The organism is Rheinheimera sp., from assembly GCF_036782235.1.
Lineage (GTDB): Bacteria > Pseudomonadota > Gammaproteobacteria > Enterobacterales > Alteromonadaceae > Pararheinheimera.
Map to the genome: position 1 here is coordinate 1 of NZ_DAIPZL010000011.1, position 115,343 is coordinate 115,343.

Annotated in this window: 98 protein-coding genes and 2 tRNA genes (1 of these 100 running past the window's edge); 40 read left to right on the forward strand and 60 right to left on the reverse strand. The window is 48.0% G+C overall.

Annotated elements, in window-relative coordinates; genetic code table 11:
* Window positions 1–280 precede the first annotated feature (280 nt).
* Window positions 281–901, forward strand: a complete 621-nt coding sequence (locus V7P87_RS12300; protein ID WP_333797688.1) for a hypothetical protein — start codon at window positions 281–283, stop codon at window positions 899–901.
* 111 nt (window positions 902–1,012) lie between these two features.
* On the opposite strand, the gene V7P87_RS12305 is transcribed toward V7P87_RS12300, so the two are convergent.
* Together V7P87_RS12305 and V7P87_RS12310 are read right to left on the reverse strand one after the other, a co-directional pair.
* Window positions 1,013–1,633 (reverse strand): hypothetical protein, encoded by a 621-nt coding sequence (locus V7P87_RS12305; protein ID WP_333797689.1) that lies wholly within the window; start codon window positions 1,631–1,633, stop codon window positions 1,013–1,015.
* Window positions 1,634–1,659: 26 nt separating this feature from the next.
* Complete coding sequence (locus tag V7P87_RS12310; RefSeq protein ID WP_333797690.1) at window positions 1,660–4,044, reverse strand: collagenase; 2,385 nt, start codon at window positions 4,042–4,044, stop codon at window positions 1,660–1,662.
* Between the two features lie 286 nt (window positions 4,045–4,330).
* Between V7P87_RS12310 and V7P87_RS12315 the strand changes: the two genes are divergently transcribed.
* The gene (locus V7P87_RS12315; protein WP_333797691.1) at window positions 4,331–4,849 is read left to right on the forward strand and encodes a DUF1543 domain-containing protein; all 519 of its coding nucleotides are present in this window, start codon (window positions 4,331–4,333) and stop codon (window positions 4,847–4,849) included.
* Between the two features lie 153 nt (window positions 4,850–5,002).
* Here V7P87_RS12315 and V7P87_RS12320 read toward each other — a convergent pair whose 3' ends face one another.
* On the reverse strand, window positions 5,003–5,362 hold the full coding sequence (locus V7P87_RS12320) for a DUF3693 domain-containing protein (RefSeq protein WP_333797692.1): 360 nt from the start codon (window positions 5,360–5,362) through the stop codon (window positions 5,003–5,005).
* A 112-nt stretch (window positions 5,363–5,474) separates the two neighbouring features.
* Between V7P87_RS12320 and V7P87_RS12325 the strand changes: the two genes are divergently transcribed.
* The 9 genes from V7P87_RS12325 (at window position 5,475) to V7P87_RS12365 (ending at window position 12,286) form a co-directional block, all read left to right on the forward strand.
* Window positions 5,475–5,924: a hypothetical protein gene (locus V7P87_RS12325; RefSeq protein WP_333797693.1), complete on the forward strand. Its 450-nt coding sequence runs from the start codon at window positions 5,475–5,477 to the stop codon at window positions 5,922–5,924.
* A complete protein-coding gene (locus V7P87_RS12330; RefSeq protein WP_333797694.1) occupies window positions 5,921–6,175 on the forward strand; it encodes a hypothetical protein in 255 nt (84 codons plus the stop codon). The genes V7P87_RS12325 and V7P87_RS12330 overlap by 4 nt, the downstream gene beginning before the upstream one ends.
* Complete coding sequence (locus V7P87_RS12335; RefSeq protein ID WP_333797695.1) at window positions 6,168–7,421, forward strand: phage/plasmid replication protein, II/X family; 1,254 nt, start codon at window positions 6,168–6,170, stop codon at window positions 7,419–7,421. The genes V7P87_RS12330 and V7P87_RS12335 overlap by 8 nt, the downstream gene beginning before the upstream one ends.
* Window positions 7,422–7,433: 12 nt before the next feature.
* The gene (locus V7P87_RS12340) at window positions 7,434–7,778 is read left to right on the forward strand and encodes a hypothetical protein (protein ID WP_333797696.1); all 345 of its coding nucleotides are present in this window, start codon (window positions 7,434–7,436) and stop codon (window positions 7,776–7,778) included.
* A gap of 319 nt (window positions 7,779–8,097) precedes the next feature.
* Complete coding sequence (locus V7P87_RS12345; RefSeq protein WP_333797697.1) at window positions 8,098–8,298, forward strand: major coat protein; 201 nt, start codon at window positions 8,098–8,100, stop codon at window positions 8,296–8,298.
* A gap of 17 nt (window positions 8,299–8,315) precedes the next feature.
* Complete coding sequence (locus V7P87_RS12350) at window positions 8,316–9,749, forward strand: hypothetical protein (protein ID WP_333797698.1); 1,434 nt, start codon at window positions 8,316–8,318, stop codon at window positions 9,747–9,749.
* Window positions 9,746–10,129 (forward strand): hypothetical protein, encoded by a 384-nt coding sequence (locus V7P87_RS12355; protein ID WP_333797699.1) that lies wholly within the window; start codon window positions 9,746–9,748, stop codon window positions 10,127–10,129. The genes V7P87_RS12350 and V7P87_RS12355 overlap by 4 nt, the downstream gene beginning before the upstream one ends.
* Window positions 10,130–10,131: 2 nt before the next feature.
* Window positions 10,132–11,313: a zonular occludens toxin domain-containing protein gene (locus V7P87_RS12360; RefSeq protein WP_333797700.1), complete on the forward strand. Its 1,182-nt coding sequence runs from the start codon at window positions 10,132–10,134 to the stop codon at window positions 11,311–11,313.
* Window positions 11,314–11,779: 466 nt separating this feature from the next.
* The gene (locus V7P87_RS12365) at window positions 11,780–12,286 is read left to right on the forward strand and encodes a hypothetical protein (protein WP_333797701.1); all 507 of its coding nucleotides are present in this window, start codon (window positions 11,780–11,782) and stop codon (window positions 12,284–12,286) included.
* Window positions 12,287–12,356: 70 nt separating this feature from the next.
* Here V7P87_RS12365 and V7P87_RS12370 read toward each other — a convergent pair whose 3' ends face one another.
* The 10 genes from V7P87_RS12370 to gyrA form a co-directional block, all read right to left on the reverse strand.
* Window positions 12,357–14,066 carry a potassium/proton antiporter gene (locus V7P87_RS12370; protein ID WP_333797779.1) on the reverse strand — a complete coding sequence of 570 codons (1,710 nt, stop codon included), beginning with the start codon at window positions 14,064–14,066 and terminating at the stop codon, window positions 12,357–12,359.
* A 20-nt stretch (window positions 14,067–14,086) separates the two neighbouring features.
* Window positions 14,087–14,791, reverse strand: coding sequence for an orotidine-5'-phosphate decarboxylase (pyrF, locus tag V7P87_RS12375; RefSeq protein WP_442967972.1), 705 nt, complete (start codon window positions 14,789–14,791; stop codon window positions 14,087–14,089).
* A gap of 18 nt (window positions 14,792–14,809) precedes the next feature.
* Window positions 14,810–15,940, reverse strand: coding sequence for an N-acetylglucosaminyl transferase (locus tag V7P87_RS12380; RefSeq protein WP_333797703.1), 1,131 nt, complete (start codon window positions 15,938–15,940; stop codon window positions 14,810–14,812).
* Window positions 15,941–15,945: 5 nt separating this feature from the next.
* On the reverse strand, window positions 15,946–16,188 hold the full coding sequence (locus V7P87_RS12385) for a lipopolysaccharide assembly protein LapA domain-containing protein (RefSeq protein WP_260656470.1): 243 nt from the start codon (window positions 16,186–16,188) through the stop codon (window positions 15,946–15,948).
* A gap of 49 nt (window positions 16,189–16,237) precedes the next feature.
* Window positions 16,238–16,522, reverse strand: a complete 285-nt coding sequence (ihfB, locus tag V7P87_RS12390; RefSeq protein WP_260656471.1) for an integration host factor subunit beta — start codon at window positions 16,520–16,522, stop codon at window positions 16,238–16,240.
* Between the two features lie 75 nt (window positions 16,523–16,597).
* Window positions 16,598–18,274: a 30S ribosomal protein S1 gene (gene rpsA / locus V7P87_RS12395; protein ID WP_296298572.1), complete on the reverse strand. Its 1,677-nt coding sequence runs from the start codon at window positions 18,272–18,274 to the stop codon at window positions 16,598–16,600.
* A 102-nt stretch (window positions 18,275–18,376) separates the two neighbouring features.
* Window positions 18,377–19,060: a (d)CMP kinase gene (gene cmk, locus V7P87_RS12400; RefSeq protein WP_296298570.1), complete on the reverse strand. Its 684-nt coding sequence runs from the start codon at window positions 19,058–19,060 to the stop codon at window positions 18,377–18,379.
* Between the two features lie 115 nt (window positions 19,061–19,175).
* Window positions 19,176–20,465 (reverse strand): 3-phosphoshikimate 1-carboxyvinyltransferase, encoded by a 1,290-nt coding sequence (gene aroA, locus V7P87_RS12405; protein WP_333797704.1) that lies wholly within the window; start codon window positions 20,463–20,465, stop codon window positions 19,176–19,178.
* Window positions 20,465–21,547, reverse strand: coding sequence for a 3-phosphoserine/phosphohydroxythreonine transaminase (gene serC, locus V7P87_RS12410; protein WP_333797780.1), 1,083 nt, complete (start codon window positions 21,545–21,547; stop codon window positions 20,465–20,467). The genes aroA and serC overlap by 1 nt, the downstream gene beginning before the upstream one ends.
* A 232-nt stretch (window positions 21,548–21,779) precedes the next feature.
* Window positions 21,780–24,407: a DNA topoisomerase (ATP-hydrolyzing) subunit A gene (gene gyrA, locus V7P87_RS12415; RefSeq protein WP_333797705.1), complete on the reverse strand. Its 2,628-nt coding sequence runs from the start codon at window positions 24,405–24,407 to the stop codon at window positions 21,780–21,782.
* Between the two features lie 216 nt (window positions 24,408–24,623).
* Between gyrA and ubiG the strand changes: the two genes are divergently transcribed.
* From ubiG to yfaE, 5 genes are all read left to right on the forward strand, one after another.
* Complete coding sequence (ubiG, locus tag V7P87_RS12420; RefSeq protein ID WP_333797781.1) at window positions 24,624–25,334, forward strand: bifunctional 2-polyprenyl-6-hydroxyphenol methylase/3-demethylubiquinol 3-O-methyltransferase UbiG; 711 nt, start codon at window positions 24,624–24,626, stop codon at window positions 25,332–25,334.
* Between the two features lie 11 nt (window positions 25,335–25,345).
* Window positions 25,346–26,020 carry an HAD family hydrolase gene (locus V7P87_RS12425; RefSeq protein ID WP_333797706.1) on the forward strand — a complete coding sequence of 225 codons (675 nt, stop codon included), beginning with the start codon at window positions 25,346–25,348 and terminating at the stop codon, window positions 26,018–26,020.
* Window positions 26,021–26,471: 451 nt separating this feature from the next.
* Complete coding sequence (gene nrdA, locus V7P87_RS12430) at window positions 26,472–28,757, forward strand: class 1a ribonucleoside-diphosphate reductase subunit alpha (protein ID WP_333797707.1); 2,286 nt, start codon at window positions 26,472–26,474, stop codon at window positions 28,755–28,757.
* Window positions 28,758–28,828: 71 nt separating this feature from the next.
* Window positions 28,829–29,959: a class Ia ribonucleoside-diphosphate reductase subunit beta gene (gene nrdB, locus V7P87_RS12435; RefSeq protein WP_333797708.1), complete on the forward strand. Its 1,131-nt coding sequence runs from the start codon at window positions 28,829–28,831 to the stop codon at window positions 29,957–29,959.
* Window positions 29,960–29,964: 5 nt separating this feature from the next.
* Window positions 29,965–30,222 carry a class I ribonucleotide reductase maintenance protein YfaE gene (yfaE, locus tag V7P87_RS12440; protein ID WP_333797709.1) on the forward strand — a complete coding sequence of 86 codons (258 nt, stop codon included), beginning with the start codon at window positions 29,965–29,967 and terminating at the stop codon, window positions 30,220–30,222.
* A gap of 114 nt (window positions 30,223–30,336) precedes the next feature.
* Here yfaE and V7P87_RS12445 read toward each other — a convergent pair whose 3' ends face one another.
* The gene (locus V7P87_RS12445; RefSeq protein ID WP_333797710.1) at window positions 30,337–30,909 is read right to left on the reverse strand and encodes a YceI family protein; all 573 of its coding nucleotides are present in this window, start codon (window positions 30,907–30,909) and stop codon (window positions 30,337–30,339) included.
* A 19-nt stretch (window positions 30,910–30,928) separates the two neighbouring features.
* Window positions 30,929–31,501 carry a cytochrome b gene (locus V7P87_RS12450; RefSeq protein WP_333797711.1) on the reverse strand — a complete coding sequence of 191 codons (573 nt, stop codon included), beginning with the start codon at window positions 31,499–31,501 and terminating at the stop codon, window positions 30,929–30,931.
* A gap of 430 nt (window positions 31,502–31,931) precedes the next feature.
* Between V7P87_RS12450 and V7P87_RS12455 the strand changes: the two genes are divergently transcribed.
* Genes V7P87_RS12455 through V7P87_RS12495 form a run of 9 tightly spaced genes read left to right on the forward strand, consistent with a single transcriptional unit; the run spans window position 31,932 to window position 41,227 of the window.
* Complete coding sequence (locus tag V7P87_RS12455; protein WP_333797712.1) at window positions 31,932–33,089, forward strand: methyl-accepting chemotaxis protein; 1,158 nt, start codon at window positions 31,932–31,934, stop codon at window positions 33,087–33,089.
* A gap of 12 nt (window positions 33,090–33,101) precedes the next feature.
* Window positions 33,102–33,467: a response regulator gene (locus tag V7P87_RS12460; protein ID WP_333797713.1), complete on the forward strand. Its 366-nt coding sequence runs from the start codon at window positions 33,102–33,104 to the stop codon at window positions 33,465–33,467.
* Window positions 33,468–33,492: 25 nt separating this feature from the next.
* Window positions 33,493–33,798 carry an STAS domain-containing protein gene (locus V7P87_RS12465; RefSeq protein ID WP_333797714.1) on the forward strand — a complete coding sequence of 102 codons (306 nt, stop codon included), beginning with the start codon at window positions 33,493–33,495 and terminating at the stop codon, window positions 33,796–33,798.
* 12 nt (window positions 33,799–33,810) lie between these two features.
* Window positions 33,811–35,922 carry a chemotaxis protein CheA gene (locus V7P87_RS12470; RefSeq protein ID WP_333797715.1) on the forward strand — a complete coding sequence of 704 codons (2,112 nt, stop codon included), beginning with the start codon at window positions 33,811–33,813 and terminating at the stop codon, window positions 35,920–35,922.
* 14 nt (window positions 35,923–35,936) lie between these two features.
* Window positions 35,937–36,437 (forward strand): chemotaxis protein CheW, encoded by a 501-nt coding sequence (locus V7P87_RS12475; protein WP_333797716.1) that lies wholly within the window; start codon window positions 35,937–35,939, stop codon window positions 36,435–36,437.
* A gap of 15 nt (window positions 36,438–36,452) precedes the next feature.
* Window positions 36,453–38,093 (forward strand): methyl-accepting chemotaxis protein, encoded by a 1,641-nt coding sequence (locus tag V7P87_RS12480; RefSeq protein ID WP_333797717.1) that lies wholly within the window; start codon window positions 36,453–36,455, stop codon window positions 38,091–38,093.
* A complete protein-coding gene (locus tag V7P87_RS12485; protein ID WP_333797718.1) occupies window positions 38,068–38,955 on the forward strand; it encodes a CheR family methyltransferase in 888 nt (295 codons plus the stop codon). Before V7P87_RS12480 ends, V7P87_RS12485 begins: the two co-directional genes overlap by 26 nt.
* Window positions 38,952–40,016 (forward strand): protein-glutamate methylesterase/protein-glutamine glutaminase, encoded by a 1,065-nt coding sequence (locus V7P87_RS12490; protein ID WP_333797719.1) that lies wholly within the window; start codon window positions 38,952–38,954, stop codon window positions 40,014–40,016. The genes V7P87_RS12485 and V7P87_RS12490 overlap by 4 nt, the downstream gene beginning before the upstream one ends.
* Before the next feature lie 8 nt (window positions 40,017–40,024).
* Entirely contained in the window at window positions 40,025–41,227 is a 1,203-nt protein-coding gene (locus V7P87_RS12495) for an EAL domain-containing response regulator (RefSeq protein WP_333797720.1), read from the forward strand.
* A gap of 100 nt (window positions 41,228–41,327) precedes the next feature.
* Here V7P87_RS12495 and V7P87_RS12500 read toward each other — a convergent pair whose 3' ends face one another.
* The 5 genes from V7P87_RS12500 to V7P87_RS12520 form a co-directional block, all read right to left on the reverse strand.
* Window positions 41,328–41,825, reverse strand: coding sequence for a chemotaxis protein CheD (locus V7P87_RS12500; protein WP_333797721.1), 498 nt, complete (start codon window positions 41,823–41,825; stop codon window positions 41,328–41,330).
* Between the two features lie 102 nt (window positions 41,826–41,927).
* Window positions 41,928–42,296: a response regulator gene (locus tag V7P87_RS12505; protein WP_333797722.1), complete on the reverse strand. Its 369-nt coding sequence runs from the start codon at window positions 42,294–42,296 to the stop codon at window positions 41,928–41,930.
* Window positions 42,297–42,385: 89 nt separating this feature from the next.
* Entirely contained in the window at window positions 42,386–43,303 is a 918-nt protein-coding gene (gene trhO / locus V7P87_RS12510) for an oxygen-dependent tRNA uridine(34) hydroxylase TrhO (protein WP_296298553.1), read from the reverse strand.
* A 130-nt stretch (window positions 43,304–43,433) separates the two neighbouring features.
* Window positions 43,434–43,970 (reverse strand): YaeQ family protein, encoded by a 537-nt coding sequence (locus tag V7P87_RS12515; RefSeq protein WP_333797723.1) that lies wholly within the window; start codon window positions 43,968–43,970, stop codon window positions 43,434–43,436.
* A gap of 44 nt (window positions 43,971–44,014) precedes the next feature.
* The gene (locus V7P87_RS12520) at window positions 44,015–44,653 is read right to left on the reverse strand and encodes a LysE family translocator (RefSeq protein ID WP_333797724.1); all 639 of its coding nucleotides are present in this window, start codon (window positions 44,651–44,653) and stop codon (window positions 44,015–44,017) included.
* A 231-nt stretch (window positions 44,654–44,884) separates the two neighbouring features.
* Between V7P87_RS12520 and V7P87_RS12525 the strand changes: the two genes are divergently transcribed.
* Complete coding sequence (locus tag V7P87_RS12525; RefSeq protein ID WP_333797725.1) at window positions 44,885–47,266, forward strand: TonB-dependent receptor; 2,382 nt, start codon at window positions 44,885–44,887, stop codon at window positions 47,264–47,266.
* A 160-nt stretch (window positions 47,267–47,426) separates the two neighbouring features.
* Here the strand turns inward: V7P87_RS12525 and V7P87_RS12530 are convergent.
* Window positions 47,427–47,517 (reverse strand) — tRNA-Ser (locus tag V7P87_RS12530).
* A gap of 223 nt (window positions 47,518–47,740) precedes the next feature.
* On the opposite strand from V7P87_RS12530, the gene V7P87_RS12535 reads away from it, so the two are divergent.
* The 5 genes from V7P87_RS12535 (at window position 47,741) to V7P87_RS12555 (ending at window position 49,792) form a co-directional block, all read left to right on the forward strand.
* A complete protein-coding gene (locus V7P87_RS12535) occupies window positions 47,741–48,406 on the forward strand; it encodes a Bax inhibitor-1/YccA family protein (RefSeq protein WP_333797726.1) in 666 nt (221 codons plus the stop codon).
* An 82-nt stretch (window positions 48,407–48,488) separates the two neighbouring features.
* Window positions 48,489–48,851: a sulfurtransferase complex subunit TusD gene (gene tusD / locus V7P87_RS12540; protein WP_333797727.1), complete on the forward strand. Its 363-nt coding sequence runs from the start codon at window positions 48,489–48,491 to the stop codon at window positions 48,849–48,851.
* Window positions 48,851–49,207: a DsrE family protein gene (locus tag V7P87_RS12545; RefSeq protein ID WP_296298543.1), complete on the forward strand. Its 357-nt coding sequence runs from the start codon at window positions 48,851–48,853 to the stop codon at window positions 49,205–49,207. The genes tusD and V7P87_RS12545 overlap by 1 nt, the downstream gene beginning before the upstream one ends.
* Window position 49,208: 1 nt before the next feature.
* Window positions 49,209–49,463: a DsrH/TusB family sulfur metabolism protein gene (locus V7P87_RS12550; RefSeq protein ID WP_333797728.1), complete on the forward strand. Its 255-nt coding sequence runs from the start codon at window positions 49,209–49,211 to the stop codon at window positions 49,461–49,463.
* Window positions 49,418–49,792: a TusE/DsrC/DsvC family sulfur relay protein gene (locus V7P87_RS12555; protein WP_333797729.1), complete on the forward strand. Its 375-nt coding sequence runs from the start codon at window positions 49,418–49,420 to the stop codon at window positions 49,790–49,792. The genes V7P87_RS12550 and V7P87_RS12555 overlap by 46 nt, the downstream gene beginning before the upstream one ends.
* A 79-nt stretch (window positions 49,793–49,871) precedes the next feature.
* On the opposite strand, the gene V7P87_RS12560 is transcribed toward V7P87_RS12555, so the two are convergent.
* The 7 genes from V7P87_RS12560 to lrp all read right to left on the reverse strand — a co-directional run bounded on the left by V7P87_RS12560 (window position 49,872) and on the right by lrp (window position 57,359).
* Window positions 49,872–50,057: a hypothetical protein gene (locus tag V7P87_RS12560; protein ID WP_296298537.1), complete on the reverse strand. Its 186-nt coding sequence runs from the start codon at window positions 50,055–50,057 to the stop codon at window positions 49,872–49,874.
* A gap of 103 nt (window positions 50,058–50,160) precedes the next feature.
* Window positions 50,161–51,453 carry a serine--tRNA ligase gene (serS, locus tag V7P87_RS12565; RefSeq protein WP_333797730.1) on the reverse strand — a complete coding sequence of 431 codons (1,293 nt, stop codon included), beginning with the start codon at window positions 51,451–51,453 and terminating at the stop codon, window positions 50,161–50,163.
* 6 nt (window positions 51,454–51,459) lie between these two features.
* The gene (crcB, locus tag V7P87_RS12570) at window positions 51,460–51,846 is read right to left on the reverse strand and encodes a fluoride efflux transporter CrcB (RefSeq protein WP_333797731.1); all 387 of its coding nucleotides are present in this window, start codon (window positions 51,844–51,846) and stop codon (window positions 51,460–51,462) included.
* Complete coding sequence (locus V7P87_RS12575; protein WP_333797732.1) at window positions 51,839–53,182, reverse strand: replication-associated recombination protein A; 1,344 nt, start codon at window positions 53,180–53,182, stop codon at window positions 51,839–51,841. The genes crcB and V7P87_RS12575 overlap by 8 nt, the downstream gene beginning before the upstream one ends.
* Window positions 53,179–53,811, reverse strand: a complete 633-nt coding sequence (gene lolA / locus V7P87_RS12580) for an outer membrane lipoprotein chaperone LolA (RefSeq protein WP_333797733.1) — start codon at window positions 53,809–53,811, stop codon at window positions 53,179–53,181. The genes V7P87_RS12575 and lolA overlap by 4 nt, the downstream gene beginning before the upstream one ends.
* The gene (locus V7P87_RS12585) at window positions 53,812–56,754 is read right to left on the reverse strand and encodes a DNA translocase FtsK (RefSeq protein ID WP_333797734.1); all 2,943 of its coding nucleotides are present in this window, start codon (window positions 56,752–56,754) and stop codon (window positions 53,812–53,814) included.
* Between the two features lie 116 nt (window positions 56,755–56,870).
* A complete protein-coding gene (gene lrp / locus V7P87_RS12590; protein ID WP_333797735.1) occupies window positions 56,871–57,359 on the reverse strand; it encodes a leucine-responsive transcriptional regulator Lrp in 489 nt (162 codons plus the stop codon).
* Window positions 57,360–57,494: 135 nt separating this feature from the next.
* Here lrp and ald point away from each other — a divergent pair, with 135 nt between their 5' ends.
* Together ald and V7P87_RS12600 are read left to right on the forward strand one after the other, a co-directional pair.
* On the forward strand, window positions 57,495–58,616 hold the full coding sequence (gene ald / locus V7P87_RS12595; protein WP_333797736.1) for an alanine dehydrogenase: 1,122 nt from the start codon (window positions 57,495–57,497) through the stop codon (window positions 58,614–58,616).
* A 134-nt stretch (window positions 58,617–58,750) separates the two neighbouring features.
* On the forward strand, window positions 58,751–59,254 hold the full coding sequence (locus V7P87_RS12600; RefSeq protein ID WP_333797737.1) for a DUF192 domain-containing protein: 504 nt from the start codon (window positions 58,751–58,753) through the stop codon (window positions 59,252–59,254).
* 102 nt (window positions 59,255–59,356) lie between these two features.
* On the opposite strand, the gene V7P87_RS12605 is transcribed toward V7P87_RS12600, so the two are convergent.
* The 28 genes from V7P87_RS12605 to V7P87_RS12740 form a co-directional block, all read right to left on the reverse strand.
* Window positions 59,357–59,608, reverse strand: a complete 252-nt coding sequence (locus V7P87_RS12605) for a DUF2960 domain-containing protein (protein ID WP_260656509.1) — start codon at window positions 59,606–59,608, stop codon at window positions 59,357–59,359.
* On the reverse strand, window positions 59,608–60,744 hold the full coding sequence (locus tag V7P87_RS12610; protein ID WP_333797738.1) for a 1-acyl-sn-glycerol-3-phosphate acyltransferase: 1,137 nt from the start codon (window positions 60,742–60,744) through the stop codon (window positions 59,608–59,610). The genes V7P87_RS12605 and V7P87_RS12610 overlap by 1 nt, the downstream gene beginning before the upstream one ends.
* Before the next feature lie 105 nt (window positions 60,745–60,849).
* Window positions 60,850–61,371: a hypothetical protein gene (locus V7P87_RS12615; protein WP_333797739.1), complete on the reverse strand. Its 522-nt coding sequence runs from the start codon at window positions 61,369–61,371 to the stop codon at window positions 60,850–60,852.
* 104 nt (window positions 61,372–61,475) lie between these two features.
* Window positions 61,476–62,486: a quinone-dependent dihydroorotate dehydrogenase gene (gene pyrD, locus V7P87_RS12620; RefSeq protein WP_333797740.1), complete on the reverse strand. Its 1,011-nt coding sequence runs from the start codon at window positions 62,484–62,486 to the stop codon at window positions 61,476–61,478.
* Between the two features lie 108 nt (window positions 62,487–62,594).
* Window positions 62,595–67,430, reverse strand: coding sequence for an NAD-glutamate dehydrogenase (locus V7P87_RS12625; RefSeq protein ID WP_333797741.1), 4,836 nt, complete (start codon window positions 67,428–67,430; stop codon window positions 62,595–62,597).
* Between the two features lie 281 nt (window positions 67,431–67,711).
* Window positions 67,712–70,030 (reverse strand): efflux RND transporter permease subunit, encoded by a 2,319-nt coding sequence (locus tag V7P87_RS12630; protein WP_333797742.1) that lies wholly within the window; start codon window positions 70,028–70,030, stop codon window positions 67,712–67,714.
* Window positions 70,031–70,032: 2 nt separating this feature from the next.
* Window positions 70,033–71,004, reverse strand: a complete 972-nt coding sequence (locus V7P87_RS12635; RefSeq protein ID WP_333797743.1) for a WD40/YVTN/BNR-like repeat-containing protein — start codon at window positions 71,002–71,004, stop codon at window positions 70,033–70,035.
* 130 nt (window positions 71,005–71,134) lie between these two features.
* A complete protein-coding gene (locus V7P87_RS12640; protein ID WP_333797744.1) occupies window positions 71,135–72,496 on the reverse strand; it encodes a DUF1329 domain-containing protein in 1,362 nt (453 codons plus the stop codon).
* Between the two features lie 16 nt (window positions 72,497–72,512).
* Window positions 72,513–74,681, reverse strand: a complete 2,169-nt coding sequence (locus V7P87_RS12645) for a DUF1302 domain-containing protein (RefSeq protein ID WP_333797745.1) — start codon at window positions 74,679–74,681, stop codon at window positions 72,513–72,515.
* A gap of 317 nt (window positions 74,682–74,998) precedes the next feature.
* Window positions 74,999–75,223: a DUF2835 domain-containing protein gene (locus tag V7P87_RS12650; RefSeq protein WP_333797746.1), complete on the reverse strand. Its 225-nt coding sequence runs from the start codon at window positions 75,221–75,223 to the stop codon at window positions 74,999–75,001.
* Window positions 75,223–77,811: an aminopeptidase N gene (gene pepN, locus V7P87_RS12655; RefSeq protein WP_333797747.1), complete on the reverse strand. Its 2,589-nt coding sequence runs from the start codon at window positions 77,809–77,811 to the stop codon at window positions 75,223–75,225. The genes V7P87_RS12650 and pepN overlap by 1 nt, the downstream gene beginning before the upstream one ends.
* A 188-nt stretch (window positions 77,812–77,999) precedes the next feature.
* Window positions 78,000–79,475, reverse strand: a complete 1,476-nt coding sequence (gene nhaC / locus V7P87_RS12660) for a Na+/H+ antiporter NhaC (RefSeq protein ID WP_333797748.1) — start codon at window positions 79,473–79,475, stop codon at window positions 78,000–78,002.
* A 42-nt stretch (window positions 79,476–79,517) separates the two neighbouring features.
* Window positions 79,518–80,897, reverse strand: a complete 1,380-nt coding sequence (locus V7P87_RS12665; RefSeq protein WP_333797749.1) for a sodium-dependent transporter — start codon at window positions 80,895–80,897, stop codon at window positions 79,518–79,520.
* A gap of 82 nt (window positions 80,898–80,979) precedes the next feature.
* Complete coding sequence (gene prc / locus V7P87_RS12670) at window positions 80,980–83,004, reverse strand: carboxy terminal-processing peptidase (RefSeq protein ID WP_333797750.1); 2,025 nt, start codon at window positions 83,002–83,004, stop codon at window positions 80,980–80,982.
* A gap of 16 nt (window positions 83,005–83,020) precedes the next feature.
* Window positions 83,021–83,740, reverse strand: a complete 720-nt coding sequence (gene proQ / locus V7P87_RS12675) for an RNA chaperone ProQ (RefSeq protein ID WP_333797751.1) — start codon at window positions 83,738–83,740, stop codon at window positions 83,021–83,023.
* 3 nt (window positions 83,741–83,743) lie between these two features.
* Window positions 83,744–84,088, reverse strand: coding sequence for a hypothetical protein (locus V7P87_RS12680; protein ID WP_260656524.1), 345 nt, complete (start codon window positions 84,086–84,088; stop codon window positions 83,744–83,746).
* The gene (locus V7P87_RS12685; protein WP_333797752.1) at window positions 84,085–84,558 is read right to left on the reverse strand and encodes a GAF domain-containing protein; all 474 of its coding nucleotides are present in this window, start codon (window positions 84,556–84,558) and stop codon (window positions 84,085–84,087) included. The genes V7P87_RS12680 and V7P87_RS12685 overlap by 4 nt, the downstream gene beginning before the upstream one ends.
* An 82-nt stretch (window positions 84,559–84,640) precedes the next feature.
* Complete coding sequence (locus V7P87_RS12690) at window positions 84,641–85,309, reverse strand: SIMPL domain-containing protein (protein ID WP_333797753.1); 669 nt, start codon at window positions 85,307–85,309, stop codon at window positions 84,641–84,643.
* Between the two features lie 156 nt (window positions 85,310–85,465).
* Complete coding sequence (locus tag V7P87_RS12695) at window positions 85,466–87,313, reverse strand: M1 family metallopeptidase (RefSeq protein ID WP_333797754.1); 1,848 nt, start codon at window positions 87,311–87,313, stop codon at window positions 85,466–85,468.
* Between the two features lie 113 nt (window positions 87,314–87,426).
* Window positions 87,427–88,320, reverse strand: a complete 894-nt coding sequence (locus V7P87_RS12700; protein WP_333797755.1) for a sensor domain-containing diguanylate cyclase — start codon at window positions 88,318–88,320, stop codon at window positions 87,427–87,429.
* A 107-nt stretch (window positions 88,321–88,427) separates the two neighbouring features.
* Window positions 88,428–90,263 (reverse strand): protein kinase domain-containing protein, encoded by a 1,836-nt coding sequence (locus V7P87_RS12705; RefSeq protein ID WP_333797756.1) that lies wholly within the window; start codon window positions 90,261–90,263, stop codon window positions 88,428–88,430.
* A 102-nt stretch (window positions 90,264–90,365) separates the two neighbouring features.
* Window positions 90,366–91,541 (reverse strand): YbfB/YjiJ family MFS transporter, encoded by a 1,176-nt coding sequence (locus V7P87_RS12710; protein ID WP_333797757.1) that lies wholly within the window; start codon window positions 91,539–91,541, stop codon window positions 90,366–90,368.
* Between the two features lie 147 nt (window positions 91,542–91,688).
* Window positions 91,689–93,266: a dihydrolipoyllysine-residue acetyltransferase gene (locus V7P87_RS12715; RefSeq protein ID WP_333797758.1), complete on the reverse strand. Its 1,578-nt coding sequence runs from the start codon at window positions 93,264–93,266 to the stop codon at window positions 91,689–91,691.
* Between the two features lie 22 nt (window positions 93,267–93,288).
* Window positions 93,289–94,266: an alpha-ketoacid dehydrogenase subunit beta gene (locus V7P87_RS12720; RefSeq protein WP_333797759.1), complete on the reverse strand. Its 978-nt coding sequence runs from the start codon at window positions 94,264–94,266 to the stop codon at window positions 93,289–93,291.
* Entirely contained in the window at window positions 94,266–95,450 is a 1,185-nt protein-coding gene (locus V7P87_RS12725) for a thiamine pyrophosphate-dependent dehydrogenase E1 component subunit alpha (protein ID WP_333797760.1), read from the reverse strand. Before V7P87_RS12725 ends, V7P87_RS12720 begins: the two co-directional genes overlap by 1 nt.
* Window positions 95,451–95,978: 528 nt before the next feature.
* Window positions 95,979–97,076, reverse strand: coding sequence for a succinylglutamate desuccinylase (gene astE / locus V7P87_RS12730; RefSeq protein ID WP_333797761.1), 1,098 nt, complete (start codon window positions 97,074–97,076; stop codon window positions 95,979–95,981).
* Between the two features lie 189 nt (window positions 97,077–97,265).
* Complete coding sequence (locus V7P87_RS12735; protein ID WP_333797762.1) at window positions 97,266–98,528, reverse strand: endonuclease; 1,263 nt, start codon at window positions 98,526–98,528, stop codon at window positions 97,266–97,268.
* A gap of 307 nt (window positions 98,529–98,835) precedes the next feature.
* Window positions 98,836–99,708: a DMT family transporter gene (locus tag V7P87_RS12740; protein ID WP_333797763.1), complete on the reverse strand. Its 873-nt coding sequence runs from the start codon at window positions 99,706–99,708 to the stop codon at window positions 98,836–98,838.
* A gap of 244 nt (window positions 99,709–99,952) precedes the next feature.
* Between V7P87_RS12740 and V7P87_RS12745 the strand changes: the two genes are divergently transcribed.
* Window positions 99,953–100,029: transfer RNA gene (locus tag V7P87_RS12745), tRNA-Pro, on the forward strand.
* On the opposite strand, the gene V7P87_RS12750 is transcribed toward V7P87_RS12745, so the two are convergent.
* A complete protein-coding gene (locus V7P87_RS12750) occupies window positions 100,030–101,055 on the reverse strand; it encodes a GNAT family N-acetyltransferase (protein WP_333797764.1) in 1,026 nt (341 codons plus the stop codon).
* Window positions 101,056–101,277: 222 nt separating this feature from the next.
* On the opposite strand from V7P87_RS12750, the gene V7P87_RS12755 reads away from it, so the two are divergent.
* Window positions 101,278–101,637, forward strand: a complete 360-nt coding sequence (locus V7P87_RS12755) for a putative quinol monooxygenase (RefSeq protein ID WP_333797765.1) — start codon at window positions 101,278–101,280, stop codon at window positions 101,635–101,637.
* Between the two features lie 34 nt (window positions 101,638–101,671).
* On the opposite strand, the gene V7P87_RS12760 is transcribed toward V7P87_RS12755, so the two are convergent.
* Window positions 101,672–102,601 (reverse strand): sodium-dependent bicarbonate transport family permease, encoded by a 930-nt coding sequence (locus V7P87_RS12760; protein ID WP_333797766.1) that lies wholly within the window; start codon window positions 102,599–102,601, stop codon window positions 101,672–101,674.
* Between the two features lie 207 nt (window positions 102,602–102,808).
* Between V7P87_RS12760 and V7P87_RS12765 the strand changes: the two genes are divergently transcribed.
* The 3 genes from V7P87_RS12765 to V7P87_RS12775 all read left to right on the forward strand — a co-directional run bounded on the left by V7P87_RS12765 (window position 102,809) and on the right by V7P87_RS12775 (window position 107,194).
* Window positions 102,809–103,777, forward strand: a complete 969-nt coding sequence (locus V7P87_RS12765; RefSeq protein WP_333797767.1) for a LysR family transcriptional regulator — start codon at window positions 102,809–102,811, stop codon at window positions 103,775–103,777.
* 342 nt (window positions 103,778–104,119) lie between these two features.
* Window positions 104,120–105,211, forward strand: a complete 1,092-nt coding sequence (gene ltaE, locus V7P87_RS12770) for a low-specificity L-threonine aldolase (RefSeq protein WP_333797768.1) — start codon at window positions 104,120–104,122, stop codon at window positions 105,209–105,211.
* A gap of 138 nt (window positions 105,212–105,349) precedes the next feature.
* Complete coding sequence (locus V7P87_RS12775) at window positions 105,350–107,194, forward strand: ABC transporter ATP-binding protein (RefSeq protein ID WP_333797769.1); 1,845 nt, start codon at window positions 105,350–105,352, stop codon at window positions 107,192–107,194.
* Window positions 107,195–107,467: 273 nt separating this feature from the next.
* On the opposite strand, the gene V7P87_RS12780 is transcribed toward V7P87_RS12775, so the two are convergent.
* Window positions 107,468–109,063 carry an ABC-F family ATPase gene (locus V7P87_RS12780; protein ID WP_333797770.1) on the reverse strand — a complete coding sequence of 532 codons (1,596 nt, stop codon included), beginning with the start codon at window positions 109,061–109,063 and terminating at the stop codon, window positions 107,468–107,470.
* 262 nt (window positions 109,064–109,325) lie between these two features.
* The gene (locus V7P87_RS12785; RefSeq protein WP_333797771.1) at window positions 109,326–110,255 is read right to left on the reverse strand and encodes a DMT family transporter; all 930 of its coding nucleotides are present in this window, start codon (window positions 110,253–110,255) and stop codon (window positions 109,326–109,328) included.
* Between the two features lie 219 nt (window positions 110,256–110,474).
* Between V7P87_RS12785 and V7P87_RS12790 the strand changes: the two genes are divergently transcribed.
* Window positions 110,475–111,938, forward strand: a complete 1,464-nt coding sequence (locus V7P87_RS12790; protein WP_333797772.1) for an aminotransferase-like domain-containing protein — start codon at window positions 110,475–110,477, stop codon at window positions 111,936–111,938.
* Window positions 111,939–112,576: 638 nt separating this feature from the next.
* Window positions 112,577–115,343 carry the 5' portion of a TonB-dependent receptor domain-containing protein gene (locus V7P87_RS12795; protein ID WP_333797773.1) on the forward strand. 44 nt of this gene lie beyond the right edge of the window, so 2,767 of the gene's 2,811 nt are visible here — the first part of the coding sequence; the start codon lies at window positions 112,577–112,579; its stop codon lies beyond the right edge, outside the window.

Consider the following 115,343-nt stretch of genomic DNA (forward strand, 5'->3'; position numbering starts at 1 on the left):
GCCACTGGATCGGTCAACCGATCTGAAATTTTCTTATCTGATCGGCATTACAGCCATGTCGCTGGTTTTTTTTAATAAGTGCAGCAGCGGTGCAGTTCTTTTTTTAAAAATAAAGGCTTCTAAACAAAGCCTTTTCAGCTGACTTTGGCATTGTTTCATTTGCTGATCACAAAGTGGTTTTGTCAGTCCATAAAGAAAAAACCAAACTTTTCGGCGACTGGGTCCGACTATGTCGTTATGCAAACTATTTGCAGATTTTTACCTGAATGCGGAGCCTGTTATGAACCATTTACCCAAACATCTGAAATTTATTGCCCCTGTGTTGGTTTTAACCGCACTGCAGCTTGGTGCCTGTAGCAACGCTGGTGCTGCCGCGGACAGCTCAGCGCTTGCCAATGCCGGAACTCAGTCACCAAATTCTGGCGGTAGCGGCTATCAGTTGCAGGTACTGAAAGACTGTAAAGTGTTGTCAGAGCGCCCTCTGAATGCACAGGAGCTGAAGTTATATCAGGAATTACAGCTTGCAGAGCAGCGAATGAAACAGCTCGAAGCACCACTCAAACAAATGGAACTGGAACTGGCAACGCAGAGCAAAGCGCTTGAGCATCTGACCAGTCAGATAGAACAGCAGGCCGGGCAGCGCCAGGGACCGGACCCACAACTGTTAGCGCAACAGGCCGAATTCAGCAACAAAATAAGCGCCGTGGTGGACAGTCATCAGGCCGATATTGACGCTCTGAGCTCACAAGGCCAGTACATTGCAACAGTGGCCACCGAATTTGAACAGCTGGTGATAAAACCGTTAGACAAAGGCAGTTATGACCAAATCAGGTTATTCCCACAAGGTGACAAAGCACCCACAGATTGTCAGCAGGGTATGTTTTTTTCAGCGTCACGCTAAAAGCACCTGTCGTTTGCTGGTGTTTTTGCCTGAGCCTCAAAAGGAGTTGTTGGAAAAAGCGAAGTTGCAGAGCCTGCTGATCAGCAGGCTCTGCAATAACCGGAACTATGGTTATGACAGCATTGCTTTTGTGCGTTTTACAGACAAAGTACGACGCAGACTCAGCCATAACAGCGGGCACAACATCAAAAGTGCTGATGGCGGTGCAGGGACAGCTGTAGGGTCGGTCACCTGAATACTGACACCCGCCCAGTCAGGGCTGAGCATATTGGCGCTTTGGCCAAGGAAGCCCAGATAGCTGTTATCAAGTTCCAGGACAAAGTTGCCCGCTTTTTTTACGGTAAATTTAAAGGCGGCCAGCACAAAACCTTGTTGCTGCTGCGCCATTAACAGGTCCAGATCGGCCGCCCAGTCAGCATATTCTTCCAGTGACAGTTTGCCGTTGATTAAATCATGGGCTGAATACGCATAAGAGCCAAAACCGTCGTTAAAACCAGTGCCAAAAGTCCAGCTTTCTAACCAAAGCTGTGCTGGCTGATATTGCAGCGCCAGGAAAAAGCCGGTCAGGGTTTCAGTGGCATTTTCAACCCTGAGCCAGGCGGTCACTGTGTCACCGGTTTGATATTGCTGTTGATCGGTTTGAATACGAATAAGCGCTGCATTAGCCGAGGTGCTGAGCAGCAGCAAGCAAGCCAGAATAAGCTGGCAACATGTGGTTTTTAATAAATTCATTTTATAAGTTCCTGTTCTAAATTTGCTTAGGCTGCAATAGCGCAGCGCGGTAAATCACAAAGCTTGCTCATGGCCGGCACGTCACGCTGGTCCACAACCTTGTCGAGGTTAAAATCGAGTTCGCTGGTTAAATTGGTTTTGCTGCGAAGCCGCTGGTTAAACAGCTCAATATCGCGTTTATCAACGGCGCCGTTTTTATCCAGATCGGCAGGTCGGAACGAACTGCCCTGGCAAATGCCCTGGCCTGCAACTACACAGTCCAGCCATTGATGAAACTCAAGGTCAAAGTTGGTGCCCCAGGTTTTCAGAATATCCTGATAGGGTGTGTAAGGCGGTAGTTCAGGTAAATCAACTTTTTGCTGGCCACAGGTCCAGACCCAGTTGCCAGAACCCCAGGCACTGTCGTCATATAACCAGCTCCAGTTATTGGCAATGGCATCTGGCTTGTAACGCCAACCCCAGTCAAAACTGCAGGCTTCGCTGGAAATGGCGTATTTGGCAGCACGCAAAGTAGGCAGCAGCGGCTGGTCGATATCAGCACGATGTTTTTCAAACATAAAACGCACGGCCAGATAACCCCAGTGATAGGTGCGGGCTGTATTGCTATTGGCATAAGTGGTTTGAAATAACTCACTGAGCTGATAGGTTTTATTAGGCGCAACGGCCAGCGCTTTGGGATTGGTGGCCGGTTGTGATAAATATTCAGCTAAACCTTCGCCCCACCAGACTGAGTTCTGTGGTTGGTCACTAAAGCTGCCCCACTGGTTAAAGCGGCCATCCAGATAATGGATATATTCGTGCTCTAAATTCCACACCACAAAAGCAGGCGCCAGCCAGGTGGCCTGATAAGCGATAAAACGCGCCTGATTCGCTGGATCTGACGGTGTTCCTTCTAAATACATACCGCCATTGTTGGTGTCTATGCCAAAAAACTGACCGGCATAGTTCTGATAATCGGTGGAGGATTTAAAAATGACCATCTCCAGCGCTGTGTTATTGTCATTGTCCACAGGGCTGTTGGCGTTAGTGTTAAAGGTTTGGTGAAACAGGCTTTCTTCGGCTGCCAGTTTGCTACAAATACCAGCCAGATTTTCGTTGCTGATTTGCCCCTGGAACCGGACTTTCAGGGTTGGGCCACAAGAGTGGCTGCCGGATAACACTGTGGATTCGAGATCAAACTGACAGGCATTGCCGTACATACTGCAATTGGCGCTGTCGTAGGCTTTTACCATACCTTGTGCATTAACCCAGGCTTGTGAGCCGGTGCCGCCATAACTGTAGCTTGACAGCACATGCTGCAGCGCCGGACGCACTGTGTCGGCAACAGCACCACCAAGTTTAAGCATGCGGCCAAGCTCTGACACTGCATCATTAAACTGATATTCGCGGGTATGACCCACCAGCCACAAGCCATCGTTTAAGACAAAGTCCCGCAGTCTGGTGACAATTTGCGGATGGGTGCTTAGGAGCTGGTCCAGCTCAGCGCCACCTATATTTACTGCATTAAAATAGTGCGTCAGAATTTGGGTCATGCCGTTTTCTTCATAGGCAACACCCCAGTTATTGCTGCGGTTTACGCTCTGGGCATACCCCTGCAGTGCTTCGCTGATCCTGGGTAAAAATTGCAAGGCTTCGGTGCCTGAGCTTCGCACTAAAATCAGCATTTCATACCGCAGGAAATAATTGCGTGAACTGGTGCCGTTAAACTGCACAAAATGATCGCCGGCAAAATACTGGCTAAAAGCTTGTTGCAACGCAGCTTTATAATTGGCCGCAAAACTGCGGCCAGTGGCAGATTCAGCCCAGTGCATCGCTCTTAAATAAGTTACCAGTTTTTCCAGCACCACAGCACCAGAGGCGTCTGAACCGTCAAAACCCTGCAGCTGCTCATTAATGGCATTGGCAATAGTTAAAATTTTGCTATCAGAAAAATGTGCAGTGCCTACAAGGCTCACATCATAAAGTTTGTATAAACAACCGGTTAAGCTGGCATTTCTGACAGCATCAACCAGTTCGTTGCCATATAAATTCAGCAAATCGACAGGGCTGCTACAGCTGACTGCCGCTGTTGTGACATTGCTAGGTTGCGGCTTGTTGTGCTTGGACAGGTTATTCAGACTGTGCCGGGAGTACTCTTGATCTGCAGCAGGGCGCCAGCGTGTGCTTAACTCTAGCCCATGTTTTTCCGCGTAAATTTTCGCCTGAACCTTTTCAAATTCAACAGGCGACATTAAACGGGGTGGCGCCACCATATTTTTGTCTGTGTGCGGGCGTTTAGCGGCGAGTTCAGTCAGATGCTGACGTTGTAAATCGACGCTGATTTGTCCAGGATGTGTCAGTTGCACCTGTTCCTGCGCCATAACTAAACCGCTGCTGAGCAAAAGCGGCAGCAGCTTCAGATGGGTGTTCATAAAGGCATGTTCCTTTCGGTGAGTGATCGTTATAATTGTGTTACCTGCGCAGGTAGGGATAAGTTAACACAATATATATTGTATACAATATATTTGAGTTGGTTTATTTCGCTTTAATGGCGCGGATTGTTAAGTTGTTTTGGTTATAAAAGCACCTAAAACCGGCAAATTAACGCTGTTATGGAAACAAAACGGCAAAGCTGGTGACTAGGTTTTTGTGGTACAGCAAACAATCCTGTGTTCAGGCGGTTAAAACGCTGTGCATTGGAAAAGGCTTGTTACTGTGATGTTGCAGCAGAAAAAGGAAGATAAAGTGCTTTATATTGTGATGTTAGGTGGTCGCCATGCTGCGGCAAAAATTGAAGTGCATGATGTGGTTTTTGTCAGTGGTGACAATCTGCAACAGCTGTATCCACAATTGCGCGAGCAGTGGTTTGGTATCTCAGAAGGTTTACACATCGATTCCTGGATGGCAGTTGATGGCGTTGAGCAGTATAAAGTCGGTTTCAGCAACACAGCACCAGCAGCAGGCGAGCCCAGATTATTTTTTATAAATCTTGGGGGGTATCAGTATGGCCATTTTGGTGAAGAACATCGTTATTTACTGGTTGTTGCCAAAGACAAAGTCAGCGCCAAACAAAAAGGCAAAACCATGTTGGCTGCGCAATGGGATAAACCACATACTGACAATCTGTGGGATTTAGACGATTGTATCGCCATAGACAACATTGGCGGCCGTTATATCAGCCTGAGTCTTGAACCACATCAGGGTATCAAACAACAAAACGATTATATTTTGTTGTGACAGACTAAAGAAGCCAGCGACAAGGCTCAGTATTTAAAACCAAGCAGCAGAGCGCAGCTGGCAACTGTAACAGAGCATTCCTGGCAGACGAGGCGACAGATGATCTGTTAAAGGCATTTGAGAATTTGAACATTCTATTTAACATAATATACATTATGGGATATGTCGTCTTTGGTGGGGAAAATGCCCCGAAACGTGCGAAAACAGCAGCAAACTAGTTAAAACGATTGCGCTAGTCGCTGCCTTCAGCTTTTTTGCTAGGTTGTGCCATACCGTTTGTGCGGTTTCAGTTTTGGCGCACTCAGCAGCAAGCTCGACAAGGACTAGTCCGGCGTCGAGCTGACACTGCTGAGCTATCCACAGCGCCTGTTCTTCTGTCAGGTGTCGTTGTCCTGATTTTACCGATGATAAATTTCCTTTCGTCATTTTTGGCAATACCGCTACAACTTCAGCGTCCTTTGCAAATCCCTTCGTTTGTTTCAGTGTCTCAATCAGTGTTGCGCTGTAGCTCATAAAAAAACCTCTTGACGTTTTCACAAATGAAAACTAAATTCTGCCTAAATAGTTTTCATGGATGAAAACTTAGCTGTTTATTTGTTAATCGAGTATATCAGGGGCTGCAACCATGACCATACAAGAAGTGATTGAATTACATAGAGCAAAGCTCATTAGCTCAGTAAAAATCGTAAAGCGTCATAACCACAGGCGCTTTGTTGAAATTGAAGTCACTGCAACCGTTCGCGCTTTAACGCCTCAGTGCGACATTGTGTTGCACCCGTTTAAGCTCGACCATCAGGCTTTAAAGTCTGATTTATGGACAATGCGTTTGCTCGATGACAACGCCATTCCTTTTGAATTTTCTGATTTGACTGTGGCGGCACCTGATTTGCGCTCTGGCCGCAGCCCACAAGTGCAAAAGCTGTCACAGTCATCTTCCTGTGTTCTCTGCGGTAAAACGTGCCTCGACCTTTCGGCGGGTTGTTTCAATCCGTCGGTTTTTTCTCCCGCAGATGGCGATTGGGTTTGCAACCTCAATCTGAGTTTATCCACAGAAACGGTGGATAACTTACAATGACAGATTTTTCAGTTGTTTCAGCCACAGAAGAACAAATGCAGTGTCACCTGCCCTTTGCCGTATCTCTGGTAATTCGCCGCCTAAGCAACTGCAATTTTTTGGCTGTCGTTAAGTTCCCTTATCACAATACAGTCGCCTTCCGCATCACCGATATTAACGGCGCTTGGTTGATTTTCTTTAATCGCAACCACTTTTACAGCTTTTTGCAAAGGAATGGCCTTAACAATTTAGCGGTGGTTCACCATGATTGATATGGTCGCAATCTCCGTTCCTTTCATGCCTGAATACGTTCACCAAGTTGGTGACAATGCCTTTTTGGATGATAAATTCATTGCTGAAAAGTTCGGGCTTTCCATGGAAGGCCAGATAGATTACGAAAACGGCGTTCCGGTGGTTTCACGCCTGCGCCATAAATTTGAATCTATCCCGTCAAGTTTCGCATCACTGGCCTTTAAATTCGTCAACGGCACAGATTTTAAATGCTACCCGTACATAAAAATCGTTGGTAATCCAGCCAAGCTCTTGCAGGGTCACAATGTCTACGGCTCCGATAATTTATCTCTGTGTATTCAGTGTATTGAGCAGGCTTTTTGCTTCTCTGGTTTAGCCCCTATTGAATATTTAGATTGGGCTTATGCAACCGTTGATTATCTCGATGTTACCTACACTGCCCACGTTCAAAACAGAGAAACTGCTTTAACAGTTATTGATGCTATAGGGTCAATTAAGATTGGGCAAAAAAAGCCTTATCGTGATCCAAAGTTCAAAACAACAACTTATATCAATAAGGGTTCCAGACACTCACAACAAAAGATTTATTTAAAAGAAGATGAATTAAATAAACAAATTTCGGTTTTAACCCGCAAATACGCTGCAACAAAATTAAATCATCTTAAATACCAGCTTTTGCAAATAACTTCGCCAACCGTTAGAGAATATGCCTACGCCGCAGTGCGTTTAGAATCCCGAGTTTTTGCCTGCAAAATTAATAGCCTTGGCTATTCGACCAGCTTTGCTGAACTACGTGATCCAGCTTATCAAACCCGCAACCCCGACATAATCCAGAATCTTTGGCTTGATTCTTTTAATCCAATTTTGAAAGCCTTTGAAGGTGCCACCATGAATGCACATAACCATACAGAAGTATTTGAGGCGTTAAAGCTCGCCCATTTTAGAATCAAAAAAGATGGCTCTCACTCTTACACCAAGGCCAATAAACTTTTTGACCTGTTTAATACCATCACCACAAAAGGCTATGAGCACACAAAGCGCACCCATGACCGTGCAACTTGGGGGCGACGCTTAAAAGAATTTCAGGCCGCTGGTTTATCACTGGCTCAGTTAATGAATTTCACAGGCGAAGTGTCAAATGTCGTTCCGTTAATCCGCTTTATCAATGTCGATTTTGCTAAACAATTACCCGCCGATTTTGTTGAACCGTTATCCCTGCGTGAACAATATCAGCGACAGCCTGCGCTATTGCGCCTCGTTTCGTAAAGGAAACCACCAATGACAAACATGTTATCAATACCAACTTTTCAGGGTCTTACAGTAAATGGCGTTTATAAAGGCGTTCGTCAACAACATGGCCGACCAAATGCGCAAGGCGTAGTCAGAACAACTCTTTACTGCGGAATATCTGTAATTCGCCAAGGCAACTACGGCACAGAAGAAACCATTATCGAAATGGTAATTTCAGAACAGCTTATTAAAGATGGCGTTCCCGCCAAATTAGCCCAATTTGAAGGCCAACAAATTAGCCTGCCTTTTTGGGAGCGTCTTTGGGAAGGAACATCAACGCCCGGCTTAACTCGTTACCTTTCAAACGAAGTTAAAGACATGTTTCAAAAATAATCCTTTTTGCAAAGCCTCTTGCCCCTTTACGGGGTAAGAGGCGGCAAAAAGACGGGGGATATATGGAAACCGTATCAGTAGACCCAACGCAGATAGCCGCTGTTATTTCGGCCATTGAAACCGCTGTAAATGTGGTTGTTTCAGCCATTGCCTGTGTCTGCTTTTTCCTCGGTATGAATTCGTGGGAGTCGTCCGCAAAATGATGATGACATTCACAGAAAGCATCGGCCTCTGTTTTGGGGCTGGTATCACCGGCTGGTGCGTTGGCGCCGGCTTTTATATGTTCAGGCGTTTTGCCTATCAAGTAGCGAGTTAAACCATGAAAAAACAAAACTTATTGCTGTTAGCAGCAACATTTTTAACTGGCGCAGCTGTCGCCTCTCCTGCCACTGATGCAATTGCAGATGTTGGTACTGAAGCTGCGGCGTTGTTAGCTGCGGCTTGGCCTGTAGTTATCGCCATCGTTGTAGGCACTATCGGTATCAAGCTGTTTAAGAAGTTCGCCAACAAAGCGACCTAAGACCAAGGAAAAGCCCCATGACAAAGTACGTAATCACTTTAATCACTTTGCTGTGGGGCTTTTCTGCCTTTTCTGAAACTCAACGAATTTATAGTATTTACGCTCAATTTTCCCAGCCTGTTAGTTTCAAGCCAAATGAACTTTTTATAGATACCTCAATTCATGCGGCTGGGACAGATTCTGTTAGGCGTTATATTTTACAGAGTGTCACTGTTGTCTATAATTCTTCTTCAATTTCTAATTGCACTATTGCCAGCAATCAAACAACTTTAAGTTGTATTAAAAATGGCTCACCCACTTCAGTTAGCATAGGTTATTCCTCTTCCGGCCCATTTCAATACCCTGAAACCGATACCTGCAAACATTCTGCCGGACAAACTGTTAGTGGATTTTTTAATAGTCTTGCATCTCGTTGTATATCAATTGAAGGCAAGACCACAGGTGGCCCAAATCCACAGCCCTTGCTTTGTTCTACTGAAGGACAAATCTGCATAGGCACAAATCTCAATGAATGTAGCCATAAGATCACAGAAAATTCTTGTACTGCTGAAAGTCCACCAGATGAACCCGAACCAGACCCTGAGCCAGATCCAGACCCTGAGCCAGACCCTGACCCAACACCAGACCCCGACCCAACTGACCCTCCACCACCGGATGGTGGCTCGACTGGCGGCGGTTCGACTGGCGGCAGCAACCCCCCAGCCTCCGGCAACACTGGCGGGCAAACTGGCACAATTGGTGGTAACACTGTTAACGTTACTCAGGACTTTACCCCCATAACTGAGCGGCTCGACCTGCTCCGCGCAGATATGAAAAAGCACACTGATTACGTATCAGAACGCATAGATAACAATACCGACCAAATGACGAAGGGGTTTAAATACCTTGGTGCTGTCATTGCTAACAACGCAGGTACCGGCACAGATAACGCCAAACTTGACGCAATTAGAAACTCTGTCGAATCACTCAAAGGCAATATTGATGCTGTTGCCAATCAGGTGGCCGCCCAAACTCAGCAACATGGCGATAAGCTCGACGGCATAAAAGGCTCAATGGATGAATTATTAGATTTTGTAAAAAACGGTGATGCGATAAGCGGCGAGGAACAAGGCGATCAGCTTGTGCTGCCTGATTACAATCAGCATTTATCTGACGCATACACAGGCATACAAACCGACGTTGAGAACCATGTCCAGAATTCCGGCTTAAATGCTTTGACGGATAAAGAACACATTGAAGGCATTTTCTCTGGCGCTCAGTCGCTTGCTGATGTTTTTGATATAGCAGGCTCGTCTTGCTCTCCAATATCTTTTGGCCGCCATGGGTCTTTAGACTTTTGTGACGCAGCCCCGAAAATATCTATGGTATTGGAGATAGTTATCTGGCTTTTAACCGCAATTTTCATTTTCACCTATGTAGCAACCATCTTAACTAAAGAGCGCCTATCATGATCCCATTGCTGATATTGCCAATCATGGCTTTTTTCAGAACTATCATAAGCAAGATTTTCCAGTGGTTTATGGTGGCTTATTTGTCAGGCGCATTAAAAAGCATGGCAATTTATTTGCTGCTTTTCACTGCCCTTGCAACGCTGATAACCGGGTTAATCACAACAGCCAACGCTATGCTTTTGGACGCTATCCGCTCAATGCACCCAATGAGCCAGTTAATGCTGGCTCCCATTGCCGGAATGATGCCCCCTTCGCTATCTCTTTGTGCCAGCATGATTGCCACAACCTACATTCTCGGCATCGTTTACAACCTTGCAAAAGAAGTCGCCAAGCTCAAAGCAAAAATGGCCGAACGCGCCCTTGGTTTCTTTAAGGCTTAACCATGCCCGCCTATGTCATCACTGGTAAACTCGGCGCAGGCAAATCGCTTGTCGCCGTTTCCCGCATTCAGCAATACCTGTTTCAAGGCCGCAAAGTCGCAACTAATGTAAATCTATTCCCTGAACACCTAACCAATAACCTTTGGTCAAAAAACTGTGAGATATACCGCATACCCAATAAACCAACCATTGCCGACTTAAATAACCTGCCTCGCGGCCATGACTTAGACCATGCCGACGACAATAAAAACGGGATTTTGGTCTTGGACGAATGCGGTACATGGTTTAACTCAAGGGGCTGGAATGATAAAGGCCGCGCTGAGGTTATCGAGTGGTTCCGAAATGCCCGTAAATTAAGGTGGGATATTTATTTCATCATTCAGGACGTTGCTGTTATGGATAGCCAGGCGAGAGACTCTTTCGCTGAACACGTTGTTTACTGTCGCCGGTTCGACCGATTTAAAATCCCGATTTTGCATTTACTCGGCATTAAACCGCCAAAAATTCACCTCGGGATTGTCAAATATGGCGACCGCGACAACAGTCCTACTGTTGACCGCTGGATGTATCGCGGCACCAACCTTTACAACGCCTACGACACAGAACAACAATTCACCTCAAACGACGAAATACAAGGGCTTGCCTCAGTCCTGCCGCCATTCTATACGCATGGCCGATACACAACTAAATGGAGAGAATTCAAAGATGGCCTCAAGCGCTTCCGTTTTGGTAAATACCACTTTTTTTCAATAGGGGCTTTACTGGCTGCGTTCACAGTAAACGCCCTCGTCACTTATGAACCCGAACAACCCAAAAAAGGTATCTGGTCTTGTAATGAAGCCTACAAGCAGCTTTTTGGCTCCTGCTCTGCCAAGCCCGTAGCGCCTTACGAATACTACTACCCTAAACCAGAGCAAAAACCCGAAGATAAAGCAGCAGAGAGCGCCACAGAGCGAAAAAAGACCATTTACATTGCCGGATGGGAAAAAACATCAACGGGATATAACATGGCCTTTGTGACAGACGATGGCGAACCGTTTTACCCGACGTATTACAAAGTAATCACCGCAGGCGATTGCACTGCGCTGGTAATGCTTCCAGATGGACGGCAACAGCTAAACTGTATGCCGGATAAAATGGCGTATGCAGAAGTTAAAAATGACGCTTCCAGCGTCATGCAGTGACCAACGGGAACGGCAACCAAGGCCGCAAAGCGGCCGCTGAAAGCGCAGCTTTCCCCCTGCCAAACTGAAAAGCCCCTGAAGGGGCTTTTTTTATGCTTTATCGTTTTTCGCGCCGTTTTGGGTGCCACTCTAAAGAGTGCACACAGTAATAGTGCACTCTTGTTTCAAAATGAAACAAAACACCCAACAATTGCGATTTTTCAGCGCCTGACATATCATCACAAATATATCTACTAAGTTATTGATTATATTGAACATAATAAAGTCATTATGGGATATTTAGTATGAATGTATAACTACAAAACCTGCTGGCTTTAAACCGCTTTTCATGGTTTATGCTGGTGCCATCTCTGTGTTATTTGGCAGGCTGAAGTATTTTTACATGGCTCCATCGGTTTTATTAAAATCTACTTGTTACGTAACTGATGTTCTATACTTGGCCAAAACCCAAAAACATGAGTTTTATATGGCACTTAGCAACGCCGAACGGCAACGGAATTATCGCAAAAGACGCAATGTTGAACTGGTCAATGCAAAAAAATTACGTGATGAACATACTGGGCTGCTTGCAGAACTTTCTAAGTTACGTAACGAAAATGATGTGTTAAAACAAGAGATCACAAAACTAAACCAAAAAATTTCTATGATGGAGCTCGACAGTAAAAACGCAGTTACTGCCACCGAAGTTCCTTACGATGAACGTTTGCTGGTACTTCGCATTCCGTTGCAATACCAAAAAGTGTATACCGCAGCACAGTCGGATGCGGAATTTACCCGTATGACACCACAGCTTTGGGTCCGCTCAAAAGGCATCCCAAATTACAAGTTTGCTTACCGTTTGGTGTTACTTCAAATAGGCAACAGATACTTGCTGGAATTAAGGCCGCCGCTTGATAAAAAGTCTGAAGAAAAACTGCAATCTTTTATCACTTGGCAGGAAATGGAAGATTACATCAAAGAGCGTGGCCTTTAGTTGTGCCTGAATTTTCTGAATCGACCTAGAGGCAGAGCCCCCTGCTCTGCCAATGGTAACGGCCTGATATTCAGGCGGCTTTAATACCAACCTGCAGAATTTCGTCTTTGTCGTTCAGTTGCCGCACTGTGAGTACCAGCTGATCCAGTTGCAGGCTGTCGCCTACCACAACCCGACGATGAAAACGCTCTGTGATGTACTCAGATAAAGATTGTTGTGGGTTTAATTCGCCAAACTCTATGGTGTAGAACGCAGCCAACTCAGATAACAGGATCTGGCCGTTTAAGACAAATTCACCAAAAAAATCTTGCCGGTTGAGCGCAGCCGCTGCGGCATAACTGGATAACACTTCGCTTAAATGAGCACTATCTGCGGCTTTGGCTAACACCATCAGCGTATCCTCTGCTTTAAACAATGCACAGTTTGCACTTTGCAGCCACTCTCCCTGACGAATAACACCGAGAAACAGCACTGTATCCGGCACCGGCAATTGTTGCCAATCTGCATCAATCACAGACGAGCTGGCATCTACTTTATAGGCAAGCAGCTGCAGTATATCGTGGCTTGGTACAGCTTCTAAAGCCATCACATGATCAGGCCCTGGTGATTTCGGCACCTGGAGTTTTAACCAGCGCGCCACCGGTGCAATAGACCAGCCCTGGATCAACAAAGATACTATCACCACAAAAAACGCCACGTTAAAGTACAAATCGTGGTTTGGCACTCCAGCAAGCCAGGGGATCAGTGCAAGAATGATAGGCACAGCACCTCTTAAGCCAACCCAACTGATAAAGATCTGATCATGAACCGGAAATCTAAATGGCACCAGGCTTAAAATCACGGCCAGCGGCCTAGCCAGAAAAATCATTACCAAAGCCAGTAGCAGAGCCGGAATGGCGTATTGAAAAAGTTTTGCCGGTGCCACCAGTAAACCCAGCATCAGAAACATCACTATCTGACTTAGCCAGGCCAGGCCATCGTGCATGCGCAAGATAGATTGCAACTGAGCCAGTCGTGCACTGCCAATCAGTACCCCGGCCAGATACACAGCCAGGAAACCACTACCGCCCAACAGGTTGGTGAAAGCAAAGATCAAAAGTGCGTAAGAAACAGCAAATAGCGGAAAAAAAGCTGCGCCAAGCGCTAAACGGCGGCACATCCAGATGAACGTTTTGCCGCCAAGGTAACCCGCCAGTGCACCAATGACTGCTTGCTGGAAAAAACTGATGGCCAGTCTCCAGTCTGGATTGGCGTCGCCTGCAACCACACTGACCAGGGTAAAGGTCAGCATCACCGCCATAGGGTCGTTGCTGCCCGATTCAATTTCGAGGGTAGATGCCACCCGCTCTTTAATATTCAGTCCGGCCGATTGAAAGATGGAAAACACCGCAGCTGCATCGGTTGAGCTTAAGATAGCCCCTAGTAACAATCCCTCTAAAAAAGTGAGATTAAACAACCAGGTTGCAGCTATGCCAAGCACAGCACAGGTGATTAATACGCCAACAGTCGCCAATGCGGCGGCTGGTGCTAATACCACTTTAAATCTGTCAGGTGGCGTTCGCATCCCACCATCAAACAGAATAATCACCAGCGCAACAGAGCCGATTAATAAAGCGGTATCGGGCGAAGAAAAAACAATGCCCAGCAGACCGTCTTCACCGGCCAACATGCCAATAACCAGAAATATTAATAATAACGGCGCACCGAAGCGCGCCGAAATTAACGTGGCGATAATACTAAGCGAAAACAGCGCGCCGGCAATCAGAATACTGAGGTTCACTGCATCCAATAGCACATCCTTTATTGCGGGGTCTGAATTTCCTGATAAATGGCCTGCAAAGCGGCCAGTGGATCTGATGCCTTGGTGATGGGGCGCCCTATCACCATATAATCAACACCGGCAGAACGCGCTTCTTTGGGCGTCATCACCCTTTTTTGATCATCTGCAGTGGCAAAGGATGGTCTGATCCCAGGCGTCACCAAACAAAAATCCTGACCAAACTGTCGTTTTAACATCTGAGCTTCCTGCGCTGAACACACGACACCATCAAGGCCTGCTTGTTGTGTTAAGCCAGCCAGGTGTTGTACCTGTTCAGCTACTGAGCGGTTGATGCCTAACTCAGTGAGATCTGCTTGTTCCATTGAAGTTAGCACAGTTACGGCAATTAATAATGGCCGCTCAGCAGCATAAGGCTGTAGCGCCTCACGGGCCGCAGCCATCATGCGGCAGCCGCCGCTGGCATGCACATTCACCATCCAAACTCCGAGATCTGCAGCGGCCTGGACGGCCTTGGCAACAGTATTTGGAATGTCGTGGAATTTTAAATCCAGGAAGACCTCAAAACCACGCTGATGCAATGTCTGAACAAAATCCGGACCAAAATGGGTGAACATTTCTTTGCCCACTTTTAACCGGCATAAAGACGGATCAAGCCGGCTAACCAGGTCCAGCGCCGCGGCTTTTTGTTCAAAATCAAGGGCCACAACTATAGGGCTTTGTGCCATGTACAATTTCCTCTTTTACTAACGGCCATCAATACCACTTAAGGGTTCAACAGTTTCCCACTGCTGGCATGATGGGCATAACCAATAAGCTTGCCGTGTTTTAAAACCACAATTGCGGCAACTAAACAAAATTTTAGTTTCCAGATAAGCATTCACCATTTGTTCTATTGAGTGCAGCGCTGCTCTGTGCTCCGGTTCTGTGATCTGACGAAGCTGCAACACCCGTTGGAATAAACGGATATTCGGTTGTTGCTGCAGTTTTTCCAGCAACAGCTGCTCACCCGCTGCCGGCGAGCCGGTTTGCACCAGCCAGTCTGCCAAATAGATAGTGGCTGTAATGTTTTTATGCTGATGCGCAAGCTGACTCAGGAGCTGATACCAATCTTGCGCCGGTAACTGACATTGGATTAAGCCCGGCAACACTTCAGCCGCCCATTGTGGTTTTTGGGCCAATACAGCTTTAAAAGCAACTGCCGCTTCATCAAGTTGTTGCTGTTGCAATAACAATTGCGCCAACTGCATTTTGGGCCGGATAGACTGGGGATACTGTTGTGTTAAAAGTCGCAACGCAAATGCATCCAGTGGCTTTTTCTGATCCTGACAACGCATATTGCTAATGGCAATACGCAGCGACTTAGAATCGGTTTTATCTACTTCATGGGCAAAAGCAGCCGCTTTATGCCAGTCGTGTGTGGCAATGAACAGACTAAAAAGTTGCTTTAACGCTTTTTCACGCAGCGCATCAGTACTGACCAACGCTGTTAACAACAGCTCTGCCCTGTCATACAAACCAGCCGAATAATAGTCGTTTGCCAACTCCAGCTGAATTTGTTGTGCCTGGTGTTTTGGTAATTTTAACTGATGCAGTTTTTCATGAATGCGGATAGCTTTATCCCAGTCGCCTCTGCGACGGAATAAATTCGCCAGCGCCAGATAAGTATCAATAGTCGCAGCTTCAATATCCAGCAGCTGCAATAACTGTTCTATTGCTTTATCTTCTTGATCTGTAAGTAGAAAATTAAGGCCGGACGACAGGTTTTTCGCAACACTTGCTTTGCCTTTTAACTCTTCCTGACGAAGACTGTTTCTGCCATAAAACCAGCCGTAAGCGGCGGCAACTGGCAGTAACAGGAAAAGCAATTCAAGCATAGGGGTCAGGTCTTGCTGATAGCTTTAGAAAACCAGCGTTTGGTTTTGAGTTTTATCAGAATGGACAAAGATAAGCTTAAGCCTATGGCAAAGCCGAGTAACAGAAACAGCAGGGCAATATCCACAACCCGCAACTCAGCTTTAGCGATAAAATAGTTGAGTTCAGCTGCTTGCTGGTTAATAGAGCCAAAAAACAGGCCAACCACAACCAAAGCAACAAAACATAAAATGTAAATCAGTTTTCTCAAACCCAACTCCGTTTGTACTCAGCTTGTGCTGGTACTAAAACATCCCTGATCAGGTGTTTTCTTTGACGCGATCGCGTAACTCTTTACCTGGTTTAAAATGCGGGACATATTTGCCGTCAAGTTCAACCTTGTCACCCGTTTTTGGGTTACGGCCCACACGTGGTGCACGGTAATGCAGAGAAAAACTACCAAAACCACGGATTTCAATACGTTCATTTGCAGCTAAAGAACCGGCCATTTGTTCCAGAATTTCTTTTACTGAGGATTCAACATCTTTGACTTGGACGTGAGGAAAATCACTTGCGAGCTTTTCAATCAATTCAGATTTGGTCATAGACCCTCCGCTACAATGTGGTCTGGAGAATTCGGCTGGGGCTTGGCAGCCCCAACCGATTTACTTCAGCATTAATTAGTCAGCTTTCTGGGCTGCTTTGAATGCTTCAGCCATTGCATTGCCACCAAAGTCAGCATCATCTTGCTTCTTGATAGAATCCATAGCTTCTTTTTCTTCAGCTTCGAACTTGGCTTTGATTGACAGGCTGATTACGCGGTTTTTGCGGTCAACACCCATCAGACGAGCTTCAACTTCTTCACCTACTTTCAGTACTGTTGATGCATCTTCGATACGCTCACGAGCGATGTCTGATACACGAACATAACCTTCAACGCCACCTTCCAGCATTACTGTAGCACCTTTGGCGTCAACAGCAGTTACGTTGCCTTTAACGATAGCACCTTTTTTGTTATCAGCAAGGTAGCCGTTGAACGGATCTTCGTCTAATTGCTTGATGCCTAAAGAGATACGCTCGCGCTCTGGGTCAACTTGCAGTACAACGGCAGAAACTTCGTCACCTTTCTTGAATTCGCGAACTGCGTCTTCACCGGTAGAGTTCCAGCTGATGTCTGATAAGTGAACCAGACCATCGATACCACCGTCCAGACCGATGAAGATACCGAAGTCAGTGATTGACTTGATTTTGCCAGAAACGCGGTCGCCCTTGTTAAAGCCCTTAGCGAACTCTTCCCATGGGTTAGCTTTACACTGTTTCAGGCCTAAAGAAATACGACGACGTTCTTCGTCGATTTCCAGAACCATCACTTCCACTGAGTCACCTAAGTTAACAACTTTAGATGGGTGGATGTTTTTGTTGGTCCAGTCCATTTCTGAAACGTGTACTAAACCTTCAACGCCTTCTTCGATTTCAACGAAGCAGCCGTAGTCAGTCAGGTTAGTTACGCGACCAGTGATCTTAGCACCTTCTGGGTAACGAGATGCGATAGCGGCCCATGGATCTTCACCCATTTGCTTCAGGCCCAGAGAAACACGTTGTTTCTCACGGTCGAATTTCAGAACTTTTACCGGGATCTCGTCGCCAACATTGACGATTTCGCTTGGGTGCTTCACGCGTTTCCAAGCCATGTCAGTGATGTGCAGTAAGCCGTCTACGCCACCTAAGTCAACGAATGCACCGTAGTCAGTCAGGTTCTTAACGATACCCTTAACTTCCATGCCTTCTTCCAGGTTTTGTAACAGTGTATCGCGCTCAGCACTGCTTTCAGATTCGATCACAGCACGACGTGAAACTACAACGTTGTTGCGCTTCTGGTCTAATTTGATAACTTTGAACTCAAGTTCTTTGTGTTCTAAGTGCAGAGTGTCGCGTACTGGACGTACATCGACTAATGAACCAGGCAGGAATGCACGGATACCGTCAACTTCGACAGTGAAACCGCCTTTAACTTTGCCAGTGATAACACCGATAACGGTAACTTTATCTTCACAGGCTTTTTCCAGGCGTACCCAGGACTCGTGACGCTTGGCTTTTTCGCGAGACAACAGAGTCTCACCGAAACCATCTTCAACTGCATCCAGAGCTACGTCGATGATGTCACCAACGTTCACTTCAATCTCGCCAGCCAGGTTTTTGAATTGTTCAACCGGGATCGCAGCTTCAGATTTCAGACCGGCGTCAACCAGTACTACGTCTTTATGAATAGCTACGATAGTGCCCTTAACGATTGAACCTGGGCGAGTTTCGATAGTCTTGAGGCTTTCCTCAAATAATTGTGCAAAATTTTCAGTCATTTTTCACTGTTTCAGTTAGTTGCTCCACTTTGCATCCAAATAAAGTGGGGTTGCTTAATTTACCGTTAACATTCCTTGTCAGCGGCTGTCCAAAGTGAAGGCTCAGGCCTGGTTCAATTGCTTTTTAACAAAGCTCAGAACCTCTTCCAACACTTGATCAATAGTTTTGCTGGTCGAATCCAGTAAGTAGGCGTCGTCTGCTGGTTTCAGCGGAGCAACTGCGCGGTTCATATCGCGCTCATCTCTTGCCTGAATTTCGCTCAAAAGGTCGCCGATGTTAACATCAAGACCCTTTTGTTTCAACTCTAAATAACGCCGGTTGGCGCGTTCTGCAGGGGCGGCGGTCAGGAAGATTTTTACTTCAGCACCGGGGAATACCACAGTGCCCATATCTCTGCCATCCGCTACTAAACCCGGTGCTTCGCGAAAAGCACGCTGACGGCGTAACAACGCTTCCCGCACCCGCGGTAAAGAAGCAATTTTAGACGCAACTGAGCCTACTTGCTCGGTGCGGATAGTATTGGTGACGTTTTCGCCTTCCAGCGTAATGCGTACGTTACATTGTTCGTCGCAGTTAAACTGCACATCCAGATGCGCTGCCAGCGGTTGCAGTGCTTCTTCATCTTCAGGTGCAATATTGTGGTGAATGGCGGCCAGCGCTAAAACCCGGTAAATAGCGCCGCTGTCGAGCAGATGCCAACCCAGCTTTTGCGCCACTAAACGGCAAATTGTGCCTTTGCCTGAACCACCAGGACCATCGATGGTAATTACCGGCGCATGCTGCATAGTGCCTCCATAAAATTCGCCACTTTAATAAAAGTGGCGGCATTATACAGACAATTGTGACAAAAAGCGCGGTTTTCCCAATAAATTACAAGGTGTTACCGCGTAACTTTTTAGGTTACGCGTTTTGTGAAGTTAATGCTGCAAACACTTCAAAATATTGAGGAAAGGTCTTGCGGGTGCAGTCTGGATCTTCAATGGTCACGCCCGCTTTGGCAAATGCCAGGAGCGAAAAACACATGGCCATACGATGGTCGTTATAAGTGGCGATACTGGCATGCTGAATTTCTGCAGGTGGCTCAATCCGGATATAATCCTGACCTTCTTCCACAATGGCGCCCACTTTACGAAGTTCAGTTGCCATTGCCGCTAAACGGTCGGTTTCTTTGACACGCCAGTTATACACATTGCTGATAAGGGTTGGCCCTTTGGCAAATAACGCCGTGGTCGCAATGGTCATGGCTGCATCCGGAATAGCGTTATAGTCACGGGAAATGCCATGAAGTTGGTTTCGCGTAACCGAAATATAATCAAAACCCCAATCCACTGTGGCACCCATAGCTTCGAGCGCGTCGGCAAAATGAATATCACCCTGCACGGCATTTTTGCCTATGCCCGTGACTTTGATAGTACCGCCGGCGATAGCCGCAGCTGCCAGGAAATAACTGGCAGACGACGCATCACCTTCAACCAGAAAATCGCCTGGAGCCTGATAATGCTGCTTACCCTTCACCATAAAACGCTGGTAATTGTCATTGTGTACTTCCACGCCAAAACGGCTCATCAGTGCCAGCGTAATATCAATATAAGGTTTGGAAACCAGCTCACTTTCAATTTCAATCACTGAATCACCATTCAGTAATGGTGCCACCATCAATACAGCAGTTAAAAACTGGCTTGACACACTGCCGTCAATTTTTACCGAACCGGCTAGGAGCCTTTTGCCACGAATACGCAAAGGCGGGTAATCTTTATGACCGAGATATTCAATATCACAATGCCACTGCGCCAAAGCGTCCACTAGATGGCCGATAGGACGCTCGTACATCCTGGGTTCACCTGTTAAGGTGACATCCACATCGGAAGCCGCCAATGCTGCAGTCAGAGGCCGCATTGCGGTACCGGCATTGCCAAGATATAACTCCAGCGGTTTATTCACCGAAAACAAAGCACCAAGCCCCTGCACCACACATTCTGTTTTGCTTTCAGACAACTGGTAACTGACACCTAACTTTTTTAGAGCGTTGAGCATATGCTCCACATCTTCACTGTGCAGTAGATTGCTGATGCGGGTCTCGCCTTTGGCTAAAGCGGCCAGTAATAACACCCGGTTCGAGATACTTTTTGAACCTGGTAAATGCACTGTGCCCTGAGCTTTGGTGACATGGGATAAAGTTAAGCTTTTCATCAACCGTGCACCCGCTCAAACTCTTGCATAAAAGTCACCAGGGTTTGTACGCCGGCAAGTGGCATAGCATTATAAATACTGGCGCGCATACCACCCACCATCCGGTGACCTTTCAGCGCCAATAAACCTGCGTTTTCGGCCTCTGCTACAAACAAATCATTCAGCCGTTCATCTGCCAGTAAAAACGGTACGTTCATCCAGGAGCGGTACTGTGGCGCTACGTCGTTACGGTAAAAATCACTCTGGTCAATATAACCATAGAGCGTGTCGGCTTTTTGCTGGTTTAATTTGCCCATCGCCTCGACGCCGCCCTGACGTTTTAACCACTCAAACACCAGACCTGCCAGATACCAGGCATAAGTTGGCGGAGTGTTAAACATAGAGTCGTTTTCCGCTGCTAAGCGGTAATCCAGAATGGCCGGAATATTGCTGCCGGCTTTGGGTAATAAGTCTTCGCGCACTATGGCCACTGTCAGACCGGATGGGCCGATGTTTTTCTGCGCGCCGGCGTAAATTACGCCATAACGGCTGACATCCAGTGGTCTTGATAAAATAGTGGACGATAAATCGGCCACCAATGGCACTTCTGTCTCTGGTACGCCGGTAAACTCCAGGCCATCCACGGTTTCATTCGGGCAAAAATGCACAAAGCTGGCGTTCGGGTCGATCTGCCAGTCTTTTTCCGCTGTTAAAGTGCGGATACCATCCACTTTGTGCTGAATTTGTTGTGTTTTTACAGCACCAAATTTTAGTGCTTCTTCGGCGGCAGCCTTAGACCAGGCGCCCGACACTATATAATCTGCCGTTTTACCAGCTTGCATTAAATTCAGTGGCACTGCGGCAAACTGCCCCCGGCCACCCCCATGCATAAACAGCACTTTATAATGCGCAGGGATCTGCATCAGATCCCGTAAATCCTGCTCTGCTTTGGCGGCCACAGCCATAAAGTCTTTGCCCCTATGGCTCATCTCCATAATGGAGCAGCCACGACCATGCCAGTTAATAAACTCTTCCTGCGCCTGCAACATAACTTCAGTTGGCAACATAGCCGGGCCTGCGCAAAAATTATAAGTTGTCATGATGTCCTCTTTGAATGTACGGAAAATAAAAACGGGCCTGGCGTGGACCTGGCGCTATTGCTGGAGCTCATTTATGGCAGCACCGCAACAGTTTTTTGCCATCTGGATGGCTTCTTTTTGGAATAAACACTCTACCGCAAATTAGCAAAGCGGCAAACCAAAAATCTGCCTGTTGCAGGTTATTTTTGCACTAAAAAAAAACGAGCGCCGAGGCGCCCGTTTTATAAGCTACAGCTTATTCTTCTGAATCGTCTGGTTCAGCTTCAACATCTATTCTGTTTTGCTGATCCAGCACTGCCACTTCTGCTTCGGCGGCCGCCAGTTCTTCCTGGTCCTGAATTTCGTCAATGCGCTGTACGCCCACCACTTTTTCGCCTTCCTGGGTGCGGATCAGGATCACACCTGCGGTATTACGGCCAACCTGCGACACTTCTTTGACGCGGGTGCGCACTAAAGTACCTTTGTCAGAAATCAGCATAATTTCGTCCAGTGCGTTCACCTGCACTGCACCAACGACTAAGCCGTTGCGCTCGGAGACCTTAATTGACACCACACCCTGAGTGGCGCGGCTCTTCTCTGGGTATTCAGCCAGTGAAGTACGTTTACCATAACCATTTTCGGTGACTGTTAAGATAGCGCCTTCAGACTTAGGTACTATTAATGACACCACTGAGCCGTTTTCACGCAGTTTGATACCACGCACGCCTGTGGCGCCACGACCCATAGGCCGTACCTGCTCTTCATGGAAGCGCACGACTTTGCCGTCATCGGAGAACAACATGATCTGGCTGCTGCCGTCTGTGATATCCACCCCAATCAGCTGGTCGCCTTCGTTCAGGTTTACGGCAATAATACCGTTGCTGCGTGGGCGCGAATATTCGGTCAGCGCTGTTTTCTTCACTGTGCCGTTGGCCGTGGCCATAAACACATATTTGCCTTCTTCGTATTCCCGAACCGGCAGAATGGCAGTAATACGCTCGTTTTCTTCCAGCGGCAGCAGGTTAACGATAGGTTTACCCCGTGCCTGACGGGAAGCCAGCGGTAATTGATAAACCTTCATCCAGTACAGACGACCACGGTTAGAGAAACACAAAATGGTGTCGTGAGTGCTGGCAATTAACAGCTGGTCAACAAAGTCTTCATCTTTGACTGTCGTTGCGGCTTTACCACGGCCACCGCGGCGCTGCGCTTCATAATCTGACAACGGCTGATACTTGGCATAACCCAAGTGCGACAGAGTTACAACCACGTCTTCTTCAGCAATTAAGTCTTCCATATTGATATCCAGAGCATTGTCCTGGATCTCAGTACGACGGGCATCACCATACATGGCTTTGGCCGCTTCTAACTCTTCACAAATCACTTCCATCAAACGTTGTGGGCTTGCCAGGATATGCAGCAGCTCAGCGATTAAATCCAACAGTTCTTTGTATTCACCAAGGATTTTTTCGTGCTCAAGGCCCGTCAGTTTATGCAAACGTAAATCAAGAATGGCCTGCGCCTGTTGTTCGGTCAGGTAATAATAACCGTCGCGAATACCAAAATGTTCTTCAAGCCACTCAGGACGGGCAGCGCCTTCACCAGAACGCTCCAGCATTTCTTTGACGTTGCCGAGTAACCAGCCACGGGCGACTAAACCTGCTTTGGCTTCCGCCGGGCTTGGTGAGTTTTTAATCAACTCGATAATTTCGTCGATATTGGTCAGCGCAATGGCTAAACCTTCCAAAATGTGGGCGCGGTCACGGGCTTTACGCAGGTCGTACACGGTACGGCGGGTGACCACTTCACGGCGGTGCAGCACAAAACATTCGAGGATTTCTTTTAAGCCAAGCAGTTTTGGCTGGCCCTGATCCAGCGCCACCATATTGATACCAAACACAGTTTGCATCTGAGTCTGGGTATACAACTGGTTCAGCATTACATCAGAAGATTCACCACGTTTAAGCTCAATGACAATACGCATACCGTCTTTGTCAGACTCGTCGCGCAGTGCTGAAATACCTTCAATGCGTTTTTCTTTCACCAGCTCGGCGATTTTTTCAATCAGACGGGCTTTGTTCACCTGATACGGAATTTCATCAACGATAATGGTCTCGCGACCGGTTTTATCGTCAGTTTCAATATGGGTTTTGGCACGGATATACACTTTGCCACGACCGGTACGGTAAGCTTCTTCAATACCACGGCGGCCGTTGATAATAGCGGCAGTTGGGAAATCCGGGCCTGGCAGGTGTTCCATCAGCTCTGGAATCGTAATATCCGGATTGGCAATCAGCGCCAAACAAGCGTCAATCACTTCGCTGAGGTTATGCGGCGGAATATTGGTGGCCATACCGACCGCAATACCGCTGGAACCATTGACCAGTAAGTTTGGAATTTTGGTGGGTAATACTGCCGGAATTTGTTCAGTGCCGTCGTAGTTCGGCACAAAATCGACAGTTTCTTTATCTAAGTCAGCCAGTAATTCGGTGGTGATTTTGGCCATCCGCACTTCGGTATAACGCATGGCTGCTGCGGAGTCACCGTCAACCGAACCAAAGTTACCCTGACCGTCCACCAGCATATAACGCAGTGAAAATGGCTGCGCCATCCGGACTATGGTGTCATACACAGCGGTGTCGCCGTGCGGGTGATATTTACCAATCACGTCACCGACTACACGGGCAGATTTTTTATAAGCCCGGTTCCACTCGTTGCCGAGTTCTTTCATCGCAAACAAAACCCGGCGATGCACTGGCTTTAAACCGTCCCGAACATCGGGTAAGGCCCGGCCAACTATTACGCTCATGGCGTAATCGAGATAAGAATTTTTTAATTCTTCTTCAATATTAATGGGAACGATTTCTTTGGCCAGATTTGTCATAATAAAGCTTTTTTCCCTTAAAATCAGACAGATGACTCGCGTTTAGTTCTATTATCCGCGCGGCGAGAACCCGGGATTCTAACACAATAGTGCCGCCTTGCCATGGTTAAGACAAGATCCAATCACAAAGCTAAGAAGTTCTGTGCATTGTATGTTGATGGCAACTCCTTATAATGACGACAAAATTTTTACAGCAAGAGAAAGCGCTTTATGTCCATGTCATCCAACAGCAATGTTGACGTCAGTGAAATTGCCAAGTTTAACGAGATTGCCTCACGCTGGTGGGATCCGACCGGAGAATTTAAACCTTTGCATCAACTTAACCCGACCCGGTTAAGTTATATCAGCGACCAGGTGCAGGGTTTATTTGGTAAAAAAGCGGTCGATGTCGGCTGTGGTGGCGGCATTCTGGCCGAAGCTATGGCCAAAGCCGGTGCTGTGGTGACCGGCATTGATATGGCAAAGGAAGCGCTGTCGGTGGCAAAACTGCACGCGCTGGAAACCGGCACTCAGGTGACTTATCAGCAAAGCACTGCCGAAGACTTTGCCAAAGCCAACCCGGAGGCGTTTGAACTGGTAACCTGTATGGAAATGCTGGAGCATGTGCCAGAGCCTGCTTCTGTGGTGCAGGCTTGTGCTGATTTAGCAGCACCAGGCGCCACTTTGGTGTTCTCTACCTTAAATAAAAACTGGAAAGCTTATCTTTTGGCCATAGTGGCCGCTGAAAAACTATTAAAGCTGGTCCCCGATGGTACCCATGATTTTAATAAGTTTATCCGCCCTTCACAGCTGATGCGCTGGATAGAAAATGCCGGACTTGAGCTGGTAGACGCCACAGGTTTGCATTACAACCCGCTGCAACAGAGTTTTCGCACCGGCCCGGGTGTTGATGTGAATTATTTTGTTGTTGCCCGTAAAGCTGTGTAGCAGAGGCCGTGATGAGTGGAACTGAATTGCGGTTTCCGCATGCGTTGTTATTTGATTTAGACGGCACTTTGGTCGATACCGCTGATGATCTGGGCGCGGCATTAAACTATGTGCTGGCGCAGCATAAACTGCCGCTCTGTAGTCCTGAGCAATACAGACCCGTAGCCTCTCATGGTGCCAGGGGTTTGTTAGAGCTTGGTTTTGGTGAGTTGCTTGGTAATTTTGATTTTTTTGAACTGCGCAGTCTGTTATTGCAGTATTACGCCGCTCATATTTGTGATCACAGCCAGTTATTTGCCGGTGGCGCTGAATTAATTCAGGCGCTGAATCAACAGCAAATCCCCTGGGGTATTGTCACCAACAAACCTTATAAACTGGCCGCCAGTATGTTGCGCCAGCTGCCGGATTTAGCAGGATGTGGCATTTTATTGGGTGGTGACAGTCTGGGGGTTCGTAAACCCGACCCAACACCGCTGTGGATGGCCGCCCATCAGCTCAAAGTGCCGGCCAGACAATGCTGGTATGTGGGTGATGCTGAGCGTGATATTGAGGCTGGACGTCGTGCCGGCATGACAACAGTACTGGCCGGTTTTGGTTATATCGGCGCTTCGGATCAGCCTGAGTTATGGCAAGCCAGTCTTCGTATTGAACAGCTCAGTGAGCTAATCAACTACCTGCCTGATTAACAGTTGTCTTCATTCTGATTGCATTCAAATAACAACACAGCTGTGCCCTGAAAAGCACAGCTGTTTGCTTTTTAAACAGCGCTAATTTAAAAAATAACCGGTCAAATTATTTAGTGAAAATGCAAAAAAACACTTGCTTCTAACGGGGTGTTTTCAGTTACGCGGCTCTCAAGTGAGTGGTTACTAACATAATAAAAATGTGGTTAATTTTCGGCGGCGTCAAGGGGTTGCAATTGGCTTTGATCCACTCTATCTTGTGATTCGTTTAAGGAAAAACCCTATATCTAGTGCAGCAACAAATGCTGACTTCACTAGAAGCGCAGACCTGCAATTTGTGTCTTTAAAGTGGCGTGATCACGCTGACAGCAAGACTGCTTTTTTGGGTTTTTCTATAAAGATAAAGCCAAGTGCACACAACCTATAACAACAATTGAAACGGAACTCTTCAGCAATGAATCAACCACTCTTTGTTACCAAACGTGATGGCGGACGGGAACCTCTGGATCTGGATAAAATCCACCGGGTGATTACCTGGGCTGCTGAAGGTTTACAAAACGTCTCCGTCTCTCAGGTTGAATTGCGCTCGCATATTCAGTTTTACGACGGCATCAAAACCGAAGATATTCACGAAACCATTATTAAAGCTGCTGCTGATCTGATTTCCAAAGAAACTCCGGATTATCAGTATATGGCGGCCCGCCTCGCAGTATTTCATCTGCGCAAAAAAGCTTATGGCCAGTTTGAACCACCAAAGCTGTATGACCATGTTGTGAAGATGGTGGAAGATAAAAGATACGATGCTCATATTCTGGCTGATTACAGCAAAGAAGAAATTGAGCAGATCGACAATTTTATCGACCACAGCCGCGATATGAATTTCAGTTATGCAGCCGTGAAGCAGCTGGAAGGTAAATATCTGGTGCAAAACCGCGTCACAGGCGAAATTTACGAAAGCGCGCAGTTTTTATACATTCTGGTGGCGGCCTGCTTATTTGCCAATTATCCAAAAAGCACGCGTCTTGATTACATCCGCCGTTTTTACGACGCCGTTTCTTTATTTAAAATTTCCTTGCCTACGCCCATTATGTCTGGCGTGCGTACACCAACCCGTCAGTTCAGCTCTTGTGTGCTGATTGAATGTGGTGACAGCCTGGATTCGATTAACGCGACGTCCAGCGCCATTGTGAAGTACGTGTCACAACGTGCCGGTATTGGTATTAACGCCGGTCGTATCCGCGCTCTGGGTAGCCCAATCCGCAACGGCGAAGCTTTCCATACCGGTTGTATTCCATTTTACAAACACTTCCAGACTGCCGTAAAAAGCTGCTCTCAGGGCGGTGTCCGGGGTGGTGCTGCCACTTTGTTTTATCCGCTGTGGCATTTGGAAGTTGAGTCACTGCTGGTATTAAAAAACAACCGCGGTGTAGAAGAAAACCGGGTGCGGCATTTAGATTACGGCGTGCAGTTTAACCGCCTGATGTACAGCCGTTTGATTAAAGATGATTACATCACGTTATTCAGCCCATCTGATGTGCCTGGTTTATATGATGCCTTCTTCCAGGATCAGGATTTATTTGAGCAGCTGTATGTAAAATACGAAGCCGACAGTAATATCCGTAAAAAACGGATCAAAGCGCTGGAACTCTTTACTTTATTTATGCAAGAGCGCGCCAGCACCGGCCGTATTTATCTGCAGAACGTTGACCACTGCAATACCCACAGCCCGTTTGACCCTGCAGTGGCGCCGGTACGTCAGAGTAACCTTTGCCTTGAAATTGCATTGCCAACCAAACCACTCAATGACGTCAACGACCCAAATGGTGAAATTGCGCTTTGTACCCTGTCAGCCTTTAACTTAGGTGCCATCGACAACCTGGATGAACTGGAAGAGCTGGCAGAGCTGGCGGTGCGTGCACTGGACAGCCTGCTGGGTTATCAGGACTACCCTATTCCGGCGGCGTTTTCAGCCTCTATGGGCCGTCGCACTTTAGGTGTTGGTGTCATTAACTACGCTTATTACCTGGCGAAAAACGGCGTCAAGTATTCCGACGGTTCCGCCAATGCGCTGACACACCGTACTTTTGAAGCTATTCAGTATTATCTGATGAGAGCATCAAACAAACTGGCGCAGGAATTTGGTCCATGTCCGCTGTTCCATGAAACCACCTACGCCAAAGGTGTGATGCCAATCGACAGCTACAAAAAAGATTTGGATAAAGTGTGCAACGAGCCACTGCACTACGACTGGGAGCAACTGCGTCAGGATATCGTCAAGCACGGTATGCGCAACTCAACCCTGTCTGCGCTGATGCCGTCTGAAACATCGTCGCAAATTTCCAATGCCACCAACGGTATTGAACCACCACGCGGTCATGTCAGTGTGAAAGCCAGTAAAGACGGTATCCTGAAACAAGTGGTGCCTGATTACGAGCGGCTCAAAGACAGCTACGAGCTGTTATGGGATATGCCAAGCAATGATGGTTATATCGCGCTGGTTGCCATTATGCAGAAGTTTATCGACCAGACTATTTCTGCCAATACCAACTACGATCCGGCCAAATTTGATGGTGGCCGTGTTCCGATGAAGTTGTTGTTAAAAGATATTCTGACGGCCTATAAACTTGGCGTAAAAACTCTGTATTACCATAACACCCGTGATGGTGCTGCCGATGTGCAGGAAGACATCAAAGCCGAAGCGGCAGATGATGGCTGCGCCGGTGGCGCTTGTAAAATCTAGTGGATCCGGGGCTCATTGAGCCCCGTATATTTCGTACTAATTCAAAACTTATAACAAGAGATCTGTGAGCAATGGCGTATACCACTTTTAATCGTACCAATAACGATCAAATGAAAGAACCGATGTTTTTTGGGACTTCCGTCAATGTGTCGCGCTACGATCAGCAAAAGTACGTCATTTTCGAAAAACTGATTGAAAAGCAGCTGAGCTTTTTCTGGCGCCCGGAAGAAGTGGATGTCAGTAAAGACCGCATCGACTTTCAGGGTTTGCCTGAGCATGAAAAACACATATTTGTCAGCAACCTGAAATATCAGACACTGCTGGATTCAGTGCAGGGCCGCTCGCCCAATGTGGCTTTGTTGCCTATTGTTTCTTTGCCCGAGCTGGAAACCTGGATTGAAACCTGGGCTTTTAGTGAAACTATTCACAGCCGCAGCTACACCCATATAGTGCGTAATATCACCAACGAACCGCATAAAATTTTTGATGATATTCTGCTCAATGAAAAAATCATTGAGCGTGCTGACGATGTCACCCGCTATTACGATGATTTAATTAACTCAGTGAATCTGTACCACCTCTGTGGTGAAGGCACTCATACCGTCAATGGTGTCAGCCACAGCATCAGCCTGCGTGAATTAAAGAAAAAACTTTATCTGTGTCTGATGTCGGTCAATGTGCTGGAAGCCATTCGGTTTTATGTGAGCTTTGCCTGTAGTTTTGCTTTTGCTGAGCGCGAGCTGATGGAAGGCAATGCCAAAATCATTAAGCTCATTGCCCGCGATGAAGCACTGCATTTAACCGGAACCCAGCATATGCTAAATATTATGGCGGCCGGTGAAGACGACCCTGTGATGGGGGAAATTGCCAAAGAATGTGAGCAAGAGGCTTATGCCATTTTCCGCAAAGCCGCAGAGCAGGAAAAAGACTGGGCCGAGTTCTTATTTAAAGACGGCTCTATGATTGGTCTGAACAAAGACATTTTATGTCAGTACGTTGAGTACATTACCAATGTGCGAATGCAAACCCTGGGCATGAAACCAATTTTTAGTACCACACAAAACCCTATTCCATGGATCAATGCCTGGCTGGTGTCAGACAATGTGCAGGTGGCGCCACAGGAATCCGAAATCAGCTCTTATCTGGTGGGTCAGATTGACAACGAAGTCGATGGCGCTGACTTTGGCGACTTTGATCTGTAAGTCCGATGTCTATTATCGGGTTGCCGGATGGCAGTCGCCTGATTTTTGATGGCAGCTGCCCCAATCTGCTCGAAACCCTTGAGCAGCACAAATACCAGCTGAACTACCATTGTCGTTCCGGTTTTTGTGGTGCTTGCCGCTGTAAACTCATCGAAGGCCAAATCAGCTACCTGCAGGAGCCTTTAGCTTTTGTCCGTAAAGGCGAGTTTTTGCCCTGCTGCAGTGTGCCTGTTGGCGATATCAAAATAGAGATCCCAGGCTAACTGTGTTTTTGCAGCTGGTGTTTAATGCACAATAAAAAAAGGCAAATCATTGATTTGCCTTTTTTTGATCAACCTTAGTTTCAGTGGCTTTGATGTCAGCCGCTTTGCCAAAACTTACTGACGAATGCCTTCAACAACTAAATCGAGCTGCACAGTTTCTGAAGCTGGCCCTAAGATATTTTTAATACCATAGTCTGATAAGTTGATGCTGGTTTTACCTTCAAAACCAGCGCGGTAACCGCCCCATGGATCTTTGCCCTCACCGGTCTTGGCAGCGGCAATGGTAATTTCTTTGGTCACGCCGTTCAGCGTGAAGTTGCCGACCAAATCAAAATTTGCCCCCTCTTTGGGCACTACTTTGGTGCTGACAAAACTGGCTTTGCCATGTTTGTCCACATTTAAAAAATCAGCGCTGCGTAAATGTTTGTCACGCTCTGCGTGGTTGGAATCAACACTTTTGGTATCAATTTCCAGCGAAATTTTTGATGCAGCCAGATTTTTATCGTCATAACTGAAGTTACCGCTGAAGGTATTAAAGCGACCATGTAACCAGCTGTAACCTAAGTGGCTGACTTTAAACTGGATAAAGGCATGTGCGCCTTGAGTATCAATCACATAGTCGGCGGCATGAACGGCAGGCATAGTCAACAGGGTGCTCATAGCGGCTGCGATCACTAACTTTTTCATAAAATCTCCTTACAGGTTGCTAATTTTTATGCCACCACATGCGTTTAAGCGTGGCGTCTTTGTCAACAAAATGATGTTTAACTGCGCCGGCAGCATGCAAAGCCACCAGAGCCATCAATACATAGGCAAACCATTTGTGCAAAGCACCGGCAATATCGGCCTGCTCTGCAAACAACTCACCCACGCCCGGCACTTCAAACCAGCCAAACACTTCAATGCCCCGCCCGTCTGCCGTGGAAATAAGATACCCGGTCAGCACAATAGCCAGAAGCAACAGATACAGCAGCAGATGCACTAAGGCTGCCATTTGTTGCAACCGCCGGTTTTGGTGAGGCAGCGCCGCTGGTTTACCCGATTTGAAGCGCCAGAACAGCCTTAACAGCAGCAGAGCGGCCAGCAGAATGCCAACACTTTTGTGCCAGTAAGGTGCTGTTTTGTACCAACTGCTGTAATAGGTTAAATCAACCATCCAAAAGCCCAGTGCAAATAACCCAAACACCACCAGAGCCGTCAGCCAGTGCAGACTGACACTCAGATTGTTGTAGCGCAAAGTTTTTGGCATCACTGCGTTATTCTGTGGTTCTGCTTGCATAAGTCCTCCGGATCACCAATGTACTTGCGATAACACTAAATAAAAACCGTAAAAAAACGCAGCAATCTATCGATTAATTTGAATGTTTTTCGCCTGCTAGGGTCCGGCTTGTCCTGCTAAAACGATGTTTTGTGGTGTAACGGCCCAATCTGGCAATGCTGTTTTTATTGTCTGGACCCAAAGCCACTCCAGAGTTGATGTAAGCAAAATAAAGCAGGGATGTTTCAGATTGCAAGCAACAATACGTTTGTTCGGTGTTCTGGATAAATGTCTGGTAAATAAAAGAAAAATTGTTTTTTAGAATTCAACGAAGTTTGGCAACTGAGCTTGACGCCCCCGCAATTTGCGTCAAGTATTAATCTGCACCCATAAAAGCAGGTACGCCTGTACCGCATTGATTTACTTAATAACCTTGGACTTCTGATCTGTGATGACATCATCTTTTGCTAAATATCTGACGCTTGTGCTGCAGGCGTTGTTACTCGTTGTGGTTGGCTTGAGTGGTCTTTCGCTCGGGCTGTCAGTTTTGTTTGTGCTGTTGCTGTTAGCAACAGCTGCGCTGGTGTATTGGCAATGGTCAGAGAGTGCACCACAGAGCGAGCCCCAACATGCCGAGCCGCTGCAGGTTCAGACCAACTATCAGCAGTTTTCTGAACATTTATTAACACTGGTGCATCAGCTGATGCCACTCTGGAACAAACAGTCCACCCTGGTGAAAGAACAAACCGAAGAGGCTGTGCTGAATTTAAATGTCAGATTTCAGCAACTTTTTGATTTATTAAACGACCCACAACAGGCGCAGTCTGGCCGGCAGAATCAGGATCTCATCCTGATGATTGAACAATCGGAAAGTAAACTGCTGGAAATGACCCGTCAGCTCAATGACGCCCAGCACAACAGACAAAAAATGCTGGAAGAAATTCAGCAGCTGGCCAAAGTCACTGAAGCTTTGCAAAGCATGACAGCTGAAGTTGGTGATATTGCTGCGCAAACCAACCTGCTGGCGTTAAATGCGGCTATTGAAGCAGCGCGCGCCGGTGAAAGTGGCCGGGGTTTTGCGGTGGTGGCCACTGAAGTGCGGGCATTGTCTAACCGCTCCGGTGAAGCGGGCCGGCGTATTCGTGAGCGGGTGGCTGATGTGACTAAGGCGCTGACCAAAGTGGTGCAGGACTCAGAAAGTCTGGTAGAGACAGAGCAACAGGCTATCAGTCAGACTGAACAAACTATTCATGGGGTGATCACCGACTACGAACAAGCGGTGCGTGTCATTACCGACAATAACGACAGGCTTGAGCAGCAGTCGCGCCATGTTCAGCAGCAACTGTCTGATGTCATTGTTAATTTGCAGTTCCAGGACAGAGTCAGCCAAATTCTGGGACACATTATGTCGGATATGGACAAGCTGCGACAAAAGTGTACAGAAATGCTCAGTGATATCCAGCAAGATAACCAGCCACAGCTGATTTCCACCGAACAATGGTTAACAGAGCTGGAAAAAACCTACACCACGCTGGAACAAGCCAGTGTGCATCGCGGTGGACAAAATAACAAAAATAAACAGCAGGACGACGAAATTACTTTCTTTTAATCGGGGATTTGTATGAAAACCATTTTAATAGTGGATGATTCCATCAGTATTCGTCAGGTGGTTGGCATGACCTTAAGAGCCAATGGTTATGACGTGATTGAAGCCTGTGATGGCAAAGATGCGCTCAGCAAGCTTACCGGCCAGAAAATTAACCTGATTATTTCCGACGTCAATATGCCCAATATGGACGGCATCACTATGCTCAAGGAAATTAAACAAATACCCGCTTACCGTTTTACTCCTGTGATCATGCTGACCACTGAAGGTTCTGAGCAGAAAAAAGAAGAAGGCAAAGCCGCCGGTGCCAAAGCCTGGGTGGTCAAACCGTTTAAACCGGAACAAATGTTACTTGCTGTCCAAAAATTGATCCTGGCCTGATGATTCAACACAGAAGGACCTACAGATGCCGGTACAACTGAGCCATAAAGCCGACTTTCTGGTGGCAGAGCTGCCAACTGAACTCACCATTTTTAATGTGCGTGAGGTACACCAGGCGCTGACACCTTTTTGGCAAAGTGACAGTCTGAAACTGATATTGGATGTGGCCAACCTCGAAGAGCTGGATTCGGCCGGTGTGCAGTTATTGCTGTGGCTGTTGTCAAAAATTGCCGCTCCTGCCCAGTGTATTGTCTCCGGCAGCGATAACGCGGTGTTTTCCCGGGTCAGCGCCCTGTATGGCCTGCAATGGCCACAACATTTTGAACAATAAAGGAAGGCTGTGATGGATCTGACGCAGGCAAGGTTATTGTTCATTGAAGAAGCCAACAGCTTATTGGCAGTGATGGAAAGCTGTTTACTGGAGATTGAAAGTGGCGACGCTGAGGTTGCCGAGCATATTGACGCCATTTTCCGCGCTGCTCACACCATTAAAGGCTCAGCCGGCATGTTTGGTTTTGACCCTGTGGTGGTTTTTACCCATAACGTTGAAAGTGTGCTGGATAAAGTGCGCAGCAACGAGCTGGAGATGGACGCAGAGCTGATTAACCTGATGCTGGATTGTCAGGACCATATGGCGGCGATGATCCGACAGCTCGAAGATGAAACTGTCAGTATCGACCTGCAGCAAGGTGCAGCCCTGATTGAACAACTGCATCAGTATATCCAGCCACAGGTCGAAGTGGCTGAGCCGGCCAAAGCCATTATTCATAACAGCCCTGCTTATTGGCAACTAGATATTCAGTATGGCGAAGACGTATTTCGCGATGGCATGGATCCTCTGTCACAGCTGAATTTTCTGCAAACTTTAGGCTGTATCGAACATGTCAGCGCGCTCTGGAATTTCCCCGAACACTTCGACCCGGAATCCTGCTACTTACACCTGAAACTTGATTTTGCCTCAGAGGCCAATAAACAGCAGATTGAGGATGTGTTTGAGTTTGTGCAGGACAGCAGCAAGGTCGTCATTACTGCACCGCAACAAATTGAACAATCGCTGCAAAACATCCCGCCTTCTGATGAAAAACTCGGCACTTTGCTGGTCAGTGTTGGCGCTGTCACCGAACGTGAGCTGCAAAGCGCCTTACAGGCGCAACAACAACTGCAACAGCAAAGCCAGAAAGTGCAGGCGCTGGGGGAAGTGTTGGTTGGCCAGGGCGCTGTGTCGGCCGACGCTGTGGCCATGGCGCTGGATAAACAAAAAGCCACTGAGCATAAAAGACCGCCTGATTTTCAGTTTCTAAAAGTCGAAGCACGCAAACTGGATGAGCTGATCAATCTGGTTGGCGAGCTGGTCACCGCAGGTGCCAGCATCGACAGTCTGCTGCAGCAAATTGAGCATGAGCCACTGCAGGAAGCCTTTGGAGTGTTAACCGGCCTGCTGGAACAAATCCGTGATGGCGCCCTGGGCCTTCGTATGGTGCAGGTGGGCGAATCTTTTAGCAGGTTACGTCGTATAGTGCGGGATGTATCCAAGGAGCTTGGCAAAGACATTGAACTGGTGGTTGAAGGCGCAGACACTGAGCTGGATAAAACCATGGTGGAAAAACTGTCGGATCCCTTAATGCATATAGTGCGCAACGCAGTGGATCACGGCATCGAAAACACTGAAATGCGCCTTTACAAAGGGAAACCGGCGCAAGGCCGGTTAAAGCTGTCCGCCTGCCATGAGTCCGGCTCTGTGGTCATTGAAATCAGCGACGATGGCGCTGGCCTGAATGTCGAACGGATCCGGCAAAAAGCGATTGAAAAAGGCATTATTGCCGCCGACAGAGAGCTGAGCAAAGAAGAGATATTTAAGCTGATCTTTGCACCTGGTTTTTCCACCGCATCTGCGGTCACCAATCTGTCCGGCCGCGGTGTGGGCATGGATGTGGTGAAACGTAATATCGAAGAGCTACGTGGCCAGATCCAGATTGATTCTGTGCCGGACAAAGGCACCACTTTTAAAATCCGGCTGCCTTTGACGCTTGCCATTATCGACGGTTTTCTGGTGCGCATCGGCGACACTCATCTGGTATTGCCGCTCAATATGGTGCAGGAATGTATTGAGTTTGAAGACCAGCATGAAAACGAGCGCAACTATCTGGACTTGCGTGGTGAAGTTTTGCCTTTTATCAAACTCAAACAGCTGTTTAACCTGAAATCCGATGCCAAAGCCAAAGAAAACATCGTGGTGGTGCAATATGGCAACCACAAAGCCGGCCTGGTGGTGGATCAACTGCAAGGTGAGTTGCAGGCCGTGATCAAACCATTGAGCAGCATGTTTAAATCACTGAAAGGGATCGGCGGATACACCATCCTCGGTTCAGGTAATGTTGGTTTTATTCTGGATATTCCGCAGCTGGTGCAGTTTGCCAGCACTGCCGAGAATACCGCCTGTCATCCCATGTCTTAGCCCGGAGAGCGCCAATGGATGAAAGTTTCACCAAAGATCCGCTGAGTCACCAACACTTTCTGACCTTTGTATTGAGGGATGAATGTTTTGGCATCAGTATCAGCGCGGTTAAAGAAATTATTGAATACGACAATGTGACCCCTATCCCGCTGATGCCCGAATTTGTCAAAGGTGTGCTGAATCTGCGCGGTGAAGTGGTGCCTGTGATTGATTTATCGGTGCGTTTTAATAAAGCGCCAACCGAAATTCAGAAACGCACCTGTATTGTCATTCTGGAAATTCCGTTTGAAGAACAAACCGTCACTATTGGTGCTGTGGTCGACAGTGTCAGTGAAGTGATGGAAATCAATATGGAAACGATAGAGCCGGCCCCTACTTTTGGTGCCCGTATCCGTGCCCAGTTTATCCTTGGAGTTGTCAATACCGGAGACCAGTTTGTGATCCTGCTGCGCGGTGAGCGGGTGTTGTCGGTCGAAGAAATGACTGCAGTAATTGAAAACGTTGTCGAAAAATAACCAACAGAGGTTTCCATGTTTAAAAAAATGAAAGTAGCAACCCGGATGGCTACCCTGGCCTCTTCGATGATTATCTTAATTCTGATTGTTGGGGTGCTTGGTATTTTTACCGCCCGTGACTCCAATACCGCGATGTCCAGTGTGTATAACGACAGGGTTGTGCCACTCAAAGACTTAAAACTGATTGCCGATATGTATGCAGTAAACATTGTTGATACGGCACATAAAGTGCGCAACAAAGGCATGGACTGGGCACAGGGCCTGGCCAATATTGAACAGGCCGACAAGATCATTCATGACACCTGGGCTGCTTATCTGGCGACAGATATGGTTGCCGAAGAAACAGCAGTCGTCAACGAGATCAAAGAGTTACTGAAAGTGGCGGACAGTTCCACCGTGGAGCTTAAAGACATTTTGCGCAAGCAAGATAGCGCCGCCCTGGATCTGTTTGTACTGAATAAACTGTATCCGAGTATCGAACCTGTGTCAGACCGTTTTGCCAAACTGGTGGAAGTGCAGCTGAAAGTCGCAGCTGAGGCCTATAAAAAATCGACAGATGCCTATGAGCGTTCTTTTGTGATCAACCTGGCTTGTATTGTTATCAGTCTTATTTTGAGTGTGACTCTGGGAATTCTGATCACCCGCAGTCTGGTGACACAGCTTGGCGGTGAGCCCAATTATGCTGAAGATATAATCAGTAAAGTGGCTGCAGGTGATTTGTCTGTTGAAGTGGAGCTTAAACCAGGTGACAACAGCAGCATGCTGGCGGCTATTGCCTCTATGGTGAAAAACTTAAGCAACATTATTCAGGAAGTGCGCTCTGCCGCTGATACCCTGTCGTCGGCTTCCGAACAAATGAATGCCACAGCCCAGTCGCTGAGTCAGTCTTCATCTGAGCAGGCTGCCAGCGTGGAAGAAACCAGCGCCTCGATGGAAGAGATGTCGGCCTCTATTGCGCAGAATACTGAAAACTCAAAAATCACCGAAGGTATTGCCAGCAAAAGCGCACAGGATGCGATTGATGGTGGCAAGGCGGTTCGCGAAACTGTGCTGGCGATGCGTCAAATTGCACAAAAAATCAGCATTATTGACGATATTGCTTATCAGACCAACCTGCTGGCGCTGAACGCCGCTATTGAAGCCGGCCGGGCCGGTGAACATGGCCGTGGTTTTGCCGTGGTTGCAGCTGAAGTGCGCAAACTGGCCGGCCGCAGTCAGACCGCAGCCAAAGAAATCGGTGAAATGGCCGGGAGCTCAGTCAGTATGGCCGAACAAGCCGGTACCTTGCTGGAGCAGATAGTACCTTCGATTCAGCGCACTTCAGAGCTGGTGCAGGAAATTGCAGCGGCAAGTTCAGAACAATCCTCCGGCGCGCATGAAATTAACAGTGCTATCAGCCAAATCAGTCAGGCGACCCAGCAAAATGCAGCGGCCAGTGAAGAATTGTCCTCGACCTCAGAAGAGTTAACCACTCAGGCCATGCAGTTGCAGCAGATGATGGAGTTCTTTACGTTACAACAACATAACCTGGCCCGTAGCCAGCATCAGGTGCATAACAGAGCGCCGCAAAGACCGGCGAAAGCAGCGCCGGTATCCGCTCGTTCCGCCAAGCGCCATAACGAGGCCGCTGATGATTTTGAATACGAAAAATTCTGAGCTGCGCAAATCACAACAAGGCCCTGAACTCAGCGAAGCTGAGTTCAATGGCTTACGTGACTGGTTATATCAGCATACCGGTATTCATTTAAGCCCGATCAAAAAGGGCATGATCACCGGGCGTTTGCAAAAACGTCTTTATAAGTTAAAACTGGCAAATTACAGTCAGTACCTGAAACTACTGAAAGATCCAGAGCAGTCTGCCGAAAAACAACTGGCGCTGAATCTGCTCACCACCAACGAAACATACTTTTTCCGCGAAGAGAAACACTTTAGCTTTTTGCAAAACTTTGTCAGGCAACAGCGCTCAAAACAAAATTTTCAGCTGTGGAGTGCGGCTTCGTCCTCAGGGGAAGAGGCTTACAGCATTGCCATGCTACTGGCCGATACACTGGGTTTGCAAAACAATTGGCAGATTTTAGGGACGGACATTAATACTGAAGTGTTAAGCACAGCCAGACGCGCCGTGTACCCTATTGCTGATACCGCCAAAATTCCCCCTGCTTATTTGCAGCAATATTGCCAAAAAGGCGTCGGTAAAGATCATGGCTGGTTCAGAATTGGACATGAGCTGCGCCAACGTGTGAGCTTTGAGCAGGCGAACTTATTTAAATTACCGCCGAACCTGCCAAAGTTTGATGTGATATTTTTACGTAACGTGCTGATTTATTTTGAATTAGAAGATAAAAAAATCATTGTTAAAAATATTCTGCGCCAGTTAAAACCAGGCGGGTTGCTGCTGGTTGGCCACTCTGAAAGTATTCATGGTTACGATGAAGGCTTAGAGCAGTTACAGGCCAGTTGTTATCGTTATCAGCCAAAGTCGCTGTTAAGTGCCAGCATTGAGGCCAGCACCTTATGACTAAACGCCGGATCAAAGTGTTAATTGTGGATGACTCTGCGCTGGTAAGGCAGGTGTTAACCCAGCTGCTGGACGGCATCGCCGATATTGAAGTGATAGCGGCTGCACCGGATCCGATTTTTGCCATGGCAAAAATGAATAAAGAATGGCCGGATGTGATTACGCTGGATGTTGAAATGCCGCGGATGGACGGCATCACCTTTTTAAAACAAATTATGAGTACCAGGCCAACCCCTGTGCTGATTTGCTCTTCGTTAACTGAAAAAGGCGCGGCGACAACGCTGCAGGCGCTGCAGGCGGGAGCCGCCGGTATCTTTACCAAACCCCAGCTTGGGGTAAAAGATTTTCTGCATGCCAGCAAACAGCAATTTGCTGATGCGATCCGTGAAGCCGCCAAAGCCAATTTAAAAAACCTGCATGCGCTGCCCACCGCAAAACAGCACATTGCCATAACACCGGATGCGCCGCCTTTGGTGGCGATGGCCAAAACCACAGAACGAGTGATAGCTATTGGGACTTCAACAGGCGGTACTCTGGCGCTTGAATTTGTGTTGTCACAGCTGAACAAAGTCAGTGAAGGTATCGTCATAGTGCAGCATATGCCGGAGAAATTTACTGCAGCTTTTGCGCAGCGTCTTAACAGTATCTGTGATATCGAAGTGCGCGAAGCCGTGCATGGCGATCGTATCAGGCCAGGGCTTGCGCTGATAGCGCCAGGCGGCCAACATTTAAGTATCACCAGAAATGGCGCTTATTATCAGGCGGTGGTCAAACCCGGCCCTGCGGTCAACCGGCACTGTCCTTCGGTGGATGTGTTATTTCGTTCCGTGGCCAAAGTTGCCGGTGCCAACGCCATCGGCATTATTATGACCGGCATGGGCGATGACGGTGCCCGCGGTTTATTGGAAATGCAACAAGCCGGGGCACGCACCTATGCCCAGGATGAAGCCAGTTGTGTGGTGTTTGGCATGCCCAAAGAAGCGATTAAACGTGGCGCTGCTGATCAGGTCGTTCCGTTGTCCCAGGTGCCCGCCATCATCATGAAATACAGTAGTAGCTGAGGAAAAGGATGAACACATTTTCAGTATTGGTGGTTGAGGATAGTCCGAGTCAGCGTGAATATATGCGCCAACTGTGCAGTGCTGCCGGTGTGCTGGAGATCAGCGAAGCGGCCAACGGCCATATTGCACTTCAGATGCTGCAAAACCGCCATAAACAGTTTGATCTGATTATTTGTGATCTGGAAATGCCGGATATGGACGGTATTGAATTATTACATCAGCTGGCTTCGATGGATCTGGATTCGGCCATTGCTATTGTCAGCAGCAGAGAAGCAAATCTGATTGCTTCAGTGGAACTGATGGCTAAAGCCGATGGTTTAAATGTGATTGGCAGTATGGCCAAGCCTGTGCTGCTGGCGGATCTACAGCGTTTATTAGCAAATTCGGTATTACCCTGCAAAAAAAATGTGGCGCAGCAAAAACACGCGCCGCTGGAGTTTGAACAGCTGCAACGTGCTTTATTTGAGCATCAGTTTGAGCTGCATTATCAGCCGAAACTTAATATGAGAACCAGAGAGCTGGCTGGTGTTGAAGCCCTGGTCAGGTTACGTCATCCGGAGCGTGGCCTGGTATATCCAAATGATTTTATTCAAAGTTGTGAGCGCTATAACCTCATAGATGCGTTAAGTTACGAAGTGCTGGTGATGGCGATAGCACAGTTACAGCTTTGGCAACAACAAGGCTTTTCCAGCAAAATTTCGGTGAATCTGTCGGCGACGTCTTTTGATAACAAACAGTTTTTGCAACAGGTCACCCAATTGCTTGCCGACTCTGGTATTACACCGTCCAATCTGATTTTTGAAGTGACAGAAACCGCGGTGATCCGCAACATGGGCCAGGCGCTGGCTTTTTTAACTCGGCTGCGTTTGCTGGGTTTTGGTTTGTCGATTGATGATTACGGCACAGGTTATTCATCGGTCAAACAACTGTCGCAAATTCCTTTTACCGAGTTAAAAATCGACCGCAGTTTAATTGATGGTATTCATAACAAAGCCCACTTACAGGTGATTTTTGAAAGCACCTTGCTGATGTGTGACAAACTTGGCATTAATCTGGTGGCCGAAGGTGTGGAAACAGCCGCGGACTGGCGTTATCTGCAGCAGGCAAACTGTATGATGGCTCAGGGTTATTATCTGGCCAAACCCATGTCCGACAGCGATTTTATTTTCTGGGTGACTCAGGGTTGTAAAGCGGCCGGTGAATTAGCCTGATGTCTGTCTCATGCATCGGTGTCGGCTGGAACTGGTTTCACTGTCAGGATAGTCGCGCTCTGTCCCGGCGCTGAGGTTTATGTCGTCAGTAAGTGGCGCTTTAAGGTAAATCCAGCGCCACATACTTTAACCAGACTTGCCCGCTCCAGACATCAAACATCAGCTTGCGATAACCCACACCACCGGTATGTTCAGCTTTGAGATCAAGCTGGTACTGTGCTAACAACTGTTTGGCAGCTGCGACATTCTTGCCGCCGATTTGATGATGTGTGCTTGCTGCAGGTTTTGGCATAGCGCCTCCCCCAAACAACTTAAATTCAAAATCTTTGCTCTGCAGCCCTTGCTTGCGGATCTCTTGCAGCATCAGCTCAAAGCCGGTATTGGCGTAACGGCTATCCTGGCTGTTATCTGCGGCAATAGCAGCATCAGGCAGCAAAAAATGACTTAAGCCCCCTACTTTATATTTGGCGTGCCAGCAGCTGACCGACACACAGGAGCCAAGTAAAGTACTGATCCTGACATTGCCTTTGGCAAAATACATCTCGCCTGGCTGCAAAAATATTTCCACACTGCCCGGCGGCAAACCTGGCTTGGCCATCAGGACGCTCCTGCCAGTTTGGATCTTTCCGGCCTGATATAACCGGCTAACTCAGCGCGACACATTTGCCAGCGATACTTTGGGATCAACATAACTGCAGATTCAACACAAAATTTTACCCACAGCCTGCAGCAGCTGAGGCGCAGAAAAAGGTTTGACTATCCAGGCTTTGGCGCCCAGCAGTTGGGCCTGCAGTTTTGGCCCTTCTGCAGCTTCGCGTGTTAATAACATGATGGGGGTAAAACGGTAGCTATTCAGTGTTTTGACTTGCCTGATCAAGGTCAGACCATCAAGCTGTGGCATATACACATCTGTGATGATCAAATCAATTTTACGTCCGTCCAGCAGCTCAAGTGCAGTATTGCCATCATCAGCTTCCAGAACCTGATAACCGGCTTCGGTCAGCACCTGGCCGGCAATTAAACGCAAGGCGGCGGAGTCATCCACCAGTAACACAGTTTTTTCGGCCATCCGAAGCTCCCTATGGCGGTTAGCTTTGCACTAACCGCGTTTCTGATGATATGGGCTTAGTATTGGCCAAGTTATGGCTCAGTGCAGCGTTAAAAATCAACCTTGCCGTCGCGGATATGCTGTTCACCGCGTTGTTTGGCAAGTTCGATCTGCTTTTGCCGTTCAGTAAAAGAAGCACGCTGCTCGTCCGTGATTTTGTCATGACAGTGTGGGCAGCTTAAGCCTTTGACATAGAGTGGTGATAACAGCTCTTGTTGTGACAGCGGCATACGGCAGGCATAACACTGATCATAACTGCCCTGCGCTAAACCATGTTTGACGGCGACCCTTTGGTCAAACACAAAACACTCACCCTGCCATAAACTTTCCGGCTCAGGTACTTCTTCCAGATATTTCAGAATGCCGCCATCGAGGTGATAAACCTCGTCAAACCCCTGCTCTTTTAAAAAGGCCGTTGATTTTTCACAACGGATGCCGCCAGTGCAGAACATGGCCACTTTTTTATGTTTGGTTTTGTCCAGGTTTTCTGCCGCCCACTGCGGGAACTCACGAAAACTGGTGGTGTTGGGGTTAATGGCATTTTTAAAGGTGCCAATGGCCACTTCATAGTCGTTACGGGTGTCAATGACGATAGTGTCCGGGTCGCTGATCAGCTGATTCCAGGCTTCCCCTTTTACATAAGTGCCCACAATATGCGCCGGATTAATACCTTCCACGCCCATAGTGACAATTTCTTTTTTCAGTTTGACCTTGGTGCGGTAAAACGCCGGTTCATCGGCAAAAGATTCTTTATAAGACATGCCGTCAAAACGGCCATCGGCTTGCAGAAAACTGTAAACCGCATCAATGCCTGCACGAGTGCCACAAATGGTACCGTTAATGCCTTCTTCGGCTAACAATAAGGTGCCTTTGACTTTATTCAGCACCAGGTGCTGATAGAGTTTGTCGCGAAGTGCAACATAATCAGGCAGGGTTACAAATTTATATAAAGCAGCTACTACGTACATCTTTCACCTTTTTTGCCAGGTCCGGATCGCAAATCCGGCGCAATAAAAAACCGGCGCGCATTATATGTCATCCAGAGAGCCTGGTAAATCAAAGCCCGCTTAAGTCATCTTATAGTTGTTGGGGGTATTGTTAGTGCAGTAGAGGATTGAGGACGGGGGCAACCTGCATTTCGAGTTGTTGCTGACCGTCCGTGATAATGAGTTGTTCCTGCTCACGCCAAACCGACAATTGCATATGACCACGCAGCATCTTGCAAAAGTCCTCCAGTTGCGCCGCTTCCAGACAAAATAACAGCACATTCGGCATACCGCGGATCAATGTTTTGGCTTTGTTATGGTCGACGCTATCGGTCACCAGCAACACTTGTTCTGCCTGATGGCTGGCGCGTTGTAGCTGCTTTTCGCTGGGCAAATCAACCTGACACCAAAGTAAAAAATGTTGTTGCTGGTCCTGCAGGTACAAATCCGGTTGCCGGCTGGACGGTGGCTGTTTCGCCAGCACAGGGTGCAGCTCATACAGGCTAAGATAAGTGAGGATACGTTTGGCAAAATGACTGGCGTCCTCATCCGGAAAAGGCGCCAGATAACAGGTTTCTTTCAGATACTGATGTGATTGCTCCGAGCTGTAATTCAGATCCAGCCGGATCACCTTGCTCTGCATTCGCATAAGTCACCCCTTTGCTATTTTGTCGGCAAAAGGCGCATTAAAGTTTAGATTGTCTTTAATGCGCTATACAGCAGATGCATGGCTAATGCCAACAAAACCACACCCATTAACCTATCAAACCAATAGCCCTGGTTTAGCAAAAAACTTCTTATTTTTTGTCGGGTTAAAACAAAAGATAGCAAACAAAACCACAGTGCGGTGGCAACAGCCATATAAACCCCGTAAATTATTTTGAAACTTGTTGGGGTTTCCGGCGAAATAATTACGGCAAATAACGCCAGAAAAAACAAGGTTGCTTTAGGATTCAGACCGTTGGTCAGCAAGCCGGTGCGAAATGACTGCCATAAACCTATCACTGGTGTTTTGTCTGCCTGTTCCTGGCTGGTCGCAGCGCCCGGGCCGCTTCGCAATGCCTGTATGCCAATATAAGCAAGGTAAGCAGCGGCACAAGCTGAAAACAGCTGAAACAACCAGGGCGTGGTTTGTAGCAGCAAACCAATACCAAGCAAGGAATAGGCAACGTGCAACAGAATGCCCAGACCAATACCAATACTTGCTGACACAGCAACCTTCACGCCATAACGCACGGCGTAGCGTAAGACAATGGCAAAATCCGGTCCCGGACTTGCTACAGCAACAAAATGCACGGACGCAACTAATAAAAACTCTGGCCAAAACGACATCACAGCCCTATCCCAACCGACATCAAAAATAACATTCTAATGCAGCAGACAGCCAAAACGACAGCGCTTTATGTTAAGCCCGGCTACCGAACGATAAAAATGGTTTTTTGGTCGCGAACTCTGTGACTCAGCATGACAAATGCTTGTTTTTTATCTGTCGCCTGCCGTAAAATGTTATAACATCACAATGCATATTGATAAATGAATCAGAAAATACAGACGGGATATTCTATGAAAGCTGTTTTGCATCATTTTCCGGCAGGCCGTTATTTTAAACCTGCAGCCCTGGCTTTAGCTATCACCCTTTCCAGCCAGACTCAGGCCCAAACCTCCACACTGAGCGGTGTTGTGGTCAATCAGCAAGGCCAGCCTGTTGCCAATGCCAAAGTGCATGTGCACGGCCGGCAACAATATGTTTATACCAATGACAAAGGTGAATTTCAGATCCAAAGCCCGGCCAATGCGCAGCTGCATATCGCAGCCAAAGGTTATGGTGATGAATTTATCGCTGCAAGTCAGCAGCCGCTGGCAGTGACACTCAATAGTGGTGGTCTGGAGCGCATGACGGTTTCAGCCTCAGGTTTACACCATTATGATTTGGAAATGGCACATCCGGTGTCTGTGATGTCGGGCGAAGATTTAAGCCGCCATACCGAAGCGACCATAGGTGAAACCTTAAAAACCCTGCCTGGTGTACATAGCAATTATTATGGCCCTGTGGCGGCAAGCCCGGTGATCCGTGGTCTGGACGGCCCGCGTGTGAAGCTGCTGAGCAACGGCATGGACACCGGCGATGTATCCCGTGTTGGCCCCGATCACGCTATCAGTGCAGATGCAATTACCACTGAACAAATTGAAGTATTAAGAGGCCCTGCCACGCTACTTTATGGCAGCGGCGCTATTGGTGGTGTGGTGAATATCGTCGATAACAGAGTGCCACGCCAGCTCAGAAGTCCACAAACTGTGGTTGATGTACGTCGCAATAATGTAGCTGATGAACAAAGTTATGCGCTGGCCCATGACGGCGCTTTACAGCAGTTTGCCTGGCATTTTGATGGTTTTGACCGTAAAAGTAATGATTACAAAGTGCCTGAGTTTGTCAATGACGAAGGCGAAGTAAAAAATAGCCTGAACAACAGTGCGCTGGACAATCAGGCGCTGAATGTAGGCGGCAGCTGGGTGGGCAGCCGTGGTTTATTTGGTGTATCTGTTGGCACTATCAACAGCCAATACGGGATCCCGGGACATTCATCACATGGCGGTGAAACTGAAGAAGCGCATGCTGATCACGAAGATCATGCAGCCGAAGGCGTGTATGCCGACCTGGATCAGGACAGAATCAGTTATGCCGGTGAGTTGTACTCGCCGCTCTCTGGTATTGAAACCTTAAGCCTCAGTGGCGCTTACACTGACTATCAGCATATTGAAATGGATGCGGGTGTCGCCGGCACTACCTTTAAAAACAAGTCCTTTGAAAACCGTCTGAGCCTGGAACACAGTGATGTGATGGGCTGGCACGGTCTGGTTGGTCTGCATTATCAGCACAACGATTACCGTGCTTTTGGTGAAGAAGCTTTTACTCCCGATGCCAAAACCAACAGTTATGCCCTTTTTGTGCTGGAAGAGCGTCGTTTTGGTGAATTGTCAGCGCAGTTGGGCGCTCGTTTAGAGCGCACCAAACACGACGCAGGTGCGCTGGAACTGGAGCATCTGCATGAGGAAGATGAAGCGCAGCATGGCGAAGAACAGGATGCACAAGCCAGTTTTGCCCGTTTTAATGCAGCCAGTCTGTCAGCAGGTCTGGTCTGGAACTTCCAGCCAGGATATCAGTGGGCTTTAAGTGTCAGCCGTTCCGAGCGCGCGCCAAGTGCGGCAGAAATTTACGCCAACGGCGCTCATATCGCCACCGCCAGTTATGAACTGGGCTTGGCCTACCAGCTGGATGACGATGGTGAAATTGGTTTTTACAACGGCAAGATGCAGCGGGAAACCGCCAATAACATCGACCTTGGCTTTCGCAAAACCGAAGGTGATCTGACTTTTAGTTATAACTTCTTTTACAACCAGATCGACGATTATCTGTATCTGGCCAACACCGGCCTGAGCATGGCTGATTTGGCTGAACATCATGATGAAGGCCATGATGCGCATGATCACGGCGACTTTGACGTCTATCAGTACCAGCAGCGCGATGCAAAGCTCTATGGCGCCGAGTTTGAACTGAGTTATCAGCTTGATCCGGCTCAGCAGTTATCAGTGTTTGCCGACACAGTGCGAGCCAAGCTGAAATCAGGTTCAGACTTGCCGCGTATTCCACCGCTCAAAGCTGGTGTGGAGTATCAGTATCAGGCACAGCAATGGAGCACAGTGCTGGGCGCAACTTATTATGCGCGTCAGGATAAAGTGTCGGCTTATGAAACCGAAACCGCCGGTTACACCAGCTTTGATGCCAGCCTGAATTATTATTTTGATGTGCAGTCTGTTGATGTCACGGCCTTTTTAAAGGGCACAAACCTTAGCAATAAACTAGGTTATGTGCACAGCTCCTTTATTAAAGCGGATGCGCCATTACCGGGCCGTGCTATTACCCTTGGTATCACTGCAAAGTTTTAAGCTGAAATAGTTTAATCATGCAAAACGAACAAAGCCGGTATTACGGAATACCGGCTTTTTTCTGAGCAGTAAAAAAACAGCACTGTGCCAGACAGTTAGTCTTGAAGCTTAATGGCAGAAAAACAAAAAGCCCGCATCGCGGGCTTTTTGTTTATTTATATGGCGGAGAGAAAGAGATTCGAACTCTTGAAGGGCTACTAACCCTCGCCGGTTTTCAAGACCGGTGCATTAAACCACTCTGCCATCTCTCCAATGGCGCGTATCTTAATAAGTTGTGCAGCGAAAAGAAAGCATTTTTTTGCTGTTTAACACATTGAATTGCATATTAAAGATCTGTTTGCACAAAAGCTGTGCTATCAATGTGCAGGATTTAGACAACACCGGGAATTTTAACCAGAGCGCCAGGTCAAAGTTACTGACTTGTCGATGTGAAGCTTGTATAGTCATCGAGTATTTACAACCACAGGAGTGATTATGTCTTATCAAAACCAACAGCTGATGACAGGCGCTGACAGCCTGAGTATCAACAAAGTCCTTCGTAACACCTATATGTTGCTAGCCATGACCTTAACTTTTAGTGCTGTGACTGCCGCTGTTGCCATGGCGCTGGATTTTGGTCCTATGCTGGGTTTAGGTTTAAGTATTCTGGCGTTAGTGCTGGTGTTTGTGGTGATTAAAACGGCTGACAGTGCAGCGGGTTTATTCTGGGTATTTGCTTTCACCGGAGTGATGGGCGCTTCTATTGGCCCTATGCTGAACCGTTATGCAGGTATGCCAAATGGCCCGGAAATTATTATGCAGGCTTTTGCCGCAACGGCGCTTATTTTCTTCAGTCTGTCGGCTTACACCCTGACCAGCAAAAAAGATTTCTCTTTTATCGGTAACTTTTTATTTGTTGGTTTGATCATGGCCGTCGTAGCAGGTCTTGCCAATATTTTTTTTCAGGTTCCGGCCTTGCAGTTAGCCATCAGCGCTGTGATTGTGCTACTGATGTCTGGTTTTATCCTGTTTGATACCAGCCGTATTGTACAGGGCGGTGAAACCAACTATATCCGTGCCACTGTTAGCCTGTATCTGAACATCTTTAACTTATTCACCGCACTCTTGCAGCTGCTTGGCTTTTTAAACAGTGACGAGTAATTCGCGGACTGTGGTTGCACAGTGACTGATTTTCATTAAAATGCCCCGCTTGTCGGGGTATTTTTTTATTGCAGGTGTGCAGATGGCCAGTTTTGCCCTTTATGTGCAATCACCAGTTTACGGCTGCCAGACACTGGCGTCGGTGTTGCGCTTTGCGCAGGCTGCCTGTGCTCTGAAGCATCAGATTGACCATATTTTCTTTTATCAGGATGCAGTGCTGGCGGTTTCCAATGATGCAGACTTACCTGCAGATGAGCCTGATAATGCAGCACTGCTGGTAAGCTTTTGCCAACAGCAGCAAATACCGCTGCTGTATTGTGTCACCGCAGCTGAAAAACGTGGCATTGCTACCAACAGCCGCCCTGCCCGTGCCGGTTTTACTGCCGCCGGTTTGGCTGAATTTGCGATGCGTTTGGATGAAGTTGACCGTGTGGTGCAATTCTGATGAAAAAAATTGCCGTTGTTTTTACCCAAAGTGCATTTTCTCAAAGCAGTAGCCGCGAAGCACAAGATTTAGCGATGGCACTTGCTGCGGTTGAGCATCAGGTCACGCTGATTTACCTTGGCGCTGCCATCACCCAATTATTACCGCTGACAGCAGCACCAAATTTTGGTGTAAAAGATTTCACTGCCGCCCAGAAGTTATTTGCTTTATATGATATTGAGCAAGTGATCGTAGCGGCAGACGCCATGTTGTTGTATCAACTGACCGCAGATGAGCTGCGAATTGACGTCACTGAATTGAGCACAGCGGATATTTCGACCTTGCTGTTGCAACAAGACCATATTCTGAGGTGCTGAGATGTTGTTGTATCAAATAACCACTCCTGAACCCAACGTGATGTTTAGCCTGGCCGGCGCACATGATGTGGTGTTATTGCGCCAGGATGCGGTCTATCTGCTAAAGCAACAACGCAACTGGCCCACGACTCAACTTTTTGTGCTGGAGCAAGACTTACAGCAACGTGGTGTGCCACTCAGTGCCGGTTTTCAGTTATTAAACGACGAGCAATGGGTACAACTGACTTTAACCGCTCATCAGGTGATTTTGTGTTAACACTCCAAATTGAAGATCAAACGGTGCCACTGGATAAACACGGTTATCTGGCCGACTTGTCGCTCTGGAGTGAAGCTTTGGCCGCTGAATTTGCCAAAGCGGAGAACATCGACCTGACGCCGGCACACTGGGAAGTGATCTGGTTTGTGCGGGATTTTTACCAGGAATATCAGACATCCCCCGCCATCCGGTTATTGGTGAAAGCCATGGCGGAAAAACTGGGGCCAGACAAAGGCAACAGTAAATATTTGTTTTTATTATTCCCTGAGGGCCCTGCCAAACAAGCCACCCGTATTGCCGGTTTGCCTAAACCTGCGCGTTGTTTATAACAACACCAACAAAAACGGCAGCCTTCATTGTGCTGCCGCCGATGTGCAAAAAATCATCGGGCTCAAAAACAGCAGCTGCTTAGCGGCTATTGCTGTAATAAGTCCAAAAAGCCTCAAACGCAATAAAACCAACCACTGCAATCACCGCAACAACGATGATCCAATATATAGCTCTGAGCGCAACTTTCAGCGTGCTGGTGCGTTTTTTGATGCTGACTTTTTTTACCGCAGTTTGTGGCCGGACATTTTGGGTGGTTGTCGTCATTTGTTTACCCTGTTACCGCAGAATTCAACAGTGTTTATATGATGCCTTGCAGATAATACGCATAAGTGGTGGTGTTTGGTTAAGCCAAACACCACCAGGTTTTTTAAGCGCGGATCTCGGTTTTACCGCCCATATAAGGCTGCAATACCGCCGGAATACGGATAGAACCGTCTGCTTGCTGATAGTTTTCCAAAATAGCCACTAAGGTACGGCCCACCGCCAGACCCGAACCATTTAACGTATGCAGCAATTCTGGTTTTTTGCCCTCTTCCGGACGGAACCGGGCTTGCATCCGGCGCGCCTGAAAATCGCCCATATTGGAGCAAGACGAAATCTCACGGAAGGTATTTTGTGCCGGCAGCCAAACTTCTAAATCATAAGTTTTGCTGGAGCCAAAACCCATATCACCGGTGCACAGCAGCATCACCCGATAAGGTAAACCCAATAACTGCAACACTTTTTCGGCATGGCCTGTCAGCTCTTCTAATGCCGCCATTGAATGCTCAGGGTGTGTCAGCTGTACCAGCTCTACTTTGTCAAACTGGTGCTGGCGAATCAGGCCACGGGTGTCGCGGCCATAAGAGCCGGCTTCACTACGAAAACATGGGGTATGGGCTGTGTATTTTTGTGGCAATTCAGCTAAATCAAAAATACGGTCACGCGCCAGATTGGTCACCGGCACTTCAGCTGTTGGGATCAAGCTCATCCCCACGCCTTCTTCAGTGGCAGGTTGAGTGTGGAATAAATCTGCGCCAAATTTTGGCAGCTGGCCTGTGCCAAACAAAGAGTCTTTGTTTACCAGATAAGGCACGTACAATTCGGTGTAGCCATGCTGCTCTGTGTGTAAATCCAGCATAAACTGGGCTAAAGCGCGGTGCAGGCGGGCAATCTGACCTTTCATCACCACAAAACGTGAACCGGCAATTTTAACGGCGTTTTCAAAATCCAGACCACCGGCCAGTGCTTCGCCTAATGCGACATGATCTTTGGGTTCAAAATCAAAACTTGGGATCTCGCCAAAACGACGCACTTCCAGATTGCCGGTTTCATCTTTGCCAACAGGCACCGATAAATCCGGCAGATTTGGGATAGACATCGCAATTTGATCTAGTTCAGCCAGTACTGCATCCAGTTTTATTTTGGCGGCATCAAGCTCAGCACCTAAACCCTCGACTTCAGCCAGTAAAGGCGCGATATCTTCACCACGGGCTTTCGCCTGACCGATATTTTTGGACTTGCTGTTACGCTGATTTTGCAGCTCCTGCGTGGCCACTTGTAATTCACGGCGCTGCTCTTCCAAAGCGCTGATCTGTGCCACATCCAGCACAAAACCACGGCTTGCCAGGCGCTCAGCGGTTTGCGTTAATTCACTGCGTAAGTATTTGCTATCTAACATAAATTTTTACTTCATCGAGCCCAGCTTTAATCCAAGCCAGGCGAGGGTTAAACACAACACCAGGTTCAGCACCACATTGGCGATGGCTTTGAGCCAGTCGCCCTGCTGTAACAGCAACACAGTGTCCATCGAAAATGTTGAGAAAGTGGTAAAAGCACCCAGCACCCCAATGCCAATAAAAATCCGCCATGGATTGGGCGCTATTTGTTCGGTGATCAACAGGCCATACAACAGGCCAATGACAAAAGACCCGAGAATATTAACCAGCAAAGTGCCAAAAGGAAATGCTCTGCCAAAAAGATGTAACATCCATTCGCCAACCGCAAACCTCAAACAGGCACCTATGGCGCCACCAATGGCAATAGCGCTGTAGGTAAATAAGGCACTAGTCACGGCTTTTCCCCTGCGCTCTTGCCTCGTTATCCAGCATCTGCAGATACTTTAGTTTGTCCTGCAGCTGCTTCTCAAGACCTCTGTCGCTCGGCTGATAAAATTGCTGACCGGCAAGTTCCGCTGGTAAATAACGCTCACCGGCGGCATAAGCACCGGCTTCGTTGTGGGCGTAACGATAACTTTCGCCGTGGCCCATTTCTTTTAATAATTTGGTGGGGGCGTTGCGCAGATGCAGCGGTACTTCATAAGCAGGTTGTTGTTGTACCAAAGTGCGCATCTGATTAAAAGCGCTATACACCGCATTGCTTTTTGGCGCCAGCGCCAGATAAATAGCCGCCTGCGCTATGGCACGCTCGCCCTCTGCGGGCCCAACCCTGCTGTAGGTATCCCAGGCATCCAGCGCTATAGTGAGCGCTCTGGGGTCGGCGTTGCCAATATCTTCAGAGGCAATGGCCAATAACCTTCTGGCCACATATAAAGGGTCACCACCACCTTCCAGAATACGACAGTACCAATACAAAGCTCCGTCTGCACTGGAGCCGCGCACCGACTTGTGAAAAGCCGAAATCAGGTCATAAAACATATCACCCTGATTATCAAAACCGGGCAATTGCCTTGGCACCAGCTGTTTCAACAGCGCGGCACTAATATGCTTTGAACCTTCGCTTTGCACGGCCTCACTGGCAAGTTCTAATAAATTCAGGAGCTTGCGGGCATCACCGTCGGCCAGCATCAGCAAAAATTGCGCCGCTTCGTCATCCAGCTGCAGTTGTAACGCGCCAAGACCCAGTTCAACGTCTGTTAAAGCACGTTGCAGCACCTTTTGCAGTTCGCTTGCTTCAATTTTTTTTAAAATACAGACCCGGGCGCGCGATAACAGCGCGTTGTTCAGCGAAAAAGACGGGTTTTCTGTGGTGGCGCCAATAAAAATAATGGTGCCATCTTCAATATGAGGTAAAAAAGCGTCTTGCTGGCTTTTATTAAAACGATGTACTTCATCAACAAATAACAAGGTTCTTTGCTGATGGCTGTATAACCGAGCTTTTGCGGCGGCTATTTCGTCACGGATCTCTTTGACACCGGCAGTGACAGCAGAAATTTTCGCAAGACAGGCATCGGCGTGTGCGGCAATCAGTTCGGCCAGCGTGGTTTTGCCGGTGCCTGGTGGCCCCCACAAAATCAGCGACGTGACTTTACCACTTTCGATTGCACGTTTAAGTGGTGTACCAGGCCCCAGCAAATGCTGCTGGCCGACATAGTCGGCCAGTGTTAAGGGTCTGAGTCTGGCCGCAAGGGGCCGGACATCAGGCTGAAAATCAAAACTCAGGCTGTTCACTTGTTGCGTAAGTCGTCCACTTCAACCCCAGCCGGAACTTCAAACTTAAACAGGCTGCTGTCGATATTGATATTGTTCTGAATGGCTAAAAATTCAAAATCGGTTTTCTGGCCGTTGTTATCCAGCACGGCCATATGTGACAAACCTGTACCTGCAAAAGTCAGCACCAGCTGGCGCACCGGATTGTCTTTATCTTTTGGTGTGATAATAAACTGCTGGCCTTCACCACTGACCTCATATTGTGCCCACAGACTGGCGTCGTTGGAGGTTAACAGGACAAAGGGCGTGCGGTTTACTTCTTTTTTGGCATCATAGAGGCTGACTTGCTCGAGCAGCTCGTTGTAATGCCATAAGGTTTTACCATCACCAATAAACAGATTTGGCTCAGGGCTTAAGGTTTCAAACCGAAACTGTGAGGGTTGTTTTAAGGTTAATACCCCTTCACCTTGTTCCTGCACCGGCTGGTTTTTGGCATCGACCACAGTTTGCTGAAAACTGGCCTGATAACTGTAAAGCCTGGCCAGTTTGTTTTTTAGTTCAGCTGCCTGATTGGCCGCAAGGGCAGTTTGACTGAAAAGCGCTGTATTGCTTAATAAAACTGTGCCAAGCACAAATAATAACTTCTTCATTTAAAACCCTTTTGGTGGCGGAGGTGCCAACACTTCTCTGTTACCGTTATGGCCAGGACCACTGACGATACCTACTTGTTCCATGGTTTCGACTAAACGTGCTGCGCGGTTATAACCAATGCGGAAACGACGCTGCACACCAGACACTGAAGCTTTACGGCTTTCGGTCACAAAAGCCACCGCCTGGTCAAACAGCGGATCTGCTTCCGCATCTTCATCTTCCAGTGTTTCGCCTGGTAACAGGTTTTCTTCACTGGTTTCGCCGCTTAAAATGTCCGGAATATAATTTGGCCGGCCACGTTTTTTCCAGTCTGCCACCACTGCATGCACTTCATGGTCGTCGACAAAAGCACCGTGCACCCGGTTAGGCACACCAGAGCCTGGTGGCAGATATAACATGTCACCCTGGCCTAATAAACTTTCTGCACCTTGTTGATCCAAAATGGTGCGCGAGTCAATTTTTGACGACACCTGGAAGGCAATGCGGGTTGGAATATTGGCTTTAATTAAACCCGTAATCACATCCACAGACGGCCTTTGTGTTGCCAGAATCAAATGAATACCGGCGGCGCGCGCTTTTTGCGCGATACGGGCAATCAGCTCTTCAACTTTTTTACCCACAATCATCATCATGTCGGCAAATTCGTCGATAACCACGACAATAGAGGGTAATTTCTCTAACAACGGCGGCTCACCGCGCATATCGTCTGACGGGCGCCATAATGGGTCACGCAGTGGTTTCCCTTCAGCAATGGCGTCCGCTACTTTGACGTTGTAACCTTTTAAATTCCGCACCCCAAGCGCCGACATTAACTTATAACGGCGCTCCATTTCACCCACACACCAGCGCAGGCCATTGGCCGCTTCTTTCATGTCGGTGACAACTTCAGTGAGTAAATGCGGAATGCCTTCATACACAGATAATTCCAGCATCTTGGGGTCAATCATCAGGAAACGTACATCATCCGGCGTTGATTTGTAGAGCAAACTACAGATCATCACATTAACGCCAACTGACTTACCTGAGCCCGTAGTACCTGCCACCAATAAATGCGGCATCTTCGCCAGATCGGCCACCACAGATTTACCGGCAATGTCTTTGCCCAGTACCATGGTCAGCGGTGACTTGGACTGCTCAAAAATTTCATCACCAATCACTTCCGACAACCGCACTATTTCACGGTGCTGGTTGGGCAGCTCTAACCCTATATATGATTTACCCGGAATGACTTCCACGACGCGCACACTGATAGCCGATAAAGAGCGGGCCAGGTCTTTGGATAAACCGGTAATTTTGCTGACTTTTACCCCAGGGGCCAAATCCAGTTCAAAGCGGGTAACCACAGGGCCTGGGTATACACCGACCACTTTGGCGTCGACGTTAAAGTCGAGCAATTTGGCCTCCACCAAACGCGACACTTTTTCCAAATCATCTTCTGAAATCGGATTGATGGTTTTATTTGGCCTGTCGAGCAAATGAATCGATGGCAATTCGTCTTCTGATTTAACCGCTACTGCACTTGCACCAATATTGTCGTCTTCATCTTCAGCGTCATCATCCGAAGTCGCGACCGCGTTAACATTGTTGTTGCCAGTCGCTGTCTGATGATAAGGCACATAATCGGTTAAGCCTGGATTAGCGCTTTGGGTATGCACAAAACTTTGTTGTAATTCTGCTTCGGCGTATCTGTCGTCGATGGCGCTAAAAGTTAAATCATCATCAGACAGGGCATCCACACTAACAAAAGCATGCGCCTGAGTATGCACATCAAGCGGCGCAAAAGGTAAAGGCTCTACTTCGGCATCCGCTGGTGGGAAAAAGGCTCGGCTTTGTAATTCGGGATGAACTTTAATTACAGCTGGCGGTGGCTCAACGGCAAGTTCGGCGCGGGTGGGCTGCGGTTGTGCAATCACCTGAGGTTGCACCACAGGCGCTGCAGTCAATATGTCTTGTGTGTAAGGTGCAGTTGCTTTGCTCAGATAAGCTTCTGTATCAAATTCGGCAGAATGAACACTGCTGCCAATGCCGGAGTCGTGCTGCATCTGATGCAAGGTATCAAAACTGAACACGGGCTCCACCGGCTCATCGGTGCGCAGCGAAAAGGCAGGTTCAACACGTTCTGCGCTGTTTTCGGCCACAGTTTCGGATGCTGCTAAACCTGTAGACAAAGCGGACTGAGTTTCCTCGTGCACCGCTGTGTCAACTGCAGCTAAATCATTGCTGAAATCCTGTTGTTTAGGCCCGGCATATGGTGCAACTTTCTGCGCAGAGCGCGCTACAGGTTTGGCATGATGTACTTCGTTGCCTGCGGGGTATTGTTGTGGCTCACGCCACTGGCGAATACGCGCTGGCAGGTCGCTGATAAAATACCAGCTTTCCACCACCAGCCGCCCAAGCTCGTCAGCCACAGTGAGCCAGGAAATGCCGGTCAGCAAGGTCAAGCCAATACAAAAACTGCAAAGCAGCAATAAGCTGCTGCCAACAAAGTTTAAATTAGGTAATAACTTGCTGGCAATGACATCCCCTACCACACCGCCGGATGAATAAATGTAAAAGTCGTCAAAGTTAATGCTGCTGATAGCACAAGCGGAGATCACGGTCAGCAAAAGTCCAAGCAAGCGAAGGCCGAGAATCATATAGTCCAGTGAAATCAGATCTTTAAAACGTTTAAACAACAGATAACCACAAAAAGCAAAAAATGGCGGAAACAAATACGACAGCCAGCCAAATACACAAAACAGAATGTCGGCCACTTCAGCGCCAACTGGCCCGGCAAAATTCTGAATATCGGTTTGATAACCCGTTTGTGACCAGCTTGGGTCGGCCGGATCAAAACTTAATAAAGCCAACAACATAAATGCGGCAGCGCCCGCAAACAGAATCAGTCCAACTTCAACCAGACGCTGAACACCATTGAGTGAAAATACCGTTTTTGCTTGCAAGCCAGTTGCCCTATGAAAAACCAAAAAAATGCCTTGTTACGATACCAGAGAGCAGCTTCAAGTGCATCAGTTTAAAGGTGACCTCTAAGCGCATTGTGATGCTATCTGCCTGTTATTTAACCAGTCACCGTAACAAAAGTGGTTTGTTTGACTTCTTCCATCACCACATAGGTTCTGCTCTCCCGCACACTGGGCAAACGCAACAAGGTTTCGCCCAATAACTCGCGATAAGCCGCCATATTGGCGACCCGGGTTTTTAATAGAAAGTCAAAACTGCCGGACACTAGGTGGCACTCCAGAATTTCATCGAGCTTTTGTACCGCTTTGCTGAATTCATCAAAATCTTCAGGAGAGGTTTTACTCAAGGTAATTTCCACAAACACCAGCAGCGCAGCGCCGACTTTGTTGGGGTCGACCAAAGCGGTATAACCGAGAATAAACTGATCGGTTTCCAGTCTTTTTACCCGTTCCAGACAAGGGGTTGGGCTCAGCCCCACCCTTTTGGCCAGTTCGACATTGGACAAGCGGCCGTCTTTTTGTAGTTCAAGCAGAATTTTACGGTCAATTCGGTCGAGCTTTTTCAGCTCTTTATATTGTGGAAACATACCAGATAATAATTCTTTTAAAGTTTAATATTTAGCATTTTCCACTATTGATTACCATAAAAACAACCATTCATTCCGCAAAAATCACATTATACTAGCGAAATATTTTTACCAACCCTACACAGGCAGAAAATCATGATTATTGGCGTGCCAAAAGAAATCAAAAACCACGAATACCGCGTCGGTATGACTCCAGCCAGCGTTCGCGAACTGGTTGCTCACGGCCACAAAGTTTATGTTGAACACAATGCCGGCAGCGGCATCGGTTTTGGTGATGCAGATTATACTGCTGCAGGTGCTGAAGTGCTGGCAACAGCAGCTGAAGTGTTTGCCAAAAGCGATATGATTGTAAAAGTAAAAGAACCACAGGCTGTTGAGCGCGCTATGCTGCGTGAAGGCCAAATTCTTTTTACTTACCTGCACTTAGCACCGGATTTGCCACAAACTGAAGATTTGATCAAATCAAAAGCTATCTGTATCGCTTATGAAACTGTGACGGACAACCGGGGTGGTTTACCATTGTTGGCACCTATGTCAGAAGTAGCAGGCCGTATGTCAATTCAGGCCGGTGCCCGCGCTTTGGAAAAATCCTGTGCTGGCCGTGGTATGTTGTTAGGTGGTGTGCCAGGTGTAGAACCTGCCAAAGTTGTAGTGATCGGTGGTGGTATGGTGGGTACCAACGCTGCACAAATGGCTTTGGGTTTAGGTGCTGACGTTGTGGTACTGGACCGCAGTGTTGACGTATTACGCCGTATTAACGCCCAGTTTAACGGTGCCGTCAAAGCGATTTATTCTACTGCCGACGCGCTGGAAAAACATGTACTGGAAGCCGATTTAGTGATTGGCGGTGTATTAATTCCAGGTGCTGCAGCACCTAAATTAGTGACCCGTGAACATGTACGTAAAATGAAACCAGGCTCAGCTATCGTTGACGTGGCTATTGATCAGGGCGGTTGTGTGGAAACTTCTTATGCTACCACCCACGCTGAACCAACCTTTATCGTGGACGATGTGGTGCACTACTGTGTGGCCAACATGCCAGGTGCTGTGCCTTTAACGTCTACTTTTGCACTGAATAACGCCACTTTGCCTTTTATCATTAAACTGGCGAACAAAGGTTATAAAGCTGCGCTGTTAGATGATCAGCATTTATTAAACGGTCTGAACGTGATCAATGGCCAGGTGGTGAATCAACATGTTGCTGAAGCCTTAAACCTGACTTTTGTGGACCCGCGTCAGGCGTTAAACGCGAACTAATTTATGGTTTGCAAAAAAGCCAGCGTCATGCTGGCTTTTTTATTGCCCAAATCTGACCAACCAACAAAGCTGGACCTTGTCATGGCTAAGGCGGCCGCGTTAGGATAAAAAACTGATAAAAAAGAGCAGCCTGCATGTTATCCCGAGCCACATTATTGTTCAGTATTCTAACGCTGTTAAGCCTTACCTCTTGCCATGCCGCCGGCTTGTCGCAAAAATTCAGCCTGGTGCAGCTACAGGTAAAAGATCAGCAAATTCAGGTGCAGCTGGCTGACACCCCGGCCAAACGCAGTCAGGGACTCATGGGACAATCACCGCTGAAACATGGCATGTTGCTGCTATTGCAACAACCAGCAGAAATGGTGCTCTGGATGAAAAACACACCAGAGTCGCTGGATGTGGCTTTTATTGATACCAACTGGCGTATTGTGGCTATTCTTGCCATGCAGGCCAATACCGAAACCCTGCATCCGTCTGAGCGCATTGTGCGGGCAGCACTGGAAATGCCACCTGGCTGGTTTGACCAAGCCAATATTAAAGTCGGTGATCAGCTGATTTACTGCCCCGAGCAGCCGAAACTTTGCAAAAAGCACTCCGGCGGCGCTAAGCCTGATAGTCCTTTGGACGTAAAAAATTAAATAAGTAAGGCGCTTACGATAAGCTTTAGTTCAAGCTTGTTGGGGTCATGACAACAAGGCCAAGACCCTCCATAGATCACAACGACGCTTCACTGTCAGGGTTTAAAGTTCAGCGTCGTCTTTATGCAGATAAATGTCGCTAAAACCAAAGCGGATAAACTCTTTTTGCCGGAAGTCTTTAATGGCAGCGCTGCGTTTAGCAGTCATAGCCACCTGCTGTTCCATCTTTAGAAAAGCCGTTAAATCAATGCCTTCAGCTGCAGCCACCGCTTCATAAATGTCGCGGAATTTGTCGTAACTAAAGGCAATTTTACGCGGCTGGCCTTTAAACTTATAGGTAATAGCTCTGGCCATTATTGGCTAACCTCCGCTGTTGTAGTCTTGGCTTTTTGCGCGTTTAAAAGTGGATTGGCGTACATCTGCTGAAGATAAGGTTGCACTTCGGCTGGCAAAGCGTTAATCCGAGCCATAAAAGCACCGTTATCAGACTCTGCAGTGGTTTGTCCCGCAGCCTGATAATTGGCCGGATAGAAACGATAACCCTGATAAATTTCGCGGTCGATAGCTGCTGCTACGCTTTCCGGGCTCTCTAGATCTTCGTTTTTCTCCAGCACAGCGCCAAAGTGCACATGCACCCTGCCTTTGTAGCCCACTATGCCTTTGATAATACTCTCAATATCTTCAAATTCAGTTTTCTGATAATTGCCTTCTGTTGCCAGCTGATAAAGCTCATTGGCTTTGGCGGCGTCACAAGGGTCGTATTCATAAGACAAACACACCGGCACTATCTGTAACGAGCGCATATAGTCAGTAAATTCTATTTGCTGCTGTTTGCCGTTGATATAAAACATTTTCAGGATGGCCGGATCTGTCACGTCATTGCCATCTTTAGCACGGCCTTCTTTTTGCGCTATCCAGATATGATGACCAGTTTGCAGTGAATGGGCGATATAAGCAGAGAGTTGTCCCAGTGCTTTAATCATCTCGCGTGGGCCTTTGGCGGAGCGGCGGACAATAAAACTTTTGTTCAGTTTCATCAGCTCAGTGGCGCAGGGCTTTTTCAGTAGATTGTCGCCAATGGCAATACGGGCGGTATCAAAACCCTGTTGATGCAAACACCAGTTCACCAGCGCCGGATCCATCGCAATATCCCGGTGATTGGAGACAAATAAATAAGACTTGGTTTTATCCAGCGCTTCAAGACCGCTAAAAGTAACTCCGGCCGTGGTTTTTTTCAGGCTTTTATTCAGATAAACCGCAACATAACCTTGCACTGCTTCTACCGACTTAAAACCAGACCAGTGCCGGCGTAAATACCAACTGACCATTGGTGCCGCGATAAAATTCAGTAACTTAGATTGACTGCCAAGGCGATGCTGCACTATGGCACCGATAAACTCCGGATCGGCAATAATACGCTGGACAGCTGCCGCGACTTCGTCGTCATGGTATGGGCGGATATCGTCAAAATTTTTAATCGGATCGGTCACACTGCGTTACCTGAAAAATAAAAACAGCGCTATTTTACCCATTCAGATCAAAGTGCCTAGCAGATTGTGGCAAAACAACAAAAAAACTTAGTGTCTGTGCTCAAATCAGGCGGATTTTGCCAGCTTGTGGCCAGAGGCAGGTAGCCAGGGTTGTACCCTGTCGTTCAGCAGCATCAGCACTTCACCGGCATAAAGTGCCTTGCCCTGCAGACTGTGGCCATCTTCGAGCAACAACAGCTGACAGCAGTGTCCCTGTTGTTGGGTGACCAGCGCCAATAATGGCTGCTGGCCGCCGACCCAGACCAGTTCAGCACAAGCGGGCTGATAATCTGCGGATATGGCAGTAAACCACCAGCTTTTGTGGCCGGTCTGGCGCAAGTACTGCTGCGCCGCCAATGCATCTATAGCAGCGGCAAAACAAGCAGCAGCGGGATATTGTAGTTGCTCCAGCGCATGCCAGAACTGCCAGAACAATTCTGCCTGAGCCAGGGTAAAATCGGGAGATGGGTTAGTATTTAACTCAGTCAGCTGAAAAGGTGTGCGATGCAAAAACTGCCCGGTTTGCAATTGCAGCTGCCCGGTTTGGGTTTGCCACTGCCAGGAAGCTGAAGGTGTAAAAGCGCACATGCTGACAACCTTTGGAAAAAGTTTGGATGCCGCCGTTTTACACCTGTCAGATCAAGATGTTAAAGAATATTTTGGACTAACCTGCCCTGATCGCCACCGGATCGTTATAAGCTGTTGACGATCGAACGGATAAGCTGTGGCCCCTGATAAATAAAGCCGGTATAAACCTGCACTAACTGCGCGCCGGCATTGAGTTTTTCCTGAGCCGACTCGGCACTGTCAATACCACCTACGCCGATGATCGGCATATCAGGCCCAACAGCGGATCGAAGCTGCCGGATCACTTCAGTGCTTTTTAACCGCACCGGCGCCCCGCTTAAACCGCCACTTTCATTGGCATGCTTTAAACCGGCCACAGCACTACGCTCCAGTGTGGTGTTGGTGGCTATAGCACCATCCATTTTGCTTTGTAATAAAGCTTCAGCCACTTGTTGTACTGCAACTTCATCCATGTCAGGGGCGATTTTGACAAACACCGGCACATATTTGCCATGTTTGGCCGCTAAATCCAGTTGCTCGTTTTTCACAGCGTTCAGTAAATCCAGTAGCGCATCACCAAACTGCAAATCGCGTAAGCCTGGCGTATTGGGTGATGAAATATTTACAGTGATATAACTGGCATATGGGTAAACTTTGCGCATGCAATGTACATAATCATCTTTACCCTGCTCATTTGGCGTGTCTTTGTTTTTGCCAATATTGATACCAAGTACACCTTTGTATTGGGCTTTTTTAACGTTTTCAACCAGATAATCAACACCTTTATTATTAAAACCCATACGGTTAATAATGGCGTTTGCCTCTGGCAGGCGGAATAAACGCGGTTTATCATTGCCGGCCTGTGGTCTTGGCGTGACTGTACCAACTTCAATAAAGCCAAAACCCATTTGGGCAAAAGCATCAATACAATCGGCATTTTTATCAAGGCCGGCCGCCAGACCCACCGGATTCACAAAGGTAATACCAGCGACAGTCACGGGTTTTGGCTGGATCTGCTGGCGCCATAACATCGACAACGGCGTATGCTGTAAAGCTTTTAAGCTGTCGAGGGCAAAATGATGCGATTTTTCCGCATCAGCACAAAACATCAGATCACGTGCAATTTTGTAAAACATAACCAGGCCTTTGTATTTAAAGTAAAAAGATAACGCAGCACATTTTAAAAAAATGCCCCGGCAGTCGGGGCATTTCTGTTTGATGTCAAACTTTAGTTCACAACCACGTTATTTCACGTTGTCGCAGTGGTGGCTTAATAACATCAGTTCACGCAAGGCAACAGAGAACTTGGCGAACTCGTGGCTCTTGGTGGTTTTAAACTCGGCCAGCATCATGCTCCAGCGCGACAGCACCAGTTCATTCGACTTCAACCAGTTTTGGATCACTTCATCTGACGAACAGGCGTTGTGACAGGTACGGACGACCACCTGAGACAGCGCACGTTGTTGCCAGTCCAGCTCTTCGCGGTAAGAAGCACGGGCCAGAGCCTGCCAGTGGTTGCTGACCGGCTGTTGGGTAATTTGCTCCAGGAACCAGTGTAAGTCGAGCTTGTCACCGAGCTTAAAGTAAATTTCCGCTGCCAATAACAAATCGGTTTTTTCTGCGTCTGCCACCTGAGCAATGTCCATCACTGAGAACACAGTGCTTAATTGTGCCAGATAACGGGCCACATGAACCGGTACCTGTTGTGCGACCAGGCTATCCTGATGTTCCTGCAGTGCAGCCGCTTCTGCCGGTGCCAATAATCTTGGTAACTGCTCAGAAATTTGCACAAAAGCAGGTTTGAAAAACGCCACAGTTTGCGCGATATCCATTGCTTTGTTGCGATGACGCAGGAACCAGCGTGTTACACGGCGCATAGTACGGCGTAACTGGAACAACAAACGGGTTTGCAGATCAGCAGCAATCACGTTGTCTAAATCTTCCAGTTGATGCCAGATACTTTCCACATCAAACAGTTCACGGGCGATGGTGTAAGAAATAATGACTTCAGCCACTGTGGAGCCGGTTTCTTCCATCATCCGGTGCGCAAAGTTGGCGCCCATATCGTTCACCAGCATGTTGGCAAGCTTAGTGGCGATAATTTCAGCTTTGAGCGGATGGTTTTCCATTTGTGTCACATAACGCTCCTGTAACACTTTCGGGAATGCACCAATCAGCTCTTGTTTAAAGAAAGCATTGTCAGACACTTCTGGTGTCACCAGCTGCTCTTTTAACACCATTTTGCCGTAAGCGGTCAAAATGGCGAGCTCTGGCCGGGTTAAACCAACACCTTTCACCATCCGCTCTGCCAGCATATCGTCCGTTGGCAGGAATTCCAGCTCGCGGTTTAACTTGCCGTCTTTTTCCAGGGCATGGATAAAGCGGGTGTATTCTTTGAGCTGCTCAGCACCTAACAACGAAGACACTGAAATACTCTGGGTCTGACGGTAACAGTCGTTAATGACGATGTCCGCCACGTCATTGGTCATGTCGTACAGCAACTCGTTACGCTGTTTCAGCGTCATATCACCGCTGGCAACCATGGCGTTGAGCAGAATTTTGATGTTCACTTCGTTATCTGAACAGTCAACACCACCGACGTTGTCGATAAAGTCGGTGTTAATACGGCCACCGTTAGCAGCGTATTCAATACGGCCACGTTGGGTAGTACCTAAGTTACCGCCTTCACCAATAATTTTGGCTTTGACTTCTTTACCGTTTACACGCAGCGGTTCAGAAGCACGATCGCCCACTTCGGCATGGCTTTCGTCCGTCGCTTTGACGTAAGTACCGATACCACCGTTCCAAATCAGGTCCACTTCCATCATTAATGCTGCGCGGATCAACTCATTCGGCGTCAATGAGGTTTTGTCAGTGCCAAGCATGGCCTGCATTTGCGGGCTCAGTTTAATGGCCTTGGCGCTACGCAGGAAGACACCGCCCCCTTCAGAAATCAGCTCTTTGTTGTAATCATCCCAGGTTGAAGTCGGCAGATTAAACAGGCGCTGACGTTCGGCAAACGAAGTGGCAGCGACCGGGTTTGGATCCACAAAAATATGCATATGGTTAAAGGCAACCTGCAGGCGGATATGCTCTGATAACAGCATGCCGTTACCAAAAACGTCACCGGCCATATCACCGATACCAACCACGGTAAAATCTGTGGTCTGACAGTCAATGCCCACTTCACGGAAGTGGCGTTTCACTGATTCCCAACCACCGCGGGCAGTGATACCCATGCCTTTGTGGTCGTAACCGTTAGAGCCGCCCGATGCAAAAGCGTCACCCAACCAGTGGTTGTATTCCAGTGAAATACTATTGGCAATATCAGAGAAAGTTGCAGTGCCTTTATCGGCTGCCACCACCAGGTACGGATCGTCTTCATCCAGGCGCACCACTTGTTTTGGCGGCACAATCTGCCCTTGCAGAATATTGTCGGTCACATCCAGTAAACCGCGGATAAAGGTGCGGTAACAGGCTTTACCTTCGTTTAACCAGGCTTCACGGCCACCGGTTTCCGGCAGTTTTTTACAAACAAAACCACCTTTGGCGCCTACAGGCACAATCACAGTGTTTTTCACTTGTTGTGCTTTCACCAGGCCCAGGACTTCAGTGCGGAAGTCTTCACGACGGTCAGACCAGCGTAAACCACCCCGTGCAACCTTACCAAAACGTAAGTGCACACCTTCCACCTTCGGTGAATACACAAAAATTTCGAAAAATGGCAGTGGCAATGGCATATCCGGGATCATGGCCGGACGTACTTTAAAGGAAATATAAGGTTTCTCTGTGCCGTCAGCTGCTTTCTGGAAGTAGTTTGTGCGCACAATGGCCTGAATAATCGCCAGGAAACGACGGATAATACGGTCGTCGTCCAGGTTTGCCACGTTCTCCAGCTGTGCCAGAATTTCAGTGTGCAGTTTGTCTGCATCGGCCTGATTGTTGTTGTCGAGCGCAAACTTGGTATTAAAGAGTTTCACCAACAGATTGGCGATAACCGGATAACGACCAAAAGTCGATTCGACATAAGCCTGGCTAAAAGTACCGCCGATTTGACGTTTGTATTTGGCAAAGGCACGCAACAACGACGCTTCACGGCCAGTTAAACCCGCACCCAGAATTAAACGGTTAAAACCGTCATCTTCTAAATCACCTTTCCAGACCTTGGCAAAAGATTCCTGGAACAGCTGCTGGGCAGCTTCAAAGTCCAGTGGCACCTTGCCGTTTAATTCCATACTGAAGTTTAAGATCCAGCTGACTGAACCTTCAGGGCAACGCACGGCGTAAGGGGTTTCACCAATCACGCGCAGACCAAAGTTTTCCAGCATCGGTAACACGTCAGATAAATGAATTGGATGGTCTTTATGGAACAGGTTCAACCGTACAGCTTTAGATTCAGCGCTTTCTTCCTGGGGCCGGTAGAACAACATTTCCAGCGTATTGTCTTCGCTTAAAGCTTCCAGTTTGGCGATATCCACCAAAGCATCGTTTGGCAACATTTCTTCTTTATAGGCACGTGGGAAAGCGTTGACATATTTGCGGCTGAGCTCACGGCCAGTCAGTTCACCAAAACGGCCAATCAGGGCTGTTTCCAGTTTATCTTCCCAGGTACGGGCCGCTTCAATCAGATTGTTTTCGATATCTTTCACATTGAACTCGATATTACTGTCGTTGATCCGGACAAAATAATGGGTCCGGGCCAGCACGGATTCAGAGAAATAGGTGGTAAATTCCACCGGTTCGGTACTGCCTAAAAATTGCTGCAGAATTTGCTGGGTTTCTTTACGCAGTTGTGTGTTGTAACGCTCGCGCGGTACATACACCATGGCTGACACAAAACGGCCAAAAGCGTCTTTGCGCATAAAAAGCCGGGTCATGTCGCGTTCCTGCATTTGCAGTACGCCAGTTGCAATTTCCAGCAGCTCATCACTGTCGGCCTGAATCAGCTCATCGCGCGGGTAAGTTTCCAGAATATTCAGCAGCGCTTTATAAGCGTGGGTACCAACGGCAAAACCAGAACGGGCCATCACATTGGCCAGTTTGTTTTTTAACAGTGGAATGTCAGCTGCGCTGTTGTTGTATAACGAAGAGGAATACAAGCCGATAAAGCGGTCTTCACCCACCACATTGCCGCTGGCATCAAAACGTTTAATACCGATGTAATCGATATAAGCCGGTCTATGCACCCGGGATTTATTGTTTGTTTTGGTCAGGATCAAGAGATCCGTGCTGAGCGCCTGTTTGCGCGCCACATCCGGTAAATCCGATAACATTAAGTCGCGCGACACTGAACGACGCATTAAACCAAGGGCGGTATCGGCCTGTCCGGCAATACGATAATCACCCTGCACCGGCACAATGCTGTATTGGCGATAACCCAACAAAGTGAAGTTGTCTTTGGCCAGCCAGTTTAAAAATTCGGTGGCTTCGGCCAACTGTTCTTTACTGGCTTTACCACAATGATTTGGCAGCTCGCGGATCACCTGCTCCAGCTTGGCCCGGGTTGGCTGCCAATCGCTGACAGCCAGCGACACGTCCTGCATCACTGAGTCAAGCTCAGCAACCAGATTGTCGATCGCAACCTTGTCGGTCATCCGGTCGATTTCAATATGAAACACCGTTTGTTGGGTACTTGGGTTGGCTTTGGTGCCCAGCTTGTTAAATTCGGTGATATTGCCTTTGTCATCACGGAAAGTTTGCAGCGGATAATGCAGCAATAAATGCGCGGTGATGTTGTGGCGATTTAACGCAATACGCACCGAATCAACCAAAAACGGCATGTCTTTGACCACAATCTCAACAATAGTGTGTTTGGATTCCCAGCCATGACGGGCAATTTCCGGATTAAAAACCCGGATTTTGGCGGCATCTTCAGTGTGGGTGTTAAAAGTTTGCCACAGGCTTAAAGCCGCACCATATAAGTCGCTGTCATTGCGACCAAACATATCTTCGTTGGCAACGTTGCCATAAAGCGTGAAGGCGAATTTCTCGACCAGTTCGACCTGATCTTTAACTTTCTGGCGGATGAGTTTACTTACATTTTGTAGAAGTACAGATGGTTGACCGTCTATCAGTGCCATTTTTGTATCCTTGTTTTAATCTCTGCAGAGGGGAAGCAGGATTGTGCATTACATACAGAGCGTGTCAGGTGCGAAGTTTATTGCCTATTACCGCGCTTTTCGAGCTTTATTTCCACCTTTCAAACTGGTTGTACCAGAGCAAAAAAGCTGATTTGACAAGATATTCAGCCTTCCTAAATAAGAAAATGGCCCGCAGGCCATTTTTATTAGTTTTTATGCATAAAGATGCTGTAGAGGTACAACAGACGGCAACACATCAAGCCATCTGTGTTTTAACCTATTCAGCGATTTTTTGGCCAGAAGAAGGCTGCAAGCGCCGGCAATACAAAAACAGCACCAAGCATATTGACGATAAACATAAAGGTTAACAGTATGCCCATGTCTACCTGAAACTTCAGCGCCGAGAACACCCAGGTACTAACACCAATGGCCAGAGTCACTGCTGTAAAGAGTACGGCACTGCCGGTGGACTTTAACGCTTCATAATAAGCCTGACGTAGTGGCACCCCCTGACGCAGGGGCTGGGTCATATTGGTCAGGATATAAATACCGTAATCCACACCAATACCTACACCCAGTGCTATCACAGGTAAAGTTGACACTGTCAGACCAATATCCAGTAATGTCATTAAAGCTGTAGCCAATACTGTTACTACGTAAAGTGGCAGTATCACGGCGCACGTGGCGCGCCCTGAGCGGAAACTTAATAAACAAAGCAAAACAACAGCACCATAGACGTACAATGTCATTGGATCCTGCGCTGCCGCTACCGCTTCGTTCGTTGCCGCCATGACTCCAACAGGGCCTGACGCCAGCATAAACCTGGTGGTATCAGTGCCAAGTTCGGCGCCAATACGTTTGGCCTCTGCCACAACTTTTTCAATGGTTTCAGCTTTGTGATCATTGAGGAAAATAATTACCGGCATCACAGAACAATCCGGGTTTAGCAAACCTGTGCTTGTTTCAACCCGAGATGATGACTGCACCAGAGATTCAGTGGTGCGGGGTAAGATCCGCCATTTGACGTTGCCTTCGTTAAAAGCCGCGTTGATGGTTTTTGATACTGAGGGCAAGGACACTGCACTTTGTACACCAGGCACGTTTTCCATCTGCCACTGAAACTGATCAATCTTTTCCATAATAGGATGGAAAGTACAACCATTGGCATCGGTTTCTACCATCACATTGATGTAGTCCACCGAAATGGCATAACGGTCTGTGATCAGGAAAGTGTCCTGGTTATAGCGCGAGTCCTCATGCAAGGACGAAGCCCCCGGGTGTAGATCCCCTATTTTCAGCTCTTTACTCTGGATATAACCCAAAGTAAACAAGGTCGCAGTGACTAGTAGAATAACAGCAGCAACTTTAGGCTCAGCACAGGCCGACAGCTTGTGCCAAAACTTGTCCGCGACAGGTGTGGGTTCTGACACTGCTTTGACATAACTTGGTTTAAAACGCACATAAGACATCAGCACCGGCAGCAGGATAAGGTTGGTTAGAATAATCACGCCAACGCCTAAACTGGCGGTAATAGCCAGTTCGCGGATCACGCCGATTTCGATGATCAGTAAGGTAATAAAACCCACAGTGTCAGAGAGCAGTGCTACACCACCTGGTACTAACAAGCGGCGGAAACTGGCCTGAGCTGCTGTTTTGGCATCCAAACCTGCAGCAACGTTCTTGCCGGTAGCGTTAATCATCTGCACGCCGTGGCTGACACCAATAGCGAAGACTAAAAACGGTACCAGAATAGACATAGGGTCGATACCAAAACCCATCACTGTTAATAATCCCATTTGCCAAATCACGGCAATCAGGGAACAGGCAATAGGTAAAATGGTTAAAGTGATGGATTTGGAGAATAAAAACACCATCACAGCGGTGATCAGAATTGCCACCGCAAAAAATGCCAATACACCTTTGGCGCCATTGGCAACATCACCAACCATTTTGGCAAAACCAATAATGTGCACCGTAATTTTGTCGTTCTCAAACTGACCCCGCACATCTTTTTCCAGCTGATTGGCAAAAGCGATGGTATCGAGTTTTTCATTGGTGTCGGGGTTAATTTCCTGCAGTTGTGCTGTGACCATAGCGCAGCTGTAATCATCCGCCACCATACGGCCGACAATGCCGGCCTTTTCAATGTTTTGCTTAACAATAGCCAGACCATTGTTATCGTTAACAAAATCGGCTGGGATCACTGGACCACCGGCAAAACCATCTTCGACCACTTCAACAAAACGGGTACTTGGGCTAAACACGGATTTCACCAACACCCGGTCCACACCAGGCATGTAATACACCTGATCATGAATTTTGCGGAATGAATCAAAAAAATCCGGATTAAAAATATTGCCTGAAGCATCACAGACCGAAATAAGAATATTATTAGCACCACCAAAGTCTTTGGCATGCTTCAGATAAGTCTGCATATATTCATGTTTTAACGGAATATTTTTGGTAAAGGCTGCATCCAGTTTGATTTGACTGGCCTTAAACAACAAAAACAAGGTCACCAGTACAAAAGCGACCAGCACCAGACCGCGATGCCGGAACAGCGCATATTCGCATTTATTAATAAAACGGTTCGCACTCATGGTTATTCAGTTTCTTTTGTAGGAATTGTTTTGATACCAACTTCGGTTGCCACAACCAGGTTAGCGCCAATTTTCACAGCATTCAGAATAGCTTTGCCGTCAGTTTCGTTTATTGCACTAAAGCTTTGGCCATCATCGTCACTGACCAATAAAGTACCGGCATTGCCTAATAAATACACTTTACCATCGCTGGTACTGAGGACACTGTTCAATGTTGCCGGAGACGGGATTTGAATTTGTTGCCAGCTTTGGCCCTGATCGGTGCTACGAAACACATGACCACGTAAACCAACGGTAATTAAGCTCAGCTGTGCTGTTCTGGTGATGCCAAATAAAGAGCCATTATAAAATTCAGGCTGACGCTGCCAGGTGGCACCAAAATCGAGACTCTTGGCAAAAAAACCAGCTTCGCCGACCAGATATAAGGTGCTACCGTCGGCATATAAGCGGTTAAAATGCGGTAACACCGATTCGGCTTCTATCGCATAGGACTCAGGATCGGTTTCTTTGAGCTCAGCCAGCAGTGCCTGATCATCTTCACTGGCAAGTTCAGGGTGAAACTCGCTTTGCCAGCTTTTGCCACCATCCTTGCTGCGGTAAAACATACCGTAGGCACCTACAGCTATGCCCTCATTGGCATCTTTAAAAAACACATCAAATAAAGGTTTGTCGAGTTCAGGTAAAAATTGCTGGATCACCCAGCTTTGACCACCATCAGCAGAATGTAGAATGCTGGCATCATGCCCCACGGCCCAGCCGTGCATCTCGTCGGCGAAATAAACCGAATTCAGATTTGATTGCAATGGCACCGGCATTTGTTGCCACTTCATGCCGTCCTGACTTAACAAAATATGGCCTCTTTCACCGGCACTGACATAAAACTTGCCGGCAACAGGCACTATGTCTGTCAGAACTGAACGAACAGCGCCTGGTAATAAATAAGCTGCCTGCGGCTGCACCTGTGCTGCCGCCATTGCAGATGTCAGCCAGCAACATACACTCAGACCAGAAAGTAGTTTTGAAATCATTAGAGCTATTACTCGAGGGTTAAACAGAAACAAAAACGGTTGGCAACAAGCCAACCGTTTTTGCAGGACTTTCAGATCAACGGGTACCCTCACGGCGCAGCGCTGCTGGCGTGAAGTCGTTATCTGATAATTTCACTGAGAAATCATACATCTTGTCTTCGTTGTCCAAACCGATCGCAATATAACGACGTGAGTTCAGATCATGATAGACCTCAAGTGTACTCCAGTGAGTTGGCACTTCATAATAGTTCAGGCCATGCGCTGTTGCGACACGGTATAACTCTCCACGCGCGTCATACAGGTCTGCCACATGAATTTGCCAGCTATCCTCGTCGATATAAAACACACGTTTGCCATATACGTGGCGCATGCCGTCTTTTAACTTGGCTTCAACCACCCAAACACGGTGTTTTTCCCAGCGCACATAGTCAGGATTTAAATGTCCAGCTGTTAACAGACTGGCGTATTTAGTGTCTTTACTATGCAGTTTGTAGCTGTTGTACGGGATTAACATTTCCTGTTTGCCTTTCAGCTCCCAAGTATAACGGTCAGGGGAACCGTTAAACATGTCAAAATCATCTGTGGTACGCAGACCATCTGAGGCTGTACCTGGCGCGTCATATGCCACGTTTGGTGCACGGCGTACACGGCGCTGACCTGTATTGTAAGTCCAAGCCTGACGAGGCGTTTTCACCTGATCCATGGTTTCGTGAACTAACAGTGCAGTACCGGCCAGACGTGCCGGAGTGGTCACGCTCTGTTTAAAGCGGAACAGAATGTTTTCAGCTTGCAAAGCCTCAGCCGTTGCTTTTTGATCAGAATATTTGAACATAATTTGTTCATCAAAACCGATCATCGTATAAGCGCCTGTTGCTGTTGGTGCAGCCTGACCACCGTTACGGGTTGCAGCCACACCACGGAACCGTACTATGTGGTTCCAGATTGCTTCCAGACCATTGGCAGGAATTGGAAACGGGATACCGATAGCAGCATTGATAATACCGTTACCACCTTGCACCAGTTCAGCCTTGCCGGCAATTGCCTTAGTCGCATCATACACATACTGTGGGTATGACGCTGAACGATGTGTTGGATACACGTTCATCTTAAAGGTTTCAGGATACAGGTTAAACAGCGCCAGCTGACCCGGTGACAATAACGGTTTGTACTGTTCCAGATTGGCTTTGGTCACTGTGTACACCACTTGATCAGCGGCAAACGGATCCGGGTGATGATCACCTGGTTTATAACCAGCTGGTGCCGACTGAATACCACCGGTCCAAGCCGGGATACTGCCGTCTTTATTACCGGCTTTTTCAGCGCCAAGCGGCGTTAAATCAGCACCTAAACGTGCAACCTGGTCTGGTGCAACTTTAGCCATTGCGCCACAACTTAAAACCAGCGCAATCGCGGACGATAGCAGGGTGAGTTTTTTCATAAGACTGTCTCGTCCCTTATAATGAATATTTAATGTTAAAAGACACAAAATCACGGTCTTCAGTATTGTTGGTGGTGCCTACACCGTCAAAGAAGGCGTTGTAGGAAATTTCTGCTGACCATTGGTTCAGATAATCGAAGCTGACTGCATAGCTCAGCGATTTTTTATCTTCAGAGAACATAAACAGCGGATCAGGTGTAATACCGTTCACGTCATGTGAAAAGGTCAGACGTTGAGACAGGTTCACACCGGCCAATACGTTGTTGTAATCAGCTTTGGCAACCACACGGTAACCCCAGGCTGACGCTGTCGGGAAGGGGTTGGTTTCTGCACCATTGGATAAACCAGTGTGTAAACCGGTTTTAATCACTAACGGACCACCTACACCATTAGTTCCCATCAGCGGATAGCCGCTACGGTCAGTGTTTGGACCGTTTAACCGCAGTATGTCCTGATGTGGCATATCTTTGATTTTAATGCCGCCAATTTCAGCCAGTAAGGTGAAGTTATCGGTATTCAGTACAGGGCCAAACAAATGGGTGATGGTCACCTGAGCCTGAGTGGTGTCAGCCAGGATGTAACCCTGGGCAAATTCACCAGGCTGCACTTTTTTACCGTCATAACGACCAATTTGTGAAATACCGGCGAAACCGAGGAAATTCACCAGCGCCGGGTTTGTTGCCGCACCATTGGCCAACTGTTCCGGCATACCGGCATACAGAATTTCTACGTCGTCAATCTGCAGAGGTTCATCCTGCCGGTAAGCTAATTCACCGGCGATAGAAGTGCCTTCCAGCGTGGTGTTAAAGCTAAAACCGTACAGCTTGATATCTTCCGGATATTCAATCAGACCTTTTGACATGCCTTTAAGGTTGGACACGTTTTCTTTGGTCATATTGCCAGCGTTGGCAACCAGATAACCGATATCAGCCTGCACTGCGGCCAGTCTAAAGTCAGAAGCGATACCTGAAATCACTGGTGTGCGGCTGTGGTAGTTCATGTAATACAGCGCAAATTCAGTGTCATTCAGTTCAGGCGCAAAATACTCTAACTTGGCACCATACTGACCACCGTCTTCCGGCTTAATTTCACCAGCATCACCATAAGGACGCAGCGTGACTTTGGTTGGATAGGCCAGGTAAGAGGCTGATAAAGCGCTAATAGTGGCCTGAGCCTGAGCTTTTTGTGCTGCTGTAGCTTGTGGATTGGCAAGCACTGCGCTGGCCGCTTTGATATTGGTACCTATGCTGTTTAAACCTGCCAACAAGGTGGATAAATCAAGATCCGGATTACCGGCGAAACCTAGCTGGATGTTTTGGTTATAACCGCCTTTACCGGCAAAATCGTTGGTTGAGAAATAAGTGCCCGGCACCGGCAGGTAGCTGTTTTGCCAGTCGTACTGATAAAACACTTCAGCCGACAGCCGTTCAGTTAAACCTAAAGATGCTGAAATCATCCCAACCGGGATATAAGCTTCTTTTAAATCAGCACCAGGTAGACGGGCGATACCCACATCAATAGGCGTAATGTTAATACCATGCTGGATTAACGTACTTTCACCCCAGCTTAATACCTGATTACCGACACGGATAGATAACGGATTGGCACCATCATTCAATGCAAAATTGGCAAATACATAAGCGTCTAACAAACGCACATCACGACAGGCTAAGTCACGGCCTTCATCGTCAGCACATGGGTCAACTCTGTTGCCTGATACCGGATTGGTGTAAGCACCGTCGTTGTCCATCAGGGCGGCGTCATAAAAATACATAAAGCGGGTGAAAAGACCAAAGTCACCTTTGGTCACTGATAATTCGTGAGTGCCTTTAAACAGCTCAGAGAACATGTCACCTTTGTCGTAGTTCAGGTTGCCGGCATCACCATTTGATGAATAACTGCCTCTTTGTTGCCAAACTTGTGATGAGGTGTAGATAGTGTTACTTGCGGCATTGTAACCAGTCCAGTTCAGCTCCGGATTGTTGGCTTTACTGATAGTGTCCCAGTTTCTGTCTTCAGCGCGCCAGCTGGCACCATAAGAAAAGCTTGAGTCAAATACAACTTCAATATCGTCGCCTAATGTATAACTGGCGGCTTGAATGGATGTTGCAGACAAGGCTAACAGCGCAGACGCGACACCTATTGCTAAAGGATTTTTAGCAAAGGCAAATGGCCTTTTGTTCATCTTGTGATCTCCCCCCCTGTCCCTGCAGGTCTATTTTGTTTTTGTAATGAATGAGCCGGTTCAACTGCTCTGATCTCTGCTCACTTGGGTAAAATAATTACATCATTTTATAAAGGGCGCAAGGCTTGCGATGTCGTAAATCTGTTGATTTGTCTTTAGTTTTTTCTGTGAACCCTCTGATTTATGCAGTATTGACCCGACCTTAGTTTAACTGAGTTTACAAAAAATGTACGAAACAGGGTTAAGTTGATGAAAACAAAAGGCAATTAGTAAAATATTCGAGCTGCTGTTTTAATCTATCGTTTAAAGTACATACTCTAATTTATTTTTTTAAGCCCAATAAACTTGCCTGTTGCTGTGGTCGTCAGTTCAAAATAACCATTTAAACCAAAATGACTGATATAAGGCCGGAAATGATGGGCAGGCAGCTGCACTTTTTCGCCACTGTCTGCCCACACTAACACTTGAGTAATAGCGCCCTGATAATAGGCCAGGCACTGCTCCGCCGTCAGCACGGCATGGAATCTGTAGGTTCTGTTCATTACTGCAGGCTTCGGCTGACCTTTTCATACAAATCATTACTAAGGCCGGGCATGCTGAGCAGTTGTTGCAGTTGTGCCTGCATCAGCTGCTGCCTGGTTTTGTCAAAACGTTTCCACGACAACAAAGGTGTCACCAGCCTTGCGGTAAGCTGCGGATTCACCGCATCAAGTTTTTGCAGGATGTCTAACAGCAACTGGTAACCTTTGCCGTCTGTACGATGGAACTGCTGCGGATTTTGCATCGCAAAAGCACCATAAACGGCCCTGACCCGGTTTGGATTGGTCCAGCTAAATTGGGGGCAAGCCGACAACTGCACCAGGCTGTCAAAAACGGCCGGTGACGGGTTCATTGCCTGCATACTGGCCCATTTATCAAATACCTGTGGGTTTTGCGCAAAACGCTGGCCAAGATCGGCAAGCAGAGCCGCTGCAGCACCACTCTCGGCAAAAATTGCGGCTTTAATGGCAGCAAGCCTGTCCGTCATATTGTCGGCCTGCTGATAATGTGACCTTAACAACTCATCCTGTCCGGTCAGTGCCAGGTAAGACAAACACAGAGCCTGCAGCTGTCTGCTTCCGGCTTGCTGTTGTGAATATTGATAAGGGTTGCGCGGTAATTTGTGGTAACAGGCCAACAAGTCAGGTTGTAATGCCTTTGCAATCTGGCGGCGGAAATCCTGTAAGCTTGTTAAAATTGCATCCACCGGAATTTCATCATATTGCTCGGCCAGAGTGTCGTAACCGGGCAGTGTTAATAATTCTGCAGTAAAGGCCAGATCCGTAAGCGGCTGTTGCAACAGTTGTTGCATACTGGCAATCAGTGCAGCGGGAATTTTTACTCCAGCACTGAGCCCATTATTCTGATCATATTGTTCAACGGCAGCGTGCACCAGGGCAGACCACAATTGCTGCATCGCATCCCAGCGGGCAACACCATCTTTCGCTTTAGCGGCAATCAACAGCAGCTGCTCTGTCTGATATTGCAACTGTAATTTAACCGGCGCAGAAAAGTCGGCCAATAACACCGGAACCACATCTGCAGGCACCTTGTTAAAACGCCACTCAGCGCTTTTGTCATTGAGTACCAGTAGTTCCTGATGATGATAATCTGTGCCGGCACTCACAAGTTCAAAGCGCACCGGTAACACCAGAGGTAGCTTAGCACTGCCATCGGCGGTTGCCGGTGTGTGCTGCTGCAGGCTTAATAACAAGCTTTGTTCAGTGCTGTTGTAACTGTAGGTCGCGCTCAGTACTGGCGTGCCTGCTTGCTGATACCAGCGTTTAAACTGCTGCAGGTCCACTCCGCTGGCGTCCTGCATTGCCTGCACAAAGTCATCGCAGGTAACGGCCTGACCATCATGGCGGGAAAAATATAAATCCATCCCTTTGCGAAAGCCTGCCGCACCCAGCAAAGTGTGTTGCATCCGGATCACTTCTGCACCTTTGTCGTACACTGTGACTGTATAAAAATTATTCATCTCCAGCACTTGTTCCGGCCGGATCGGGTGCGCCATTGGTCCGGCGTCTTCGGCAAACTGGGCTGTGCGGATGGTTTTAATTGCATCAATGCGGCATAAAGTGGGTGATCCCATATCGGAGCTGAACTGCTGATCACGAAACACCGTCAGGCCTTCTTTTAAACTAAGCTGGAACCAGTCCCGGCAAGTCACTCTGTTGCCGGTCCAGTTATGGAAATATTCGTGGCCAATAATACTTTCAATATGGAAGTAGTCGGTATCAGTAGCCGACTCTGCATCAGCCAGCACGTATTTGCTGTTAAAAATATTCAGGCCTTTATTTTCCATCGCGCCCATATTAAAAAAGTCGACAGCCACCACCATATACACATCAAGGTCGTATTCCAGCCCATAGGTGGTTTCATCCCAGCGCATGGCTTTTTTCAGCGACGCCATGGCAAATTCGGCGCGGCTTTTATTGCCTTTATCCACATAAAACGCCAGTTTGACCTGACGGCCGCTGCAGGTTTGGTAACTGCCTTCCAGTACATCAAAATCCCCTGCCACCAGCGCAAATAAATAACAAGGCTTCGGGAAAGGGTCAAACCAGCTGACACGGCGTCTGCCATCGGCGAGTAACTCAGAGGCCGTTTGATTGCCGTTGGACAACAGGTGCGGAAACTTGCTGCTGTCGGCAATGATATGTGTGGTAAACACGGCGAGCATATCAGGACGGTCCGGATAATAAGTAATACGCCGGAATCCTTCGGCTTCACATTGGGTGCAATAAGCGCCATTGGACAGGTATAAACCCTCCAGTGCTGTGTTCGATGCCGGGTTAAGCAGTGTCACTATTTTCAGTTCAAAAACGTCAGGCAAGGTACTGAGAATAAGCTGCTCATCGTTAAGCTGATAATCGGTAAGCGCATTGCCATTAAGCCAAATCCCTTCCAGCTGCAGATACTGACCATCCAGCACAAGTGGCGAATTACCGCCAAGCCGGCGCCACTGGCTAATGGCAGTGACTCTGGTTTGCTCAGGTGCTAAATCAAACTCCAGCTCAATGTGATCGATGGCATAAGATGGGGCCTGATAATCAGCTAATTTTTTTGCCTGGCGGGTTTGGCTCATAACAACTCCGTTGTGCCTCTGTCTGGTTGTGGCAAGTGTACTGAAATCACAGAGCCGTGCAAACTACACTGCGGGCAAAGCCAGGTCAGATGGCATAAAAAAACCTGAGCAAGCTCAGGTTTTTAGCTGAAACGTGATGTTGATACCATCAGGCTGCCGTTACTGGCAAAACAACCGACAAAATAGCATCAGCCTTTGACGGCCACAGGGTTTGGCACTGATATCGGAGGTGTCAGTTTCAGGATCTTCACACCACAATATGCATAAATAATTGCCAGCACCGGATTGATCAGGTTAAAAAAGGCATAAAAGATATACTCAAGCGGACTGACGTTCAGCACGCCGTGCATATAAGCACCACAGGTATTCCAGGGCACCAGCGGGCTGGTAATAGTACCGCCATCTTCCAGGGTACGCGACAGGTTCACTGGCGCCAGTCCCCTTCTGGCATATTCTTCTTTGTACATTCGGCCCGGCATGACAATAGCCATATACTGATCAGCCGTCAGGATATTGGTGGCAATACAGGTGGCAATAGTACTGGTAATTAAAGAGCCTGTGCTATGTGCTTTGGCCAGAATTGCCTCAACAAAACGGCGCAATAATCCAGTGTGCTCAAGCACTGAACCAAATACCATGGCCGACATAATCAGCCAAACAGTGTTCATCATTTTTGCCATACCACCGCCGGACAATAACTTGTCCAGTTCGGCATTACCGCTTTCAATCACAAAACCACTGTGTAATGTACTCCAGATCACTTTGAGCAAACCAAGCGCTGCCGGCAAAGCGTCATCCGCCATTTTATTAACCAGTTCAGGCTGGAACAGCAATGCCCAGACACCACCCAGTAATGCTCCGATAAATACCGTTGGGAACGCTGGTACTTTTTTAATCGCCATGATCATCAGCACCAGCATAGGTACCAGGTTCAGCAGGCCGATATTAAACTGCACCTGCAAATCAGCACTGAGTTTGACTATTTTTTCGGCATCAGCTACTGCAGCGCTGTTTAAACCCAATACAGAAAAAATAATAATAGCGATGACGAGACTGGGAATCGTGGTCCAGGTCATATGGCGGATATGATCAAACAGTTCAGCCCCCGCTACGGCGGGCGCCAGATTGGTGGTGTCAGACAAAGGAGATATTTTATCACCAAAATAAGCGCCGCTGATAATAGCACCAGCGGTGATGACTTCAGACAAACCAAGCCCCACCGACACACCAATCAACGCCACACCTATGGTCGCGGCCGTAGTCCATGAACTGCCGATCGACATAGACACAATGGCGCATAAAATACAGGTAGCAGCATAAAACCATGCTGGATCCAGCACTTGCAGCCCATAATAAATTAACGCCGGTACAGTGCCTGCTAATAACCAGGTGCCAATCAGAGCGCCCACTGCGAACAAAATCAGCACTGCGCCAAGCGACAATGAAATGCCATGGATCATGGCTTTTTCCATCTCGGCCCAGCTATAACCATTTTTTAAACCGATAATAACGGCAATAGCGGCTCCGACAAAAAGCGCAATTTGGTTAGGGCCATAAGAGGAGTCACTGCCGTACAGGTATACCGACAGACTTAACAGGATAATTAATACCACCAGCGGAATTAACGCATCCAACAGACTGGGTCTTTTGATTTGATTTGTCATTATTGCTACTCAGTTGCCCTTATGAGCTTTTTTTAATAATTGTCAGAGTACGCCAACCAGGTTCAGAAACACTACTGCAATGGCAACAGGTGTGAACCAGCGGATACAGAAGCGCCAGATAGTATAAGCAAGTGGCGTAGTATTCAACTCTTCTTCGATGGCGTGACGTTTCATCACCCAACCGGTAAATAATGCCACCGCCAGGCCGCCGATGGGTAACAAAATGTCTGAGGTCAGATGATCAATTAACTCAAAAAAATTGTGGACGTCTTTACCAATAAAGTGAAAGTCAAACTGTGACCAGCTGGCACCGCTAAAAGAAAACACGGTCAATAGGCTTAAACTCCAGAGCACCGCACCACCAAGCACGGCGGCAGGCATCCGATTAAAGCCTTTAGATTCAACCAGCCAAGCCACAACAGACTCCATCATCGCTATGGTAGAAGTAAATGCCGCCAGCACCAGCATAATAAAAAATACCGGCCCGAGCACTGCTCCGCCCGGCATAGTGGCAAAGGCCACCGGCAAGGTAACAAAAATAAGGCCTGGCCCCTGACCAGCATCCAGTCCCTGACTGAACACTATCGGATAAATCACCATAGCTGCAATTAACGCGACCGATGTATCAGCCAGCGCTATCCAGACAGATGTACGCACGATAGAGACGTTATTGGGTAAATAAGCCCCATAAATCATCATCACACCCGAGGCTAAACTCAGACTGAAAAAGGCATGCCCCAGTGCGATCAGCACGCCATTCATCGTCAATTTTGAAAAGTCCGGATAAAACATAAAACGTACCGCTTGTAAAAACTCGCCGGTTAAACAAGCGTAAATGGCCATCCCAACCAATAACAAATACAAAGCTGGCATCATCCATTTTATCGTGCGCTCAAGGCCGTTTTTCAGACCACGCGCAACTACGGCACAGGTGGTTACAATCACGACAGTGGTCCAGAGCAACAAACTACTGCTGTCTGTCGAAAACTGGCCAAACATCTGGCCAAGTTCAGCGGCTGTTTTACCAGAAAACTGCCCTGTGGCCGCTTTGCCAACGTAAGCAAAAGCCCAACCTGCGATCACTGAATAAAACGACAAAATTAAAAAACCGGCAAACAGGCCAATCCAGCCGGTTAACTGCCAATAAGGATGGGCGTTGGCTTCGAGAGCCAGCATACGTGCCGATAAGCCTGGGCTTTGACGCCCTCTTTTGCCTATCAATACTTCAGCCATCAACACCGGCAAGCCAATCAATACAATGGCCAGCAGATAGACCAGAACAAAGGCTCCGCCGCCGTTTTGCCCCATGATGTAAGGAAATTTCCAGATATTGCCAAGACCGACGGCGGCGCCCGTAGCGGCAATAATGAAAGTAAAACGGCTGGACCATTGGCCATGCACAGATAGACGGCGCTGCAACATGCGTAAAACCTAAAATAAATGAAACAAAAAACACAAAGGACTGAAACCAGTCCTTTGTCGGGGGAAGCTTATAAAAGCTAGCTCACTTTTTCGCCAGCTTACTGCTCATGATCAGATCTGAGGTGATAAGTGCAGTCTCTTCCAGGAAGGGATCCAGCTTCTCCAGAACTTCCGGCGCGTCTTCCGCTTTTTTCACTGGAGGTAACTTTAATCTGGCCAGACGTTCGTTGGTACGCGCCAGTTCACGCGCTGCCAATCCATCCTTTTTTGCTAACCGTTCTTTTTCATTCAGCGATACTGTTTTTACGTCCTTTTCTTTCTTGTATTCAGTAATATCAGCTAACAGAAACTTAAACTCTGGCTCTTTGGCAATACGTTGCTGATGTTTTTCGATCAGGATAGGCAACGCCGCTTTGATATCAGTTGCACTACTGTAACTGGCTGGAGCAATCGAATCCCATGGTAAGGCATTTTTCTCTTTACTTTCACCCCATTCTGCCGGATCTATCGGAGATGGGAACGTAATGTCTGGCACCACCCCTTTATGTTGGGTACTGCCACCATTGATACGGTAAAACTTCGCAATAGTGTATTGCACGCTACCGAGCTCACCATCAAAAGTATCATAAATACGGCCAAGGCCACGGTGTTGTTGCACAGTGCCTTTGCCGAAGGTGTGTTCACCAACAATCACAGCGCGACCATAATCCTGCAGCGCAGCAGCAAAAATTTCCGATGCTGAGGCACTATAACGGTCCACCATGACAGTGAGTGGACCTTCATAAAACACACTGGCATCTGTATCGTCGTTCTGGGTAATACGACCATTGCCTTCACGGATTTGCACCACAGGGCCTTTATCGATAAAAAGACCAGTCAGGGTAATAGCTTCTGGTAGGGAACCACCGCCGTTGCCACGTAAATCGACAATAATACCTTCCACTTTTTGCTCTTTTAACGCAGCCAGCTCTTTGCGGACATCTTCGGTCAGATTGTTGTAAAAACTCGGAATGTTGATGACCCCGATGCTTTTACCATTCTGATGCAGCATAGATTTAAACACTTCGCCTTTGGCTGCTCTGTCTTCCAAGCGGATCTTGTCACGGATAATTTCTATTTGTTGTGGTGTCGCTCCAGCGGTATCGCTGGCAGCCATCACTTGTAACCGAACTTTTGAGCCTTTAGGACCCTTGATCAGATCAACAACGTCATCAAGGCGCCAACCGACCACATCAACAAAATCTTCATTACCCTGCGCTACACCAACAATACGATCTTTTGGTTTGAGCTTTTTAGTTAAATCCGCCGGACCACCGGGCACCAGACTGGCGATAGTGGTGTAGTCATCATCCAGTTGCAGCACAGCGCCAATGCCCTCGAGGCTCAGGTTCATTTCCTGCTGGAAACGATCAGCGTTACGTGGTGATAAATAAGAAGTATGGGCTTCAATGCTGCGGGCATAAGAGTTAAGCACTAACTGAAACACATCTTCACTTTCAGTTTGAGCCAACCGTTTTTTAGCGCTCTTATAACGCTTTAACAAAATGTCTTTGATTTCAGAGTTATTTTTGCCGGCTAACTTCAGGTTTAACGCGTCAAATTTTACACGTTGACGCCACAGCTCATTAAGTTGCGCCATATCGACGGGCCAGGGAGCACCTTCCCTTTCATATTCGTATTGATCATCAGTGCTAAAATCAAATGGTTTGTCGAGCAGAGAGATGGCGTAATCAAAACGTTCAGCGCGACGTTGCAAACTCAGGTTAAACATCTGATAAGCAAAGTCAAACTGACCTTTTTGAATGGCATCGTCAAACTGAAACTTGTATTGGGTAAAACCATCAATGTCGCTTTTCAGCATCACATTGTGGAAATAATCCAGACTATCCAGATAGCGTTCAAACACTTTGGCTGACAACTCATCGTCAATTTGAACCTGCAGGTAGTGCCCACGGGTAAAAATTGCGGCAACCCTTTTACTGGCGGTGAAGTGCTGGTCCAATTGCGCCAGCTTTGGCATCACCACAGTTTCTGAATTTACTGCTGCCAGTACCGTACTGCCTGAGATCAGCAGCAATGCTGCCGCTATACCGGATAATCTTTTCATCTGAGACTCTGCGTTGTTAAGCCTGATACAAACTGCCGCTATGCGTTTTGACCACCATACCAGAGGCTAACTGCACTACGACGTCCTGTTTAACCACTTCGACTACGGTAGCTGGCATTGGGTTCTGTCCAAGCTTCACTAAAACTTTTGCGCCCACTACCAATTTGTCTGCCGTAACGGCCTGTAATTCTCTTTCAGCAGCAGCTGGCTGAACTTTTGACCGAGGTTCTTTCAGAGTAGAACTTTTTGCTGTTGTAGCGGCAGACTTTGTTGCTGGTTTTTTGTAACCAGTTTTGTCAGTCTTGCGCTCAGTTCCGGCAACGGCAGCAGCTTTTGGTTTTTGCGCCTGCTGCTTGGCTTTTTGTTCAGCAATTTTTGCTTTACGCACTTCAGCCGCTTTCGCTTTGCTTTCAGTCAGGGTTTTTAATGCGTGCTCAGCCTGTTGCTGGTCAATCAGATCACCTGCAGTGCCATCCAGATCAACCCGGGCAACCCCCTCTTTGACCGCGTCCAGATAACGCCAGCTGGAGGTGTAGACGCGCAGTGCCTGGCGTAATTGTGTTTTGCTCAGCAGTGGGTTGTCTTTTAAACGTTCAACCAAATCCTGGAAAATACCGATTTTCAGCGGTTTCGCTTCACCAGTCAGCGTGAAACACAGTGGAAACTGTTCACTTAATAAGGCTACGATTTCTTTCACGTTGTGTGGTTTTACTTGCGGTTCGACTTGGCTGGTCATGCATTAATACTCTTCATCTTCTTCGTCATCTACATCGGTATCGCTGTCGTCATCGTCAGCATCATCTTCATCGAGGGCTTTATCCAGAACTTTTCTGGTGTGAGCCAAAGCCCAGTCGATTAATTCGTATTCATCGGCTTCAATCAGCACCAGGCTGCCACGCAGCTGGTCCCAGATATCACGCATCAGTTTGTCTATCAGCGCAACTTCAGTGTCATCTGGAATTTGTTGCCATACCGCATGGTATATAGCATTGATCCGGTCTGCAACCAACTCTTCATCACCTTCCCAGTCGCCGACATCGCCAACGCCGAATAAGTAATCATGAATGGAAACCAAATCTTTCATAAAGTTTGTTCCAGCCGCTGTTCAAAAACGGCAACCAGTTCAGCTAAGCCTTGTTGGTCTGCCTCATCAAAACGGGCCAGTGACGGACTGTCGATATCAAGCACAGCGATGATTTCGCCCCGCAGTCTGACCGGCAATACAATTTCAGAATTACTGGCTGCATCACAGGCAATATGTCCCGGAAATTCATGCACATCTTTAACCAGTTGAATTTCACCTGTTACCACAGCAGTACCACAAACACCTTTGCCTACGGGAATGCGAACACAAGCGGGTTTGCCCTGGAATGGGCCTAACACCAGTTCACCTTGTCTTAAAATGTAAAAGCCTGACCAGTTCAGATCAGGCATTTCATTAAATAACAAAGCACTCAGGTTCGCCATATTGGCAATCAGGTCGGTTTCATCTGCGATCAGCGCCTGTGCCTGCGCTGTTAATGTGCGGTAAAAGTCTAATTTTTCAGCAAACATGGGTGTTCAGTATCTGACTATCACAAAGGCCACTACCTTACTTGGTTTGGCTTTAAATTTAAACCTTTAGGCGGAACATTTATCAGGGCTTTGCCAACTCAAACTGTATTGACAGATCTGCACGTACCTGGTTATTGCCAAATTGCACCGCATCAGAAGCCATCATCGCCATTTTATGTCTTGGCGCAGGTGAAACTCCCTGCTCCTGAATTTGATGCACCTGTTTAATTTTCCGGCCACTTAATTTGGCCAGTTGCTGCGCCTTTTGCTCGGCATCGGCATAAGCCAGCTGTACTGCCTGCTGGTATAAAGGTGCAGGTTCTGCAACTAACAGCTCGGCCGGCGCCAGTTGGGTGATCCCCAGCGCTGCAGCTTGTTCTAACAGTGCCGGATATTTTGTTAAATCACGCACCTGTACTGTCAGCTCCCGCTCAACCCGATACATCTCAACGGCTTTTTGATCCTGTTGATATTCAGGATAAATACGCAGTGGTGCGTTGTTGATATCAGTACTGGCAATACCCAGTTGTTGCACCATAGCTGTCAGCTGCGCCATTTTAGCGTCAACTTCCGTTTTGGCTTTACTGACCGACGTTTGCCGGCTGCCCACTGTCATCTGTAATCTGGCCCTGTCCGGCGCCGCTTCAACTACGCCCGATCCCTGCACTGTGATCAGTGCCATTTGTTCTTCTGCTCCAGCATGGCCGCTGAGCATGACACTAAATAGAGCAATAGGTAACATCATTTTCATCCGCTTTCTCCTTGGATGCTGTTTAAAAAAATACCGATGGCACAGACCGCCCTATGGTGACCATGTCGGATGAACCTGTGCTGAAATCACAACGCCGCTATCTTAGTTGCCACCGTAGTCTGAAACTGTTAAATGATGTTGTAATTTCCGCATAGCCTATTGAAAAACTTTATCAACCTGAGCCTGGGTGAGCGGATGATAACCAGGCCGCGCCTGTTGATAGACCTTCTGGGCAAAATCTCGCCAGTGCGGATTTTGCGCCAGCGCCCGATAGAGTGGCACCACAAACTTGGAGCGCCCTACTTTTAACAGGAATTGCTGTACAGGCTGATGCAAAGCTTCGTAATTCAGAGGTATTGCCAATCGGCTCCAGGCCACAAATAATTCGGCATTCTGGCTTTGGCTAAAACCAAATTGCTGCTCAAGACTAATCAGCTGCTGACCCGACAACTGGCGGGGTAATTTGTCTAACAGATGCAACCACTGATGTACTGTCCAGTTGCTGGTTTGCCATTGCGGCGTGCCAGCAATAAAAAGCGCCAGTTGCTTTTCTACGTCGCTAAAGGCATCAGAAGGCCGTTTGGGATAAGTATCCGGTAAACCGCCCTGAAATACCCACTGCTCAACTTCGGCCTTTGACACCACTTGCGGGTATTTATCTAAAAGATTGGTTTGTAAAAACTGTAAAAACCTGTCTGTATCCATCGAGTGAAAGGCAAAGGTTTTAAAATACAAAGACACAAACTGATCAAAACGCGCGCGACCAAACTTTTGTTCCAGAAAACTTAAAAACAGCTGGCCTTTTACATAAGCCACAGCGCTGAACGCCTCGTCCGGGTCCCGGCCTGCGAGCTTGAGTTTCAGTGCCTGATCTGGTTCTGTTAACTCCGGCATAGCGCGGGTTAATTCCGCCACACTGAGGCTATATTCCATATCAGCCCGGCCTTTGCCGTACACTTCTGCCATTAGCCTGTTTTCAAAAAAGTTCGTAAAACCTTCGTTTAACCACAAATCTTCCCAGTTACTGTTGGTAATTAAGTTGCCGGACCAGGAATGTGCTAACTCATGAGCGATGAGACTCACCAGACTTTTGTCGCCGGTGATCACTGTTGGCGTGATAAAAGACAAACGGGGATTTTCCATGCCGCCAAATGGAAAACTGGCTGGCAGAATTAATAAATCATAACGGCCCCACGGATACTGGCCATAGAGTTTTGATGCCACATCCATCATGGCCTGAGTGTCAGCAAACTCAGCAACAGCTTTGTCCAGCCAGATTTTTTCAGCATAAACGCCGGTTTGTGCCGACATTGGCTGAAAGTGCAGATCACCAACCGCCAACGCCAGCAAATAAGAGGGTACCGGCTGTGGCATGTCAAAGTGATAATCACCATCCCGTTCAGTATTTTTACTGTTATCAGCACTCATCACGGCCAGTAAAGGTTTGGGAGTGCGGACACGTGCCTGATAATTGACCCTGACTGCCGGCGTGTCCTGCAGTGGGATCCAGCTTCTGGCATGGATAGCTTGTGATTGGCTAAACAAAAACGGCTGTTGTTTTTCGCTGGTTTGCGCCGGGCTTAACCACTGCAAACCGCTGCTGTCTGCAGTGGTGTGATAATACACCCGCACTTTTTGGCTATCTGGTGATAGCTGAATACTCAGACTCTGCCCCAGAATACCGGCCGCTTTACCCAGTTGAAAACGGGCGCTCGCCCACTGCCCGTCGGCTTTTTGCTGTAATACCTTTTCAATGACCAAAGCACGGCTATCCAACACCAGGGTATTGGCATTTTTCTGCTGCCGTTGAAGTTGATGTTCGACAAAACCACGCAGCTCTGATTTATCAAAGTCGACAGTGACATCAAGTAGCAGATGGGTGGAAATGATTTGTTCAGGATTGGAAAAACTATGCTGGTCGCGTACCTGCGCCTGCAAAGACGAGGTGAAACTAAGTGCAATCACAAAAAATACAAAGTGCATTTTAAAAAACAACTGTGGCATAACGGCCTCCAAAGGTAAGGCCGTTATCATAGGCGTAGCGCTCAGGGAAAAAAAGTTATTCCACTTGCCTGACTTAAAAACAACCTGTTTTTATTCAAGGCTTTTACCCGGGCTTAATACAGCCTGACACAATTGCGGCCCTGGGCTTTGGCCTGGTACAAGGCATGATCAGCAGCGGCCACCAACTCGTCCAGCGATTGTAATGACAATGAAAATCCGGCAATGCCGATACTGCTGGTAACTTGTTGCCCCGCAAGTTGCTCCGGATACCAGAGCGCAATTTTTTCGCGGATCCGCTCGGCAAGTGCCAGTGCCGACACCGCACTGGTGTCCGGCAACACGGCAATAAACTCTTCACCACCCAGCCGTCCCAGCTCATCCGGCTTACGCAGTTCTGCATTCACTCTGTCGACAAAACCGCTTAAAATACAATCGCCTACCGCATGCCCAAAGGTGTCATTCACCTGCTTAAAATGGTCTAAATCAAATACCAGCACCGCCATATCCTGCTGGTATCTGCGGGCTTTTTTCAGATAAAGCTCAGCAATTTCCATAATTTTGCGTCTGTTGTAACATTCGGTCAGCACGTCATGGTCGGCCATATTTTGCAACTGCCGCTGTAAGTCTTTGATTTTACTAATGTCAGCAGCAACAAGGCCGGTTGCAAATAACTTACCTTCGGTAGAATAAATCGGAAATTTAATTGATAAAAAATCCCGCTCTATGCCGTCTACCGGTACCACTTCCTCAACACTGATCGGATTCTGGCTTTGCTGTGCCAAAAGATCGGCACGTCTGAACTGAGCTGCGGTTTCAGCGGGGAATAACTCACTGTCTTTTCGGCCGATAAAATCGCTGACCGGGCGCTGAAAGAGCCGGCCATATTGTTGATTCACATAAAGGTACTCGCCATCCAGTGACTTGGCACCAATGACAGCCCCTGAGTTATCGGCGATAGCTTTGAATATTTGCAGTTGTTGCTGCGACCAGTCTTTCTCGTCACTCATAGCGATAACCAAAGTCCGTTATGGTTGCCCGCAAAAGCAGGTTATACCTCAAGTCAAAGGTAGCAGAGGCCAGAGACGCCGGTGAAAAATATTACGAAAATCTGATATTAGGATGATAAAGCACTGCTCTGTTTTGGATTGGCCGGATAATAACGGGCATTTTGCACTATCTGGTGTGGGAAAAAGCGCGTGTCTTTGTGCGGTAGTTTCATAAAACCACCTACACCTTCTCCGGCAATAAGACGGATATTTTCGACGATATTCGCCAATAACGCACGGAACTCTTGCTCTTTTGCCGGGTCGAGCAAATGGAAATAACTGTGAATTTTCATGTAAAGTGTGGTTACTTCAAAAATAATACAGCCGCTGTGCCGGATAAGGTTCAGTTTGGCAATATCCGCCATAATAGCGTCGGGCAATACCAGCTGTTCGTCCGGATCTTTACCGTCTTCAAAATAAGAATGTTGTTTGCTGCTGTCATCAGGGCTTAAAGCGGACGCTACGTCATAAGGGATCACAGTGCCGGCGGGTGCCACAAAAGGAATATCGGCACTGGCTCTGGATAAATGGATGGTCTGGCGGGCATTAAACAAACAGGCTTTAAAAATGCCCACTTTGCCGATGGCTTGTGCCAGATACACCACATTATTCACAGCCAAACTAAAAGCACTGTAAAGCTTTGCATCATACAGATGCAGGTTACAGTCGATATAAACGCCCTGCTGTTGCCAGTGAATTGCCAGGCCGCCTACCACCGGATAACGTGCCAGCCGGCTTACGGCCGCTACAAAGGCTTTTTCCGTTTCGCCCATGCCTTCCAGATAGTTTTTGTAGTACCGCTCCAGCTGTACGTCGTCAACATACTGAATACCCGCTTCTTCGCTGTGTTCCCGTAAAAATGATTTGCGGGAAGAATAGACTACAGTATCCAGCTCTTTGACATCTTGCTGCAGCTGCACCGGCAACAACGGGCTGTCGTCAAATAAGGTTAAATCGGGTAGTACCAGCTGGGTTAGTCGTGGCATTACTTTAAGAAAATAGTCGCCGGCATCAGCTCGGAGATGGGCATCATCAGCCAGCATACTGTCGAGCATAGTGGCAAATTCCATTGGCAATCCCAGACTACGGGCCGGAATGGCCTTACGACCAAAACGACAGGATTGGCCTGAGGCCAATGCATATAAGGTACCGGCTACACCTTGTTCGTCAAATCTGGGGCTGGATAAAGCGCCAAGGCGCTGCTCTGTGCCAATAAAATACACATCCCCCAACCTGGCGTTGGACGTTTGTAAATCGGCAGACATGAGCTGCATCACATTGTTGCTGATGTATTGGCCCTGCTCGTCGGTCTGGGCAAATACCGAAGAGCCCCAGTCCACCAGACTGATTTGGCCACTTTGTTCATCAAATACAATGTTGGACGGTTTAATATCACCATGGACTATCGGGCATAACTCGCCGTCTTTGTGATGAGTGCGCAGCACTTTTAACAGCGCAGCCAACTGCGCCGCTATGTCGATCAGCAGTCGCACCGGCAGGCGGCCATGCTGCAGACTGTATTGTTCCAGATCCACACCTTTGGCACGGCCCATCATCAAAATACCCTGCTTTTTGATCAGCTGATAAGTGATATAACGCGGCACATTCGGATGGTTCAGCTGAGACAGCATAAAAGCTTCGTCAGCGAGCCTTTCCTGAATATGTTGTGGCAGATTAATGCGGGAAAACTTAAACACACACTGTTCATTACGCTGATCAAGGCCGGCAAAAGCAAAACCATAAGCGCCTTTGCCTACCAGCTCGATATCGCGATAACCCAGCTTTTGCAATTCTTCAATACAAAGTGCCACCCAGTCTTTGAGTTTTTTGGCGTCATTGGCGTTTAACAGATAAAACGACTGCTCTTCCGGGATGTAAAAATTGCGAAGCTGGTGTTTTTCCATGCTGAACTCTGTTTCTGCCGCTGAGAAAATCGCTGTGATAAAAATACTTTGTTAAACAACAGGACGTTATCATGTACCTTGTTTCAGGTAAATGAGCCCTTGTCAAAGTGGTGTTTGTTGCTGTTTTGGCTGAAGTTGCCGTATCAGCAGCACAGCAATCCCCAGTAACAGCGCTGAGAGCTGTAACATCAGCTGAAAATTGCCACTGTATTGCACCGTAAAACCGGCAACCCAGGGCGCGATGATTTGTGCCAGACCGTAACTTAAAGTGAGTTTGCCCATGGCAGCTGCAGCATTGTACTGATAACGCCGCCCGGCCAGGGTCAGTACCAGACTGACAATACCAATAAAAGTGATGCCAAATAACAAAGCGCTCAACACACCTGCCAATGCGCTTTGGTGATACAGCGGCAATAACATTGCGATAATTTGCAACACCAAGGCCTGTCGCAGCGCTGTCTCAAGGCCAAAACGGCGCGCCAGCGCATCCCAGATAAAAGGTGCCGGCGTGGTTACAAGTCCAACACCAACCCAGATCCAGGCGGTCTGATTTTGTAGTGCAGCGATATGTTCAAGTTCCAGCAGGATAAAGGTGGTGCCGGTGGCAAAAGCAAAACCGGCACAAAAATACAGCAACACCATGATTTTCAGCCAGTGACCAGATTCTGTGCTGTGGCCATTTGCCATGCCAGACAAGGCTTGTGGTGCGGGTAACCAGCCCCAGGCGGGAAACAACAATAACAGGCTCAAGGCGGCAAAGACTAACCACAGCTGCTCCCAGCTGAAATTTTTTGCAAAAAGTGCACAAATAAGGCCGGATAACACAATGCCTGCACCCATACCGATAAAATGGCCACCCAGCGCTGGTCTGAAACCGCTTCGGGTTAAAAAGTTCAGCACAAAAGCCGAGGCCAGCAACAAACCGGCAATGCTCGCAAAGCCGCCGGCAAAACGCAGAATAGCCCAGCAAAGAAAGTCTGTGGTCAGCCCCATACCCAAGGTACTGGTTACCGAAAGCAATAAAGCAATACGATACAACAGCAGTTTTGCACTGTTGTTGTGAAGCAAAGCCACAGTTAAGGCGCCTGTCAGATATCCCAGATAATTAAAAGTAGCCAGAAAGCTGCCCTGAGCTTTGCTAAGTGTGGTATCCGCAAGCATCAGCGGCAACATCGGGGTGTAGGCAAAACGAGATAAACCGACACTCAGAATTAAAGCGGCAATGCCTGCACCTATTACCTTCGCAGCGTCGGATGTGATCGGGTTTATTTTGCGCATCAAGAGCCCTGCAGAATAATCACTGAAACTGATTAAGCCTGAAAACACCCGGCGCTACTATGCGACTTCTGTCTTAAATTTCGGTGAGCAAAAACAACAACCCCACCAGATTGGTGGGGTTGTTTAGGCTTGATTCGGCGTTGTGGCTTAACGCATATTGACCAGCATACTGCTTGGCTCTTCCAGATACTGTTTCCACAGATTGGTAAAGCGGGCAATAGTGCCGCCGTCAATCACACGGTGATCGCCAGACCAGCTGATTTGCATAATAGAACGCGCCACCACATGGCCTTTATTGTCAAAACGCGGCAGCTGCTGCACTTTGCCAAGGGCAACAATAGCAACTTCCGGCTTGTTGATAATAGGCGTTGCCACTGTGCCGCCAATAGCACCAATGTTGGAAATAGTGATAGTGCCGCCTTTTAAGTCGCTTGGGCTGACACGGCCTTCACGGGCTGAGTCTGTCAGTTTGGTTAAGTCTTTGGCGATTTCCACTATCGACTTATGCTGACAGCCTTTGACATTTGGCACCAATAACCCCACTTTGGAGTCGACGGCAATCCCAATATTGTGGTCGTCAAAATAAGTAATTTCAGAACAATCGCTGTTGACCTGACTGTTTAAAATCGGGAACTCAGTTAATGCCAGCGACATCGCTTTCATAAAAAACGGCATCATAGTGAGCTTAACACCTTGTTTGGCAAGACCGTCTTTTAAGCTGAGCCGAAGGGCAATTAAGTCAGTTAAATCAATCTCTTCACAATAGGTAAAGTGTGGAATAGTAGACACTGACTCGGCCATTTGCCGTGCCATCGCTGCTTTAATGCCTTTAATAGGCTCAACACGACGACCGCCGGTTGCAACTGCAGAAACAGCCTCTGTTGCGCTTGTCGCTGCTGCCACAGCTGCGGCTTTTGCAGCGCAGACTGGTGACGCAGCGCCACTGACAAACTTCTGCACATCTTCTTTATAGACACGGCCTTTAGCGCCAGAGCCTGCCACCTGGGTTAAATCAACATTCAGCTCACGGGCTAAACGACGTACTGCCGGGCTTGCCACTGCTTTGCCGTTATTGGCCATCACAGCGGCAGGTGTTGCAGTGCTTGTTGCAGCGACCGGAGGTGCAACAACTGCAGATGCCTCGGATACAGCACCAACAGGCGCGCCTTCTGCAACCCGTTCAATGGCAAATAACGGAGCATGTACTTTGGCAATTTGCCCTTTGGCAGTATAAAGTTTCACTACTTTACCGGCGTATTTGGCCGGAATCTGTACTAAAGCTTTGTCGGTCATCACATCACAGACTGGCTGATCTTCGGCGATCACATCACCTTCTTTGACCAGCCAATCCACCACTTCACACTCAACAATACCTTCGCCTATATCCGGCAGCAGGAAATCTTCAGTGATTTTACCGGCAACTGCTGCTGAAGGCGCTGCAGCGGTTTGTGTTGCAGCGGGAGCTGCTGTTGGCGCTTGAGCTTCACCGGCAATCTGCATTTCAAATAAAGGGGCATGCACTTTGGCAATATCACCTTTGTTGTAATACAACTTGCTGACCACACCATTAAACACAGATGGGATCTGCACCAGTGCTTTGTCGGTCATCACGTCACAAACCGGCTGATCTTCAACTATGGTATCGCCTTCTTTCACCAGCCATTCGACCAGTTCACATTCAACGATACCTTCACCGATATCCGGCAGAATAAAATCTTTTTTCATTATGGCCTCTATCAGCTGTGGATCAGAACTTCACCGAAGCCACAATAGCTTCAAAAGTTTTTAAGTGGTCAGCCACGTATTCGCGTTCCAGCGCCAGCGGATACGGCGTATCTAAACCACACACCCGTGCAATCGGGCTTTCCAGATGCAGGAAACAACGTTGCTGAATGGTTGCGGCAATTTCACCGGCAAAACCGCCAGTTAACGGCGCTTCGTGGTTAATGACTAAACGGCCGGTTTTGGTGACCGACTTCACGACGGTTTCCACATCCCATGGCAGAATACTGCGAAGGTCAATCAGCTCACAGGAAATGCCCTGAGCTTGCGCCATTTCAATGGCTTTTTGGCAAATTTCAATTTGCGCGCCCCAGGCTAAAACTGTCACGTCTTTGCCTTCCTGCATCACTTCAGCCACGCCTAATGGAATTTCGTAATACTCTTCCGGCACTTCACCGGTAGAGGCGCGGTACAGCTTCTTAGGTTCAAAGAAAATCACCGGATCTTCTGAGGCGATAGACGCCAGTAACAAACCTTTGGCCTGATACGGGTCGCGTGGTACGGCAATTTTTAAACCCGGGGTGTGGGCAAAATAAGCTTCCGGCGACTGGCTGTGATAATGACCACCGGCGATACCACCACCGTATGGCGTGCGAAACACCAGGCCTCCGACATTAAATTCATTGCCTGAGCGGTAACGGAACTTGGCCGTCTCGTTGACGATCTGGTCAAAGGCCGGAAAAATGTAGTCGGCAAACTGAATTTCAGCCACAGGTTTCATGCCCTGTGATGCCATGCCATTGGCAAAACCGGCAATACCCTGTTCAGTTAATGGCGTATTAAAACAACGGTCTTTGCCGTATTTTTCCTGCAGTTTTGAGGTTGCACGGAACACACCACCAAAGTGGCCTACGTCTTCACCAAAACAGACCACAGTACTGTCTTTGGCCATCGCCAGATCAAGGGCGTTATTAATGGCCTGTAACATATTCATTTTTGCCATTATGACATTCTCCCTGACGTGATTGGATAAGCATCCGGATATTTGCGGATGTGTGCTTTGAGTTCAGCCAGCTGACGCTCAAGTTCAGGGATAGGTTCGGCGTACACATCAGAAATTAAGTGTTCAATACCAGGTTTGGCCACTTTTTCTGCCACTTTCAGTGCATCCAGAATTTCAGCACGCAGTGCTTCAATCTGAGCTTTATCGGCTTCATCATCCAGCCAGCCTTTGGCCAATAACCATAAGCGAAAACGTGAAATCGGGTCGTTTTTACGCCACTGCTCTTCTTCTTCCTTGCTGCGATAACCGCTTGGGTCATCAGAGGATGAATGTGCGCCCAAACGGTAGGCAATAGACTCGAGCAACACCGGCTCATTGGTTTCCAGTGCATATTCACGCGCCATTTTAGTGGCCTGGTACACGGCCAGAATGTCGGCACCATCCACCCGGATCGCTTTCATGCCATAACCTACAGCACGGCAGGCAATACCGTCACCTTTAAACTGCTCGTTGGCCGGTGTCGAAATGGCATAACCATTGTTACGGCAGAAGAACAGCACAGGTGCTTTATGCACGGCCGCCATATTTAAACCGGCGTGGAAATCACCTTCAGAGGCGGCACCTTCACCAAAATAACAAATAGTGACGTTGGATAAACCACGCAGCTTTTGCGCGTAGGCGTAACCTGCCGCCTGAGGAATTTGGGTCCCCAGCGGGCTGGAAATGGTCATGTAATAAATATCTTTTGAGCCGTAGTGCACCGGCATCTGGCGACCTTTACCGAGGTCTTTTTCGTTGGAAAACAGCTGGTTCATAAATTGTTCCAGCGAAAAGCCACGGTAACGTAAAGCACCCTGTTCACGGTACTGCGCCATGATCATGTCTTTGTCATCGAGCGCAGCTGCACTGCCAACAGTGGCGGCTTCTTCGCCTAAACACTGCATATAAAAGCTGATGCGGCCCTGACGCTGCGCAGCGAGCATCCGCTCGTCCAGCACCCGGATAAAACTCATGCTGTGATACATTTTCAGTGCAGTTTCTTTATCCAGTTCAGGTGCCACAGCACCAGGATAAATAGTACCGTCGTCCTGCAGAATACGAAGAGTTGGGATCTGTAACGCGTGCCCACTGGTAAATTCGGCTGTGTGTACAGTCGAAATGGTGGCGTTGTTAGGGTTGGTCATAGGTCTCTCTTTAGGTTTCGGGTAACGCGGACCTTGGTTGTTTGCCGGCATTACCTTGAAATTGAACCAGACTGGTGGCGCAACCATTGCTCTGTGGCAATTTTTGGCAGGCAAAACCAGCTTCTCCCCATGGTGCCGCTTGCGATGGCGTTTCAGATTGCGTTTTTTTATGGCGTTTGCTTAGGTCACACCTGACAGTAGACACCAAAGCTTTACGTAAACGTCAATCGAAACCTTGCCGGCAACACCCGCTATTCTTGTTTTTAGAATATGATCGATTTTTAGAATGCGCGGCAACTTTACCTTTACGTAAACTGCATTGCAACCGGATCAGCCATTAAAAATTAGCAGAAAGCCAAAACAAAGCGGCAAGAAATGTTGAACCGGCTCATCTTTACAGCAGCTTTGAGCCTGATCCCCTGCGCAGCCTCCTTTGATGTGCAGTTACGACTGCAACTTTTCATTCAAGCGTAAAAAAGCCACAACAAGTTGTGGCTTTTGCCGGCGTATCGGTTTTTATCAAACGCTTTAGGCGGTGCGACCTGCCACTGAAATGGGTTTCACCATCAGCATGGCTCTTTGGCCTATGGCTACTTTGGCATTTGGGAAAATGAGCGCCTCACCGGGTTGTTCCACCACATACTCCACACCCTCATCTCTGGCCAGCACTGTGCCTGGCGCAAATTGGGTAAAGTTTTCGATATCAGCGGCAAAACAAAGCTCAAAAGCTTCAGTTTGTTTGTTAATAGCGCGATACACCTCAAACAAATGAAAATCCGTTTCGGCAAAAGCCTTGGTGCTGATCATGTCGCCACTGATCAGTTTTTTCAGTAACAGCGCAACATCGGCAAAACGGCTATGGTCGTTTTGGCCAAAAGGTCGTGCTTTCCCCAGCTCCAGCGTAAAGGCATGCGCATTGTGTTCGTTGGCACCGTAATAACTAAAAGTGGTGGCCGGTGTTTGCATTAATAAAAAGGTATTGACACCACAGCTGGCCCATAAGGTGAGCTGTTGTTCAGACCAGGGTTTACCGTGCAGATATGGATAAACTGCAAACTTTTCAAACTTAGAGCCGCGGATGGCAGTATGTAAATCGTATAAAGCGCGGTTGCGCCCTTGCGGCATAGCCTGATAAAAACGGCTGACATATTGCTCTAACCTGGCGCAACGCAATTTTTCAAAGGACACACCGGCAGCTTCCGCCTGCTGTGCTACTGGCGCTTTGGCCAATAACGCAGGGTCTATCTGATGGGCGCCGGAAAAAAACCTGTTCATATTGTCTTTGATTTCACGCAGACCAGCGTTCATTGCTGCCGGGTTGCCAAATAAAAACAACACCCGTTCAGCTAACTGCAACCTTTCCTGCAGAATGTCTTTGACCAGAGCGGCACAAATTTCAATAGGCGCTGTTTCGTTACCATGTACACCTGATGACAGTACGATGTCGTTATTGCCGTAACTGTCGGGCGTAAAACAAATGACCCCGGTGTCCCAGATCTCACACTTTGTGCCATTGTTCAGCACAAAACTTGTCGCCGGATAAAAGTCCGGGTGTTTGAGGGTAAAAGCCAGAAAATCGGCATCGGCAAGCACTTGAGGCAAAGCGGTAGGTAACGCAGATAACATAACTGGTCCTTGCAATGTTGAGCGAATTAACTGCCGGCGGCACAGTGAACAGAACGGGCGGCAGCGCGCTATTGTAGCCAGCTCAGTGCGGGCTTTGCAGCAAAATAATGACGGCAATAAGCCGTCATTTTGCAAAAAGCGCCTCTTTCGCAGGCTTAGCTGCCAGGTGCTGTTGTGGTCGTTGTCATTTTATGGGCAGGAACTGCCATAAATTGCGCTTGCCCACTGCGGGTTGTCGATAAATGGATTGCGGTTTTTTTGTAGCTCGTAAATGCGGTTATTACGGCGTTGCTCAAAACTGTCGACCGGATCGGCTAAATGCCAGGCGAGCAATACACAAAGTTTACCCATTTGTGGTGCTGTGCTGCCGGTTGGCGCAATGTTAGGGATAGATAAATCCGGGGTACCACTGTCATCGCCCCCCTGATAACGCACGTCCATATAAAACAACATCCGGGCAACGTCGCCTTTCACTGCAGCGCGGGGTTCAAAACTGTCACTGTCGGTTTTATTCAGTGGCGCCTCCGCTATTGAGGTCCCCCCATTGTCAAAATCTTTATTGCCGCGGGTGGAGTTCAGCGACACATCTTCCGGTCTTAAATGATGCAGGTCGGTATGAGCGTACTGGCTTTCATCAGGGAAACCATGACTTTTGGCCCAAACATGCTCACGGTTCCAGGCGTCCAGTGAGCTGCTGGTATTTACTCTGAAGGTTTTTGGTGTGCTGCGGCCAGCGTACAGCAGGATCACATTGGCGGTATTGGCCGGATCTTCATCTGTGTAGCTGATGGCATCCCAGACTTCGCTGTAGCTAAACCGAACATGGCCCCGCAAAATATTGTTTAACGCTGTTTTTAGCGCAGCGCCTGATAAGCCCGTGGTGCCCACATAATAATCCGGCAAATTCACTGTTGTTGACCCACCGCTGCCGCCGCCATCACAAGAAGTACTGAGCACACCAGAACCCGGGGTGCCGGCATTTGCCGACACCTGCCAGTCGGCTGCGGTATTGCTGTCTGGTACGTTTTTGCGTGCCACTGAAGTATCAACAGCATTTAAACCCCAGCCACTGACCGCGTTTTCAAAAGCGACCATGTCAATTTCTGTGCTGCCCTGGCGCAGGCGTACATAATCACCACTGTTGCCCAGTGACAAAGTCATGCCTGACTGATTGGCACTTTTGCCAGTCAGAGCCTGCAATGCACTGCTGCTTTTTGCTACGACAAAATAACCACCGGCACTGATGGTACCGGTTAAGTTAAAACTGCTACCGTTATCGGCCAGGCTATAACCTGTTAAACTGACCGCTGCGCAGCTGTCGTTATAAATTTCGATATATTCTTCGGTACTGTCATTGTTCGGTGCGTCATAGAGCACTTCCGATAACAACAATTTAGCTTGCACTGGTTGCAATAGAAGGCAGCAACAAGCCGCCAACATCAGACGTTTCATCTGTTCCCCACTTTATAATTTTATGAAGTTGTTCACTGTGCCGGTTGATGCCGTTTTTTGTGAAAAGTCCTGCCCAGCATCCAGCCGGCAACACAACTTGGGTGATCACAAAAACGACTACCCGGTGATTTACAGTGGCTTACTGCGATGTTTTTATCTTAAAAATCAACGACAGTAGCTCAGCATAAAGCAGGAATATGACAATTACCTTATTTAAAGTTACCTTATTAACAAATGTCTGACAGTTAGAAACTACTGGCGCAATGAAGGCGGTAAAGGAAGGCGGAAACTTCAGCCCTTTACTGGTTTAGGCCCACATCACCAGCATGGCCGCAACGACTATGAGGCCAAGCCCCAGATAATGCTGTTTTTTTAACTTTTCGTTAAGAAACCAGGCTGAAATCATTAAGGTGAACAGTACCTCAACCTGGCCCAGCGTTTTTACCAGCGGCACTGTTTCCAGACTCATCGCGGTAAACCAGCCCAAAGATCCAATACAGCTGCTGACACTGGTCAGCAGGGTCAGCTTTGGCTTTGACCATAAGGCGTTGAGGGTTTGAGCGTCACGCAGCGCCAGATAACAGAGCAATATCAGCGTTTGTAAACTAATGACAAAAAGCAGCACCCAGGCCGCCCCATAAGGAAAAGGCAGACCAAGGGCTAAACTGGCCTCACGTACCCAAAGAGATGTCAGCGCAAAAGCCAAGCCCGAAGCACCGCCTATCAGCACAGTTGACCAACTGATGGTTTTGATACTGGTTAATCCACTTAATAAAAAGACTGCGATGCTGCCAAGCAAGACACCAAGCCAGCCGAGCGGTGTTAACGCACTTGAAAAAAACAACACCCCAAGCACTGCGGCAAAAATCGCTTCACTTTTGGCAAGGCCAACGCCTATGGCGTAATTCTTTTGTTTAAACAGCACCACCATCAGCGCAGTGGCCAGGATTTGCATCAGGGATGCGGCCACCACATAAAATACAAAATTGTCGTGAAAGGCCGGTATCACCGCATCGGGTGAGCTATATAACAACCACAGATACAAAGCGGCTAAGGGGCTGGCATAGATAAAACGTGCCAGTGTCACCCCCAGCACATTCACATCCACACTCAACTGTTTTTGAAAGGCGTTGCGCCACGCCTGCATAAATGCGGCTAATAAAGTAAATAAAATCCACATGAGATAATGTCCTGTGCTGTGCTGGCCGCGACTGCGCTAAAACCGGCGTTGTGAGTCGATGGAACCATGCAATCAAACTGCCGGATGGCCAGATGGATGTAACCGGAAGGCTTAATGTACCGGATTTTATTGTTGTTGGTAGCTGATATTCTGGAAAACCCGGTTAAAAACCCAGCAGTTAAACAAGCTATGCCAGACATTCCGTTGCAATCAGGAGGAAAAGTATTATGATAAGCCCCAACGTCGGTACGTAGCGCAGCTTGGTAGCGCACTGTCATGGGGTGTCAGGGGTCGGAGGTTCAAATCCTCTCGTACCGACCATTAATCTCCCGCTGTATATTCTTGTTTGTCTTCCTTTGATAATTTTTTATTCATCAACGACTTTTTTAACCGATGGCAATAACGCACTGCTGGGTTGCGCAGCAGCATATGATGGCTGATCCAACGCGCACCATCGGCCCAGGCCAGCTCGTTGTGATCGGCCGAAGTGTAAAACTCAACCGTCTGCACCCTTTTGCACTCAAACTCACGCTGCAGCAACAGATACAACAACAGACGCCCTGGTGCATAAGCCGCAAAATCTTCATCATAAGTTGTTTTTAACAAGATCAGCATCTTGGCTGAGGCAATACAAAGCTCCATCGCCACCGGCTGATCATTCAGGCAAAGCTGATAAACACAGGCTTGCTCAGTTTTGGCAAAACGCTGTAACAGCTGCAGATAAAACTGCCCTTGCCTGTTATTCAGATGCACAGCTGTTCCTATTTTTTCTTTCCAGCCTTTAGATTCCAGCATGCCAAATTGCGCCAGTGCGCTTTCCATTTCTGCTTCTTTGGTAAAACAGTGTAGTGTGAAGCCAAACCCCGCCTGCTGTACCTTCTCAAAACGCCGCTGCAGATTTTGTCTGAATTTTTTACTGCGTCTTTGCAGATATTCGGCAAAACTTCCTGCACTGAGGTTCACATTAATAGTCAATGCATGGGCCATCACTGTTGCCTGTAAAGTACCGGGATCACAACTGAGCGGGCTGTATGCCGGATCCTGACAAGGTAAATCCAGTCCCAGCGTAAAACCCGGCAACAGTGGCAACAATTGTGGCAATAATGCAGTGTCTTGCAGCAATAACGGAGTCACCTGTGCCTGCGCCGGTAAAAATAACGACCATTTGGTGATGCCTTTGCGTTGCACTAACAGCATGCCGTCAATCACACCGCCGCTTTGATGCACACAAAGCCAGACAGTATCATGGGCAAAATACTGCAGCATGGTTTCAATAAATCTGCTGTCATAATACGGATGCTGTTGATATAACTCAGCATTGAGTTTGTCCCAGGCGCTTTTAAACATACCAAGCCCCTGCTTTGCACAGTAAAGACACCAAGAGTCCATACCAACCTCTTTTTTACCCTGGCTGCAGACGTTATGCCTGAAAAAGGCATAGTATTTTTAGATCAAGTAGTAATTTTGCATTAATAAGTTTATAAACGCTGCCTTTTAATAAAGCCAGCCGCCTGTTACAGCACCTTGGGTTGGCAAATCTAAAAACCGTCCAGTACCGGAGCCAGTTTTATGTCAAAAAAAGTTTATTGTATCGCCCAGTTTTTACCTAAAGCCGGCCAGGAGCAGGCGCTGTTTCAGGTATTACAAAGCCTGGAAGCCAATACGCTCAGGGAAGATGGTTGTTTGCAATACCGGGTGACGCGGCAGATCAGCAGCCCTTTTGCTGAAGGCAAAAGTTTTCCATTGGTGTTTAATGAGATCTGGGCCGATTTAGCCAGCTTTGAAGCGCACTGCCAGCGTCGCGAAATTCAGACCTTCTTCAGCCGTTATTGTCTGGCTGAAAATGGTCTGGCTGAGGATTGGAATGTTTGTATTTATTCTGATGAACCCGTAGGTTATGACGCGCCAGAGTTCAAGCACGAAGCATGACGCCAGGTGCCTGAATCAAAGCAGTGACAAGCGCTTAATAAAACCAGCCCAGCCACTGCTGATAAAGCGGAATGCCAACCAGCACATTAACCGGGAAGGTAATACCAAGGGCGGCCAGCATTGCAAGGCCAATATTGGCGCTGGGAATAGCTGCTTTAATGGCTGCAGGCGCGGCAATATATGAGGCGCTGGCGCATAAAGTGGCCAGCACCAAAGCGCTGCCAAGTGGTAACTGCAGCGCCAAAGCCGCCAGAATACCAACCCATGCCAGCACAAAAGGCGCTGTGGCGGCAAAGGCCAGCAAACGCCAGTGTTGCAGTGGCAAGGGTGAACACACCCGTGCTGTACATAGCCCCATTTCCAGTAAAAACATCGCCAGCATGGTTTTAAAACCACCAAGCAGCACCGGCGACAGTGGTGCCAACCCTTCAGGACCATAAAGCACACCTATCAGCACACCACCGCCTAACAATAGCACCCCACGGCTGGTTAATGACTCGCGCAAAATGCCGCCGGCACTGCCTTTGCCGGTTAAACGCCGGTGTAACCATAACATCATCACAATGGCCGGCAGCTCTAGCAGCACCAGATACAAGGTAGTTTCCGCATTGAGCGGTAAGCCTGCCTTTTCCGTTAAGGCCAGCACCACGGCAAAGGTACCGGCACTGACAGATCCATAATGGGCAGCGACACTGACAGAGTCATCCTGATTGAGCCTGACCAGACTTCTGAGCACCGGATAACACAACAAGGGTAAAATAAAACCTAAAGCGGCAATAGTGAGAAGTTCCGGCACTATCTGAGCGGACAACTGACCATGTAATGCCAGCCCGCCTTTAAGGCCAAGCACCAGCATTAATAAAATCGACAAGGTTTCATAAATCGACTGCGGTACTTTTAAGTCCGACTTTAACAACCCGGCCACCAGGCCCAGGGCAAAAAATGCAATCACAATATCCGGCACTGTACACTCCTGTATTTTCTTAAGCTTTACCCTGTCGCTTTGCCAATGATCCCAAAGCACAGATTATAAAAAGTTCGCGTGAAGCTAACTGTTGAACAGAGCATAAAAGTCTGGTTTTGCGGTGCTCTGTTACCGGCTGGTGATTTTGCCCTTATTTGGGTATATTGAATAATTAAATTTAAACGACATACACATAGATAATCATCAATGGATATACGGCATCTCACTTTTCGTTTGCTCCAGGTGTATGTGCAGGTGGTGCGGCTGGGTTCAGTTTCTGCTGCAGCCCGGGCGCTGCATCTGACCCAACCGACAGTGTCATTACAGCTGAAAAAACTCAGTGGGGAAATTGGCGCACCTTTGTTTGAACTGCGCCAGCAACAGCTGCAGCCTACCCATGTTGGCCAGCAGCTGTATCAGGCCGCCTGTGATGTGCTGGGGCGTTTTGACGATTTTTCGCTGAGTCTGTCCGAGGCGGAACAAGGCACCAGCGGGCATTTAAGTTTGGGTATTGTCACCACGGCCAGTTACGTGATGCCACAAATACTGGGCGGTTTTTACCGGCAGTTCCCCAATATTAAAGTGACGCTGAATGTGGCAAACCGCGCTCAGATGTTAGCAAGGTTTGAGCAGCAACTTGATGATTTATATGTGTTTAGTCACCCACCTATCGGTCACACAGTGCAGGCCGCACGCATACTGAAAAACCCGTTAAGTCTGATAGCTCCGGGCAACCATCCGCTTTGCAGCACAACCACCCCTCTGACAATCAACCAGCTGCGCCAATACAGATTTTTATTGCGTGAGCCTGGCTCTGCCACCCGGCTGATGTTTGAATCCTGGCTCAGCAGTCAGGGGATTGAGCTTGGTGATACCATGCAAATTGAAAACAATGAAGCTATCAGGCTTGGCGTGGCCGCTGGTTTGGGGCTTGCCGTTGTATCGGCGCATAGTTTACCGCGCCATCACAACGACAATATCATAGTGCTTGACGTAGCTGGATTTCCGCTGGATGGTCACTGGTATCTGGTAAGGCGTAAAGACCGGCGGCTGCCCCAGACCGGCGAACAGCTGGTACGTTTTATCAGCCGCCATCTTGGCGACTGTGTTGATCCCGGCTGGATTGTCAGCGGCATTGAACAACTGGGCACGGCCCTTGGCGCACAGCCGGCATGAACAGCTGAATAACGGCGGGTCAACTCGCGCGGCGCCATAAAACTCGGCTGGTGTTCAGCCCTTCAGCTTGCCGCCATTTTGTTAGTTGCTGTCCCGCCTTACTAAAGCTGATGAAAGCCAGATGACCTAAGATCCAAAAAGGGTGGACTGTCGGTTAACTTAGTTTCGACTCATTCCCGTCTTAACTATACCTTTAGCTTTGCCACATCCGGCGCAGCCCGATATTGTTTTGATTGTTTCTCTGGCAAAATGCCTGCACTTTATTGCGATTTTGCTGCCCGCCCTGGCACGGATCTTCGCTCTCCCACTTTGACCTTGCATTTATCAGGTACAGGAACACTTATGATTGATTTACGCAGCGATACTGTCACCCGTCCAACTGCGCTGATGCGCGAGCTGATGGCTAAAGCAGAAGTGGGTGATGATGTTTTTGGTGACGATCCCAGTGTTAACCAACTGCAGGCCTATGCAGCTGAGCTGCTGGACTTTGAAGCGGCGCTTTTTGCACCCAGCGGCACCATGACCAACTTAATAGCGCTGATGAGTCACTGTCAGCGCGGTGATGAGGCCATAGTGGGTCAGAACTGGCACACCTATAAATGGGAAGGCGGTGGCATGGCGGTGCTGGGCTCTATTCAGCCACAACCTCTGCCCCATCAGCCGGATGGTTCTATTGCTCTGGCCGACATCGCCGGGGCTATTAAACCGGACGATCCACATTTCGCCCGCACCCGACTCATAGTGGTGGAAAACACCACTGGCGGTCAGGTGTTGTCAGTTGAATATATGCAGCAGCTAAGGCAACTGGCACAGCAACAGGGCCTTGCCTGTCATATTGACGGCGCCCGTATTTTTAATGCTGCCACTGCCCTTGCCGCCAAAGACGGTTCAGATGTTTACCAAAAGGCTCGGCAGCTGGTGGCAGGTTATGATTCGGTCTCGGTCTGTTTATCCAAAGGCCTGGGTGCGCCAGTTGGCTCTTTGTTATTGGGCAGTGCCGACTTTATCAAGAAAGCAGTGCGTGTTCGTAAAATGTTGGGCGGTGGCATGCGTCAGGCCGGCATTCTGGCTGCAGCCGGTTTATATGCTCTGCAGCATCAGGTCCGGCGCCTGACTGAGGATCACGACAATGCCACTTTGCTGCAACAAGGCTTATGTGCACAAGCGGCGCACTATGGCCTGACAGAGCTGTTTGTACCAGCGCCTGTGCAAAGTAATATTCTGTTTTGTGATTTGGCAGCAGATTTTGCGGCCTTTTATCAGCAACAATTGCAACAACAAGGTATTCTGTGCACCGGCGGCAGTTATCAGGCCGCTCAGGGGCCAAGGGTCCGGCTGAGGTTCGTCACCCACCTGGATATCAGCAGGCAATATATTGAGCAGGTGCTGGCAGCCAGTCAGCATGCGTTGCAGCTCTGGTGTAAACAGCAATAAGTCTTTGGGAAACAATCTGTTTCCGCCCATGCTGCTGAGTTTATGCTGATCTTTTGGTAGGGTCAGCTGGCTCTTCTGAACTGGCCTGGTGTTTTGTCGGCCTTGCCGCTTTAACAGCTTTTGTGAATTAAGGTATTTATGCTGCGTTTTTTTGAAAAACTGACCGAACCTTTTCCGGCGGCAGAGCCCGCTCAGCCACCCCATGGCCTCTGGGCGTTTTGCCGGCATTATAGTCAGGGTATGGTGTTGCCACTGTTAGTTATGGCCTCTTTAACGGCGTTATTGGCCATGCTGGAGGTGTCGTTATTTGGTTTTATGGGACAGCTGGTTGACTGGCTGATAGAAAAAGACCCGGCCACTTTGTGGCAAACTGAAAAAGACACCTTGATCCGGATGGGCTTGTTAACCGCTGTTGGCATCCCGCTTTTGGTGTTATTGCACTCTGCGGTGATCCACCAGATGATCCTGGGTAATTTCCCGATGGCCATCCGCTGGCAGGCACACCGTTATTTGCTCAAACAAAGTGTCAGTTTTTATCAGAATGATTTTGCCGGCCGTATCGCCACCAAAGTGATGCAAACCGCGCTTGCCGTGCGTGAAACAGCCACCAAATTGCTCGATGTGATGGTGTATGTGCTGGTGTACTTTGGCTCTATGTTGTATCTGGTGGCGGATGCTGATTTTCGTTTGGTGTCTCCACTGTTGTTGTGGCTGTTGTGTTATATCGGCCTGAATATCTATTTTGTACCGCGGTTAAAAGCTGTTGCCAGCCGTCAGGCCGATGCCCGCTCTGAAATGACAGGTCGTATCGTCGACAGCTACACCAATATCAACACCATCAAGCTGTTTTCCCATACCAGCCGGGAAGCAGATTACGCCAAAGACAGCATGACGCAGTTTCTGGTGCCCGTGTATCAACAAATGCGCCTGGTGACCTGGCTCACCTTCTCGGTACAAAGCCTGAATTACCTGCTGGTGTTTGCCGTTGGCAGTATGTCGATTTGGTTATGGACTGAACAGGCTGTCACTATTGGTTCTATTGCTATTGCCGTCAGTCTGTCGTTGCGTTTAAACGGTATGTCGCAGTGGATCATGTGGGAAGTCAGTAGCCTATTTGAAAATATCGGCACTGTGGCCGACGGCATGAATACCCTGGCCCAGCCACAGCAGGTGCAGGATGTCGCTGATGCCAAAGCGCTAGCAGTTCAGGGCGGTGCTATTGAGTTTCGCGATTTAACCTTTAACTACAGCAAAGCTGTCAGCGCGCAAAAAGCCGCTGTGCTTAATCAGCTGAACCTGGTGATCAAACCCGGTGAAAAAGTTGGTTTAGTGGGCCGCTCCGGCGCTGGTAAATCAACGCTGGTGAACCTGTTATTGCGCTTTTACGATCTGGAGCAAGGCAAAATTCTGATTGATGGTCAGGATATCAGTCAGGTGCAGCAGGAAAGTTTAAGAGCCCAGATTGCCATGGTGACGCAGGATACTTCGTTGTTGCACCGCTCTGTGCGCGACAACATTTTGTATGGCAAACCTTCTGCCACTGAAACTGAATTATTGACGGCAGTGCGCGCTGCAGAAGCTGACTTGTTTATCAATGATTTAACCGATCCAAAAGGCAACACTGGACTGGATGCCCAGGTTGGCGAGCGTGGTGTTAAATTGTCCGGTGGTCAGCGTCAGCGTATTGCCATAGCCCGGGTGCTGTTAAAAAATGCCCCTATTTTAATTCTGGATGAAGCCACCTCTGCGCTCGATTCTGAAGTGGAAGCTGCTATTCAGCAAAGTCTGAATACACTGATGGCCGGTAAAACTGTGATTGCCATTGCCCACCGGCTTTCGACCATAGCAGCGATGGACAGGCTGATAGTGCTGGATCAGGGGCGGATTGTGGAGCAAGGCAGCCATCAGCAGCTGATAGCTCAGGGCGGTATTTATGCGCAGTTATGGGCACATCAGACCGGTGGTTTTATCGGGCTGGATTAGTGTTTATGCTTTTACTATTTTGCAATAACAAAGCTCTGAAGACAGTCTTGTTCATGTTCAGAGGCAAAAATGAGGCTTTTTAAAGCTATGCCCTTTACTTAATTGGGGAGGCATTGCAGTTTATCAGATAAGGTTTTTAAGCGCGGGAAAGCAAAGTGCGGCGAATGATGTTGGATATGGAGTAAGGTTAAACTAGCCCCATCTGGACTGCCTTTTGAAAAAGCCACCTCCTATGGAGGTGGCTTTTTTACCTATGACATCACAGCGTTTTTATCACGCCTGAGCTAAGGTCTGCGCCAGATAATCATCATAAGAGCCAACAAAGTTACGGGTATCTTTGTCGGTAATTTCGATAATACGGGTCGCCAGAGAAGATACAAATTCACGGTCGTGGCTGACAAAAATCAGTGTGCCTTTGTAAAGCTCCAGCGCCATATTTAACGACTCAATAGATTCCATATCCAGGTGGTTGGTTGGTTCGTCCATCACCAGGATATTGGGTCTTTGTAACATCAGTTTGCCAAATAACATCCGGCCTTTTTCACCACCGGATAATACTTTGACTTTTTTCTTGATGTCGTCCTGCGAGAACAACAAGCGACCTAAAATACCGCGTACCGCCTGCTCATCGTCTGATGGCTGTTTATGCTGCGCCATCCAGTCAAATACGGTCATGTCTTCAGAAAATTCGTATTCGTGATCCTGAGCGTAATAACCGATGTTGCAGTTTTCTGACCATTTAACTGTGCCTGCTTCCGGCGTTAAATCACCAACAAGACATTTTAACAAGGTCGATTTACCAATACCGTTGGTCCCCAGAATCGCCACCTTTTCGCCTACTTCGATATTCAGGCTCAGGTTTTTTAATAAATGCAGATCGCCAAAACTCTTGTTTAAACCTTCAACTTCCAGCGCCATCCGGTACAGCTGCTTTTGCTGTTCAAAACGGATAAATGGGTTCACCCGGCTGGATGCTTTGACTTCATCGAGCTGAATTTTTTCAATTTGTTTGGCACGGGATGTCGCCTGACGCGCTTTAGAGGCGTTGGCAGAAAAGCGACTGACGAAAGTTTGCAGCTCGGCAATTTGGGCTTTTTTCTTGGCATTGTCGGCCAATAAACGTTCGCGGGCCTGGGTGGCGGCAAACATATAATCATCATAGTTGCCTGGATATACCCGCAGCTCGCCGTAGTCTAAATCGGCCATATGGGTACAGACCGAGTTTAAAAAGTGACGGTCGTGCGAAATAATAATCATGGTGCAGTTACGCTCAGACAACACATCTTCCAGCCAGTGGATGGTGTGAATGTCTAAGTTGTTGGTCGGTTCGTCCAGTAACATAATGTCCGGATTGGCAAACAGCACCTGCGCCAGTAACACCCGCAGTTTCCAGCCTGGCGCCACGGCCGACATAGGGCCAAAATGCTGCTCCAGCGGAATACCAACACCTAATAACAGCTCACCGGCACGGGATTCGGCGGTGTAACCGTCCATTTCACCAAAAGCCACTTCTAAGTCGGCCACTATCATGCCGTCTTCTTCGCTCATTTCCGGGCTGGAATAAATACGGTCGCGTTCAGCTTTCACCTGCCACAGTTCGGCATGGCCCATGATCACAGTGTCAATCACACTGTATTGTTCAAAAGCAAACTGGTCCTGATGCAGCTTGGCAACACGCATATTTGGCTCAACCATCACGTTACCGGCACTGGGTTCAAGCTCGCGGCTTAAAATCTTCATAAAAGTAGATTTGCCGCAACCGTTGGCGCCAATCAGGCCATAACGGTTACCTGAACCAAACTTGATGGAGATGTTTTCAAACAGCGGCTTAGCGCCAAATTGCATAGTAATATTTGCGGTAGCTATCACGGATTATTTCGCCTGGCTTTGGTGCTGAGGTACAAACTGCAGCGTGGTAAAAATGGCTTGGGTTGAACAATTCAACCCTACAGATGCCCTTAAAAAAGGCGCGCCACTATACGCTTTTTGGCCAGAAATTACAAAACAATAGCGACTGTTAAGGCTAAAATTCATCCAATTGTCATCAGTTGCACTTATCTACACACCCAGCCTGATAACAAGCGCCTGCCCACCCCGTCACCAGAGCCGGTAAAAGCTCAGCATCGCCGCCTCAGGCCAGTTTACGACCCACCGCAATAGCCGCAACAACAAAGACCGCCAGCGCCCACTCAAGTGCGGAAATACTTTCACCAAGCCAGAGCGCGGCGGCACTAAAGGCTAAAAATGGGGTGAGCAGCTGCAGCTGACTGATTTGCGCCACCCCGCCCATCGCCAGGCCTTTATACCAGGCGAAAAAACCTAAAAACATACTAAACACCGACAAATAGGCAAAACCAAACCAGCCCTGCATACTGACATCCAGTTGCTCCGGTCTGGTGTACCAGCACAGGGGCAGCAAAATAGGCAAGGACAATACCAAGGCCCAGCAGATCACCTGCCAGCTGCCCATCTGCCGCGCTAATAAAGCGCCCTTCGCATAACTTAAACCACAACAAAAACAAGCCAATAACAACCAAAGATCACCAGATGCCAGACTGCCCTGTGCTTGCCCGGCCGCGTACACCATGACGGCTGCTGTGCCGGCCAGAGCCGACAGCCAAAAGCCGGCTCTGGGCCATTGGCCGCTGAGCCAGGCACCAAAAATAGCGGTAAAAAGCGGCATCATGCTGCTGACCAGAGTGCCGTGACTGGCATCCACCGTTTGCATGGCAATGGCCGATAACACCGGATACGCAAATACAGCGCCAAAAGCCACGATCATCAACCCCTGCCAGTGTTGGCGTTTGGGCATTGGCTGTTTTAGCACCAGCAATAACAACAAACTTAATAATGCGGCCACCAGTGCCCGGCCTGAGCCAACAAAAATGGAAGGCATTTCAGCGACCGCCAGTTTGGTGGCCGGAATACCACCGGAGAACATCAGCACGCCGAGCATGCCCCAGGCCAGCCCCTGCCAATATTGCCGGCGCGCCAATAACAGATTGCCGCTTTCTGCCCCGATATTCAGCGCTGTGGCCTGCACTCTATCTACTTTTTCCATGATCTGCTCCCGCACTGGTTCAGTTACAAGTGGTGTAAGTCATTAAAAGACTGTTGCGGCGTTAAAACCTGCCACTGCAAAGCGACACAAAAAAAGCAAAACAGCAGGGGCGCAACATCGCTTTACAACACCACCAGAGCCGCTACTATAAAATACAAAAGAACCAGACAATCAGGACAGTTGCGAGCAATTCAGCCAAACTGTATAGGAATAATAACCATGACAATTCAACTGCAGCTGGACAAAAGCAGTAACGAACCCTGGTCAAAACAATTATTGCAACAGGCGCAAAACGCTATCAGCACCGGGCTTTGGCCTGCAGGGATGAAACTGCCTTCTATTCGTCAGTTGGCAACCAGTCTTGAGGTCAGTAAGTTCACAGTGGCAGAGCTATATGAAAGGCTGGCAGCCCAGTCGCTGGTGGTCAGCCGCCCCGGTAGCGGCGTTTATGTAGCCAAAAGCCAGCCGGTGGCCTTGTTGTCTGAAGCCCAGGCCGGCCAAAGTTTATTGGCTGATGAAGTAGCGTTGATGCGCCAGACTTTGCAACGTGAGTCGGCCGTGATCAAACCTGCAGCAGGTTGGTTAACACCGGAATGGCTGCCCACAGATGCAATTCGTCAGGCCATGCGTGAAGTGGCGCGCCAGCCGCAGTCCCTCACTGATTATGGTCCGGCCCAGGGCAATATTGCGCTGCGCCGTTATCTGGCAGAACATCTGGCTAAACTGAATATTCCAACCGAGCCGCAACAAATTTTATTAACCTCCAGCGCCACCCATGCACTGGATTTATGTTTACGGCTGTATTTAAAACCCGGTGATGCTGTGCTGGTGGATGACCCTGGCTTTTACAACTTTTTTGCCATGCTCAGGCTGCACCATTTAAAGGTGGTGCCGCTGCCACGGCAGAAAGATGGGCCGGATCTACAGGCCATGACGGCGCTGCTGCAAACACATCAGCCTAGGGCCTATGTCACCAACTCTGTACTGTCCAACCCAGTGGGCACCTGTGTCAGCCCACAGAAGGCTTTTGCTGTGCTGGAGCTTTTGAAAGAGCATCAGTGCCTACTGATAGAAGATGATATTTATGCCGATTTTGAACAGCACAGCAGTTTGCGTTATTCCAGTTTGACCGGGCTTCGCAGCGGCATTTACCTTGGCAGTTTATCTAAAACCATCTCGGCGGATTTGCGGGTGGGTTATATCGTAGCAAGTCCCGAACAAATTGCTTCGTTAACTGACTTAAAACTGATCACCGGCAGTTCCAGCTCACAAACAGTCGAACGTATTGTGTATCAGATCCTGACCGGTGGTGCTTACCGGCGCCATCTGGAGTCGCTGCGCAAAAAGCTGCAGGACGCCATGACTCAGGTCAGCCGTAAATTTGCCCAGCGTGGATTCAGGACCTGGCATCAGCCCGATGGCGGTTATTTATTATGGCTGATGCTGCCAGCGGGCGTCAGCGCCAAAGCACTGACCGAACTTCTGGAACGTCAGCATATAATTCTGGCGCCAGGCAGTCATTTTAGCCTGCAGCCGGATGCGGACAATTTTATGCGGGTGAACGTCACCCAGTGCCTCAATACCAAACTCTGGCCGGCACTGGATACTGCTTTAGCCATGATCGCAGTAACACAAGAGCCAGACCAAAAGCTAAGGCTGCCAAGATCATCTGATGGCAACTAGCTTCGTATTGTTCTTTGGCATGATGCCGTAGCGGGCAAATCTGTTATTTATGATCGCGATTTATCTGCGCAACAGCGAGTTTTACAACAATCCAAATTGGTTCAGCCGTTTAACGCAAATTTTATAATGACGTTGATTTCATAAACAAAAACTACCGCGTTCGGCTTACCCCTTCCAAATATGCAAATAATCCGTAGGACGCTGCCAGACACAATCGATTTTCGATAAAGAACCGGGTTGAAGCGGATGTCGGTTAATCGCAAAAGAACCTGGACGATTTACAGAGCTTTTCTGTACGTTTTGCAAGAAGACAATAGCTGCATCAACAAAAACCTCTGCATACAGTGTGTGTCAAGTTGACATTGCTGAGGGAGCTCGCATAAAAAACACAAACTAACCTATTAAAAATAAAAGACAATTAAGAGTTCAATTGTAAGGTTCAAACTTTGGTTTTTTCCTTTATTTGCGCCACAGGACAGTGTATTCGTCGATAAGTTCACTAAAAAAGTTGACCTTTATAAAAATATACATTTACTATCAGCCGCGGCATCTTCGAAACATGCTGCAATCTGTTATCACACAGGATACAGATGAAATACAAATAAGTTCCATAAAATGGACTGGTCCAGGAGAAAACAATGCATAACCCGAATAAAATAACAAAAGCCGTTCGCCTCGCGCTGGTGTTCGGTACCGCCGCTACGGCGATGACCTTTGCGTCCTCTGCTGCAGCACAAGAAGCTGCTGCAAAAGACGGTGCTGAAAAAGTTGAACGTGTACAGGTAACAGGTTCGCGTATTAAGCGTACCGATATCGAAGGCGCAAGCCCGGTTTCAGTTTTCTCTATGGACGACATTGCAAAAACCGGTGCTGTCACAGTGACTGAATTCCTGCAAACTAACGCCGCCGCCGGTGGTTTTAACGAATCACAGTCGTTAAGCCAGGCTAAAGGTGCAGCTTCTGTTGGTATCAAAAACCTAAGCAGCGAATATACGTTAGTGCTGTTAAACGGTCGTCGTATTCCGAAAAACACCCTGGGCGGTGTTTTTACAGATATCAACCAATTGCCTATGGCTGCTGTTGAACGTATCGAAGTACTGAGTGATGGTGCATCAGCTATTTACGGTTCTGACGCCGTAGCAGGTGTAATTAACATCATCACCAAAAAAGACTTCGATGGTTTCCAACTGTCAGGTCAAACCGGTATGGGTGTTGAAAACCACGATGGTAAAGAAAATCGCGTATCTATCGTAGCCGGTTTAAACACTGACAAAACCAACTTATTATTCACTGCTGAACATTTCAGCCGTGAAAAAATCCTGCAATCTACCCGTAACATCGGTAACACTGCCGTATTGTTAGGTGCGGATGGCAAGCCAATCCCAGGTGGTGAAGGTCGCAGCCCATCAGGTACGCCAGGTTACACGCTGTTCTCTGGTAGTAAAGTGCCAGGTGTAGGTACAGGTAACTATGTATGGGGTGATTGCCCAGCAGATCGCGTGAACGCATCTAAACAGTGTTTATTTGACGTAGCTCCGTTGTACTTCGTAACACCAGACACTGACCGTCAGTCGATTTATACTCAGTTGACCCATCAACTGAACGACGATTTAACTATCAATGGTCAGTTCCGTTACCAACGTGTTTATGTTGAGAACTCAAACGGTGCTGCACCTGGTGCAGTTACACTGGCAGGTAAAACATCAACAGGCACAGTAAAACCATCAAAGTATGTAGTTGATCATATCCAGAACGATATTTTCAAGAATGACCCGGTTAAAGCTGCTGCTTTATTAGCTGAACTGGAAGCTGGTACTTCAACCATGACTGTGGTTCGCCGTTTCCTGGATTTCGGTAACCGTAATTCAGACGTCACCAACTCAACTTTTGAAGCTGTAACAGGATTTGACTATGCCATTAACGATGATTTCTCGTTAACTGGTGATATTGGTTTCTCTCGCCTGACTAACGCCAACGTGGGTACCACTGGTAACCTGATCAGTTCAACCACCAACGCTGCATTCCAAAGCGGTGCACTGAACCCGTTTGTGGTAAACGACTGTACCTCCGCTGCTTTAAAAGCAGTGTGTGACCCATTAAATGCAAAAATCCACCGTACAGCAAATTATGAAGTAGGCTTTGGTTCGACTGTATTGTCTGGTTTGTTGCCATTTGACATTGGTGCAGGCCCTGTAGGTGTTGCAGTAGGTTTAGATGCGCGCAACGAGCGTTATGTTGACGTATCTGATCCAGCATCAAACCGCGGTGAAGTCTTAGGCGGCGCCAGCTCAAACGGTGGCGGTAACTACAGCAACAAAGCAGGTTTTGTTGAATTCTCTATCCCGGTACTGGATAACCTGGAATTAACTGCTGCTGGTCGTCATGATATGGCTGACTGGGGCTTATCTGATGATGAACAGTCAACTTACGCCTTTAAAGCAACTTACCGTTTAATGGACAACCTGATGTTCCGTGCATCAACAGGTTCTGGTTTTAAAGCGCCTAACCTGGGTAACCTGTTCACAGGTACCAGTAGCGGTGTAACTCGTGCTATCGACACCAAACTCTGTAACGCAGCCGTTGCTGCTGGTCAGAACCGTGATACTGCAACTGATTGTTTGATCAAAGAGTTAAACTCTCGCGGCGGTGGTAACCCAGAACTGACTGCAGAACGTTCTAAATCAACAACTGTGGGTGTAGTGTACGAGCCAATCGACAAACTGTCGTTCTCTCTGGACTACTGGAATGTAAATATTACTAACATTATCGGTTCTTTAGGTATTCAGGAAATCCTGAACGAAGAAGCTGCCGGTCGTTTAACTGAGTTAGTAAACCGCGCTCCAAACGGCACAGTAAATGACAGCTTACGTGAGGGTTATGTAAAAACAAACTTACAAAACTTAAACGAAGCTGAGTACGAAGGTCTGATCCTGGATATGGAAGACACTTCAAATGTTGGTTTTGGCTCTTTAAAATCTACTCTGCGCGCTGAGTACAGCCTGAAAGAAATGGGTCAGGCATCAAAAACTCAGCCTCTGTGTGACGGCACAGATACTGGAGGCCAACTGCGCTTCAACGGTGCATTCCAACTGGATATCGAAGAGTACAGTGTGGCATTAGCTTACCGCTTTATGGAAGGTTATGACCTGTACCTGAGCCGTGATACTGCAGCAAAAACCTGTAACCTGGTTGGTTTAACTGGTACACAGCGTAATGCACAAGGTAACTACACCAACTTCGGTGCTCCATTGAAAGTAGGTTCTTATACTGAGTTTGCATTAAGCGGTACTTATAACTACACATCAGATACTAAGTTTGTGGTTGGTATCCGTAACCTGTTAGACCGCGATCCACCGCGCAGCCTGTGGAACAACTGGCCGTTCTACAACCAAAGCCGTTTCTCTA

Coding starts and splice junctions, on each gene's coding strand:
- V7P87_RS12300 (WP_333797688.1), top strand. CDS start 281: ATGAACCATTTACCCAAACATCTGAAATTTATTGCCCCTGTGTTGGTT.
- V7P87_RS12305 (WP_333797689.1), bottom strand. CDS start 1,633: ATGAATTTATTAAAAACCACATGTTGCCAGCTTATTCTGGCTTGCTTG.
- V7P87_RS12310 (WP_333797690.1), bottom strand. CDS start 4,044: ATGAACACCCATCTGAAGCTGCTGCCGCTTTTGCTCAGCAGCGGTTTA.
- V7P87_RS12315 (WP_333797691.1), top strand. CDS start 4,331: ATGTTGCAGCAGAAAAAGGAAGATAAAGTGCTTTATATTGTGATGTTA.
- V7P87_RS12320 (WP_333797692.1), bottom strand. CDS start 5,362: ATGAGCTACAGCGCAACACTGATTGAGACACTGAAACAAACGAAGGGA.
- V7P87_RS12325 (WP_333797693.1), top strand. CDS start 5,475: ATGACCATACAAGAAGTGATTGAATTACATAGAGCAAAGCTCATTAGC.
- V7P87_RS12330 (WP_333797694.1), top strand. CDS start 5,921: ATGACAGATTTTTCAGTTGTTTCAGCCACAGAAGAACAAATGCAGTGT.
- V7P87_RS12335 (WP_333797695.1), top strand. CDS start 6,168: ATGATTGATATGGTCGCAATCTCCGTTCCTTTCATGCCTGAATACGTT.
- V7P87_RS12340 (WP_333797696.1), top strand. CDS start 7,434: ATGACAAACATGTTATCAATACCAACTTTTCAGGGTCTTACAGTAAAT.
- V7P87_RS12345 (WP_333797697.1), top strand. CDS start 8,098: ATGAAAAAACAAAACTTATTGCTGTTAGCAGCAACATTTTTAACTGGC.
- V7P87_RS12350 (WP_333797698.1), top strand. CDS start 8,316: ATGACAAAGTACGTAATCACTTTAATCACTTTGCTGTGGGGCTTTTCT.
- V7P87_RS12355 (WP_333797699.1), top strand. CDS start 9,746: ATGATCCCATTGCTGATATTGCCAATCATGGCTTTTTTCAGAACTATC.
- V7P87_RS12360 (WP_333797700.1), top strand. CDS start 10,132: ATGCCCGCCTATGTCATCACTGGTAAACTCGGCGCAGGCAAATCGCTT.
- V7P87_RS12365 (WP_333797701.1), top strand. CDS start 11,780: ATGGCACTTAGCAACGCCGAACGGCAACGGAATTATCGCAAAAGACGC.
- pyrF (WP_442967972.1), bottom strand. CDS start 14,791: ATGGCACAAAGCCCTATAGTTGTGGCCCTTGATTTTGAACAAAAAGCC.
- V7P87_RS12380 (WP_333797703.1), bottom strand. CDS start 15,940: ATGCTTGAATTGCTTTTCCTGTTACTGCCAGTTGCCGCCGCTTACGGC.
- ihfB (WP_260656471.1), bottom strand. CDS start 16,522: ATGACCAAATCTGAATTGATTGAAAAGCTCGCAAGTGATTTTCCTCAC.
- rpsA (WP_296298572.1), bottom strand. CDS start 18,274: ATGACTGAAAATTTTGCACAATTATTTGAGGAAAGCCTCAAGACTATC.
- cmk (WP_296298570.1), bottom strand. CDS start 19,060: ATGCAGCATGCGCCGGTAATTACCATCGATGGTCCTGGTGGTTCAGGC.
- aroA (WP_333797704.1), bottom strand. CDS start 20,465: ATGAAAAGCTTAACTTTATCCCATGTCACCAAAGCTCAGGGCACAGTG.
- gyrA (WP_333797705.1), bottom strand. CDS start 24,407: ATGACAAATCTGGCCAAAGAAATCGTTCCCATTAATATTGAAGAAGAA.
- ubiG (WP_333797781.1), top strand. CDS start 24,624: ATGTCATCCAACAGCAATGTTGACGTCAGTGAAATTGCCAAGTTTAAC.
- V7P87_RS12425 (WP_333797706.1), top strand. CDS start 25,346: ATGAGTGGAACTGAATTGCGGTTTCCGCATGCGTTGTTATTTGATTTA.
- nrdA (WP_333797707.1), top strand. CDS start 26,472: ATGAATCAACCACTCTTTGTTACCAAACGTGATGGCGGACGGGAACCT.
- nrdB (WP_333797708.1), top strand. CDS start 28,829: ATGGCGTATACCACTTTTAATCGTACCAATAACGATCAAATGAAAGAA.
- yfaE (WP_333797709.1), top strand. CDS start 29,965: ATGTCTATTATCGGGTTGCCGGATGGCAGTCGCCTGATTTTTGATGGC.
- V7P87_RS12445 (WP_333797710.1), bottom strand. CDS start 30,909: ATGAAAAAGTTAGTGATCGCAGCCGCTATGAGCACCCTGTTGACTATG.
- V7P87_RS12450 (WP_333797711.1), bottom strand. CDS start 31,501: ATGCAAGCAGAACCACAGAATAACGCAGTGATGCCAAAAACTTTGCGC.
- V7P87_RS12455 (WP_333797712.1), top strand. CDS start 31,932: ATGACATCATCTTTTGCTAAATATCTGACGCTTGTGCTGCAGGCGTTG.
- V7P87_RS12460 (WP_333797713.1), top strand. CDS start 33,102: ATGAAAACCATTTTAATAGTGGATGATTCCATCAGTATTCGTCAGGTG.
- V7P87_RS12465 (WP_333797714.1), top strand. CDS start 33,493: ATGCCGGTACAACTGAGCCATAAAGCCGACTTTCTGGTGGCAGAGCTG.
- V7P87_RS12470 (WP_333797715.1), top strand. CDS start 33,811: ATGGATCTGACGCAGGCAAGGTTATTGTTCATTGAAGAAGCCAACAGC.
- V7P87_RS12475 (WP_333797716.1), top strand. CDS start 35,937: ATGGATGAAAGTTTCACCAAAGATCCGCTGAGTCACCAACACTTTCTG.
- V7P87_RS12480 (WP_333797717.1), top strand. CDS start 36,453: ATGTTTAAAAAAATGAAAGTAGCAACCCGGATGGCTACCCTGGCCTCT.
- V7P87_RS12485 (WP_333797718.1), top strand. CDS start 38,068: ATGATTTTGAATACGAAAAATTCTGAGCTGCGCAAATCACAACAAGGC.
- V7P87_RS12490 (WP_333797719.1), top strand. CDS start 38,952: ATGACTAAACGCCGGATCAAAGTGTTAATTGTGGATGACTCTGCGCTG.
- V7P87_RS12495 (WP_333797720.1), top strand. CDS start 40,025: ATGAACACATTTTCAGTATTGGTGGTTGAGGATAGTCCGAGTCAGCGT.
- V7P87_RS12500 (WP_333797721.1), bottom strand. CDS start 41,825: ATGGCCAAGCCAGGTTTGCCGCCGGGCAGTGTGGAAATATTTTTGCAG.
- V7P87_RS12505 (WP_333797722.1), bottom strand. CDS start 42,296: ATGGCCGAAAAAACTGTGTTACTGGTGGATGACTCCGCCGCCTTGCGT.
- trhO (WP_296298553.1), bottom strand. CDS start 43,303: ATGTACGTAGTAGCTGCTTTATATAAATTTGTAACCCTGCCTGATTAT.
- V7P87_RS12515 (WP_333797723.1), bottom strand. CDS start 43,970: ATGCGAATGCAGAGCAAGGTGATCCGGCTGGATCTGAATTACAGCTCG.
- V7P87_RS12520 (WP_333797724.1), bottom strand. CDS start 44,653: ATGTCGTTTTGGCCAGAGTTTTTATTAGTTGCGTCCGTGCATTTTGTT.
- V7P87_RS12525 (WP_333797725.1), top strand. CDS start 44,885: ATGAAAGCTGTTTTGCATCATTTTCCGGCAGGCCGTTATTTTAAACCT.
- V7P87_RS12535 (WP_333797726.1), top strand. CDS start 47,741: ATGTCTTATCAAAACCAACAGCTGATGACAGGCGCTGACAGCCTGAGT.
- tusD (WP_333797727.1), top strand. CDS start 48,489: ATGGCCAGTTTTGCCCTTTATGTGCAATCACCAGTTTACGGCTGCCAG.
- V7P87_RS12545 (WP_296298543.1), top strand. CDS start 48,851: ATGAAAAAAATTGCCGTTGTTTTTACCCAAAGTGCATTTTCTCAAAGC.
- V7P87_RS12550 (WP_333797728.1), top strand. CDS start 49,209: ATGTTGTTGTATCAAATAACCACTCCTGAACCCAACGTGATGTTTAGC.
- V7P87_RS12555 (WP_333797729.1), top strand. CDS start 49,418: ATGGGTACAACTGACTTTAACCGCTCATCAGGTGATTTTGTGTTAACA.
- V7P87_RS12560 (WP_296298537.1), bottom strand. CDS start 50,057: ATGACGACAACCACCCAAAATGTCCGGCCACAAACTGCGGTAAAAAAA.
- serS (WP_333797730.1), bottom strand. CDS start 51,453: ATGTTAGATAGCAAATACTTACGCAGTGAATTAACGCAAACCGCTGAG.
- lolA (WP_333797733.1), bottom strand. CDS start 53,811: ATGAAGAAGTTATTATTTGTGCTTGGCACAGTTTTATTAAGCAATACA.
- lrp (WP_333797735.1), bottom strand. CDS start 57,359: ATGTTTCCACAATATAAAGAGCTGAAAAAGCTCGACCGAATTGACCGT.
- ald (WP_333797736.1), top strand. CDS start 57,495: ATGATTATTGGCGTGCCAAAAGAAATCAAAAACCACGAATACCGCGTC.
- V7P87_RS12600 (WP_333797737.1), top strand. CDS start 58,751: ATGTTATCCCGAGCCACATTATTGTTCAGTATTCTAACGCTGTTAAGC.
- V7P87_RS12605 (WP_260656509.1), bottom strand. CDS start 59,608: ATGGCCAGAGCTATTACCTATAAGTTTAAAGGCCAGCCGCGTAAAATT.
- V7P87_RS12615 (WP_333797739.1), bottom strand. CDS start 61,371: ATGTGCGCTTTTACACCTTCAGCTTCCTGGCAGTGGCAAACCCAAACC.
- pyrD (WP_333797740.1), bottom strand. CDS start 62,486: ATGTTTTACAAAATTGCACGTGATCTGATGTTTTGTGCTGATGCGGAA.
- V7P87_RS12625 (WP_333797741.1), bottom strand. CDS start 67,430: ATGGCACTGATAGACGGTCAACCATCTGTACTTCTACAAAATGTAAGT.
- V7P87_RS12630 (WP_333797742.1), bottom strand. CDS start 70,030: ATGAGTGCGAACCGTTTTATTAATAAATGCGAATATGCGCTGTTCCGG.
- V7P87_RS12635 (WP_333797743.1), bottom strand. CDS start 71,004: ATGGCGGCAGCACAGGTGCAGCCGCAGGCAGCTTATTTATTACCAGGC.
- V7P87_RS12640 (WP_333797744.1), bottom strand. CDS start 72,496: ATGAAAAAACTCACCCTGCTATCGTCCGCGATTGCGCTGGTTTTAAGT.
- V7P87_RS12645 (WP_333797745.1), bottom strand. CDS start 74,681: ATGAACAAAAGGCCATTTGCCTTTGCTAAAAATCCTTTAGCAATAGGT.
- V7P87_RS12650 (WP_333797746.1), bottom strand. CDS start 75,223: ATGAACAGAACCTACAGATTCCATGCCGTGCTGACGGCGGAGCAGTGC.
- pepN (WP_333797747.1), bottom strand. CDS start 77,811: ATGAGCCAAACCCGCCAGGCAAAAAAATTAGCTGATTATCAGGCCCCA.
- nhaC (WP_333797748.1), bottom strand. CDS start 79,475: ATGACAAATCAAATCAAAAGACCCAGTCTGTTGGATGCGTTAATTCCG.
- V7P87_RS12665 (WP_333797749.1), bottom strand. CDS start 80,897: ATGTTGCAGCGCCGTCTATCTGTGCATGGCCAATGGTCCAGCCGTTTT.
- prc (WP_333797750.1), bottom strand. CDS start 83,004: ATGAAAAGATTATCCGGTATAGCGGCAGCATTGCTGCTGATCTCAGGC.
- proQ (WP_333797751.1), bottom strand. CDS start 83,740: ATGACCAGCCAAGTCGAACCGCAAGTAAAACCACACAACGTGAAAGAA.
- V7P87_RS12680 (WP_260656524.1), bottom strand. CDS start 84,088: ATGAAAGATTTGGTTTCCATTCATGATTACTTATTCGGCGTTGGCGAT.
- V7P87_RS12685 (WP_333797752.1), bottom strand. CDS start 84,558: ATGTTTGCTGAAAAATTAGACTTTTACCGCACATTAACAGCGCAGGCA.
- V7P87_RS12690 (WP_333797753.1), bottom strand. CDS start 85,309: ATGAAAATGATGTTACCTATTGCTCTATTTAGTGTCATGCTCAGCGGC.
- V7P87_RS12695 (WP_333797754.1), bottom strand. CDS start 87,313: ATGCCACAGTTGTTTTTTAAAATGCACTTTGTATTTTTTGTGATTGCA.
- V7P87_RS12700 (WP_333797755.1), bottom strand. CDS start 88,320: ATGAGTGACGAGAAAGACTGGTCGCAGCAACAACTGCAAATATTCAAA.
- V7P87_RS12705 (WP_333797756.1), bottom strand. CDS start 90,263: ATGGAAAAACACCAGCTTCGCAATTTTTACATCCCGGAAGAGCAGTCG.
- V7P87_RS12710 (WP_333797757.1), bottom strand. CDS start 91,541: ATGCGCAAAATAAACCCGATCACATCCGACGCTGCGAAGGTAATAGGT.
- V7P87_RS12715 (WP_333797758.1), bottom strand. CDS start 93,266: ATGAAAAAAGATTTTATTCTGCCGGATATCGGTGAAGGTATCGTTGAA.
- V7P87_RS12720 (WP_333797759.1), bottom strand. CDS start 94,266: ATGGCAAAAATGAATATGTTACAGGCCATTAATAACGCCCTTGATCTG.
- V7P87_RS12725 (WP_333797760.1), bottom strand. CDS start 95,450: ATGACCAACCCTAACAACGCCACCATTTCGACTGTACACACAGCCGAA.
- astE (WP_333797761.1), bottom strand. CDS start 97,076: ATGTTATCTGCGTTACCTACCGCTTTGCCTCAAGTGCTTGCCGATGCC.
- V7P87_RS12735 (WP_333797762.1), bottom strand. CDS start 98,528: ATGAAACGTCTGATGTTGGCGGCTTGTTGCTGCCTTCTATTGCAACCA.
- V7P87_RS12740 (WP_333797763.1), bottom strand. CDS start 99,708: ATGTGGATTTTATTTACTTTATTAGCCGCATTTATGCAGGCGTGGCGC.
- V7P87_RS12750 (WP_333797764.1), bottom strand. CDS start 101,055: ATGTTTAAAAGCGCCTGGGACAAACTCAATGCTGAGTTATATCAACAG.
- V7P87_RS12755 (WP_333797765.1), top strand. CDS start 101,278: ATGTCAAAAAAAGTTTATTGTATCGCCCAGTTTTTACCTAAAGCCGGC.
- V7P87_RS12765 (WP_333797767.1), top strand. CDS start 102,809: ATGGATATACGGCATCTCACTTTTCGTTTGCTCCAGGTGTATGTGCAG.
- ltaE (WP_333797768.1), top strand. CDS start 104,120: ATGATTGATTTACGCAGCGATACTGTCACCCGTCCAACTGCGCTGATG.
- V7P87_RS12775 (WP_333797769.1), top strand. CDS start 105,350: ATGCTGCGTTTTTTTGAAAAACTGACCGAACCTTTTCCGGCGGCAGAG.
- V7P87_RS12785 (WP_333797771.1), bottom strand. CDS start 110,255: ATGGAAAAAGTAGATAGAGTGCAGGCCACAGCGCTGAATATCGGGGCA.
- V7P87_RS12790 (WP_333797772.1), top strand. CDS start 110,475: ATGACAATTCAACTGCAGCTGGACAAAAGCAGTAACGAACCCTGGTCA.